This window comes from Tolypothrix sp. VBCCA 56010, from assembly GCF_050875635.1.
In the GTDB taxonomy this organism is placed as follows: Bacteria; Cyanobacteriota; Cyanobacteriia; order Cyanobacteriales; family Nostocaceae; genus Hassallia.
In genome coordinates this window covers 1-95,269 of the sequence record NZ_JBPAOH010000012.1, presented here as the reverse complement: position 1 = coordinate 95,269, position 95,269 = coordinate 1, and the positions used below count along the sequence as shown (strand labels likewise).

General features: G+C 41.5%; 93 protein-coding genes and 4 pseudogenes. 53 read left to right on the top strand and 44 right to left on the bottom strand.

The features are described 5' to 3' along the window. A pseudogene (locus AABK37_RS06490) lies at positions 1–483 on the bottom strand (hypothetical protein); the annotation flags it as partial. Between the two features lie 156 nt (positions 484–639). On the opposite strand from AABK37_RS06490, the gene AABK37_RS06485 reads away from it, so the two are divergent. Then, a complete protein-coding gene (locus tag AABK37_RS06485; protein ID WP_432550774.1) occupies positions 640–1,998 on the top strand; it encodes a lipid-A-disaccharide synthase-related protein in 1,359 nt (452 codons plus the stop codon). A gap of 113 nt (positions 1,999–2,111) precedes the next feature. On the opposite strand, the gene AABK37_RS06480 is transcribed toward AABK37_RS06485, so the two are convergent. Next, positions 2,112–2,834, bottom strand: a complete 723-nt coding sequence (locus AABK37_RS06480; protein ID WP_432550773.1) for a response regulator — start codon at positions 2,832–2,834, stop codon at positions 2,112–2,114. A 321-nt stretch (positions 2,835–3,155) separates the two neighbouring features. Between AABK37_RS06480 and AABK37_RS06475 the strand changes: the two genes are divergently transcribed. The 5 genes from AABK37_RS06475 to AABK37_RS06455 all read left to right on the top strand — a co-directional run bounded on the left by AABK37_RS06475 (position 3,156) and on the right by AABK37_RS06455 (position 8,835). Continuing rightward, positions 3,156–4,706 (top strand): sensor histidine kinase, encoded by a 1,551-nt coding sequence (locus AABK37_RS06475; protein ID WP_432550772.1) that lies wholly within the window; start codon positions 3,156–3,158, stop codon positions 4,704–4,706. 352 nt (positions 4,707–5,058) lie between these two features. Then, positions 5,059–5,490: a response regulator gene (locus AABK37_RS06470; RefSeq protein WP_432550771.1), complete on the top strand. Its 432-nt coding sequence runs from the start codon at positions 5,059–5,061 to the stop codon at positions 5,488–5,490. Positions 5,491–5,659: 169 nt separating this feature from the next. Further along, entirely contained in the window at positions 5,660–6,976 is a 1,317-nt protein-coding gene (locus AABK37_RS06465; protein ID WP_432550770.1) for an ATP-binding protein, read from the top strand. Between the two features lie 26 nt (positions 6,977–7,002). Then, positions 7,003–8,136, top strand: a complete 1,134-nt coding sequence (locus AABK37_RS06460; RefSeq protein ID WP_432550769.1) for a sensor histidine kinase — start codon at positions 7,003–7,005, stop codon at positions 8,134–8,136. 261 nt (positions 8,137–8,397) lie between these two features. Next, on the top strand, positions 8,398–8,835 hold the full coding sequence (locus AABK37_RS06455; RefSeq protein ID WP_432550768.1) for a DUF2294 domain-containing protein: 438 nt from the start codon (positions 8,398–8,400) through the stop codon (positions 8,833–8,835). 1 nt (position 8,836) lies between these two features. Here AABK37_RS06455 and AABK37_RS06450 read toward each other — a convergent pair whose 3' ends face one another. Then, positions 8,837–9,289, bottom strand: a complete 453-nt coding sequence (locus AABK37_RS06450) for a response regulator (protein WP_432550767.1) — start codon at positions 9,287–9,289, stop codon at positions 8,837–8,839. Between the two features lie 760 nt (positions 9,290–10,049). On the opposite strand from AABK37_RS06450, the gene tsf reads away from it, so the two are divergent. The 8 genes from tsf to AABK37_RS06410 all read left to right on the top strand — a co-directional run bounded on the left by tsf (position 10,050) and on the right by AABK37_RS06410 (position 17,906). Next, positions 10,050–10,652 carry a translation elongation factor Ts gene (gene tsf / locus AABK37_RS06445; protein WP_432550766.1) on the top strand — a complete coding sequence of 201 codons (603 nt, stop codon included), beginning with the start codon at positions 10,050–10,052 and terminating at the stop codon, positions 10,650–10,652. A 56-nt stretch (positions 10,653–10,708) separates the two neighbouring features. Next, positions 10,709–11,701 carry an RNA ligase (ATP) gene (locus AABK37_RS06440; protein WP_432550765.1) on the top strand — a complete coding sequence of 331 codons (993 nt, stop codon included), beginning with the start codon at positions 10,709–10,711 and terminating at the stop codon, positions 11,699–11,701. 620 nt (positions 11,702–12,321) lie between these two features. Next, on the top strand, positions 12,322–13,524 hold the full coding sequence (locus AABK37_RS06435; protein ID WP_432550764.1) for an AAA family ATPase: 1,203 nt from the start codon (positions 12,322–12,324) through the stop codon (positions 13,522–13,524). A gap of 258 nt (positions 13,525–13,782) precedes the next feature. Beyond that, complete coding sequence (locus AABK37_RS06430; protein WP_432550763.1) at positions 13,783–15,003, top strand: AAA family ATPase; 1,221 nt, start codon at positions 13,783–13,785, stop codon at positions 15,001–15,003. A gap of 27 nt (positions 15,004–15,030) precedes the next feature. Further along, on the top strand, positions 15,031–15,891 hold the full coding sequence (locus AABK37_RS06425) for a GNAT family N-acetyltransferase (protein WP_432550762.1): 861 nt from the start codon (positions 15,031–15,033) through the stop codon (positions 15,889–15,891). After that, positions 15,891–16,865, top strand: coding sequence for a threo-3-hydroxy-L-aspartate ammonia-lyase (locus AABK37_RS06420; RefSeq protein WP_432550761.1), 975 nt, complete (start codon positions 15,891–15,893; stop codon positions 16,863–16,865). The genes AABK37_RS06425 and AABK37_RS06420 overlap by 1 nt, the downstream gene beginning before the upstream one ends. Positions 16,866–17,029: 164 nt before the next feature. Beyond that, positions 17,030–17,323 (top strand): antibiotic biosynthesis monooxygenase family protein, encoded by a 294-nt coding sequence (locus AABK37_RS06415; protein WP_432550760.1) that lies wholly within the window; start codon positions 17,030–17,032, stop codon positions 17,321–17,323. A 19-nt stretch (positions 17,324–17,342) separates the two neighbouring features. After that, a complete protein-coding gene (locus AABK37_RS06410; protein ID WP_432550759.1) occupies positions 17,343–17,906 on the top strand; it encodes an RNA 2'-phosphotransferase in 564 nt (187 codons plus the stop codon). A gap of 208 nt (positions 17,907–18,114) precedes the next feature. Here AABK37_RS06410 and AABK37_RS06405 read toward each other — a convergent pair whose 3' ends face one another. The 8 genes from AABK37_RS06405 to AABK37_RS06370 form a co-directional block, all read right to left on the bottom strand. Then, a complete protein-coding gene (locus AABK37_RS06405; RefSeq protein ID WP_432550758.1) occupies positions 18,115–18,921 on the bottom strand; it encodes a PEP-CTERM sorting domain-containing protein in 807 nt (268 codons plus the stop codon). Positions 18,922–18,986: 65 nt separating this feature from the next. Beyond that, positions 18,987–19,931: a molybdate ABC transporter substrate-binding protein gene (gene modA / locus AABK37_RS06400; protein ID WP_432550757.1), complete on the bottom strand. Its 945-nt coding sequence runs from the start codon at positions 19,929–19,931 to the stop codon at positions 18,987–18,989. A gap of 253 nt (positions 19,932–20,184) precedes the next feature. Further along, the gene (locus AABK37_RS06395; RefSeq protein WP_432550756.1) at positions 20,185–20,928 is read right to left on the bottom strand and encodes a Crp/Fnr family transcriptional regulator; all 744 of its coding nucleotides are present in this window, start codon (positions 20,926–20,928) and stop codon (positions 20,185–20,187) included. A gap of 143 nt (positions 20,929–21,071) precedes the next feature. Further along, the gene (gene modB, locus AABK37_RS06390) at positions 21,072–22,961 is read right to left on the bottom strand and encodes a molybdate ABC transporter permease subunit (RefSeq protein ID WP_432550755.1); all 1,890 of its coding nucleotides are present in this window, start codon (positions 22,959–22,961) and stop codon (positions 21,072–21,074) included. A gap of 32 nt (positions 22,962–22,993) precedes the next feature. Beyond that, positions 22,994–23,776, bottom strand: a complete 783-nt coding sequence (gene modA / locus AABK37_RS06385; protein ID WP_432550754.1) for a molybdate ABC transporter substrate-binding protein — start codon at positions 23,774–23,776, stop codon at positions 22,994–22,996. Continuing rightward, positions 23,742–23,969 (bottom strand): hypothetical protein, encoded by a 228-nt coding sequence (locus tag AABK37_RS06380; protein WP_432550753.1) that lies wholly within the window; start codon positions 23,967–23,969, stop codon positions 23,742–23,744. Before AABK37_RS06380 ends, modA (AABK37_RS06385) begins: the two co-directional genes overlap by 35 nt. Positions 23,970–24,270: 301 nt before the next feature. Further along, positions 24,271–25,065 (bottom strand): molybdate ABC transporter substrate-binding protein, encoded by a 795-nt coding sequence (modA, locus tag AABK37_RS06375; protein WP_432550752.1) that lies wholly within the window; start codon positions 25,063–25,065, stop codon positions 24,271–24,273. Positions 25,066–25,479: 414 nt separating this feature from the next. Next, on the bottom strand, positions 25,480–25,689 hold the full coding sequence (locus tag AABK37_RS06370) for a TOBE domain-containing protein (protein WP_432550781.1): 210 nt from the start codon (positions 25,687–25,689) through the stop codon (positions 25,480–25,482). 470 nt (positions 25,690–26,159) lie between these two features. Here AABK37_RS06370 and AABK37_RS06365 point away from each other — a divergent pair, with 470 nt between their 5' ends. The 10 genes from AABK37_RS06365 (at position 26,160) to AABK37_RS06320 (ending at position 35,163) form a co-directional block, all read left to right on the top strand. Beyond that, a complete protein-coding gene (locus AABK37_RS06365; RefSeq protein WP_432550751.1) occupies positions 26,160–27,290 on the top strand; it encodes a substrate-binding domain-containing protein in 1,131 nt (376 codons plus the stop codon). A 56-nt stretch (positions 27,291–27,346) separates the two neighbouring features. Continuing rightward, positions 27,347–27,529, top strand: coding sequence for a hypothetical protein (locus AABK37_RS06360; RefSeq protein WP_432550750.1), 183 nt, complete (start codon positions 27,347–27,349; stop codon positions 27,527–27,529). A gap of 64 nt (positions 27,530–27,593) precedes the next feature. After that, positions 27,594–28,559 carry a nitrogenase iron protein gene (nifH, locus tag AABK37_RS06355; RefSeq protein WP_432550749.1) on the top strand — a complete coding sequence of 322 codons (966 nt, stop codon included), beginning with the start codon at positions 27,594–27,596 and terminating at the stop codon, positions 28,557–28,559. 354 nt (positions 28,560–28,913) lie between these two features. Next, the gene (nifE, locus tag AABK37_RS06350; RefSeq protein WP_432550748.1) at positions 28,914–30,263 is read left to right on the top strand and encodes a nitrogenase iron-molybdenum cofactor biosynthesis protein NifE; all 1,350 of its coding nucleotides are present in this window, start codon (positions 28,914–28,916) and stop codon (positions 30,261–30,263) included. Positions 30,264–30,265: 2 nt separating this feature from the next. Next, entirely contained in the window at positions 30,266–31,582 is a 1,317-nt protein-coding gene (nifN, locus tag AABK37_RS06345) for a nitrogenase iron-molybdenum cofactor biosynthesis protein NifN (protein ID WP_432550747.1), read from the top strand. Positions 31,583–32,177: 595 nt separating this feature from the next. Continuing rightward, the gene (locus AABK37_RS06340) at positions 32,178–33,083 is read left to right on the top strand and encodes a type I restriction endonuclease (protein WP_432550746.1); all 906 of its coding nucleotides are present in this window, start codon (positions 32,178–32,180) and stop codon (positions 33,081–33,083) included. 90 nt (positions 33,084–33,173) lie between these two features. Further along, positions 33,174–33,533, top strand: a complete 360-nt coding sequence (locus AABK37_RS06335; protein WP_432550745.1) for a hypothetical protein — start codon at positions 33,174–33,176, stop codon at positions 33,531–33,533. Further along, positions 33,530–34,537, top strand: coding sequence for an LLM class flavin-dependent oxidoreductase (locus AABK37_RS06330; RefSeq protein ID WP_432550744.1), 1,008 nt, complete (start codon positions 33,530–33,532; stop codon positions 34,535–34,537). The genes AABK37_RS06335 and AABK37_RS06330 overlap by 4 nt, the downstream gene beginning before the upstream one ends. Positions 34,538–34,596: 59 nt before the next feature. Further along, complete coding sequence (locus tag AABK37_RS06325) at positions 34,597–34,755, top strand: hypothetical protein (protein WP_432550743.1); 159 nt, start codon at positions 34,597–34,599, stop codon at positions 34,753–34,755. 54 nt (positions 34,756–34,809) lie between these two features. Next, a complete protein-coding gene (locus tag AABK37_RS06320; RefSeq protein ID WP_432550742.1) occupies positions 34,810–35,163 on the top strand; it encodes a hypothetical protein in 354 nt (117 codons plus the stop codon). A gap of 257 nt (positions 35,164–35,420) precedes the next feature. Here the strand turns inward: AABK37_RS06320 and AABK37_RS06315 are convergent, their stop codons facing one another. Next, positions 35,421–36,089, bottom strand: coding sequence for a tetratricopeptide repeat protein (locus AABK37_RS06315; protein WP_432550741.1), 669 nt, complete (start codon positions 36,087–36,089; stop codon positions 35,421–35,423). A gap of 311 nt (positions 36,090–36,400) precedes the next feature. On the opposite strand from AABK37_RS06315, the gene AABK37_RS06310 reads away from it, so the two are divergent. The 3 genes from AABK37_RS06310 (at position 36,401) to AABK37_RS06300 (ending at position 37,927) form a co-directional block, all read left to right on the top strand. After that, positions 36,401–36,937 (top strand): helicase-related protein, encoded by a 537-nt coding sequence (locus AABK37_RS06310; RefSeq protein ID WP_432550780.1) that lies wholly within the window; start codon positions 36,401–36,403, stop codon positions 36,935–36,937. A gap of 36 nt (positions 36,938–36,973) precedes the next feature. Beyond that, a complete protein-coding gene (locus AABK37_RS06305) occupies positions 36,974–37,375 on the top strand; it encodes a hypothetical protein (RefSeq protein ID WP_432550740.1) in 402 nt (133 codons plus the stop codon). Positions 37,376–37,639: 264 nt separating this feature from the next. Continuing rightward, complete coding sequence (locus tag AABK37_RS06300) at positions 37,640–37,927, top strand: hypothetical protein (RefSeq protein ID WP_432550739.1); 288 nt, start codon at positions 37,640–37,642, stop codon at positions 37,925–37,927. 292 nt (positions 37,928–38,219) lie between these two features. On the opposite strand, the gene AABK37_RS06295 is transcribed toward AABK37_RS06300, so the two are convergent. Together AABK37_RS06295 and AABK37_RS06290 are read right to left on the bottom strand one after the other, a co-directional pair. After that, positions 38,220–38,666: a hypothetical protein gene (locus AABK37_RS06295; RefSeq protein WP_432550738.1), complete on the bottom strand. Its 447-nt coding sequence runs from the start codon at positions 38,664–38,666 to the stop codon at positions 38,220–38,222. 404 nt (positions 38,667–39,070) lie between these two features. Then, a complete protein-coding gene (locus AABK37_RS06290; RefSeq protein ID WP_432550737.1) occupies positions 39,071–39,448 on the bottom strand; it encodes a hypothetical protein in 378 nt (125 codons plus the stop codon). 409 nt (positions 39,449–39,857) lie between these two features. On the opposite strand from AABK37_RS06290, the gene AABK37_RS06285 reads away from it, so the two are divergent. Beyond that, positions 39,858–40,607 carry a hypothetical protein gene (locus AABK37_RS06285; protein ID WP_432550736.1) on the top strand — a complete coding sequence of 250 codons (750 nt, stop codon included), beginning with the start codon at positions 39,858–39,860 and terminating at the stop codon, positions 40,605–40,607. 477 nt (positions 40,608–41,084) lie between these two features. Here AABK37_RS06285 and AABK37_RS06280 read toward each other — a convergent pair whose 3' ends face one another. Continuing rightward, positions 41,085–41,438 (bottom strand): Rieske (2Fe-2S) protein, encoded by a 354-nt coding sequence (locus AABK37_RS06280; RefSeq protein WP_432550735.1) that lies wholly within the window; start codon positions 41,436–41,438, stop codon positions 41,085–41,087. Positions 41,439–41,453: 15 nt separating this feature from the next. On the opposite strand from AABK37_RS06280, the gene AABK37_RS06275 reads away from it, so the two are divergent. Together AABK37_RS06275 and AABK37_RS06270 are read left to right on the top strand one after the other, a co-directional pair. Next, positions 41,454–41,750 (top strand): hypothetical protein, encoded by a 297-nt coding sequence (locus AABK37_RS06275; protein ID WP_432550734.1) that lies wholly within the window; start codon positions 41,454–41,456, stop codon positions 41,748–41,750. Positions 41,751–41,920: 170 nt separating this feature from the next. Beyond that, complete coding sequence (locus tag AABK37_RS06270) at positions 41,921–44,506, top strand: GAF domain-containing protein (RefSeq protein ID WP_432550733.1); 2,586 nt, start codon at positions 41,921–41,923, stop codon at positions 44,504–44,506. A 56-nt stretch (positions 44,507–44,562) separates the two neighbouring features. Here the strand turns inward: AABK37_RS06270 and AABK37_RS06265 are convergent, their stop codons facing one another. Beyond that, positions 44,563–45,138 (bottom strand): DUF2808 domain-containing protein, encoded by a 576-nt coding sequence (locus AABK37_RS06265; RefSeq protein WP_432550779.1) that lies wholly within the window; start codon positions 45,136–45,138, stop codon positions 44,563–44,565. A gap of 286 nt (positions 45,139–45,424) precedes the next feature. Here AABK37_RS06265 and AABK37_RS06260 point away from each other — a divergent pair, with 286 nt between their 5' ends. Further along, entirely contained in the window at positions 45,425–45,910 is a 486-nt protein-coding gene (locus tag AABK37_RS06260) for a hypothetical protein (RefSeq protein ID WP_432550732.1), read from the top strand. Between the two features lie 78 nt (positions 45,911–45,988). Here the strand turns inward: AABK37_RS06260 and AABK37_RS06255 are convergent, their stop codons facing one another. The 4 genes from AABK37_RS06255 to AABK37_RS06240 form a co-directional block, all read right to left on the bottom strand. Beyond that, positions 45,989–46,282 carry a TMEM165/GDT1 family protein gene (locus AABK37_RS06255; protein WP_432550731.1) on the bottom strand — a complete coding sequence of 98 codons (294 nt, stop codon included), beginning with the start codon at positions 46,280–46,282 and terminating at the stop codon, positions 45,989–45,991. Between the two features lie 158 nt (positions 46,283–46,440). Beyond that, positions 46,441–46,866 (bottom strand): TMEM165/GDT1 family protein, encoded by a 426-nt coding sequence (locus AABK37_RS06250; RefSeq protein WP_432550730.1) that lies wholly within the window; start codon positions 46,864–46,866, stop codon positions 46,441–46,443. A gap of 46 nt (positions 46,867–46,912) precedes the next feature. Then, on the bottom strand, positions 46,913–47,155 hold the full coding sequence (locus AABK37_RS06245; protein WP_432550729.1) for a hypothetical protein: 243 nt from the start codon (positions 47,153–47,155) through the stop codon (positions 46,913–46,915). A gap of 81 nt (positions 47,156–47,236) precedes the next feature. Further along, complete coding sequence (locus AABK37_RS06240) at positions 47,237–47,587, bottom strand: YkgJ family cysteine cluster protein (protein WP_432550778.1); 351 nt, start codon at positions 47,585–47,587, stop codon at positions 47,237–47,239. A gap of 162 nt (positions 47,588–47,749) precedes the next feature. Here AABK37_RS06240 and AABK37_RS06235 point away from each other — a divergent pair, with 162 nt between their 5' ends. Then, a complete protein-coding gene (locus AABK37_RS06235) occupies positions 47,750–47,911 on the top strand; it encodes a histidine kinase (RefSeq protein ID WP_432550728.1) in 162 nt (53 codons plus the stop codon). A 69-nt stretch (positions 47,912–47,980) separates the two neighbouring features. After that, a complete protein-coding gene (gene psb30 / locus AABK37_RS06230) occupies positions 47,981–48,103 on the top strand; it encodes a photosystem II reaction center protein Ycf12/Psb30 (protein WP_089130693.1) in 123 nt (40 codons plus the stop codon). A gap of 87 nt (positions 48,104–48,190) precedes the next feature. Here the strand turns inward: psb30 and AABK37_RS06225 are convergent, their stop codons facing one another. Continuing rightward, positions 48,191–50,464: a single-stranded-DNA-specific exonuclease RecJ gene (locus AABK37_RS06225; RefSeq protein ID WP_432550727.1), complete on the bottom strand. Its 2,274-nt coding sequence runs from the start codon at positions 50,462–50,464 to the stop codon at positions 48,191–48,193. A gap of 394 nt (positions 50,465–50,858) precedes the next feature. Between AABK37_RS06225 and AABK37_RS06220 the strand changes: the two genes are divergently transcribed. Then, positions 50,859–54,281, top strand: coding sequence for an EAL domain-containing protein (locus tag AABK37_RS06220; protein ID WP_432550726.1), 3,423 nt, complete (start codon positions 50,859–50,861; stop codon positions 54,279–54,281). A gap of 180 nt (positions 54,282–54,461) precedes the next feature. Here the strand turns inward: AABK37_RS06220 and AABK37_RS06215 are convergent, their stop codons facing one another. The 4 genes from AABK37_RS06215 to sbcD form a co-directional block, all read right to left on the bottom strand. Next, positions 54,462–54,884 carry a hypothetical protein gene (locus tag AABK37_RS06215; RefSeq protein WP_432550725.1) on the bottom strand — a complete coding sequence of 141 codons (423 nt, stop codon included), beginning with the start codon at positions 54,882–54,884 and terminating at the stop codon, positions 54,462–54,464. A 92-nt stretch (positions 54,885–54,976) separates the two neighbouring features. After that, on the bottom strand, positions 54,977–55,786 hold the full coding sequence (locus tag AABK37_RS06210) for an SDR family NAD(P)-dependent oxidoreductase (RefSeq protein WP_432550724.1): 810 nt from the start codon (positions 55,784–55,786) through the stop codon (positions 54,977–54,979). A 425-nt stretch (positions 55,787–56,211) separates the two neighbouring features. Continuing rightward, entirely contained in the window at positions 56,212–58,047 is a 1,836-nt protein-coding gene (locus tag AABK37_RS06205; protein WP_432550723.1) for an APC family permease, read from the bottom strand. A gap of 298 nt (positions 58,048–58,345) precedes the next feature. Continuing rightward, on the bottom strand, positions 58,346–59,596 hold the full coding sequence (sbcD, locus tag AABK37_RS06200) for an exonuclease subunit SbcD (protein WP_432550722.1): 1,251 nt from the start codon (positions 59,594–59,596) through the stop codon (positions 58,346–58,348). A gap of 49 nt (positions 59,597–59,645) precedes the next feature. Here sbcD and AABK37_RS06195 point away from each other — a divergent pair, with 49 nt between their 5' ends. Both AABK37_RS06195 and AABK37_RS06190 read left to right on the top strand, forming a co-directional pair. Further along, entirely contained in the window at positions 59,646–59,771 is a 126-nt protein-coding gene (locus tag AABK37_RS06195) for a hypothetical protein (protein ID WP_432550721.1), read from the top strand. Positions 59,772–59,801: 30 nt separating this feature from the next. Further along, positions 59,802–60,455 carry a helix-turn-helix domain-containing protein gene (locus AABK37_RS06190; RefSeq protein WP_432550720.1) on the top strand — a complete coding sequence of 218 codons (654 nt, stop codon included), beginning with the start codon at positions 59,802–59,804 and terminating at the stop codon, positions 60,453–60,455. A 341-nt stretch (positions 60,456–60,796) separates the two neighbouring features. Here AABK37_RS06190 and cysH read toward each other — a convergent pair whose 3' ends face one another. After that, positions 60,797–61,525, bottom strand: coding sequence for a phosphoadenosine phosphosulfate reductase (gene cysH / locus AABK37_RS06185; RefSeq protein ID WP_432550719.1), 729 nt, complete (start codon positions 61,523–61,525; stop codon positions 60,797–60,799). A 123-nt stretch (positions 61,526–61,648) separates the two neighbouring features. On the opposite strand from cysH, the gene AABK37_RS06180 reads away from it, so the two are divergent. The 5 genes and pseudogenes from AABK37_RS06180 (at position 61,649) to AABK37_RS06160 (ending at position 63,574) form a co-directional block, all read left to right on the top strand. Beyond that, entirely contained in the window at positions 61,649–61,960 is a 312-nt protein-coding gene (locus AABK37_RS06180) for a hypothetical protein (protein ID WP_432550718.1), read from the top strand. A gap of 189 nt (positions 61,961–62,149) precedes the next feature. Beyond that, positions 62,150–62,245, top strand: a complete 96-nt coding sequence (locus AABK37_RS06175; protein ID WP_432550717.1) for a tetratricopeptide repeat protein — start codon at positions 62,150–62,152, stop codon at positions 62,243–62,245. 72 nt (positions 62,246–62,317) lie between these two features. Next, the gene (locus AABK37_RS06170) at positions 62,318–62,473 is read left to right on the top strand and encodes a tetratricopeptide repeat protein (RefSeq protein WP_432550716.1); all 156 of its coding nucleotides are present in this window, start codon (positions 62,318–62,320) and stop codon (positions 62,471–62,473) included. Positions 62,474–62,626: 153 nt separating this feature from the next. Further along, a pseudogene (locus AABK37_RS06165) lies at positions 62,627–63,394 on the top strand (Rpn family recombination-promoting nuclease/putative transposase). A gap of 45 nt (positions 63,395–63,439) precedes the next feature. Then, positions 63,440–63,574 (top strand): hypothetical protein, encoded by a 135-nt coding sequence (locus tag AABK37_RS06160; protein ID WP_432550715.1) that lies wholly within the window; start codon positions 63,440–63,442, stop codon positions 63,572–63,574. Positions 63,575–63,751: 177 nt separating this feature from the next. Here the strand turns inward: AABK37_RS06160 and AABK37_RS06155 are convergent, their stop codons facing one another. Next, complete coding sequence (locus tag AABK37_RS06155; protein ID WP_432550714.1) at positions 63,752–64,207, bottom strand: VOC family protein; 456 nt, start codon at positions 64,205–64,207, stop codon at positions 63,752–63,754. Between the two features lie 287 nt (positions 64,208–64,494). Here AABK37_RS06155 and AABK37_RS06150 point away from each other — a divergent pair, with 287 nt between their 5' ends. The 4 genes from AABK37_RS06150 to sppA all read left to right on the top strand — a co-directional run bounded on the left by AABK37_RS06150 (position 64,495) and on the right by sppA (position 69,534). Next, positions 64,495–64,809 (top strand): glutaredoxin family protein, encoded by a 315-nt coding sequence (locus AABK37_RS06150; protein ID WP_432550777.1) that lies wholly within the window; start codon positions 64,495–64,497, stop codon positions 64,807–64,809. Between the two features lie 66 nt (positions 64,810–64,875). Continuing rightward, complete coding sequence (locus tag AABK37_RS06145; protein WP_432550713.1) at positions 64,876–66,366, top strand: UDP-N-acetylmuramoyl-L-alanyl-D-glutamate--2,6-diaminopimelate ligase; 1,491 nt, start codon at positions 64,876–64,878, stop codon at positions 66,364–66,366. Between the two features lie 99 nt (positions 66,367–66,465). Next, positions 66,466–67,512, top strand: coding sequence for a type 2 isopentenyl-diphosphate Delta-isomerase (gene fni, locus AABK37_RS06140; protein WP_432550776.1), 1,047 nt, complete (start codon positions 66,466–66,468; stop codon positions 67,510–67,512). 186 nt (positions 67,513–67,698) lie between these two features. Then, positions 67,699–69,534, top strand: coding sequence for a signal peptide peptidase SppA (gene sppA / locus AABK37_RS06135; RefSeq protein ID WP_432550712.1), 1,836 nt, complete (start codon positions 67,699–67,701; stop codon positions 69,532–69,534). Positions 69,535–69,588: 54 nt separating this feature from the next. Here sppA and AABK37_RS06130 read toward each other — a convergent pair whose 3' ends face one another. The 3 genes from AABK37_RS06130 to AABK37_RS06120 all read right to left on the bottom strand — a co-directional run bounded on the left by AABK37_RS06130 (position 69,589) and on the right by AABK37_RS06120 (position 72,607). Further along, the gene (locus AABK37_RS06130) at positions 69,589–70,743 is read right to left on the bottom strand and encodes a helix-turn-helix domain-containing protein (RefSeq protein ID WP_432550711.1); all 1,155 of its coding nucleotides are present in this window, start codon (positions 70,741–70,743) and stop codon (positions 69,589–69,591) included. Positions 70,744–71,221: 478 nt separating this feature from the next. Beyond that, entirely contained in the window at positions 71,222–71,626 is a 405-nt protein-coding gene (locus AABK37_RS06125) for an NUDIX hydrolase (RefSeq protein ID WP_432550710.1), read from the bottom strand. A 252-nt stretch (positions 71,627–71,878) separates the two neighbouring features. Beyond that, positions 71,879–72,607: a Crp/Fnr family transcriptional regulator gene (locus tag AABK37_RS06120; RefSeq protein ID WP_432550709.1), complete on the bottom strand. Its 729-nt coding sequence runs from the start codon at positions 72,605–72,607 to the stop codon at positions 71,879–71,881. A gap of 393 nt (positions 72,608–73,000) precedes the next feature. On the opposite strand from AABK37_RS06120, the gene AABK37_RS06115 reads away from it, so the two are divergent. Both AABK37_RS06115 and AABK37_RS06110 read left to right on the top strand, forming a co-directional pair. Continuing rightward, on the top strand, positions 73,001–73,123 hold the full coding sequence (locus AABK37_RS06115) for a hypothetical protein (RefSeq protein WP_432550708.1): 123 nt from the start codon (positions 73,001–73,003) through the stop codon (positions 73,121–73,123). A gap of 47 nt (positions 73,124–73,170) precedes the next feature. Beyond that, entirely contained in the window at positions 73,171–73,410 is a 240-nt protein-coding gene (locus tag AABK37_RS06110) for a hypothetical protein (RefSeq protein ID WP_089130673.1), read from the top strand. On the opposite strand, the gene AABK37_RS06105 is transcribed toward AABK37_RS06110, so the two are convergent. The 3 genes from AABK37_RS06105 to AABK37_RS06095 form a co-directional block, all read right to left on the bottom strand. Continuing rightward, positions 73,407–74,126, bottom strand: coding sequence for a GDYXXLXY domain-containing protein (locus tag AABK37_RS06105; protein WP_432550775.1), 720 nt, complete (start codon positions 74,124–74,126; stop codon positions 73,407–73,409). The two genes, AABK37_RS06110 and AABK37_RS06105, sit on opposite strands and share 4 nt — an antisense overlap. 141 nt (positions 74,127–74,267) lie before the next feature. Beyond that, positions 74,268–75,677, bottom strand: a complete 1,410-nt coding sequence (locus AABK37_RS06100) for a DUF2157 domain-containing protein (RefSeq protein WP_432550707.1) — start codon at positions 75,675–75,677, stop codon at positions 74,268–74,270. A 500-nt stretch (positions 75,678–76,177) separates the two neighbouring features. Beyond that, positions 76,178–76,579, bottom strand: a complete 402-nt coding sequence (locus AABK37_RS06095) for a PPC domain-containing DNA-binding protein (RefSeq protein WP_432550706.1) — start codon at positions 76,577–76,579, stop codon at positions 76,178–76,180. 102 nt (positions 76,580–76,681) lie between these two features. On the opposite strand from AABK37_RS06095, the pseudogene AABK37_RS06090 reads away from it, so the two are divergent. The 4 genes and pseudogenes from AABK37_RS06090 (at position 76,682) to AABK37_RS06075 (ending at position 80,585) form a co-directional block, all read left to right on the top strand. Continuing rightward, positions 76,682–79,168 (top strand): annotated as a pseudogene (locus tag AABK37_RS06090) (dynamin family protein). 407 nt (positions 79,169–79,575) lie between these two features. Continuing rightward, positions 79,576–80,049 (top strand): KGK domain-containing protein, encoded by a 474-nt coding sequence (locus AABK37_RS06085; protein WP_432550705.1) that lies wholly within the window; start codon positions 79,576–79,578, stop codon positions 80,047–80,049. Next, positions 80,046–80,288: an HNH endonuclease gene (locus AABK37_RS06080; RefSeq protein ID WP_432550704.1), complete on the top strand. Its 243-nt coding sequence runs from the start codon at positions 80,046–80,048 to the stop codon at positions 80,286–80,288. Before AABK37_RS06085 ends, AABK37_RS06080 begins: the two co-directional genes overlap by 4 nt. A 30-nt stretch (positions 80,289–80,318) precedes the next feature. Beyond that, positions 80,319–80,585, top strand: coding sequence for a hypothetical protein (locus AABK37_RS06075; RefSeq protein ID WP_052324671.1), 267 nt, complete (start codon positions 80,319–80,321; stop codon positions 80,583–80,585). On the opposite strand, the gene AABK37_RS06070 is transcribed toward AABK37_RS06075, so the two are convergent. The 3 genes from AABK37_RS06070 to AABK37_RS06060 form a co-directional block, all read right to left on the bottom strand. Beyond that, positions 80,586–80,759, bottom strand: a complete 174-nt coding sequence (locus tag AABK37_RS06070) for a hypothetical protein (protein ID WP_432550703.1) — start codon at positions 80,757–80,759, stop codon at positions 80,586–80,588. Further along, positions 80,738–83,389 carry a DUF3536 domain-containing protein gene (locus tag AABK37_RS06065; protein ID WP_432550702.1) on the bottom strand — a complete coding sequence of 884 codons (2,652 nt, stop codon included), beginning with the start codon at positions 83,387–83,389 and terminating at the stop codon, positions 80,738–80,740. Before AABK37_RS06065 ends, AABK37_RS06070 begins: the two co-directional genes overlap by 22 nt. A 425-nt stretch (positions 83,390–83,814) precedes the next feature. Then, positions 83,815–84,051 carry a hypothetical protein gene (locus AABK37_RS06060; RefSeq protein ID WP_432550701.1) on the bottom strand — a complete coding sequence of 79 codons (237 nt, stop codon included), beginning with the start codon at positions 84,049–84,051 and terminating at the stop codon, positions 83,815–83,817. 121 nt (positions 84,052–84,172) lie between these two features. On the opposite strand from AABK37_RS06060, the gene cax reads away from it, so the two are divergent. Together cax and AABK37_RS06050 are read left to right on the top strand one after the other, a co-directional pair. After that, on the top strand, positions 84,173–85,258 hold the full coding sequence (gene cax, locus AABK37_RS06055) for a calcium/proton exchanger (RefSeq protein ID WP_432550700.1): 1,086 nt from the start codon (positions 84,173–84,175) through the stop codon (positions 85,256–85,258). A 1,103-nt stretch (positions 85,259–86,361) separates the two neighbouring features. Next, positions 86,362–88,773, top strand: a complete 2,412-nt coding sequence (locus AABK37_RS06050) for a sucrose synthase (protein ID WP_432550699.1) — start codon at positions 86,362–86,364, stop codon at positions 88,771–88,773. 137 nt (positions 88,774–88,910) lie between these two features. On the opposite strand, the gene AABK37_RS06045 is transcribed toward AABK37_RS06050, so the two are convergent. The 8 genes and pseudogenes from AABK37_RS06045 to AABK37_RS06010 all read right to left on the bottom strand — a co-directional run. Next, complete coding sequence (locus AABK37_RS06045; protein WP_432550698.1) at positions 88,911–89,561, bottom strand: peptidoglycan-binding domain-containing protein; 651 nt, start codon at positions 89,559–89,561, stop codon at positions 88,911–88,913. A 567-nt stretch (positions 89,562–90,128) separates the two neighbouring features. Further along, positions 90,129–90,389 carry a peptidoglycan-binding domain-containing protein gene (locus AABK37_RS06040; RefSeq protein WP_432550697.1) on the bottom strand — a complete coding sequence of 87 codons (261 nt, stop codon included), beginning with the start codon at positions 90,387–90,389 and terminating at the stop codon, positions 90,129–90,131. 263 nt (positions 90,390–90,652) lie between these two features. Then, positions 90,653–91,141 (bottom strand): hypothetical protein, encoded by a 489-nt coding sequence (locus AABK37_RS06035; protein WP_432550696.1) that lies wholly within the window; start codon positions 91,139–91,141, stop codon positions 90,653–90,655. Positions 91,142–91,421: 280 nt separating this feature from the next. Beyond that, positions 91,422–92,144, bottom strand: coding sequence for a carbonic anhydrase (locus AABK37_RS06030; protein ID WP_432550695.1), 723 nt, complete (start codon positions 92,142–92,144; stop codon positions 91,422–91,424). Positions 92,145–92,160: 16 nt separating this feature from the next. After that, positions 92,161–92,472 carry a P-II family nitrogen regulator gene (locus tag AABK37_RS06025; RefSeq protein ID WP_432550694.1) on the bottom strand — a complete coding sequence of 104 codons (312 nt, stop codon included), beginning with the start codon at positions 92,470–92,472 and terminating at the stop codon, positions 92,161–92,163. A 4-nt stretch (positions 92,473–92,476) separates the two neighbouring features. Beyond that, positions 92,477–93,445 (bottom strand): sodium-dependent bicarbonate transport family permease, encoded by a 969-nt coding sequence (locus AABK37_RS06020; RefSeq protein WP_432550693.1) that lies wholly within the window; start codon positions 93,443–93,445, stop codon positions 92,477–92,479. Positions 93,446–93,645: 200 nt separating this feature from the next. After that, positions 93,646–94,836, bottom strand: a pseudogene (locus AABK37_RS06015) (RNA-guided endonuclease InsQ/TnpB family protein); the annotation flags it as partial. A 62-nt stretch (positions 94,837–94,898) separates the two neighbouring features. Then, a partial coding sequence (locus AABK37_RS06010; protein ID WP_432550692.1) for a zinc ribbon domain-containing protein occupies positions 94,899–95,269 on the bottom strand: 371 nt, incomplete at its 5' end.

Genomic DNA, 95,269 nt, shown 5'->3' with positions numbered 1-95,269 from the left:
TCCGCCTCCTCCGCCTTGTCCTCCTCCGCCTCCTCCGCCTTGTCCTCCTCCGCCTCCTCCGCCTTGTCCTCCTCCGCCTCCTCCGCCTTGTCCTCCTCCGCCTCCTCCGCCTTGTCCTCCTCCGCCTTGTCCTCCTTGTCCTCCTTGTCCTCCTTGTCCTCCTTGTCCCCCTCGTCCCCCTCGTCCCCCTCGTCCCCCTCGTCCTCCTCGTCCCCCTGTCCCCTTGTCTCCTATCCCAACCTCTTGTGTTACGACTACAGTTGAATTATTATTAGCCGGAGTTTGGGAAAATTGTTGGACGACTACCGTTTCTGGGGATGCAATTGCCTTTATCGGTGCAGGTGTATTTTCTTGCGTCACCGGCACTACTAAGCCGGCTTTTTCCGGCTGAGTCGGAGTTATAGAAGGTGCAGCTATTGCTTCAGTAGGGTTGCTAGTCGCTAAGGTAGCTAAAGTCAAAATTGCGGCAGAAGAAACTTGCATGTTTTTAGCCTGATTACCTGGGAGTTAGTTTGTACTTTTATACTGAGGTTCGGCAATGGGAATAATACTAACTTCCAGCTTCCACGCCGATGATTGATACTCCCATTCACCCCTCTTGCCCAAACAGACAGTTAATTATGAGTTTTTGTTTCTATTATGAGCGATCTACCTAGGTTATCCCTAGCTTTAAATTCGACAGCTACAACTTCTGCCTTGCGTTTACTTGTTTTAAGTAATGGTCATGGAGAGGATGTAATTGCTGTCCGTATTTTACAAGAACTCCAGCAACTATCCAATCCTGCTGATATCTTCGCTTTGCCTATAGTGGGTGAAGGACATGCTTATCAACAGTTGAATATTCCCCTGATTGGTTCAGTACGTGTTATGCCTTCTGGTGGCTTTATTTACATGGATGGACGGCAATTAGTCCGAGATGTACGCGGTGGTTTAGTGCAACTTACCCGCAGTCAAATTAAAGCGGTACGTACTTGGGTAAATTTGCAAAAGAAATCAGGTAATAAAAGCGCTATTTTAGCTGTGGGGGATATTGTACCGCTGTTGTTTGCTTGGGGAAGCGGTGCTGACTATGCTTTTATCGGCACGGCAAAATCAGAATATTATGTGCGGGATGAAGTCGGGTTACTGCAACGCAAATCAAAAGCTGCACGTTGGGAAAGTTTTTCCGGTTCAGTTTATCATCCTTGGGAACGTTGGTTGATGAGTCGTCCCCACTGCAAAGCGATATTTCCCAGAGATTCGCTAACTACGGAAATCTTAAAAAAGTGGTCTATTCCTGCTTTTGATTTGGGGAATCCGATGATGGATGGACTTGAACCCAGCTTTCCTCAAGGACGATTTTATGGTGGTGATGCTGAACAAGAAGAAATAATTCGTCCGTTGATTGTGACTCTTTTACCTGGTTCTCGTCCACCAGAAGCTTATGCGAATTGGCAACAAATTATGGTTGCAGTTGCTTCAGTGATGGAAATCTCAAAACGCGATTACCTTTCACGCACTGAAACTATGGTGTTTTTAGGTGCGATCGCATCCAGCTTAGACTTGAACATTTTATCTCAATCTCTACTATCTCAAGGCTGGCATCTTTACTCAGAATCTCCGGTGCAAATTTCTGATATTAATGCCTTGACTTTTAAATCAAAAAATGCGTATATTATTTTGACTCAACAAGCTTATAACGACTGCTTGCATTTAGGAGATTTGGCGATCGCAATGGCAGGGACAGCCACAGAACAATTTATCGGCTTGGGAAAACCTGCGATCGCCATTCCGGGAAATGGTCCTCAATATAACTTTGTATTTGCGGAAGCACAAAGCCGTCACTTGGGGTCATCTTTGATTTTAGTAGAGCAAGCGGCGCAAGTTGGTTCAGTTGTGCGATCGCTTTTTAACGATCCAGATAAACTTCAGGCGATCGCTGACAATGGCTTGCGACGCATGGGTAAACCTGGGGCAGCACGACGTATTGCTCAGTGTTTGCAGGAACGGTTGGGGTAAGCAACTTATTTACAGCAATAACACTAAAAATCACGGTTTTTGAGCCTGCGTAGGCAGGCTTTGTTTGTATAGCTTCACCCTTCTAGGGTGTAGGTGCAACATATTAGATACGATTATGCTACTAAACCGGAACGCAAGGCGCGAACTGCCGCTTGAGTACGGTCATCGGCGCAGAGTTTGTTTAAGATGTTGCGAACGTGGGTTTTAACTGTCCCGACTGTGATATAGAGTTTTTCGGCAATCTGCCCGTTGCTACAACCGGCAACAATCAACTCTAGGATTTCTAATTCTCGTTGAGTTAGTGGGTAGGTTTCTAAAACTTGCTCGTATTCAGTCTCTAATGCTTCAATTTTGACGGTCTTTGGCTGACTTGCCTGTGGGTTATCTTCTGGCAGACCTTGGCGCATTTGCCGCAATACGACGTTGGCGATCGCTGGATCGATCCACGAGTTACCTTCGTAAGTCGCTTGGATCGCTTCCATTAATCTATCAATGCTGGTATCCTTCATGTAATATGAGTCTGCACCTGCCGCAAAAGCAGCTAGCACTGCATCCTCTGAATGTTCCATTGTCAAAATGAGGATCTTCGTTCCTTGGTCTGCTGTCTCTTCTTGGAAACTTCTAAACTTTCTCGTCAGTTCAATTCCATCCATGTCCGGCAAACCAATATCCACTACTGCCACATCCGGCTTACTGGTTTGCAAAAGTTTCAGTCCTTGGGTAGCATTTGGCGCTTCGCCAATCACTTCAAGCCCGCTATGAGACTGTAATGCCGCCCGTAGTCCCATTCTTGTTAAATCATGGTCTTCAATGAGAACTATTCTAATTTCGCTCATAGCTATACCCACTTTCTCCTGATTATATATATTAATTTACGACCTTTCGCGATCTATTTATCTTAATTTCAAAACTTAAGATAGATGATATTTTTACCAACATGCATCCACCGATAGAAATAATTGGTTTTTCTTTTTATTCTTGCATAAAAGCAAAAATCTAGCCTGGGATATATAGCTATTTTACGAATAATTGCTCAATATTAAGACGAACTGAAATTTGTACAGCTTCATCATGACTTATAAAGCAGTAATTAATAGTATTCAATAAAATAGCGTTCATCTGCAAAAAAAGATAAAAAAGTATGATTTTTCACCAAAATGAACAAATCAGAGTCGGTGGAAGCAGATATACCAAGTAAAGTCTGCTTTCGTACCATTTTTGACCAGACTTCTCAATTTATCGGATTAATCAAGCCGGATGGCATTGTTGTTGAAGTCAATCAGACGGTGTTAAAGTTTGCCGGACTCACCAGCGCGGAAGCGATCGGGCGTTTTTTTTGGGAAGTGCGTTGGTGGACGATTTCTCCCCAAACTCAAAGACAATTACGAGAAGCGATCGCACTCGCAGCAACAGGAGAATTTGTCCGCTACGAAGTTGATATACTCGGTGCAGACGATAACATCATAACCATCGACTTTTCGATCAAGCCGATAAAAAACGAAACTGGTCAAGTAACTTTGTTAATCTCAGAAGGTAGAGATATTAGCGAAGCCAACGCAGAACTAAAGCGACGTGTGGCTAAAGGAAATCAAGCACTACAAAAAAGCGAGCGTCGTTGGGAAACTTTCGCCAAAATTTCCCCTGTCGGCATCTACCGTACAGATTTATCAGGAAATTATCTTTATGTCAACGAGCGCTGGTGTGAAATTAGCGGAATTACATCAGAAAATGCTTTAGGAAAAGGCTGGCGATGTACAATTCCCCCAGAAGACTTAGAGCGGATAGATTCGGAACTACAACAAACAAGTCAAGATGCTTTGCCCTTTGAGTGTGAATTTCGCTTCATCCATGCAGATGGGAAAACAACTTGGGTGTTGTCGCAAGCAGTAGCGGAAACTAAAGATGATGGCACGGTAGTTGGCTATTTTGGCACGGTAACAGATATTAGCGAACGCAAACAATCAGAATTAGCTCTCAAACAACGAGCTTCAGAATTAACTAGTTTGACAACTATTTTGGCGCAAACAACCGCACTTTTACAAAAGCAAAATCAAGAACTTGACCAATTTGCTTATGTGGCGTCTCATGATTTGAAGGCACCTTTACGAGCGATCGCCAGTCTATCAGAATGGATTGAAGAAGACTTGGCAGATCAACTAAGAGAAGAAAATCGCCATCAAATGCATCTGTTGCGCGGAAGAGTGCAAAGAATGGAAGGACTGATCAACGGTTTATTAGAATATTCTCGCATTGGGCGCGTACAAACAGAATCTTATGAAGTAGATGTTGGTGAATTGATAAAAGAAGTCATTGATTTACTTGCACCACCGCTAACTTTCAACATCGAAGTTGCTGAAGAAATGCCCACTTTCAGGACGAAACGATTACCCTTACAACAAGTATTTTCTAACTTAATAGGCAATGCAATCAAGCATCATCCGCGAATGGATGGTCACGTAAAAATTTCTGTTGCAGAACGCTCATCCTATTACGAATTTGCTGTAGCTGATGATGGTGCTGGTATTGCCCCAGAATATCACGAAAAGATTTTTGCTATCTTCCAAACTCTGCAATCCCGCGATCAAAAAGAAAGTACCGGCATTGGTTTGGCGATCGTCAAAAAAATTGTGGAAACGCAAGGAGGTACGATTACTTTAAAGTCGCAAATAAATGCCGGAAGCACTTTTTATTTTACCTGGCAGAAGTAGAAAGAGTTAAAAGTTAGGAGTTTGGAGTTTGGAGTTTTGACAACTTATTCGTAAATTTTTGAGGAAAACTGCTTAAATTTCGAGCAACAAAACTTTAAATGTAACTCTCACCAATGGCTGAGGACAGGCGATCGCTCGTTCATTTACAATGGGGTGGAGCTTACAGGTTGCCGTATTTTATGATACGCTGTTTTCCATCACTATCCTTAGAGATAATCATTCTCAATGTGAGAATTGCTAATAGTTGTATTGTTTGCAGTAAACAGCGAATAATTAACTATATCCTCCAAGGCGATTTATGGTAAATATACTAAAGTATAATTTCTGACCTTGCTAATTTATATCCAAGGAAATGACAGAAAACGTGATTAATATACTACTAGTGGAGGATGACGAAGTTGATGTAATGAATGTGCAGCGGGCATTCAAAAAAATTAATATCACTAACCCAGTTTACGTGGCGACAAATGGAATAGAAGCGCTCTCGATGCTACGAAGCAGTAAAGGTGAACCACCGCAAGTCCCCGCTGCGCGACGCTTAATTTTATTGGATTTGAATATGCCGAAAATGGGCGGAATTGAATTTTTAGTTGAATTACGCTCTGACCCTCAATTGAAACCTACTCCTGTGGTTGTGATGACAACTTCCAACCAGGATCAAGATAGAGTGGAAGCATACAATTTCAATGTAGCTGGGTATATACTTAAACCTGTAACGTTTACGAATTTTGTCGAATTAATGGCAACACTCAATAAATATTGGACATTATGTGAAATGCCATAAAAAAAATTTACCATCAGGTAGATTTTGGATTTGAGATTGGTTAAAAGTTAACAGTTATCAGTTTCTGCCAATGTAAAAATTTAAAATATAAAAGATAAAATTCCCGTGCTGGATTTGAAAATATAAATGTTATAGATGAACCTTTATTTGAAAGCGATAACTCAAGCCGATGGAAGAAACGCTCTCAATTTTACTAGTAGACGATGACATAGTGGATCGCATGGCAGTGCGTCGCGCTTTGACAAAAGCAGGTGTGCGGATGGAACTGTCGGAAGTAGAAGACTGTGAAAGTGCGATCATTGCCCTAAACGATAATAGCTATGACTGCGTTTTTCTCGACTATCGTCTACCAGACCAAGATGGCTTAACGCTGATCCAAAGAATACGAAGAGCAAAAATCAAAGTTCCCTTAGTAGTTCTTACCGCTCAAGGAGATGAGGAAATCGCTGTGGAACTGATGAAAGCTGGTGCTACAGATTATCTGCCTAAGTGTAGAGTATCCCCAGAAATTTTGGCGCAAGTTCTGCGAAATGCCATCCGGGTTTATCGGGCAGAAATGCAGGTAGCCTTGGCAGACAGACAGATCCGCGAAACTAACGAGGAATTGATTCGGAAAAACTATGAACTAGAAAAACAACGCCAACAAATTCAGTTACAAAACCTGAAGTTATTAGAAGCATCGCGGCTGAAAACTCAGTTTTTAGCCACAATATCTCATGAATTGCGGACACCCCTAAATGCGATCATCGGGTTTTCGCAATTATTGCTGCGTCCCAAAGGTGGGGAAATTACGCTTCAGCAAAAAGATATGGTGCAGCGAATCTTAAATAATGGCAAAAATTTACTGGTGCTGCTGAACGAAGTTCTCGATTTTTCCCATTTAGAAGCAGGAGGGATACAGTTAAAACCAGGAATCTTTGATTTATCAAAGATAGTTAATGCCACAGTTGCAGAAATGCGTTCTCTAGCAGAAGCCAAAAAACTGACGGTGCTGGTTCAAAATCAGTTGCAAAACCCGATGGTGTTTAATGACTCAGTGCGCGTGCGACAGATTATCACGAATTTGCTTTCAAACGCGATTAAATTTACAGAGTCTGGCAATATTTGGATCGATATTAAAGAAATAGGACCAAATCAAGTAGCGATCGCCATTCGCGATACAGGTATTGGTATCGCTGCGGAAGATTTAAATCATATTTTTGAAGCATTCCGGCAAGTCGATCAATCCACCACCCGCAAATATCCTGGCACAGGTCTGGGTTTGGCAATTATAGATTCGCTGGTGCAAATGATGGACGGCAAAATTATTATTGAAAGTAAATTGGGTCATGGTTCAATGTTTCGCATTGAAATACCACGTCAAATATCATTCTTGAACAAAGACGAAAATCCCACAGAACCGAGATTAAATAATCAAAATAACCAAAATTATCAGTATCCTCCGCAAAACGAAACTTCGCTGAGATACCGAAACCAAAAACTCTAAAATTCCTTTAAAAAAGTCGGGAAGTCATGTCTGTTGTTGAAACTTTAAAAATTGACCGTATTCTCGCTGTTGATGATACTCCAGATAATCTCATCCTCGTTCAGACGATTTTAGAAAGTGAAGGATTTGAGATGGATTTAGTCGCAGATGGGGTAACTGCTTTGCAGCAAATTACAGAATCACCACCAGATTTGATTTTGCTCGATGTGATGATGCCGGGAATGGATGGATATGAAGTCACACGGCGCATACGTAGTAACACGGCATTGCCTTATATTCCGATTCTGCTAATTACAGCTTTTACTGAATCTAGCGTTGTTGAAGGTTTGGATGCGGGAGCGGATGATTTTATTAGAAAACCATTTGATACAGATGAGCTACTGGCAAGAGTGCGATCGCTTCTACGTCTAAAACACAGTCTTGACGAACAACAAAAAATGGCACGTCAGCGAGAAGATTTTGTTTCGCGGATGACGCATGATTTGCGAACTCCGTTAGTAGCATCGGATCGAATGTTGAATTTATTTCAGCAAGAGATTTTCTGCAAGATTTCCCCAGAAATGAAACAAGCGATCGCTGTGATGATTCGCAGCAACCATAACTTGACGCAGATGGTGAACAATCTGCTAGAAGTTTATCGAATTGAGGCTGGTAAAAAGACCTTGAATTCCGAAATTTGCAATTTACCAGAAATGCTAACTGAAGTAGTTGAAGAATTAAATCCTATTGCTAACGATAAAGGCTTAACTTTAAAAATAGATACTAGCGGTTTGGAAAAAGCCAGTGAAAATGCTGGTATAGTTACAGGCGATCGCTTAGAATTGCGGCGCGTTTTTAGCAACTTAATCGGTAACGCCATCAAGTTTACAGATTCAGGAGGGATAGAAACTCGTATTTTTGAAGCCGCAGAGAATAACGGGAAAAATTTGGTAACAATTGAGATAGAAGATACTGGTTATGGGATAGCTGCCGAAGACCAAGCAACAATTTTCGAGCGCTTTCGACAAGGTAGAAATAAACGCGCCGGTAGCGGTTTGGGACTGCATTTATCCCGTCTGATTGTCGAAGCACATGGAGGAACGATTGAGCTTTTCTCTGAAGTAGGTAAGGGAAGTGTATTTACTGTGCGCTTACCAAAGCAAAGTCAATTGAGCAATTAGTCATTAGCTATATCTAAAATTACCAATCGAATAAACCAGGAGACGGATAAAAAACGAGTGAGAAATACTACATTTGGACGCTGACTTTTGGCAGTGGCTATTACTATAATAACCACAGTTGCAACTAAAGTACTCAATTTAATTACATCGTAAGAGCGCACTACTGCTGATAACTCAGAAAGTAATCAATAATAAATAAAAGTAGATCGCAATACTTTTTGGCTTAACGGTAGTTGTCTAAATCTTTACCGAAAACAACACATGACGACAACATCAACTCCAACCCGTGGACAAATTCAAAGAACACTCGCGCAGCGTATCCAAGCTTTGTACCGCGAGCAACTAGGACATCAGCCGAGTAAAGTTACCTGTCAGTTATCCGATAGCAGTCTTACCATCATACTGGAAAATTCTATCACTCAACCAGAGCAGTTACTAGCACAAACCGGTCGAATTGAACTTGCAGAACAAGTACGAGCTGATTTAGATGAAGCAATTCAACCTCAACTCAAAACACTAATTGAAGATATATTAAATGTCCAGGTAGTTGAACTACTTAGCGATGCCACACTAGAGACAGGACGCACAGGAATTATAGCTTTACTGACCGATACCCCAAATATTCGCAATTCCCCTTTAACTTCCAAGACTAAAAAAAAGACAACAGATAAAAGCGATAGTGAGACATCTGCTGAATAAACTATTGCTGTAGGTCAAAACAAAATTCCGGATTTAGCTTTTTACCCAAGACTTTGCAAATCAGCGCTTCTAGGTCTTCAATCATGTAAGGCTTGCTGATATAATCATCAAAGCCTGCCATGAGGATGCGTTCTCGTTCCTCCGGGCTTGCTAAAGCTGTAACTGCTATCACCGGAATTTCACAAGTTAGCGGTTCTTTTTTTAGATAACGTACTACATCAATACCACTCAAACCAGGTAACAAAATATCCATCAGTATCAAGTCTGGCTGATACTCTTTCGCTACAAGTAGCGTTGAATAACTGTCTGTTTGACAAATGAGTTTACAACCAAGTGACTCCAGGGTATAGGTAATCAGCATTAAATTATCATCGTTGTCTTCCACCGCCAAAACCAAAGGCTGCGGATACTTGGGCTTCTTTTCTTCACTAATCAAAGAACGTGCCAAATCCATATCTTCTCCAGAAGATGATATTGAACATCGTAGTTATAACAGACAACAGCGGAGGCATCAAGAGAGCGATCCTAGAGCGCTCATTCAAGACTGGCTCTTGTTTCGACCTTCAAAGTTGATAATCTTTGCTCACTCAACACATGCACGAGGAAAGAATATATCTAACTGACAAAGCGATCGGACACTTCTTGATTATATGAGATAAATGTAAAGAATGATAGCACTCAGGTGAGAAAACGTTAATAAATTTAATTATAATTTTACATTATACCACTTTATTACATTTTTATCAAAGAAAATTAACCTACTTTGTAGTCAGCACTTCAGTCCTTATAGCGGTTATTGGTTGAGTCCAATACACTCGTAGGGGCACGGCAATGCCGTGCCCCTACACGCGACGATAGAACAATGCAATTGCATCCAACTAAGAACGGCTATATTTCTTCTTTGCTGCAATACCAGAAGAGTAAAAATTACCATCCACCCCCTTGACATCTTTGTATTACACTTGTAGTATAAAGATAGCGATAAACAAAAGCATCATATATTTCTAAGTTAGACAAAAGCCACATGACTGGTTAGCGATCGCAGATATAAGGAAATTTCCGAAAAACTGGGTAAAGAAAACCTTTATCCTTGTGCTTGGTGGATGTTCCTTTCTAAAAATGCTGTCGTAATAGTGGCAGATATGATATACGCAAATACTATTTTTATAAATTATGACTTATTTTACTTGCGTCTTTAAATAGGAGGCAAAATCATGGAAATATCTGCAAAACTTGTCAAAGAACTGCGGGAAAAAACTGGCGCGGGGATGATGAGTTGTAAAAAAGCGCTCATAGAATGTAATGGTGATATGAATCAAGCGATCGCCTGGTTGCGGCAAAAAAGTATGGTATCTACTATCACAAATCGCATTGCAGCAGAAGGACTGATTGAAAGCTACATTCACACTGGTGGTAAAGTCGGTGTGTTGGTAGAAGTCAATTGCGAAACTGATTTTGTTAGTCGCAGTCCGGAATTTCAAATCTTGGCAAAAAACATCGCCATGCAAATTGCGGCTTGTCCAAATATTGAGTACGTGAACATAACAGATATTCCCGTTGAAGTTGTCGATAAAGAAAAAAAAATCGAAATGGGACGGGATGACTTGGCTAATAAACCAGAAAATATCAAAGCCAAAATTATTCAAGGACGGATTGAAAAACGTCTAAAAGAAATGTCTTTGATGAATCAGCCTTACATTCGTGACCAAAGTATCACGGTAGAAGAACTGGTGAAACAATCTATATCTAAGTTTGGTGAAAATATCCAAGTTTCTCGTTTTGTTCGCTTTCTACTAGGCGAAAAAATCGAAAAGTAGTACCGCATTTAGTAGGGTGGGATTTTCTCACTCTGCTTTCAACCATGAGGTGAACCATGAGCATATTTAAAGTTGAAGTAGTCAAAATAAGCAGCGTTAATCCTCACCCCAATGCTGATAGGCTAGATATTGCTATGGTTGAAGGAATGGCGTATCAGGTTATCACCGCCAAAGGTAACTTCAAGATTGGAGATTTAGCATTTTACTTTCCGATTGATAGCGTAATTCCATCTTCGTTTATCGATGAATTTGGCATTGGCAACTACTACTCTAAAAAACTGCGTGCGGCTAAATTGCGAGGAATTTTTTCTGAAGGTTTGCTGATTCCAGTAGGTGATAATTTTACAGTCAACGTTGGAGATGATTATACCGAGTATTTTGGTGTAACTAAATACGAATACCCAATTCCTCGCGGAATGAGTGGAGAAATGGAAAGCCCGATTGGACACTATAAATTCCCCAGTCCAGAGAATTTAAAGCGTTACAAAGATGTGTTAATTGAAGGTGAAGAAGTAGTAGTCACAGAGAAGCTGCACGGAACTAACTTCACCGTCTTAGTTGATGTTGATGGCATAATAAAAGTTGGCAGTCACAATTACTTTTGGAAAAATAGCGAAGCGAATAAAACTCTAGTTTACATCAGAGCATACAACGAAAATGAAGCTTTGCATAAGGTTCCACCAAATACTCAGGTTTTTGGGGAAATCTACGGCGTACAAGATATTAAATACGGCTTGAACAATGGCAAAATGAAAATTGCTTTATTTGCTGTACGTCGCGATGGAAAATTCCTAAATTACAGTGATTTTGTGGATTTTTGTGAAGAATTTAATTTACCGCGAGTGCCTTTACTTTATATTGGTGCTTACAGTTGGCAGGCGGTGTCTCAGTTCAATAATGCTGATAGTGTCACAAGTCAAAATTGCATGATGGAAGGTGTTGTTGTGCAACCAATAGTTGAGAGAACGCATCCAGAAATCGGTAGAGTAGTGCTGAAATTAATAAGCGATCGCTATCTACTTCGTCAAGATGGAACTGAACTACATTAATAATAAATATAGCAGTCCTATTTGATTTGCGAAAAAGACTTGAATTAACGAACCGCAGAGAACGCAGCGAAAAGTCTGAGCGGAGGAAACCTCCGTTCGCGAAGCGTTGCCGCAGGCATCAGACCTTTTCAAGAGAGAGGACACAGAGGAAAGAAAAGAGAGAAATTTTTACGCTCTTATTTGAGATTCCTATACCAGGTTAATATCGCTTGAAGAATCACTATAATTAGAAAGTGATAAACTATAACTTGGCGATATACCTGTGCTGTTGTAATTACAAATCAAGAAAAATCACTTAAAATTGAACTGCTTGCGTGCCATAATAGTCGCGCATCTTACATAGAGAAGCGAGTCAGCACCCAAAACCTGCAAGGTAAGCTTAGAAGTAGGGTGCCGTACTGTCCTCCTAACGCACCCTACCTGAATTTTATGTTTAATTAGGTTGAACTGCTTATCCTTGTTCATCATTTGTGTACAAACTCCCCAGCGGAGTTTTTTCTTCTGTGATAGACAATCAAAGTGGCAACTTGCACTTATTGTAGTTTATAGTACAAGAAAACTTTTTTCCCGTCTCCTGCATTACAACAGAACTACTCAACCACTGCCGCACAACTGAAAATATGGATTTTGATTATTTTAGACACAATGAAGGCACTCCAACGAATAACAATCGTCAAAGCTTACTTGCTAGCGGTTGGCGTCCGTTTAATCGAGAGTTTGATTGGGGCTTTTTGTGGCATTTGTTGTATACCGACGCAGGGGAATTAACTCAAAAAAGTTTGAATTTAGCAAGTAATATTGCTGATAATTTGGGACGGACTAATTATGCTTGGTGGGCTAATATATTAAATGTTGTTTCTGATAATACGCGCTACGAAATAGAAAAACTTTGGAATTACATCACACCTGAACCTAGCTCACCAGATCATCGTTATAAAGATGTTTTAAGTACAGAAACGCCCATTGTTCAATTTGTCAGCCGCAACAGTATCCCGATTGATTACGTTCTAAATAGACTTCAAGAAATTACTGTATTAAGAGTTTTAGAATTATTAGGTCGTCCGGATATTATTACTCAATATTATTTAGAACGAGATTTTTATTTTCCGGTGGAACGATTTTCTAATTGGGAACGCTTAGATGTGATAAATACAGTTTATGCTTACTGGTCTAAGTATGACGTTTGGCTGCAAATTGACCCTTACGATCGCGGAAGACGACAGTATACTTTAATGGCAAAAAAATTAACGCCATTAATTAATAAAGCAACTTTCGACTTAGCAATGATGCTGAGTGGATATCAAAGTCGTGTGGGTAAGGTTCACAGTCAATTTCCGATCCGCACTTTTCCACAAGATATCCAAAGTTTTACAGATTCAGTACAGCAAGCGGTTCTCAATCAAAAGCAGCTAGCAGTTTTAGTACACGGTGAACCGGGTACAGGTAAAACTGTATGGACGCAAGCTGTAGCTAAAGAAATTCTTGTGCCTTTAGGATATGTGATTTTTATTTTAGATCACGATGCGATCGCTAACTTTGTCCCACCCACATACTTAGAAAGAATTTGTATTATTATCAACGAAGCTGATAATTTAGCACAAGACCGTGCCAGTGAAGTAGCGCAATACAATAATAAAACGGAACATATTCTTAGCTTGCTGGATGGCACTTTATACCAAAGTGTAATTGATGAATCTGGTATTCAGATGCAACAGCGTTTGGTCATCTTGATGACTTGCAACACAACTGAAAGATTAGACCCCGCAATGTTACGTAAAGGAAGGATAGATTTGATGTATAAGTTTGAGCAAAAATTTGTTTAAGCCTAATTTACTGACACTTAAATAATATTAATTCTCAGGAATTCGTCCTAGATGTCTTGTAGATAATCTCCAAGATTAGGGAGCATCCCAATTTTGTCGCCGACACCCTAGAAGGGTGCGGCTATACGTACAAAGCCTGCCTTCACAGGCTGTAAGATTTTAGCCTGCGAAGGCAGGCTTTGTTTGTGTAGCTCCAGGCTTCCAGCCTGCGGGCGACCGGGTACTGATTATCATCCCACAACCAGGGACTAAATAAACGTGAAAATCCAACAATTGATTACAGAAGCACTTAGCCTTCCTAATAATGCGATCGCTTATCATGTCAGTCAACAATTAGCCGCGCTTTATCCCGAAAAAGCACTGGTAGAAGGTAGCGATTCTACATTTAATTTAGAGAAGTACGCAGAAGCAAACTTTTGCTTTCTTCACCAGCAAACATCCATCCACAACCAGATTCTCACAAGCTGGGATGGAATGGAAAAGAAAATTGACAATTATACCGAAAATGCTAACTTCGAGGTGATATGGCAAGGGCATAAAATCGACGTACTTTTAATCAGTTGGCATGAAGGTTATTGTAAAATTCGCTATTACTGGATTTTAGCTGATAGCAAAGAGATTGCCGAAAGCTTTTTTACTGCTGTTTGTGATTGGAACTCAGAAATTCGCGACGAAGTTTTAGTATTTGAAGATGGTTACTGGGCAAAAAATCCGGAACTATTTCAAGCAATTAAAAATGCAACTTTTGAGAATCTGATTTTGCATGGTACTCTCAAACAAGACATTCAAGACGACTTGACAAACTTCTTTGCATGTCGCGAAACTTACGCAGCTTATAATGTTCCTTGGAAGCGAGGAATTTTGTTTATCGGTTCCCCAGGAAATGGCAAGACGCACACAGTAAAAGCATTAATTAATAAAATGCAGCAGCCTTGCTTGTACATTAAAAGCTTTAAGTCAGAGTATGATACTGATAGCGAAAACATCCGTAAAGTCTTCAAACAAGCACGACAATCTGCTCCCTGTATTTTGGTTTTAGAAGATATTGATTCTTTATTAACTGATGAAAATCGCTCTTTCTTTTTGAATGAACTTGACGGTTTCGCGTATAATGAGGGAATTGTCACGCTGGCGACAACCAATCATCCAGAAAAATTAGATTCAGCAATTCGCGATCGCCCCAGTCGTTTTGACCGCAAGTATCATTTTGAACTGCCAGATATCACTGTACGACAAGCTTACATAGAATTTTGGAACAATCGCCTGCAAACTGCAATGCGTCTATCTGAAGATGTTTTAAATCAGATAGTTGCAATGACAGATGGCTTTTCTTTCGCGTACTTGAAAGAACTATTTCTCTCTTCTATGATTCGCTGGATGGGAACTATGGAAGCTGGAGCGATGGAGAAAATTATCATTTCTCAAGTTGCTATTTTGCGAGAACAAATGAGTAGTGGAAATAAAGGAGGGGCGGGGTAACCCCGCCCGTACAAAAGAAAAGGTAAAATGAAAGTCTATCGATATCAGGATGCAAATCAATTTTATGACCGGGTAAAAGATTACTTGCTCAGAGATGAAGCACTTCATAACCGGCTGCTTGTACTTTGCCACAGCTTGATTCACAATCCCGAAGCCTTCGAGGAAAAGCCACTTTTAGCAACCGTGGAAGTTGAGGGAGATATCGTTGCAGTAGCAATCAGAACACGACTTCGGAACTTGCTATTGTCCAAGATACAGGATTTTGGGGCAATAGAGGCAATTGCTCAAAATTTACACCTCACAGAAAATTCATTAGCGGAAGTCAATGCTCCCAATGCTGAGGCAAAAGCCTTTGCAGAAACTTGGCGATCGCTTACCAGTCAATCTTACGAAATAAAAATGGCGCTGCGTGCTTTTCAATTGAAACAAGTTGAGAAGATTTCTCAAGCAACCGGTGAATTACGTCAAGCGACTGAGAGCGATACTCTTACAGAGTCACTCCGTGAACGCGAATTGCTGATCGATTGGTTTGAAGCTTTTGTAGTGGAAGCTTTGGGTATTGCTGCGACAAATACAGAACGCGCTGTGGAGCGTCATTTACAGCGAGGTACTGCTTACCTTTGGGAGGATGAAACCCCCGTCTCAATGGCTTGTCATGTTGGGATAACGCCCAACGGTGCGGCAATTAGTGTAGTGTACACACCGCCGGAACACCGTCGCAAGGGTTACGCTAGTTCTTGTGTCGCAGCTTTAAGCCAGATTTTACTATCTCGCGGACACAAATACTGCTTTTTGTTTACCGACTTGGCAAACCCGACTTCTAACCATATTTATCAGGCGATCGGTTATCAATCGGTAGGAGATTTGTATGATTGTTCTTTTCTATAATGCTAAAGCATAATTCTATCACTATAACTGACGTACAAGCAGCTGCAAAACGTCTTGCGGGAATTGCCCATCGTACCCCAGTTCTAACTTCCAGAACTGTTAATCAACGCATCAACAGCCAAGTATTTTTCAAATGCGAAAATTTTCAACGCACTGGATCTTTTAAATTTCGAGGTGCATATAATGCGCTGTCGCAACTATCGGAAACACAAAAACAAAAAGGTGTTTTGACATTTTCATCTGGAAATCACGCTCAAGGAATCGCCTTAGCTGGAGAATTACTCAACATTCCTACCACAATTGTAATGCCTGATGATGCACCCGCCGTCAAACAAACTGCTACACGCGGTTATGGTGCTGAGGTGATTCTATATAATCGACAGCAAACCAACAGAGAAGAATTAGCCCAAACTCTAGTAAAAGAAAGAGGTTTAACACTCATTCCGCCTTACGACCATCCTGATATAATTGCCGGACAAGGTACAACAGCTTTAGAACTAATTGAAGAAGTTGGTGAATTGAACTTGCTATTAGTTTGTTGTGGGGGTGGTGGATTACTTTCCGGTTGTGCGATCGCCACCAAAGCACTTTTACCAAATTGTCAAGTAATTGGTGTAGAACCACAACTTGCCGACGATGCTACACGCTCATTTCATAGCAAAATTTTACATACTGTAAACAATCCTAATACGATTGCTGACGGTGCGCGTACTCCCAGCTTGGGTAAAATAACTTTCCCGCTAGTGCTGCATTATGTTGATAATATGGTGACAGTATCGGAAGAAGCAATTCTTCGCACCATGTTTTTCTTATGGTCACGTTTGAAAATTGTCGTTGAACCCACCGGAGTGTTAGCAGCAGCAGCTTTATTAGAAGGTATAGTAACAGCACCAGAGGTAAAAATTGGTGTCATCATCAGCGGTGGAAATGTCGATTTAGCGCAAATTGGTAAACTGTTTTCAGGAGGATTTTAATTAGGTGGTGGATATTCCCAGACTATATAAATATAAAGAACAACTCTGCGTCCCTTAGCGCTGACTCTGTGTTCCTACCCTGCGGGAACGCCTAACGGCGAATGCGTTGAAAAAAACTTTGACGCATAGCTATACTTAATATAAAGACTTTTTTACATAAAATCATGATTACTTTTGTGAATGTTTTCACCGTTTTACCAGAAAAGCAAGAAGATGCTTTCCTCAATATCCAAAAAGTCTACATGGATGTTGTGAAACATCAGCCAGGATTCGTTTCTGCCAAGTTACTTGTAAGCGATGATAAGACAAGAGTCACTGCGATCGCTAATTGGCAAAGCGAAGCCGATTTGAAAGCCATGAGAGAAACTCCAGGCTTTAAAGATTTGCACAATCCCCAATTTTATCAAGCCATTGTTTCTAACGATGGTCATGTATACAGTACTGTGGTAGACGTTTAGGCGCAGTTCTCACCTTAATATGGACAATTCTCGTCTGGTAAAAATCAGCAAATATCTCAGCAAACATCTACGACATCAACCAGAAAGAATTGGCATTACCCTTTCTCCTGGTGGTTGGGTTGCTGTCAATAAACTATTAGCAGCTTGCAAAAAATATCAGTTTCCTATCAGCCGCGACGAGTTGGATTTAGTCGTAGAATATAACGACAAACAACGCTTTTCCTTTGACTCTACAGGCACTCTCATTCGAGCTAACCAAGGACACAGTGTAGAAGTCGATTTGCAGCTAGAAGCTGTTGTTCCTCCTGATGTACTTTATCACGGTACGGGACACAAAGCCGTTGAATCAATTCTCCAAACCGGACTTTGTAAAATGTCGCGCCATCATGTCCATCTTTCAGCAGATATTGTTACCGCGACAGCTGTTGGTGCAAGGCACGGTAAACCGATAGTTTTTGCTGTAAATACTAAGGCAATGTATCAGGCAGGTTACGAATTTTACTGTTCTGATAATAATGTTTGGTTAGTAGATAATGTACCACCATTATATCTACAAAACATCAAAAAAATTGAGTTTTGTTAACATTTATTAGTTATGTGTTACGAGAGAAAAATAAGTTCATAACTAATTGATAAAGTAATAGCAAGATTCTTGATGGACTAGAAAATGAACATTATTGCTTGGATTATTCTCGGTCTTATAGCCGGAGCGATCGCCAATCTCGGATCGAGTACATAAAGCAGCGTTTGCCCAACCGAAAAACCTTAACTTGATAAACACATAACCGCAATTAAGAGCGCTTTCTACGCAGTCCCCAAACCATGACACTACATGTCCCAATTAGAAAGAAACCAGATGATGGTTCGGGAACTCTCGTAACTACCAACGAGAGATTATCTGCATAAGCATCATTTACCCGTCCTCTTACATAATTTCCATTTAGCACCACATTGATTGACTTTGTACCCACAGGTACAACCCCTTTATTAGACTGAAAAAACAAGCCTGTCTTATTATTTCTCTGCTCTGGAGTTGGCGAAATAATACTAGCTTTACCTAAAGACTTATTATCCTGACCGAGGAAACTAATATCTAATTGTGCGCTATCTAAATCTGTTGTATATCCACCCAACCAACCACTCAAGTTAAATGCACCTTTACCCTTATCAATAATAGACGCAATATCAGCTACATTGATTAATTGCGAAGCACTAGAAGAACCTCTATCACCTCCACCATAAAAGAGATTTTTGCCGCGATTTACCGGTCCTGGAGAAGTAGCATCAGGAAGTCCACCAACGCTTACGGGTTGACCAGAAGGGGTGGTAAAATCGAAACCTTTAGCTCCATATTGCAGCACGCTGAAACTACCAGTTGGAGTCCAGCCAGGAATAGCAGGTATACTAGCTCCAACTGCATTACCGATTGGATCTCCTTGTCCTTGTTCCGCATCACCATTAACAATTAAATTTTTGTTGAGTGTACCAGCATAAATTGGACTAGAAAGTAGCAGACTAGATGAAATTCCTGCTATTAAGGTTACACCAATCTTGACTATCAAATTCTCAAAGGTATTTTTAAGTTTTAGCTGATTCATAGATAATTAATTCTCCTTAAATAACATATTCAACAGAACACCAAATCTTTCGCGTAAAAACTTACTCAGATGTTAATGTTAACTTTGACTTGCTGCTTTTTAGAAGCTACTAATTTTTTCTGCAAAGCAAAGGCAACACTCACAGCTAAGATAACCCCACCCACTCCTTGAGATTCAGGAACAGAAGTAGATTTTTCTGCACTCGTAAATCCATACTTTAATAAAACCTTTTGTCCATCAGGTGACAGAATATATTTTGCCAACTTATCACCGTCCGGGCTAGCATTTTTGAGGACTGTCAAACCATACTTAGCTCTGACTGCTAAGTTATCTGGCAATTCCACAATTTGCAAATCTGAGGCAATGTCACGGGCAGCAAGACCACTCGTGTAGTAAGCTAAAAAGACATCTGCCTGTTGGGTTTCTTTAAGGAAGTAAACTAAGCTATTTTTTCCATCAGGAACTATGGGAGCGTTAGGATTACCACCTACCAATTGCAAAGCTTTGTTATTGAGAATGTCATAGTTACCTGGTTTAATATTGTCAGCTTTGCGGAATATCTCTTGAGCATAGTCTCCAGAAGGATCTTTTATCGGTGTTGAAGTTCCCAATTTAATCTGAGGGTTGAGCAAATAATCTAGTAAATTACCTGAAGTTACTGATAACCCTGGTTTAACAATTGCAACCAAACGGTTATCAATAAAGTTGACTACAGGTTCACTCAGACCTTTATCATATAATTGCTGAGGATTACCAATATCTGCGCTAGCAAAAACATCAGCTGACGATCCTTCGCTGAGTTCTTTTTCTATACGTTCGCGAATTAAACCAGAAGGACCAGATACTTGTGTAACAGGAATTCCAGTTGTTTTGGTAAAATCGCTGCTAACCTCTTTAAGAGCATTGCCCAAACTGCCTGCATTGTACAAAACAGCAGCAAAAGCTTGATTGGGAAGCATGACACTACAAACGCAAGTAACCAAGGATACAGCAAAAAGATGCTTGTTCATATTTTTTGGGTAGATGTAAGCTCGTTATTAGTCAGTAAATTTTCTACAAGCCTTTTGAATGCATGAACTATCAACACTACTGAACTATGTTTGTGTATGAACCCTGATACATACGTGCTTTTTCGGATACATACAACTCTACCAACAATATTGGAAAAAATCAATTTATCTTACGTGTTTAATTGGCAACTTTACAAAAACTTCATGATTGCAAAAAATCTTCATTTTCTACCGCTTAAGTTGGTAAAATGATTTAAGTGATACAGTTTAGTCTGCCAACTTCTGCTTTGTGTGGCATAGCCAGAATTATTTTTCTTTTATGCCTTTGCAACTTTCCTTCATCCTCAAACTGCTGTAAAACGCGGGTAACTGTCACACGAGTGGTATTGAGTACATCTGCTATTTCTTGATGGGTGATACCTAGTTCAATTAATTTTCCTTGTTCTAACTCACGACCAAATTTGTTGCTTAACCACAGCAAAAATTGCCACACACGGATAGATACCCGCTTGCAATTGATAATACAAATTAGCTCCTCTACTTGCTGAATGTGAGACAACAAAGCGTCTATATTTTGATGCAAGACCTCAAAGGGAACGATACTTGCTTCTACAGCATTCAAGCATTCTAGATGGTAAGGTTGGACTTTAGATAGCGGATAGCCAACTATATCCCCAACTCCCCAATAACCTAAGGTCGTAGATTTTCCATCTTCGTCCCAGGTTGAGGCACAAACTATTCCCCGTTCTATTCTATAGAACACGCTCGGTTCTAGTGGAATAAGTTCACCACGTTCAAAAAAGTACTGTTTTACAAGTGTAGGGGTTTCAGAAAAAGTAGACAAAAATGGCACAAGCGTTCGTTTACTAGATCCACAAGTCCCCACGACCAAATCGGATGTTCGCGCTTGCGTCTTTGGATGAGAAGGCTGTCCATTTTTGTTCGGCATCGGACTTAGGGTAGATTTTGCCTGGATGGGTATTGCAGTTTCGAGCATTCTTCTTACCAAAATTGTAGGTAATAAAAGATTTAAATGATTAATATTATTTATTCTGTAAATTTCGATACTTATTGCTCTTGACGTTTGGGAAAACGAAGTTCCCCTTGCTCCCCTGCTCCCCTGCTCCCCCTCCTCTTCCCCTACCCTTCCCCGGACATCAGAAGAAGTCGCATCGAGTCTAAATGAACATACCAAGGGAAAGGTTGGTCTTTGAGCGTCGCCCATTTCTCTTTGAATACTTCGGCTTGTAAATCATAATCTTGATTATTTGTAGAAGACGAATGCAGCTTCAAAAACAACGTCATCCGGTGCGGTGTTTCGACAGTTCTTACCAACCAGCAAGGAAATGTATTTTCAGCCTTTGAGTCGTTCTTAAAGGTGATATGATGGGCGCGAATACCTACAAAGGATAACTCGTCTGGAATTGGTTCAATTACTCGTAGCCTACAACCCCAGTCAACAGCCTCAATTAGTTCGGGTGTAAGAGCGCGAGCCTCGGAGAAGTTCTTACATCCGGTGAGTTTAGCAACGCTAACTGTGGCAGGATGCTCAAAAATTTCGTATTTTGAGCCATAATGAACTGCTTGTCCTTTGTCCATCACCAACAAATTTGGACAAATTCGGTAAGCTTCTTCCAAATTGTGAGTCACAAATAAAGTGGTTCCCTGGTAATCTGCTAGGGTAGCAATCATTTGCTGTTCTAGTTGACTCCGCAAGTGAGTATCTAATGCTGAAAACGGTTCGTCTAAAAGTAAAGCTTCTGGTCTAGAAGCTAAAGCTCTAGCTAATGCGACTCGTTGCTGTTGTCCGCCAGAGAGTTGCTGCGGATAGCGATCGCCTAATCCTTGCAATTGTACATCGAAGAGTTGAGCCTCTACTTGCTGCTTCACTGCTGTAGAAGATAACCCCTTCGGCAAACCAAAGGCGATGTTTTGCGCTACCGTCATGTGTGGGAAAAGAGCGTAATTTTGCACTAAAAAACCAATACGGCGATCGCGTGCAGGTAAATTAATTTTTCGTTCCGCATCAAATAATACCCTTCCATTTAAAACAATCCGCCCCCAACTCGGTGTTTCTACCCCCGCCAGACAGCGTAAAATCATACTCTTACCAGCCCCAGAACCCCCCAACAATCCCAAAGGTTCCTTGTCAGCACTGAATGATACCTTCAACTCAAAACCAGCAAGCTTTTTCTCGATATCAACAAAAAGTCCAGAATCTGTGGAGTGGGGAGTGGGGGAGTGGAGGAGTGGAGGAGTGGGAGAGTGGGGGAAGCGTGCTGTGGGGGAAGAATTACCCCCTTGTCTTCCTTGTCCCCCTGTCCCCCTGTCTTTGAGTCCCCCCCTCTCCCTCTCCCCCCCTCTCCCCCTCTTCCCCCTTGCTTCCTGCCAAATATTCACCGCAATAATCCCAGATAGGGAAGTAGCCATAATTATCAGTGACCAAAGCCAAGCTTCGTTATTATCTCCCGCTTCCACAGCAAAATAAATTGCTAATGGCATAGTCTGCGTTTGTCCGGGAATATTGCCAGCTAACATCAAAGTAGCTCCGAATTCGCCTAAAGCACGGGCAAAAGCCAGCGTTGTCCCGGCTAAAACTCCCGGAAGTGATAAAGGTAACATGATGCGCCAAAACATCGTCCATTGGGAAGCACCAAGGGTTTTGGCTACTAAAAGGAGGTTTTGGTCGATTTGTTCAAAAGCTCCTAGTGCTGTTCTATACATTAAGGGGAAAGAAACAACTGTGGCAGCGATCGCCGCACCATACCAATTAAAGACGATGCTAAAGTTAAACTTATCCAAAAATTGCCCAGCCGGACCATATTTGCCAAAAAACATCAGCAATAAAAAGCCAACGACTGTCGGAGGCAAAATCAGCGGAGAGACGAAGATTCCCTCAATCAGCGATTTGCCTTTACCTCGGTATCCCAACATCCAATAGGCAGCGGCAATACCGACAAAAAAGGTAATAATTGTGGCAAGTAAAGAGGTTTTCAGGGATATCCACAAAGGCGTTAAATCGAGGGGCATAATTCACTTTATGAGTTTAATTACATTTAGTTTTATGAACCTGTAGCCAACGTAAATCCTTGATTTTCAAATGTAGTTTTGGCTTGATTGTTAGAGAGAAATTGCACAAAATCCTTGGCAGCATCAGCATTTTTGCTGCTTTTCAGAACTGCAACTGGATAAACAACGCTTTTATGGGTATTTTCAGGTGCTGTCTTGACAATTTTTACTTTGGGAGAACTTTTAGCGTCTGAGAGGTAAACGATACCAGCATCAGCGTTACCTGACTCAACATAATTGAGTGCTTGACGAACATCCTTCGCGTATACAGCTTTCGGTTTAACTGCATCTAAAATTTTCAGTGCAGTTAGAATTTGTTGGGCATATTCTCCAGCGGGAACACTTTTAGGTTCACCCAAAGCAATTTTTTTCACACTCGGTTTTGTCAAGTCCTTGAAGTCAGTTACTTGTGTAGATTTTTGCGGAACAACCAACACCACCTGATTTTTCAACAAATCTTTGCGGGTTCCCTCTAACAAAAGACCTTTTTTATCTAAAGCGTCCATTTGTTTGGTTGCAGCAGAAATGAATACATCAACCCCTGCACCCTGTTCAATTTGTTGTTGCAGCGCACCAGAAGAACCAAAATTATATGTCAGCTTTACATTTGGCTTTTCCTTGGTATAGCTTTGCTGAATTTGCTGCATCGCATCTTTTAAGCTAGCGGCTGCTGATATAGTTAAAGTTGCCGACTCAGGAGCTGCACTTGTAGTCGCTCTTGGGTTAAGCGTCGTTGTAGAATTACAACCGACGACCAGTAGCAACGATAGAAACATCCAACTGATAAAAGAAAAAATTCGTATCTTGCTCATTACCAGCTTCTAAAAATCTTGTTATTTTATCAAAACTACCAACTAGTTTACCTACTAATTTGGCAAAAAATTGCAATGAGAGAAAATATCTAGAAATTAGGATGTCTTTTAACTCAAGGTGAATTCGACGAACCTCTCCCCGCTTTTTGCAAAGCAAAAAGCACCCCTCTCCGTGTAGGAGAGGGGGAAATAAAGCGCCTAGTTTGAACGAAAAATAGGGTTTCAAAGCCTCTCCCCGCTTGCCTAACGGCAGGCTGACGCCAACGGGGAGAGGTTTGGAGAGGGGTCATATTTTATTCGTCGAACTCACGTTAACTTAGGACTTACACAAAATGCGGTTGGACACTCTATTCGCTTGTAGCGGTAATTCATGAATTACCGCTACAAGCGATATGTTTTGCGTAAGTTCTATAACTGTTGAGAATGTGTCTTAAGAATGCAACGTGCGTATTATTGCATTAAGGCAAAAGAAAGCCGTATTTGGTGAGTATACCCTTAGCTTGCTCACCAGACAAGAACTGGACAAAATCCTTAGCAGCAGCAACGTTTTTACTGCTTTTCAGCACAGCCATCGGGTAGGTAATTGGCGAGTGATATTTTTCATCAGCAGCAACAACGGTTTTTACCTTGTCGGAGATTTTGGCATCAGTTCTATAAACCAGACCGGCATCAGCATTGCCACTTTCCACTGCAGCTAGAACTTGACGCACGTTGTTAGCATAGACGAATTTGCTTTTTACTTTCTCAAAAATGCCTAATTTCTTCAAGACTTCCTCACCGTATTGTCCTGCGGGTACGCTTCTCGGTTCGCCGATCGCTATTTTTTTGATATTATTTCCAGTCAGGTTATAAAAACTGCTAACACCAGCAACATTCTTTGGCACAACCAAAACTAAACGGTTCTTTGCCAAGATAGCACGAGTTCCCGGAACCAACTGTCCTGCTTGTTCTAATGCATCCACCTGCTTTTTCCCGGCAGAAATAAAGATATCAGCCGGCGCACCTTGCTGAATTTGTTGTAATAAAGCACCAGAAGCGCCAAAATTATAGTTGATGTTGGTTCCTGGTTTACTTTGTTGGTAAGCAGTCTTAATTTCTTCCATCGCATCTTTTAAGCTAGCGGCAGCAGAAACAAGTAAGTTACCGTTAGACTGTGCTACCACTGTAGACTCACTTAGCAGCGGCAAGCCAATTGTTAGCAGCAGGCTGACAACTGCTACACCAATCAAGGTAAAAAATCGTCTTCTGTTCATCGTCAATCTGCTCATGAGATTTTTTCATAAAATTACTGCTTGGTAGTAATAATACCAACATCAGCAGATTTTACCGAATAAATTGGTAAAATTAGGCGAAGAAAAGAACAAGGAACGGTGACATTGGGAAATATTTAACGAAGACTCTGCAATGGTGCGTTTAAAAACGCGCTCGTATTAATGCTTTCTTTACAAGAGTTTTCAAGGACGAATAGGATACATTTCTAACCTGCTTTCCAGGTGGCAAGCTTTCGCCATTTCGTAGTAGTTCCGGGCTATTTTCTCACTTGTATCAATAAGCCTGACTCGTTACTGGAGAAGGTTTCTTATTGATTGTTATATCCAATTTTTGAACACAAATAAGCGACTTGCTCCCGATAAGCAAGCCGCTTATTTTTCTAGACACTTAATCTTTTAATCTACAGCAAGTAACACATCAGATGATTTAATTACCGCGTATGCCATCTTTCCCTCAGAAATTTTCAGTTCTTCCGCTGAGATTTTTGTGATTATTGCAGTCACTTGTACTCCAGGCGCAATTTCTAAGGTTATTTCTGTATTCACTGCTCCAGGCACAACTGTTTTAACTGTACCTTTGATAGCATTACGAGCGCTAACTTTCATACCCTGATTTTCTTTTATTGATTTCAGCATCGTTAAATCTAGCACGGTTAAAATTAATTGTCTTCCGTAATATTACGGAAATTACATTTCCCCTGACAAGAAAATAATAATTTTTTAATTCTTTTGATACCAAATAAACTGTTTTTAGATACTTTGCTCTGTTTTGATATGCCACGCTTTATTCACTATATTTATAGTCCGACTTCGACCTCACTCGCAGTATGACCATTTAAAAAGCCTTTGAGTATTAATTACCAGCAGATAATATAATTTGTCATGGCGCAAAAATTTTAGTCAGGGCGCAAGCAAATTGGCAAGATGTATGATATTCTTTTTATATAGGGAATCGAAAGGGCGAAAGCAGTCGTAATCTTGAGGGAAAGTAAAATATACTATCCTCGAATATTGCTATGTCTTATATTAGGTAAATCCGCGATCGGCTTTTTGTAACGCAAGAGATAGAGAAGCCAATGAAGCAGGATAATGAACTCCGTAACAACTTGAAGTCAATGAGAACTCGCTTAGGTATGAGTCAGCAAGAGTTGGCTAACCTAGCTAAAGTTACCCGTCAGACAATTAGTGGTGTAGAGTCAGGACAGTATGCTCCCTCAGTTGCGATCGCACTTCGTTTAGCCAAAGTGCTTGGCTGTCAAGTCGCGGATCTATTCTGGTTCGAGGAGGATCTACTTGAAATTGAAGCAGTTCTTGCCAAATCTATCTCTTGCAGTCAACAACAGCCAGTTAGTTTAGCGCGGATTGGGGGGCAATGGATAGCATATCCTCTCGTTGGCAAAGATGCTTTTCGCTTGGAGATGATTCCAGCGGACGGTAAGATTAATAGCCTCTCAGGTGCAAAGACAGTTCGGGTCAAGCTTCTTGATGATATAGACAAACTCCACAATACGGTTGTGATTGCCGGCTGTGCGCCTGTACTCTCATTATGGGCGCAAGCTACAGAACGCTGGTATCCTCAACTGCGAGTTCAGCATAACTTTGCCAACAGCATGACTGCATTGCGTAGTTTATGTAGAGGTGAGGCTCACATTGCCGGAATGCATCTATACGATCCCGTAACTGGAGAGCATAATACTCCTTTTGTTCGGGAAGTACTAGCCGAAAGAGCAGCTGTTTTAATTACTCTTGGTGTTTGGGAAGAAGGACTCTTAGTTGAGTCTGGTAATCCGATGGGAATTAAAACAGTAACCGACTTAGTAGACACCAAAGCAATGATTGTCAACCGCGAGCTCGGTGCTGGTACTCGTTTGCTTTTGGAACATAAACTGCAAGAAGAAGAACTGCCATTCCACGCTGTTAAAGGATTTGACCATATCGTTAAAAGCCATCAAGAAGTTGCCGAAGCCGTAGTATCAGGTATTGCCAACGCAGGCATCAGTACGGCATCTATAGCTGCTTCCTTTGGATTGGGATTTGTACCTCTGCATTCCTCAAGATACGACTTAGTAATTCTCAAAGAATATTTAGAAGAAGCACCAGTAAAGCAGTTACTCGGTACTTTAGGAAATCGCTTGATCCACTCTCAATTAGAAGTTCTCGGTGGTTATGACACGAGTAAAACTGGAGATGTTGTAGCGACGATATAAGAGTTAGTGGTTAGTGGTTAGTGGTTAGTGGTTAGTAGTTAGTGGTTAGTGGTTAATTGTCAACCAGCAACTATCAACTCTTAACTACCAACCATCAACTATCAACTCTCAACTATCAACTCTCAACTATCAACTATCAATCAAAAATTTACTTCTTCGCTTTGAATATGTATTGGCTTTCGACAGTTTTTGCTGTAGAGCGATCGCCTCCCTTGAGTGCGATGTTCTACAAGCGATAGCTTTTGACTATCGCACAAATGCAAAAAGACCCACCAAACAAACAAATTGCAGGAATAACTCATCATGTCGGACGAAAAAATTAGACAGATTGCTTTCTACGGTAAAGGTGGTATTGGTAAATCTACCACTTCCCAAAATACTCTTGCAGCTATGGCAGAAGTGGGTCAACGCATTCTAATTGTAGGTTGTGACCCGAAAGCTGACTCTACACGCTTGATTCTCCACTGTAAAGCTCAAACTACCGTGTTACACCTCGCTGCTGAACGTGGTGCAGTGGAAGACCTAGAACTCGAAGAAGTGGTAATCGACGGCTTCCGGGGTATCAGATGCGTAGAATCTGGTGGTCCTGAACCTGGTGTAGGTTGTGCCGGTCGCGGTATCATCACCGCGATCAACTTCTTAGAAGAAAACGGTGCCTACCAAAACGTAGATTTCGTATCCTACGACGTGTTGGGTGACGTTGTTTGCGGTGGTTTCGCCATGCCTATTCGTGAAGGTAAAGCCCAAGAAATCTACATCGTTACCTCTGGTGAAATGATGGCAATGTTTGCGGCTAACAACATTGCTCGTGGCGTTCTTAAGTATGCTCACACAGGTGGCGTGCGCTTAGGTGGTTTGATTTGTAACAGCCGCAAAACTGACCGGGAAGACGAACTGATTACCACCCTGGCAGATAGATTAAGCACTCAAATGATTCACTTCGTCCCCCGTGACAACATCGTGCAACACGCCGAATTACGTCGGATGACAGTGAACGAGTACGCACCTGACAGCAACCAAGCTCATGAATACCGCACATTAGCCGACAAGATTATCAACAATAAATTCCTCGCCGTTCCCACACCTATCGAAATGGACGAGCTAGAAGAGTTGTTGATTGAATTCGGTATTCTTGAAAGCGAAGAAAATGCAGCGAAAATGATTGCCGCAGATAATGCAGCGAAAGAAGCCGAGAAAAAACAAGAAGATGCTGAAGGTGAAGCACTAGAAGCAATCAAGAAAGGCAATGTAGAAATAGTTGCACAGTAGCTAAAACAACTAAAGCTTTTGCTTCTATTTAAGAAGTAATAGAAGTTGCTTCAGACGGTAAGCAACCAGGTGGGCTAAAAAAAAGCCCACCTTTCCCGAATCGTAGAAACGACCTGGAGGTGTAAGAATGAAGTATGCATAGATATTCCCGCGCGATTCATTAATCTGTCAATGTTTTCGCGGCAAAACTAATAGTTTAGTTTTTTGTGTTCTCCTTTTGGTTGATTGTTTGGGAATGGGAGGTAGAATTTCTCATTCCCTTTTATTACATACGTTGCATTAGATAGATAACCCACACATAAAAATCTCTCTTTTCAACCGTCCCTAATCCCTAGTCCCTAATCCCCAGTTCCTATGAAACCCACCTCAGGACAAATCAACGACTCCCTCGCACCCGGATGCAAAGATAATTCGCCAAAGAAAAAATCTACACTACCCCAACCTGGAACCGCTCAAGGTGGTTGTGCGTTTGATAGTGCTATGATTACTCTCCTACCAATAGCTGATGCTGCTCATGTAGTCCACGGACCGAGTGGCTGCGCTGCAAGTATGTGGGGAAGTTATGGCAGTCTTACAAGTGGTTCAACATTGTACAAGATCCGCTTTACGAGTGAAATAGAAGAAAGCGATATCATCTTTGGCGGAGCCAAAAAGCTCTACAAAGGCATTATAGAATTGCAAAGACGCTACAAACCAGCTGCGGTATTTGTCTACTCTACCTGCATCACTGCCATGATTGGTGATGACATCGAAGGTGTCTGCAAAGATGCTACCGAGCAAACAGGAATACCCGCTATCCCCGTACATTGCCCAGGATTTATTGGTAGCGAAAGTATGGGCAACCGCGTTGCTGGTGAAGCTTTACTAGAACACGTTATCGGCACGGCTGAACCTGATTTTACCACGCCTTATGACATCAATTTGATTGGTGAATATAACATCGCGGGTGCAATGTGGAACGTTTTGCCGCTTTTGGAGAAATTAGGTATCCGAGTTTTGGCAAAAATTACCGACGATGCTCGCTACAAAGAAATTTGTTACGCTCATCGTGCCAAGCTCAACGTGGTACTTTCTGCCAAATCATTAACCAGTATGGCAAAAAGGATGCACAAACGCTATGGTATTCCCTACATTGAAGAGTCTATCTATGGTGTAGAGCAAATCAATCAATGTTTGCGGAATATTGCCGCCAAATTGGGTAATGCAGATTTACAAGAACGTACAGAAAAGCTAATTGCTGAAGAAACTGCCGCATTAGATGAGAAACTTGCTGTTTATCGTAGCCAATTACAAGGTAAGCGGGTTGTCCTTTATACGGGAAGTTTTAAGAGTTGGTTGATTATCTTTGCGGCTCAAAAGTTGGGGATGAAAGTTATTGCTACTAGTACTCTCAACAGTACTGAGGAAGAAACAGCTAGAATCAAAAGTTTGCTAGGTGAGGACAGCATCATCCAACAAGATAGTCCCGCAAAAATGCTACAAATAATTAATGAAAATCAAGCTGATATGTTGATTGCTGGCTCGCGCTTTCAAGACACTGCACTAACAGCTAAGATTCCTTTCCTCAACATTAACATCGAACGCAACCATCCCTATGCAGGCTATCTGGGCATATTAGAGGTAGCGAAAGAACTGTATGCAGCTTTTTACAATCCTGTGTGGTCAGAAGTACGTCAGCCCGCTCCTTGGAATGCAGAGGTATAAAAATGGCAATTCTTAGCATTACCAGCACGTCAGTTGCAGTTAATCCCCTCAAGCAAAGCCAAACTTTGGGCGCAGCTCTAGCTTTTTTAGGATTGAAGGGAATAATGCCTTTATTACACGGTTCAATAGGCTGTACTGCCTTAGCTAAAGTTGTATTAGCGCGTCATTTCCGTTGCAGCATTCCCCTTTCTACGACAGCGATGACAGAAGTTGCGACGGTTCTAGGTGGGGAGGAAAATGTTGAAAAAGCAATTCTTACTTTGGTGCAGAAGTGCAAGCCAGAAATTATCGGTTTATGCACGACTGGATTGATGGAAACCAGAGGAGATGATATGGGGCGTTTTGTCAAGGAAATTCGCTACCGTCACCCAGAATTAGATTATCTGCCGATTGTGGTTGTCTCTACACCGGATTTTAAAGGTGCATTGCAGGATGGCTTTGCTGCTGCTGTCGAAAGTATAGTCAAAGAAATTCCCCAAAAAAGTGATGATTTAGATGCTTGTCCCAGACAAATCACGATTTTGGCGAGTTCTGCTTTCAATCCTGGGGATATACAAGAAATCAAAGAGATTGTCACTGACTTTGGACTCGTTCCTATTGTTGTACCTGACCTTTCTGGCTCATTAAATGGTCACATTGAAGATTCCGAACGTGCAATTACGGCAAATGGTACTACTTTAAAACAATTGCGCTCAATTGGCAGTTCTGCGTTTACTTTGGCGCTAGGTGAAAGTATGCGGAATGCAGCGCAAATTTTGGAAAAGAAATTCAGCATACCTTATGAGGTGTTTGGTGAACTGACAGGACTTTCAGCAACAGACAAATTTATCCAAGCATTAACAGATATTAGTGGTAACAGCGTACCAGAAAAATATCGCCACCAACGCTCTTTGTTGCAAAATGCGATGCTGGATAATCACTTTCTGTTTGGCTGCAAGCGAGTTTCTCTAGCGTTGGAACCAGATTTACTTTGGTCAACAGTTCATTTTTTGCAATCGATGGGAGTTCAGATTCACGCAGCGGTGACGACAACACGCTCTCCACTGCTGGAAAAGCTTCCGATTACCAGCGTTACTATCGGCGATTTGGAAGATTTTGAGCTACTAGCACCTGGATCTGACTTGTTAATTGCTAACTCTCATGCAGGAGCGATCGCCCAACGCTTAAATATTCCTCTCTATCGTTTAGGGATTCCCATCTTTGACCGCTTAGATCATAGTCATTTTACCCTAGTTGGCTACCGAGGCACTATGCAGCTTTTATTTGATATTGGCAACCTGTTTTTAGAGCAGTCAGCCTTAAGGAAAGTTAGGAGTTAGGTACAGACGTGAAAGTGTGGAACGTCTGTACGGGAGTTAGGAGTTTTTTCTGATGCTATTTTTACTACTTATAACTTATAATTCAGACCAAATTTATAACAGGAATTGTCATGTTTGTATTCTCATTGATTGCTTTGGTAAGCGCGATAATTTCCATTCATATCAGTACAAGTGTCGTGGAGCAAATAGAGCAGCCAATAGCAGTATTCATTGCTTTGTTCTTCCTAAGTTTAAGTTTGATTTTTGCACCTGTACTAATCAAACTACTGATTGCAATAGGTTTGCTGCTCATACAAAGAAGTTACGTTCAACTTGGTTATTTGTCGCAGAGAAACAGAAATCAAAAGCCAGGAAAAGGAAATGCTGTTTCCTGACTTTTTCATTCTTCAATCTTCCGCAACACTCCCAACCCTCAATCATTTGAGTTTTTACCAACAAATTTGGTAAAAATGCATCAACGGATACAATTTTGTGGAGTAATTTCAGCTTTGATAGTTATGGCAAGCCGTATACGCTTTGGAAATATACCAACCAATGTTAGCAAGCACTCGCGCTTTGCTTGTGCATTGACTGAAAATTACGTCTTTTACTAGATATGAATCCAGCACAGCCAAAAAGAGCAACTGTGACGAGTAGTATATCAAGAAAGCTTCGCCGTCGCTTTGACTTGGGACAATCAGTTGCAGCACCATCTTTGCTCACCTGGTTCGAGGTCATTGGCTACACAGTTCTGTTAGAGTCAGACATTGCCTCTCTTAAGTATCGTATAGGGCGCAGTAGTTATAGTGAAGTGATTTTGCGCGATCGCCTTTATAGTGCTTTGCTCTTGATTAACCCGACTTTACCAAAGAGTGCGATCGCCACCGCTATCAATCAAATTACTTCCACAGATTCCAACCTACTGGAAAACAATCGACGTTTTCATCAATTCTTAACTAATGGTATTGAAGTTGAATATCTCTTGAATGAACAAATAGTTCATGACAAAGTGTGGCTAATTGATTCGGATAATCTACTGAATAATGATTGGCTAGTTATTCATCCTTTTACTGTTGTTGAGGGTAGTCATGCTCATTGTCCTGATGTGGTTGTTTTCATCAATGGCTTACCTTTAGCAGTGATTGTATCGATTCAACCAAGTGATGAACAAGTCACGCTTCAAGCAGGTTATGAACGAATTCAAACCTATATTCAACAGATACCAAAGCTATTTTATTACAATACATTCCTAGTCATTACTTGCGGAAATCGAGCGCGAATCGGTACATTAACATCAAATTGGCAAGAGTTTTTACCTTGGCGCACAATTGATGGTGAGGACTTTCCAGCCAAGGGCGCAACTGAGCTAGAAGTGTTAATTCAAGGTGTTTTTGACAAACGGCGTATAAGAGAGTTAATACAGCATTTCATAGTCTTTGAATCTACAGAAACCGATATGAATAAAAAGTTTCTTTGCCGACCTTTTTGTACAATTACCACAAAGTCCTATAGACGGTATTAGATATTTAGTTTTTCAGATTCCCAACTTATTTAATAAGTTGGGAATCTGACCAAATTTGCAGTATCCAGTCACACATAAATAGAGGTTGAAATGATTACAGAATCAGACCTAGTGCAACAATTCACGATAGTTGTTAATCACTCTTTTCCACAATTGGGTGAATGCTTACGTCATTGTTATATAAAAGTTATTCAATCTTCTTGGAAAAAACATTGCGATCGCTCTCTACCATACATCGGAATTTACTGTCCTGATAGCATGATTGCTATTCTCAAAGAGCAAAAAGATGTACTCAAAGATGTAGCACAACATCTGGGACTAGCTGAAGTTGTTTGCATTAATGCTAGTCGCTTGTTGCGAGATCCCCAATCAAAGTTAAAGGATGCTCATCCCCGCTTGTGGTTAGAACTGCACTGGATGTTGACACAAGAACAGGAACACCTACTATGAAAACTGGAATTTTTTGCAATTACGAAAATCATCATTTCGATGCTCGTCGTGCAATTTTTGAGCAAGTAGCATTAGTCAGACGTGCAGAAAGCTTAGGATTTGAGTCAGCTTGGGTAACAGAGCATCATTTTAACGATTTTAGTGTGAGTCCATCTATTTTGGTATTGATGGCACATTTAGCGGGTGTGACTTCCACAATTCGATTAGGTTCAGCAGCAGTATTGCTAGCATTTCACAACCCGATCGCTATTGCAGAAAGCATTGCCACATTAGATAATCTGTGCAACGGACGACTTTTGTTTGGAATTGCCAAGGGTGGACCATTTCCTGACCAAAATAAGCACTTTAACACTCCTACAAGTGAATCACGTCCGAAAACATTAGAAGCGATGACGTTGATTCATAAATTGCTGTATGACACTAATGTGTCGTTTAGCGGGAAATATTATGAATGCGCGAGCGTAACAGTTTATCCAAAGCCTTTGCAGAAACACATCCCAGTATATTTAGCAACCAGTGATGATGAGGCGATCGCCTTTGCTGCTCTCAATTCTTTTGGCTTGATGGGGGGAGCGCCATTTAGTATGGATACGCTCAAGAACAATGTTGCGAAATATCGTGCGATTAATTCTAATGGCTTTGACAGACTGATGCTAGCACGCTTCTTTTTTGTCGCTCGTACTTACGATGAAGCAGTAAATGAGGCATTACCTTTTTTGCGTAACTTTAGCCAGAGAATGAAAGCATTCAGAACGAGAGTGCAAAGTTGTAACAACAACAGTCAACATCTTCAGCCAATTAATGGTCACAAAACCTGTTTTGATGAAGACTATTTGCTTGAAAACTCAATTATTGGTGATGTTACTACTTGTCGTGACAAAATCAAACGATTTCAAGATGAACTTCATTTAGGTACTCTTGCACTCAACCCATGCTCGTTAAATCTGCAAAAAAACCTAGACAGTTTGACACGTTATAACCAAGAGGTGCAAAATTATGTATGAAAAGATTGAGATTAGTTATTGGTTAGTGGATAGTGGATAGTGGATAGTGGGCATAGGGCATGGGGCATGGGGCATGGTGCATAGGGCATGGGGATTTAAAGAGGGGGAAAGGGAAAAGGGAAAAGGGAAAAAAAAGAATTATTACTAATGCCCATTGCCCATTGCCCATTGCCCAACACCTAACAACTATCAACTATCAACTATCAACTATCAACTAACAACTAACACGCAACAACTATCAACTAACACCTAACAACTAACAATTACTCGTTATGAATATATCTAACCTTCATCCAGATGATTTGCCTACAACTAAGGCTAGCCTACTTACTGAGTTAATGTACAGGCAGCTTGAAGAAGCTACTTGCAGACGCTTTTACGAAGCCTGTACTCCGATTATGCGAATTTTACTATCAAGTTGTCACTGGTATTTTCAGATAAATACTAGCCCTTTGATGTTAATTATGATCTGCTATGACGTTGAAAGTTACTGTCATCTCACAAACGCTATCCCCGAATTTGTCAAAAAGTTGAAGTTGTTTTCTAATAACTCCAAAATTCATCTTTTTTCACCAGATAAGGGGATACCGTGGTCAATGGAAATCCAAGAAATATCAGATGATTAAGGCTAGTTAAATAAGTGAATGCATCTAGAAATTAGATGACTAAAGAGAGTTAAATGTCAAAATTTACCAGCCAGAAGATATACCCCTTGGCTGGTAAATTTTGAGTTTCATTTCTAGGATGATGATTTCTGTAGATTGCAGGACTTAGGCAATAACTCTCTGAAACTCTTATTCCTTGTTTTGTGGGAGACCAAGGCGAACGGAATGTCCCTGGTATAAGATTAGGATGTAATTTTTTCTTTGTTGCCTCTTTTACTTTACGAAACCGTCGGATCGTCACCAGTTTTCATTTGCCGTAAAATCTGCTCAATTTGTCCTGCTTTCTCAGGTCTATTTTGTGCTTTAAAAATATTTAATGCTTTTTCTGCATGTGCGATCGCTTCTTTGTGATTGCCTTGTTCCCAAAGAGCTATAGCCATATTCCTCAACGCATCACCATAATTAGGATTGATAGTTAGTGCTTTCTGATACTCTGCAATTGCTGATGACCATTGCTGTTGACTTGCATAAACTTGACCCATTGCATTGTATGCAAGGGCATATTTAGAATTTTTCTGAGTCGCTTTCTGATATTGTTTGATTGCATCTTCTTTTTTACCCTGACGAAATAGAACATTCCCTAACTGGTAATATCCGAAACTATCTTCAGGAAACTTTTTAATTAACTTACGTAAATTTTCTTCCGCACCAGTCAAATTACCTTGGTTCAATAAAGTGTTTGCTGTTTGCCGAAGTTGCGATCGCTCTTGGTCTTGGTTGCCTGAGAACTGCGCCACTAGTTGTGGTTGTGCATGTTGTTTGGTAATATTTAAATCGCGTACTTCTGCTTTGGCGAATTGTAATGTATTCGTTACAGTCCAGATACTGAGTATCAAGTAACTAGTAGTTTGAAAAAAAGCTGATTTTGAAAGATTTTTGGAATTCATGGGTAATATATTTTCTCTACTGCATGAGATTTTCATCAATCTTTCTCATATTCTAGTATTATTGAACAAATGCCAGTCATAAAGATAGCCGCGTCCTTTCAGCAATAGAACTATAAGTAATGGTAATATTTGCCTATATTTTATAGAACTATTAGCCCTTTAATGCCAAAAGGCAGCTATGCTGGCATTACAGATGAACTTGACTATGAGCAATATTTTTCAGACGATAGGTAGAGGTTTGATGATTGTCAATTCTGTTGCCAAAGCGGGTTTGATAACTCGGAAACTTCAGGAATTACTCCTGTGAAGTTATTGTCAGAGAAATTAGCGGACGCATTGACCGTCACGAAAGGTTAGAAATCCAAGCTAAACTTAAAGATGCCAAGCAACCAGTTTTGATTGTGGGAACATCTGCGGTGGATGTTGGGGTTGACTTTAAAATTCACCTGTTGATTTTTGAGAGTAGTGACTCGGCAACTATGGTGCAACGTTTGGGTCGTTTGGGAAGACATCCTGATTTTTCTGCATACACAGCTTTTATTTTGGTTTCAGGTCATACACCTTGGGTAATGGCAAAACTGCAAGAAAAACTCAGTCTCGGTCAAAGTGTCGAACGAAGCGAGTTGACAGATGTCATCGCTTATGGATTTGACCCACCCAAAGAATTCGATGAATATCGCAAACGTTGGGGTGCATTGCAAGCACAGGGAATGCTGACGCGGATGAGTCAGGAAAACGCTAAGGTAAGTGAAATTGTGCGCGATCGCATGACTGAAGATTTGCAGCGCAATGGTACATGTGTTAAATGCTTTGCTGATATCTTGGAATTTAATTCCTTATTTAAGTAAAGATTTATCTTTATTGGACTTTATAAAGGCGATCGCGTGTTACTTCAAGAAAATCGCAATCGCATCAAAGCTGTCGAACTTGCAGCAGCCGATGTTGGAGATATACCACCAACTTTATCGCGATCGCTGCACGCTTTAGTTTTACAATGGCTGGCGTTGGGAAATCCTGAAGCTGCGTCCATAGTTCATTCCAACCAAAATTCACCCTTAAAATGCCAATTTTGCTTTTTTTTCGGGAGTTGGACGCAAAACCTCAATGGGTATGGGACAAACGCAATGCGATCGCCTAAACAATGCCACCACCTATCGACCATCCTAAAAAATGTCGAGATTGCAGCTTGCAGAAAATTTGCTTGCCAAAAGAAATCAAAAAATTACGCCTTATTGAAACGGAGATACTCGCAGCCATTTAATCAACAATCTTCTCCTTTCAAATAAATGATTCCCGCTTGCGGGATTGAAACTATGGCTCGTGGGCGAAAATGCGGCGTGCGCTATCTTTCAAATAAATGAAACCCGCTTGCGGGATTGAAACACGTAACGGATAGCGTCAGTAGGCAACATGACCTTAACCTTTCAAATAAATGAAACCGGGCAACGAAATTGAAACTTCCCGATAAAGAAATAGAATTCATCAACGATCGCAACTTTCACGCATTGCCAAAGCGATATACTAGACAAGTAAATTAACAAAATTTAACAATGGTAGAACGCCCAATCAAAAAATCGGAACGTCAGCCCGATTCAGGTAATGACAGCAAGTCAGAAAATTCGGATTCTATGCCGACTCCTCAATCCAATCCCAAAAGCTCAAAACAAAGTGATGACCGCTCAAAGGGTAGAGGCAAAAAAGCATCCTTTAAAGATGAATCCAGGCAATCGGTTAATCCAGCCCTAGCGCGGGGTCCAAAACCTGTTAAACCTCAGCCGAAAGTCATCATAGAACCGGAAAGCGAATCACAAACAATGAACGAAGAATCTCAAGATTAAAAAGTAGAATTATCAGGATAATTCAAATAATCACAATTGAACCATTTGAGATTCTTTGACGTTATCCAGATTTGATAGCGAAATCCTTGAGAGTCCGAATACTGCGAAAAGCAGTCGTAATAATTTCACTAAACTCGATGATTCTTGGTTATACGCGCTTGTATATGAAGCGATAATCCCGGTTTTTTCACGGTTTATACGTCCAGTTTTTCCAAATCTGAACGTATAACCTATTTTTAACCTAGGTGCGTTGTCTTGTAACTGCTTACTATCAACAGCGCCTATCTATTCTCTAGTTGCTAAAAGCATCCTTGATTTTATCAACAACGCCTTGAACAGCATTCTTTGAGTTGTCTACTGCTTTCTCAGTCCGAGCTGCATCTTCGTTTGCTCTTTTCTCAATTGTAGCCTTATCACTTTTTGCTTTGCGCTCAACAAAACTACCATTGTCAGTTGCTTCGTCAACTTTAGAAGCATTTTTCCTTGCAGTTTGCTTAACTTTATCTTGTGTATCTCGGATGAAATTTTTGGCTGCTCCAGCACCTTCCTCAACTTTATCTTTAACTTGATCGCCTGCGTCTGCCGAAGCGATTAAGTTTACAGCCGGATTAGCCATTGCTGCGGTGTTTGAGAAAAACGCACCCTGCCAGACGAAGGCGACAGCAAGCACACAAAACAGAGTTGTAGCCAAAAAGCGTCCCACAGTCGAAAGCCCTTTCGTTAAATAATTCCGTTTCATAGAATACAATCTCGATTTTTATTTAGCATTCTATTATTACTTCATTTGGCTCCCAACCCAAATCATTCCCTAGACAGAGGTTCTCCCCTCATAAGTTGTTAAACAAATTCGCTCTTTCAATAGATTAAATAAATGAACATTATGCAATCTACTCATTCAAGCAGCGCAGTTCTTTTATGATTATTTCTTTTACTCAATAATATTCCCCTCATCATCTTGATCCACTTCAACCACACCCACGTTAAATCCTTCCCACTCTAAAGACAGTAAACCCAACTCAATAAAAGAGCGATCGCACTACCGTTACTGCGTAGTATTTACTTGTTGAAGTAGCCTAAAATACTTAACGCACGTAGTTTAACTTTCACAGGATATGTGACAGTTGATAATTCCGAATGTGAGTTCTAAAGGTTCCCGTTTTGAATTGGGTTAATTCTATTTCCATTGTTCAGTCCCCCATTTATGCCTTGTATGATAAAAGTCCCACTAGGGCTAACTGTATTTTTTTCAGTGGTGATGCGCGTTCCATTTGAGTAATAGTAAGTACTAGATCCGTCACCATGATTTATCGTCACGGATGGATAAATTATCTTTCTATTGTTTAGGTTAAGCGAACCATTATTATAAATGCGCGTTCCGCTAGGGTAATTGAGCAAGTTGCCAGTGCCTTGGCTAGCATTAGACCTAGCTGGGTTTTGCGTTATAGTATGAGCGCTTGTCAGCGACTGAGTTGTTGCTACTAAAGACAAAATAGACAAACAGCTTACAATAAAACGTTTCATCACATAACCTCGCTCGTTCGTCCGCTTCAATTTTTTATTTTTAGTTTAAAGCAGACGCAATTAATACAAGTTTTATTATTTAGCTTAAACAGGCATATGTTGATCGGGGTAGCGCTAGATAAAACAGCCTCCAGAACTGAACCGAATAAAACGATTTTAGCAACATTTTAAAATAGCTCCACCAATATCAATCTCCTACTTTAGGTAAAACAATCCCTCCTTGGGAGGAAGTTTATATCACCTCTTTGGACAGAACTGTTTTCACCAATGCCGAAGTTATTCTGACAATACATTGAAACACGGTTTCAAATAACACCAAGAATGTTTTTTTCCGGTTTACCACTGAAAAAGCTTCAAGGCTGTTTGGCTATAGCTTTATCAAACTTTTACATTCAGAAAAACAACACGTATGACTAACCCCAACGAAAACAAAAGTTACCGCGAAAAAGTGCAAGAAAGTTACACCGACAATAGCGGAAATATTCACACCAACGTGACGCGAACTTCAGAAACAGTTAGTAACAAAGTAGATCCGAAATCCTACGAGAATGGTTATCTTAACGGTCAAACATCTGAACGTATCTACCAAGAAGAAACTCTCACACAACGCGATAATGAAAACGCCAATCGTGGATTGTTAATCGGTATTTTGCTTACTGCCTTAGCAGGCTTGATCGGCGGTTCTGTGTGGTATTTTAATCAACCCGATCAAGCTGTAGATAACACTGTTGCACCAGTAGCGGTTCCTGTACCGGTTAGCAGCCCATCTCCTACCCCAACTCCCACAGTAACTGTAACGCCTCAACCCCAAACTACAATTATTGAAAGAACTAAGGAAGTTCCTGTTGAAAAAACCAAGGAAGTTCCAGTTTTTATACCCGTACCTCAACAGAAAGCTGCACCCGCACCAACGGTTAAACCTAACATTAACATCACTGTTCCACCTCAACAGCCTGCGGCTAAACAAACGGCTGCACCAATTACCCCCACCCCCTCATCAAGCTCAAATAGTAGTAGCAGCACTACTACTTCTCCCACAACTTTACAAAGCGGTAATAGTACAGCTACTCCCGAAGAGAAACAAAATAAAACAGATGTAACACCCAGTAGCAGTTCTTCGTCTAGTGAGAACGATAATCCAGATAGTTCTTCTCGGTAATAACATGAATAGCCCTCAGGCTATAAGCTTGGACGCCAGGTGCGCGTCTTTTGGTAAACCCTTGCGGCAGTCGCTCATGGGGGGAACCACGGCAGGTGCGTGACTGTCGGCGGAGCCGACGACAGTCGCCTCAAGTCGCAAAGTCTGCCGGACAGAAGATTCTGTCCGGCGAGCTTTGCGGGAAACCCGCCCACGGCGCTGTCTCCCCAACGCACTGCCTCCCCTTGGCGCTAGCCTCTCCCTTTGGGAGAAGACCGCGCTGCCTTACCAAAGCACTGGTGAGGCTTGACAAACAGAGCTTACCTGCGTAGGCTAAAATCAAATGCAGGCTGTCTTTACAGCCTTTAGACATCTGGTAAAAATTAATTATGCGTTGTCTATAACCCTTGTAGAGATGCGATTGATCGCGTCTCTACATTCTTTTTCACTCCTATGTCTTTTGTACGCACAACGCTGCACCCTTATAGAGTGTTGGGGCTATTGCAACCCTACCCAGATACTACCTTCATCTACACGGGTAGGAAAAACAGCTAGTGCTTTTTCTTTGGACATCATCCCCATCACCTTGCCAATACCGGGGGGAAAAGGACTCCATTCCTTAATATTACCGGTACGTAAGTCGAAGGCGCTGCGGTGAAAAGGACAAATAATCGCTCCATCTTCTGTTAGTTTGCCCTTTCGCATCGGTAGCCCCAAGTGCGGACAGGAATTTTCTACAGCGTATATTTGGTTGTCATGGTGAAGCAGTAGAATAGCGCGTTGTTCAACTTTGACAACTTTCCGCTCTTGTGGTGGTAGTTCATCTTGAGTTAGTACTTTAATCCAATTCATACACGCCTCGCAGCTATGGCAGATTTGGGAATTTTATGCGTTTTTGGCTTCATGATGGGCGATCGCGTACATAATTTCACACTTCTTTTAGGGAATGGGGAATGGGTAATGGTGAGTCCAGCGCTGCGGGAGGGTTTCCCTCCGCAGGCGACTGGCTCTCCCGTTGGGGGCATGGGGCATGGGGAATGGGTAATGGGGCATGGGGGCAGGGGGGCAGGGGGAGAAATATTTCTTCTTTTTTACCGATGCCCAATGCCCAATGACGGCAGATGCTTCAAGTCGGCGTTCGCCCTTGGCGTTGCCGAAGGCTAGCCGCCCAACGCACTGCCTCCCCAATGCCCAATGCCGAACTTGATGACGCTAGCTCGACAACCGATTAAACTGTGGATAATATGTAGCGATTGTTGCTATCAGCAACACTTACATACATCTCATGACATTCATAAACATTCCTAAATCTAATCTTATATCTAAAACCACTTATGTCAGTGTATCAACGTAGTTGCGGGTCAGCCGCTGATTTGATTATTGGGGTTTGCAATCAAGAAAACGGCGATTTGAAGCCAAATTCTGCTTCTGTGGGTGTCCTCGCCAAAAGAAAAGGCACTATATCTAATTTTCTGGCTGCCCTCACCCAGGATACTTTTCAACAGGTTGTTACCGAAGTAGAACAAAAACTGCTGATTGTGAATCAAACCCTTTCCATGCTGGATTCCCACGGGTTTGAAAACATTCTGCAAGAAATGTTACATACGATAACACTGAAGACCGGGGAATTACTAGGAGCAGACCGAACGACAATATTTTTATTAGATGAAGAAAAACAAGAACTTTGGTCAATTTTGGCAGAAGCAGAAGGCGATCGCTCTCTAGAAATTCGCATTCCAGCGAATAAAGGAATTGCCGGTGAAGTCGCCATGCATAAAAGAGCGATTAATATCCCCTATGATTTTTATGAAGATCCGCGATCGGTATTTGCCCAAGAACAAGAAAAAAGAACCGGCTACCGCACTTACACGATGTTAGCTCTGCCGTTATTAAATCAACAAGGGCGATTAGTCGCAGTAGTACAATTACTGAATAAATTATTATCTCCTGACAATGCAAAGGTGCCTATTTCCGACAGAATTGATATTAGGGGCTTTACCAGCGCTGACGAACAATTATTTCAGGAATTCGCCCCTTCAATTCGCCTAATTTTAGAATCATCGCGCTCTTTTTATGTCGCAACCCAAAAACAAAGAGCAGCAGCAGCGTTGATGAAAGCGATAAAGTCTCTTTCTCAAAGCAATCTCGACTTAGAAGACACCTTGAAGCGGGTGATGGACGAGGCGAAGCAACTAATGAACGCCGATCGCAGTACTCTATGGTTAATAGACCGCGAGGCAGGTGAATTGTGGACGAAAATTACTCAAGATGATAATTCTACCAAAGAGTTGCGAATCCCAATCGGTAAAGGCTTTGCTGGTAAAGTAGCAGAATCTGGGAAAACGCTAAATATTCCCTTTGATTTATATGACCATCCTGACTCTGATACAGCCAGACACATGGACAAGCAAAATGGCTATCGCACATGTAGCTTACTTTGTATGCCAGTGTTTAACGCCGATCAAGAATTGATTGGTGTTACCCAGCTAGTAAATAAAAAGAAATCCGGCGATTTTCCCAATTATAACCCGAATTCATGGCCCAAAGCGCCTGAATGCTTCCAAGCTAGTTTTGACAGCAACGATGAAGAGTTTATGGAAGCTTTTAATATTCAAGCGGGAGTTGCATTGCAAAATGCTCAGTTGTTTGCCACAGTTAAACAACAAGAACAAATGCAACGCGACATTTTACGCAGTCTTTCTAATGGTGTGGTTTCTACTGATAAAGCTGGATTAATTATTGCCGCGAATGAAAGTGCTAAACGTTTGTTAGGGCTTGAGGCAGAAGACCGTTTAGAAGGTAAATTAATTACTGATGTCATCCGTATCAAAGAAGGTGACTTTAGCAAGTGGTGTCAGAATGCTTTAAATGCAGCTAACCTCAAATACAGTCAGCAATATTATCCCGATCGCACACTCATTGCCGATCAAATAGAACAGCACAGTATTAATTTATCAATTAACACAATCGCCGATGCAAGCGATAATCGGCAAGTTCGCGGTGCCTTGGTTGTCATGGAAGATATTAGCGATGAAAAGCGCCTCAAGAGTACAATGTACCGCTACATGACTCAGGAATTAGCAGAAGAATTGCTGAAGTTGGATGATGCTAAATTAGGAGGCGATCGCAAAGAAGTTTCGATTTTATTTTCTGATATTCGCGGCTACACCACTTTAACCGAAAACCTAGAAGCCGAAGAAGTGGTAAGTATGCTCAACGAATATTTTGAATCAATGGTAGAGGCGATTTTCAAACATAAAGGCACTCTTGATAAATATATCGGCGATGCGATTATGGCGGTGTTTGGTTCCCCTTTACCCCTAGAAGAACACGCTTGGATGGCAGTGCAAACATCTTTAGAAATGCGCGATCGCTTAAAAGAATTTAATGCCCGTCGTTACGCAGCTAGTAAGCCGAGAATCAACATTGGTATTGGCATTAATTCTGACACTGTAATTAGTGGTAATATTGGTTCTAGCAAGCGAATGGAATTTACGGCGATCGGTGACGGTGTTAACCTTGGTTCCCGCTTAGAAAGTGTTAGCAAACACTATGGTTGCGATATTATTCTTAGTGATAATACTTATAAACCATGCCAAGATAAAGTCTGGGCTAGGGAACTAGATTACATTCGTGTTAAAGGTAGAAATGAGCCAGTGGCAATTTATGAATTAATCGGTTTGCGTTCTGATTCTATAAAAAGTGAAAAACTACAAGTTATTGAGTATTATCATAAAGGACGAGAATATTATCTCAATCGCGACTTTAAAAAGGCTAAAGCTGAGTTTGATCGCGTTTTAGAAGTTGACGAACATGACCAAGCTGCTAGGTTACATGTGCGGCGTTGTCAGCACTGGATACACCAACCTCCAACGGACGCAGATTGGGATGAAGGTGTCTGGACTTTTAAAGATAAGTAACTCGTAGTAAGCGCTGTACTCGCTCAAGTCTAAGCGAAGACAGCGCTCACTACGAGTTAAAACCAAGGACGATGGAAAAATCCAGAGTCAAAACCGTGGCTGTAAAATTGCAGCCTTCCATAACCGAGAAATTGCCCGTGTGATTTCTCACCTGCCGGAAAAGCCGTGACTCCAAATAGATAAACACCGCTAACTGTAGGATTTTGCACTGGTTTCAAACCAATTGTAATGGTTTTACCTGGAGACACTGGCGGGTTAAATGTTAGCGATATTGTCTTTTTATCTCTACTGACATCTGTTAGTTGTAACTTCTGCTTTTTGTTTGAACGTGTACCTTCAAAGGCGTAACTTTTTTTCAGTTCAAACTTGATGTCATCTACTCCCTCATGCTGGTTAATAGTTATTTTTTGTAAAGGTTCGCCAGCATTATCTGGCAAGCTGACTGTAAAATAATATGTCGCGCCCCACACGTAAACGTCGTTATAGGTAGTCGCTGTATACGTCAGGCGCGGCGGTTGGGCAAAATATACTGTGCCATCTCGCAACTGAATTGCTTGACTTACGCGATCGCTATATCCGCCAATTCCGATTGTCCAAGCAATTGCGCTGCTAAATAAAACTACTATATGTATTGCTTTATTCACACAAAACACGCTTCAAAATAATTTATTAAGCTAATCGGGATTTAAGTTGCACCTAACTCGTTGCGGGTAACTTTCTTTTAAAGAAGTTAGTTTATATTCCTATATTACCATCAAATAGCAACAATTATTTTTCTTTGTTAAGTTTTGTCAAGAAAAGTAAATTTTATCAGTCACGAATAAAAGCAACAACTGTATTGTTAAAGATAATTGAGATTGCTTGTCAAAGTAACTATTTACGCGACAAACTAGAAATTAAATACAGGCAATTATTTTTATGAATGCTATTTCCAACGTTGAATTCAAGCGCCCGATTTGGCAAACCGCTGTTATCTTGACTTTAGGCTTCTGGCTCAGTGCTAGTATAGTTTTAGATTGGGTAATTATGCCTAGTCTTTATCTTTCCGGCATGATGACTCAAGCAGGTTTTGCCACAGCAGGCTATGCAATCTTCTGGAATTTTAATCGCATTGAATTATTGTCTGCTGGCATAATATTGACTGGTGTTTTGGCTATGAGCAAAACTCATAGCTGGCGTGCTGGTACTGTGGTTTTAGCAGTATTGCTACTAGCTGTATCTTTGGTTGATACTTATTTCTTAACTCCACAAATGTCTGCAATTGGAGTTCAATTGAATTTGTTTGAAACAGCTACTACAATTCCAGCGGGAATGAGTTTGTTACACGGTGGTTACTGGGTGCTGGAAGCTGTGAAGTTATTAGCTGCGGGGACTTTATTCAGTCGCTGCTGGCGAGAAGTTTAATACTATGCCGCTATAATTAAAAATTGCCTACCAGACTGATAATGACTGGTAGGCAATTGTTTTATTGTAGTTAAAGGCTTATTCTGAATCTGCGGATGCTTCATTATGAGGTAACAGCAGACGTAGAGCGAGTATGGCAAATCCCACAGCAGCGATCGCTTTTAACAAACGTGTCGGTAATAATTCTGCCACAGTTCCCCCTGCTAGCGCTCCTAACAAGCTAGTCAGCAGCAACGCACCCGCTGTTCCGAAGAACACTGCACGCTTCGATTGACAACGACCTGAAAGTGCGATCGCTGCTAACTGACTTTTATCACCTAGTTCTGATAAAAAAACTGTAATAAAACTTAACCCTAAAAGATGCCAGTCCATTAATTTTATCCTTTGATGGTTGGAGCGTTGGAGCGTTGGAGCGTTGGAGCGTTGATGGTTGGAGCGTTGACGGTTATTGACGCTCCCACTATCCACTATCGACTAACCAATAACAACTAACCACTATCCACTATCGACTAACCAATAACAACTATCCACTAACCAATAACCACATCCCAAAACAGCATTACCGAAATCAGCAACAACATTACACCAGCGGCTTTTTCCACGGTTTTCGGAGAAAGTCGGCTGGCTATCCAACTTCCCAAAAGTACACCTAATAAACTCGTGGTAATCAACGCAGCCGCAGATCCCATGAATACCACCCACGGCGAATGCGATTGAGCACTCATCAATAAAGTTGATAGCTGCGTTTTATCGCCAATTTCCGCGAGAAATATTGTGATAAACGTAGTGCCGAAGGTTACTAGGGCGGACTGTGGTTTTTCAGCACAATCAGCCTCCACAGGCTCAACTGACTCAGTAATGATATTTATTGAGTCGCTTTCGATACCGTTTATTAGTTCTGTCTCGCTTTCAATTGGAGATATGGCAGAAAGGCTCAAAGGCGCATCAAGTTTCACAAGCAGTAGTCCTATGGCGAGGGTTTTTCATATTGTTCTCATTTTCTCAGATTATCGTCATAAATTGCAACAGTGTAAGTAATTGGTAATTGGGCAATGGGCAATGGGCATTGGGCATTGGGCATGGGGCATCGGGCATGGGGCATCGGGCATGGGGCATCGGGCATCGGGCATGGGGATTTAAAGAGGGGGAAAGGGAAAAGGGAAAAAAAAGAATTATTACCAATGCCCATTGCCCAATTCCCAATGCCCATTCCCCATTACCCATTCCCCATTCCCCATTCCCCATTACCCATTCCCCCAACGGGAGAGCCAGTCGCCTGCGGAGGGAAACCCTCCCGCAGCGCTGGACTCACCATTCCCCATTCCCTCATAAACCAACAGAAGAATCAAAGCGCAGTATTTCCAGACTGCTTACGCCATAAACTCCCTCTATCTGTTGACGACAGCAGTCAATGGCAAAATCATTCAGTTCCTCTGGCTCAATACCATACATATCCTGAAACACCTCTGTTTCTACACGGCAGAAACGAGGACGATTTGCGTAAATGCGGCATTCTCGCGTGGTATGGTCAAAATTAACGCACCATCCCCCTTCACCTACCATACTTAGATACAGTTCCAGTTCCTCTGGTAATAAATACTCTTCTAAGTCTGGACGCTCCGCTGGGTCAAGATGACAGCACGCTCCACATTGCTTTATACATTCCCAAGTTGCCATTATTTTCACCTTGATTAGAAAGTAGGGAGTGGGGGAGTGGGGGAGTGGGGGAGTGGGGAGTGGGGAGTGGGGAGTGGGGGAGTGGGGGAGTGGGGGAGTGGGGAGTAGGGAGTGGGGAGTGGGGGAGTGGGGGAGTGGGGAGTAGGGAGTGGGGAGTGGGGAGTGGGGAGTGGGGGACAAGTAGGGGTGGGGTTCCCCCACCCAATGCCCAATGCCCAATGCCCAATGCCCCATGCCCATTCCCCATTCCCCATTCCCCAGTTTATGTTTTTTCTTATAATTTTGTTAAGTAAATTAAATTTAGTGCGCGATCGCCGGATATGATCATTTTCGGGTTTTGCATTTGATTTATTTAATTTTTTAGATCAATATTGAATTCAACCGGAGGCAATAATGTTTGACGCTTTAGCGAATATCCATTGGGAAGTTATATTTCAGCTAGTTTCAGTTGGGCTAATTATGATAGCTGGACCAGTAGTTATATTTTTGCTAGCATTTCGCAACGGCAACCTTTAAGAGGCGCAAAGTTAGGAGTTAGGAGTAGGAGTTAGGAGTTGTAGAGACGCGATCGCTCGCGTATCTACATTCAGCAGCTTCTAAGTCCTAGCTCCTCACTGATTTTAAAGCCTGAAGTGCAGCTTGGATAATGCTGTCATACTGCGGTTGAGAAATATCAACTATTTTAGCGTCTTGGCGATTGGTTCCCACTAGACCATTAGATTGTCCTGGTTGAACAGCGAGAACTTTACCTTCAGAATTTTTAATTCTTAGTTCTGGTAACTCACCATTTTGATAGATGCCACAGGTGTAGTGGCGTTGGTTATACTCAAAGGTGCTTTTTGACGGCGTAGATGCTGAGGTGAAAGATAGGTGAGAATGTTTAGCAAGTCTGACACCTAGTAATTCTAACTCAATTGTGGTACTGCCATTAAAGTTATTTTCGCGCAACTTGTAAGCGATATCCACTTTTGAGGGTAAGCGGAAGTAGTCACCCCAACGCCAAGCGATCGCTTTAATTTTAAATTGTTGATTGTCGATAGTTTGTGCCACTGTCAGTTTAATGTGACCTTTGCCAACGATTTGTTGCTCAATTACTTGAACATTAGGTGTCCAGAATACCGGATCGGGATTGTCGATACCGCAGGGGTGAAGGGCATTAAGCTGTTGATAAAGCTGAGAATTGATTTCATTCAGGTTTGCTTTGGCATCAATTTTAATTAAGGGTTTGATATGCTCAAGTTCTAGAGACTTGTTAGCAAACTCACACAATCGCTTTCGGAATGCTGGCAAATTTTCTGCTGGTAAAGAAAATCCTCCAGCGGCTTTGTGTCCGCCATATTTGCCTAACAAGTCATGACAATATTCCAAAGCTGCAAACACGTTAAACTCTGGAATTCCGCGTGCGGAACCACGAATGTGTGTTTCATCTTCATAAGTGGCGATGAACACAGGCACACCGTAGCGTTCTACCAAGCGAGAGGCGACAATACCAATTACACCATGATGCCAATTTGATTTTACAACAACTAAGACACGATCTTGTTGTAGAGATGAGATAAATTCAGTTTCGACAATGGCGATCGCTTCAGATTCAATTTCTGAACACATTTGCTGGCGTTGCTTATTAATCGCTTCGCACTGCATCGCTTTTTCCAGGGCTATCCCCATATCATCAGTAGTCAGCAAATCTATGACAATTTGCGGATCGCCAATTCGACCAATCGCATTAATTCGCGGACCCAAGCGAAAGCCGATATCCTCAGGCTTGAGGGATTTGGGAGTGGGGAGAGAAGAGTGGGGAGTGGGGGGGAGGGGGGGAGGGGGGGAAGGGGGGAATAAGGGAGACAAGGGAGAGGGGGGAGACAAGGGAGAAATTCCTCCTTGTCCTCCTTGTCCTCCTTGTCCTCCTTGTCCTCCTTGTCTTCCTTGTCCTCCTTGTCCTCCTTGTCCCCCTTGTCCTCCTTGTCCCCTTGTCCCCTTGTCCCCTTGTCCCCCCACTCCCCCCTCTCCCCCTCCTCCAACACCTGCTACCTGAATCAACGCTTGCACTCCGGCTAACTTGGATTTGGGTAACTGTTGTAAACCGCGTTTCACCCAGCGTCGGTTGACTCCTACCAATGGCGCTAAGTCTGCAATGGTTCCCAATGTAAAAAGTGCTAGCATCGGCTGAATTAAGCCTCTAGCTTGTCCTAGTTGTTGTGCTAGAGAAACCGCCAAAATATAGGCAACGCCAACACCAGCGACACTGCGATAAGGTGAGGATTCCGCTATGAGTTTCGGGTTGAGGATGGCGTTTGCCGGGGGTAATTGCTGGGGGATGTCGTGGTGATCGGTGATAATTACTTTAAGATTGAGTTCTCTGGCAAGAGCGATCGCTTCATACGCAGAGATACCATTATCTACTGTGAGAATTAGTTTAACACCTTCACGCGAAAATTCTTCAACAATGCGTTTATTAATGCCGTAGCCTTCGTGCATTCGGCTGGGGATGGCGTAGTCAACATCTGCGCCTAAAGTTCGCAGACTACGCAACAATAAAGCTGTGCTAGTCATGCCATCTGCATCGTAGTCACCGCAGATAGCGATTTTTTCTTTTGATGCGATCGCCGACTCTAACAACTCTAAACTTATCGCCAAATCTGGAAATTCTGACAGTGGGGAAGGCAAACTTAAAGATTCTGGATCTAAAAAAGCTTGCACTTGTTCTTTTGTTTTGATACCGCGATTTATCAGCAATTGGCTGATTATCGGCGATATATTTGTAACTATTGCCAGTTTTTGGGCAATTTCTGGTTTGTCAGGGCAAATTTGCCAGCGTTGAATCGGCAAACAAGTTAGTCGGCGATCGGGCAATTCAGATGTAAGTTGGTCTGCCATGCAAGCTATCAGCACTTCAGGTGTCAGCTTTTAGCGTAAAGTCTCAAGCTGAATGTGTAAAGTGGCATCTACGTAAGTAAAACAGTTCCTTATTCCGTAATTATACTGTAGCGCCTTTTTTTTGAAAGTATATAATTTTTCTATACATGAGCTTAATTTATCATGAAGGTTGTTTTAATTAATAGGGGTTATTTACTAACTTATCTGGGGTCATCTGTCAAATATCATGTCAGCAAAACTTAAAAAAATCTGCTTAAGTCGCGATTTATTTCAACATAAAAATCGCCTAAATTACCACTTTATTTACCATTTAAGTGAGAAAAATTTTTCAAGTAGTGGTTGAAAATTTGATTGCGGAATTGTTAAATAGCACCAAAAAAGATGAACAGATAAAATGAGTCTGCTTAAAAGGAATAATAAAGCATCACCAGACATGAAATATTTGGAACTGGAGCAGATTTGTAACAAGTTTTCAGATAATCGGCAGATGGAATACTTACAAATCAATAGAGATTTTCACATCCTAGATGTCTCTGAACAAGTGCAACGGTTTGCTGATTGTCCATCAGAGGTGATGCTTTTAAGAGATGTCCGCCTTGGCTTTCCAGAACTAATAGGAGTGGAAGACATCTTAATAGACATTTTGGAAGGACGAAAGCAATATTTTGAGTTAAAAGGAATAGCGCGTGTTTCGGAAAATTATACTCCATTATACATTGATTTGTATGCGATAAATCTGGATAACAAGTTGCTAATCTTCTTTGAAAATGCCACATCAAGAATGGTTTTGCAGCAAAACTTAGTCCAGAAAAATCGCGAGGCAAATATTTTATTGAGTAAATTAACAGCTTCGCAAAATTATCTTGATAATATTATTAGATCCATCGCCGATGTATTGTTGGTAACAAATACCTTTGGAAAGATAAAAAGAGTAAATCAAGCCGCAATTGATTTATTTGGCTATAGCGAAACGGAATTATTAGAGAAGCATATTTCCCAGATTATTAATGGAGAAGAGTTATTATCAAAAGGAAACCAAGGAGATTCCAGCATAAATGCGAAATTTTTGCATAATTGCGAAGTTGTTTGTCAAACAAAAACCGGGGATGAGGTTTTTGTCGCTTTTTCGGCAGCAGTAATTCAGACTGGTATTAATGAGAATTCACCAGATTTAGTTTATATCGGTCGGGACATTACAGAACGTAAGCGATCGCTTGCGCGTCTTTCTGCGGAACATGCCACAACCCGGATATTGTCAGAATCAGCCAAGCTGGAAGAAGCGACTCCAAAAATTTTGGAAGTTATCTGCAAATACCTGGGATGGGAAGTAGGGGAACTTTGGATGTTAGACGAGGAAGCCAACGTGCTACGCTATGTGGAAACTTGGCATTTGCCGTCGGTTGATATCCCAGAGTTTTTGTTGGTTTCCCAGCAGATCGCCTTTTCACCAGGTATTGGGCTACCAGGTCGCGTCTGGGCTAGCGGTGAACCTGTCTGGATTGAAGATATCAACTCAGAAGCGAATTTTCTGCGAACAAAGAGTGCGATCCAAGAAGGACTGCACGGTGCTTTTGGTTTTCCCATCAAAAATCAAAGCGAAATTCTCGGCGTTATCACCTTTTTCAGCCGAAAAATTCAGTCACCACAGTCGGATTTGCAGTTCATGATGACGGCGATCGGCAGTCAAATTGGTCAATTTATCAAGCGCAAACAAGCAGAAACGGCGTTGCTTGAAAGCGAAGAACTCTTTCAAGCTTTCATGAATAACAGTCCAACGGTGGCTTTTATGAAAGACGAGGGAGGGCGCTACGTTTACGTTAACAAGCAATTAGAGCAAGTTTTCAACATAAAATCGGCTTGTTTGCGAGGTAAGACCGATTTTGATTGGTTGTCGCACGACATAGCAAAACAGATACATGAAAATGATATATTTGTCATGTCTACAGGTAAAACTGTAGAGCTAATTGAGGCTGTTCCTACCCCAGATGGATGTATGCATCACTGGTTAGTCTTCAAATTTCCCTTTGAAAACGCTGGGGGTCAAAAGTTTGTTGGTGGTGTGGCGGTTGATATTAGCGATCGCCATCGTCTAGAACAACAGATTCGCCATCGCCTAGAACAAGAGCTTTTTGAAGAAAAAGAACTCGCACAAGTAACGTTACGATCTATCGGGGATGCAGTTATCACCACCGATGCTGAAAGTAAAATTAGATTTCTCAACCCAGTCGCTGAAGAACTCACCGGTTGGAGTCAGCAATCAGCGCAAGGAAAGCCGTTGACAGAGGTATTTCACATTATCCACGAAGTTACCCGCGAACCAGTAGAAAACCCAGTAGAAAAAGCTTTACGCGAAGGTAATATTGTCTCTCTTGCTAAGGATACTGTTTTAATTAGCCGCAATGGTAATGAGTTTGCTGTTGAAGATTCTGCCGCACCAATTCGCACTCTTGATGATGAAATAATCGGTGCTGTCATGGTGTTTCATGATGTTACCACAGCCCGCTCTCTGGCACGTCAACTAAGTTGGCAAGCGAGTCACGATGCTTTAACAGGATTAGTTAACCGCCGGGAGTTTGAAAATTGCCTGACTCAAACTTTAGCCTTTGCCAGAACACAAAATCAACAACATGCATTGTGTTATCTAGATTTAGATCAATTCAAAATTGTTAATGATACTTGCGGTCATATCGTTGGCGATGAACTTTTGCGCCAAGTAACCGCATTATTTCAGGCTCAGGTGCGTTCCAGCGATACTTTAGCACGTTTGGGCGGAGATGAATTTGGTATTTTGCTCAACCATTGCTCTCTAGAGGCTGCACTACCGATCGCCAAGATGCTGCGTGAAAGTATCGAAGCATTTCGTTTTGTTTGGCAAGATAAAACTTTTAAACTTGGTGTCAGTATCGGGTTGGTTGAGATTAATGAGAACAGTGAAAGCGTAACTACTGTTTTAAGTGCTGCTGATGCAGCTTGCTATGCTGCCAAAAATAACGGACGCAATCGAGTGCATATTTATCAAGCTGATGATACTCAACTAACGCAGCAGCAAGGTGAAATGCAATGGGTAGCGCGGATTACTCAAGCTTTAGAAGAAAATCGTTTTTGCCTTTATTACCAGCCGATTGTCCCGATTACCGAATCTGAAAATAACGAACATTATGAAGTGCTATTGCGTCTTGTGGATGAAGTCGGGAACTTGGTATCACCGATCGCCTTTATGTCATCGGCTGAACGTTACAATTTAATGCAAACTCTTGACCGTTGGGTAATCTGCACCCTCTTTGCTAGTCAGGGACAGCATTATCGAGAAACCTGGAAAGGTTGTCAATTAGATAAAATTGGTTGCGGCTGTTTGTATGCTATCAACCTTTCTGGTGCGAGTATTAACGATGAGCAGTTTATCGAATTTCTGCACGAGCAGTTTGCATTATACCAAATTCCGCCAGCATTAATCTGCTTTGAAATTACCGAAACCGTAGCGATCGCTAATTTAGGAAAAGCGGCTCAATTCATTCGTTCACTGCGAGAAATCGGCTGTCACTTCGCTTTGGATGACTTTGGTAGTGGAATGTCTTCGTTTGCTTATCTAAAAAATCTGCCAGTAGACTTTCTGAAAATTGATGGCAGCTTCATTAAGGATATTGTCGATGACCCGATTGATTTAGCAATGGTAGAAGCAATCAATCAAATTGGTCATTTGATGGGTATTAAAACTATCGCCGAGTTTGTCGAAAATCAAGAAATCTTAACAAAAATTACCGCTTTGGGCGTCGATTATGCACAAGGCTATGGTATCGCCAAACCGCGTCCGTTTTGAGTTGGGAATGGGGCATGGGGCATAGGGCATCGGGCATCGGGCATTGGGCAATGAGCATTGGGCATTGGGCATTGGGAATTAAAGAAGCGGCTTTATGCGGGTGCGGGTTCTAATACAATTCTTTCCATGCCCCATGCCCCATGCCCCATGCCCATTGCCCCATGCCCAATGCCCCATGCCCTAAAACACGTTTACTCTGCCATCATCGAGGATATCAACAGAGCGATCGCCTGGAAAACGCCATGTAGGACGAAGTTCAACTCGTAATGTGGCAAAGTTTGGTTTAGAGACTATTGCTTGTAGCGACAATCCTGTATCATCCCAAAATACTAGAGAGACATTCGGTTCTGTACCATCTCCCTGGTCTAATTGTAATTTCTGTCCGGGTTGCAAAGTAATTGCATTCGTTCCGCGTATTTTCTCTAATTTTATTAACCTTGGCGTGCTATTTATAACTTCCAACCGAATGTGTTTGCCGGGTGTAAATTGAAGAGGGGGAGAACCACATTTAGAGGCACAGGTTCCCGCATAAGTAGGGCTTGGGTGTTGAGTGGATGTTAGCACTACGGCGGTTATTAAAGTTGCAAATAATAACTTAGACATGGTATTAGGATTTACACAGCTAAATATGTAGATTTGAATACCCAAGCCTAACACCATACATCCCGGTTTGAGTAGCTCAAAAGTTAAAAATGTTACTTATGTTTCGCTTCATGCATATCTCTGACTATCTTTGTCACAAGCTTTCTGGGAGAATATCTAATCGATTGAGCAAGTATTTTATTTCTGATTCCCGGAATGACAACAGTTTTCTTTGCCATTAAAGCGCGATAGCCAATTTCGGCTACAGTTCGTGTATCCATCATTCGTCCAGAACTAGCGATTTTAGCTTTTTCCATCGCTGCTGCTTGTTGAAATCCGGTTGCTGTCGGTCCTGGACAAAGAACAGTTACACTGACACCTGTACCTTCTAATTCATTAGCGATCGCTTCCGAAAATGATAATACATAAGCTTTCGTCGCAAAATAAACCGCCATCATCGGTCCTGGTTGAAAAGCAGCAGTTGAGGCAACATTTAATATTCTTCCATAACCCTGCTTTACCATGTCCTTGACAAATAACTTTGTTAAATGAGTGATACACGCTGCATTTACTTGTATCATGTCCAATTCAGCGTTAATATCGGTTTGGTGAAATAATCCATAAGTCCCAAATCCCGCATTATTCACCAAAACATCAACCTTAATATAGCATTGTTGTAACTCTGTAAAAATTTCTTCTCTAGATGTTGGTTTGGATAAATCCTTGGCAAGAATTTTCACAGAAATGCCAAATTTGGGCGGAAATTCCTCAGCGATTTGCGTAAGTTTTTCTTTTTGCTTGTCAACTAATACAAGATTGTACCCATCTTCCGCAAAAATGCAGGCTAATTCGTAACCGATTCCACTGGATGCACCAGTAATAAGAGCAGTTTGTTTCTGCTGATTTTGGTATGTGGTGTTCATATATGACATCCAACTGAAATCCTATTAACTCTCGATATTTTCTATCTTAGGAGATTAATTTTGTTGACTGTAGTGCCTTTAGTCATAATTGCATTCCAAAAGCTTGAGGATTTAGTCCCCGGTTCTCTAATTAGTAAGCTTTTCAAAGATTTATACTACTTTTTTAAATTTGATTGAACTAACTAAAATAATACATTTTAAACAAAATCCATTTACCACAAAGTTAGGAAAGTTACATTTTATATTTAGTTAATATAATTTGTTATTTGACTGCAAACATTGAAAATATCAAAAAATATAATCTTTGACAATTAAATTAAACTAAAATAGTTTGCTGATAACATTGCCATGCTTGATACAAATTATCGATATCTATTGTCGTAGAGACGTTCCGGCGGAACGTCTCTACAAGACGTGAAAAGATATTACAAGTAATATCTAACAGTGGTAATAACGCGACTTTGTTTAGCTCTTAAAGCTGTTTTTAAGAACAAAGTTGTTTGGTTGTGTAAAAGACCATCCCACCAATTGCGAGTGACAAAAGCCGGAATAATTATGGTTGTAAAAACATCTTGATGGCGGTCTTCAAACTGTGCGACAAAATTAACAATTGGCTCGATGACAGAGCGATAGGGTGAATCGATGATTTCTAAAGGAATATCTGATTCTAATTGTCGCCATTTTTGTTGAAGTTTTTCTCGGTCGGTAGAATTAAGATCGACGTGAACGGCTACAATTTCATCGGCAATGGTGCGTGCGTAGTCTAAAGCTTCTACTGTTCCTCGATTAAGTTGTCCGACTACAACCACTGCGGGGTGAGTCACGACTGCTGGTTTCGGTCTGGGAACATAGCTACGCGGTGGTAATCCTTGAATGCTGAGACGTTCGGCTACATATTGATAGTGACGGTGAATCGCTAAAAATAAACAGACTACCAAAGGAATCGCTACAACTACCAACCAAGCACCTAAGAGAAATTTGGTTGAGACGATGACACCGAGAACAACTAGTGTGGCGATCGCTCCCAAACCATTCATTAAAGCGCTGGCTTGCCAACCGCGTTCGCGATTTGTAAACCATCGACGTACCATCCCCGCTTGCGAAAGGGTAAAGGAAGTAAACACACCAACAGCGTACAAGGGAATAACGGCGTTAACTTGCCCTTTGAAGATAATCACCAAAACCGCAGCACAGAGGCTGAGAAGGATAATACCGTTCGAGTAGACTAAGCGATCGCCTAATAATGCTAATTGTCGTGGCAAAAATCCATCCCTTGCTAAAAAGTAACAAAGTCTGGGAAAGTCAGCGTAACTGGTATTTGCTGCTAACAGCAAAATCAGTAAAGTGACAATTTGCACAAAATAGTAAAATGCTCCCGTCCCGAAAATCTGCCTACCCAAAAGAGAAACCGCCGTTTGTCCCTCTTCAGGAACGATGTGGTAAATGTGTGATAGGTAGGTAATTCCCACAAACATTATCCCCAAAATAAAGCCCAACCAGAGCAATGTGAGACGGGCATTTTTCCACTCTGGTTCTTTAAAAGCCAAGACACCATCAGATATTGCTTCCACTCCTGTCAGTGCTGTACATCCAGCCGCAAAAGCTCTCAAAATGAAAAACAAACTGAGTCCTTCTTTCACCGGCAGGTTCGGGTATTCTGTGACGACTTGTCCAGTAGCTTGTTTAAACAAACCAAGGACAATCAAAATGAAAATACTGGCAATAAACGCATAAGTAGGAACCATAAATATGTTGCCTGATTCCTTAACACCTCTGAGATTTGCCAGCGTCAACAAAAAAATAAAAATCAAGCAGAGGCTGACTGTATACGGTTGCAGTGCTGGAACTGCGGAAGTCAGGGCGGCTGTCCCCGCAGATATACTGACAGTGACTGTCAGAATATAATCAATCATCAGCGAACCACCTGCCACCAACCCCGGATAAAGACCCAGGTTTTCTTTGGCTACAACGTAGGAACCGCCTCCTTTTGGATAAGCGCGAATCGTTTGTCGATAGGAAAGTATGACTATTGCTAACAGGGCAATAATTGCTACAGCAATAGGCAAAGACAGACCGAGAGCGCTACTTCCGGCAACTACTAAAACTAACAGAATCTCTTCTGTAGCGTAAGCAACCGAGGAAAGAGCATCGGAGGAAAGAACCGCTAAAGCCGCAGCATTGCTTAATCTTTCTTCAGCATGAGCGCTGGTTGGTAATGATTTACCGAGTAAAAATTGCTTTAATTGAGGGTAGAAGGACATACAACGTCCACCTGAAAAAGGTTTTGGTCATTGTTCTGTGAAAGTCAAAAACTATGCACTGAGCAATGAATATTGCAATTTTGGCAGATTTGTGACCAATAGTTGAAATATTTTAAATTGGACTGATTAAGTAGCAATACTATCTACAGATAGTTTTTTTCAGAATAGGGCATTGGGCAATGGGCAATGGGCAATGGGCTATGGGAATTAAAGAAGCGGCTTTTCGATTTGGCGGGTTCTAATACAATTCTTTCCATGCCCGATGCCCGATGCCCATTGCCCGATGCCCATTCCCTCACTAATTAGTCGCTTTTTCCAGCCAGACTTCTACATCGTCTGCAAGCAACTTGTCTGCTGCTTCTAACATAGATGCTGCGATGTCTTTCAAGTCTTCGCGATTATCCAAGTAGGTTTTTAAGGCTGACATTGGATCGATGCTACTACTCGCGCTTAATTCGGGGACGCGCGGACGAGCCAATTGACTGACTAATTCTGGTTGAATGGTGTAGGTGTGGGCTGTAGTTAAAGCGTTATGCAGTGAAGCGTTATCAACTAAATCCAACTGTTCGGAGCGAAGTTTGTAAATGAGTCTAACTACAGCGTCTTGAATATCATGTTTGGCGATCGCCTTCATTATAGCTGCTTGCGGTTCTTCTGCCTTGGATACATCTACTTCAATCGTCCGGAAAGTCCGCACATCCAAACGGCAAAATTCCCATTCAGCGTTACCCCGCTCCAATTCTATCATCACATAACCTTTATCTTCTTTTTCTTCACTAAAATCCACCCGCTCAATACTTCCCGGATAAATTACCGGCGGATCGTTAGATTTATTCAGATTTTGATGTTTGTGGACGTGTCCCAATGCCACATAATCAAAACAAGGTCGCGTTAACAAAGATAATGGCAGAGTAAATCCTTTACCTACAGCCAAAAAACGCTCGGCTCCTAAAGTTGCATTATCAGCCATTAAGTGAGCTAAAAGCACAGTTGGCACATCCGGATCTAAACGGCGAATTTCTCCTTCTAAAACTACTCGCAAGCGTTCTGTTAATAGCTGGTTGACTTCCGCAAGTGATAAATTATCAGTATCTTGGCGCGTCATCAGCGTTGAACGTGTCAGCCAAGGTAAAGTCATAACTTGCACGCTTCCATTGCGGGTTTGGATGTGGTGAGTAGTTAATGTATCACCGACAACAAAACCGCGCACTCCCAAAGTGCGGTAAATACATAAACTCGCGCCTCCCTGTCCTTGGGAGTGTTGGTCATGGTTGCCTACCAACAGCACTGTGGGTATATTAGCATCCACGAGGCGGCGAAACTGACTGGCAAAGGCTTCCTGTACATATGGTGGTGGTGTCGCATCCGGAAAAGCATCGCCACCGAATATCACCATATCCACCGGGTCTGTTAATGCGCGATCGATACATCGAGATAAAGTCTTGACAAAATCCTCCAACCGTGTATTTGAACCTGTTTCCGGATTAATGCGTCCGTGGGAGAAACCGCTTCCCATATGGATATCGGAGAGGTGAAGGATTTTAATCATAAGTCATTAGTAATGCGTAATTGGTCATTTGTTTAAATACTAATGACAAATGATTAAATGTCTCAAGCTTACCAGTTTCCCGCCAGGGTCGGTGCGCGATACTCCAGGGGAGTTGCTGCGCGATCGCTCTTCTTTTGTCAAGTGTAGCTTGACAAAAGAAGAAACAATTATGTAAAGTAATACTTGACAAAAAGCAGATCGAACCATGAAAAACCGACTGAAAGAACTTCGACAACTGCACTCCTTGTCACAAGCTGACCTAGCCAGGGAACTAGGAGTAAGTCGTCAAGCGGTCAATGGTTTTGAATCCGGCAAGTTTGACCCCAGTCTAGACATGGCTTTCAAAATTGCTAGCTTGTTCAACGTTGCAATTGAAGACGTTTTCATCAATGAGGCAAAAAATTCTATGCAAACATTTGTTGAACGATTCAAAAAATACTTTGGTTTCGAGAGGTTCAGTTCTAAGGCAATCAACGCGATCAAGTTTGCACGAAATGAGGCAACACGCTTGCAGAAGTCACAAGTCGAACCAGAACATCTGCTTGCTGGCTTATTAGCCGATCCAACTACAACAAGTGCTCGTTTACTTCAAGCAAATGGCATGACATTAAACATCGAAATTAATGACCATTCTTTTGAATCCCTTGGGAATCCAAGATTTAGCCCAGAGAGTAATTTAGTTCTAGAGCTTGCCTTGGAAGTAGTCCAGCTAAAGGGTAAAAAGTCTATCGGGACTGAACATCTCTTGTGGGGTTTAGTCCGACTGGCTCAAACAGATAATACTGCTCTGAGTGATTTGTTTCAACGATACTACATTGATCTCGAAGCCCTAAACAATCAACTAGCAGAAACAGTTTAAACACTGCTTACTGGATATTTGGGGTTTTGGTAGGTAACTTTTTGTGTTCCCCTTTTTACTAAAGTTGCAACTAATGCCTTAACAGATAATTGGTAGCGATCGCTCTATTCAATTATGCAGCGACCCCTGCCACAAATTGATACAGCAACAGAAGCTGAATTAACAGCTTTAGAACAGCTTTTTGCTGCAAAATGAACACTCTTCGTAGCTTTTAAAGCAGTGTTTATTTAACCGCAGAGGGCGCACTCGTACACAGAGTAAAAAAGAGAACGAGGGGGAGTTGAGAGACTTTTTTCTTTTTCCCTACTCCCTACTCCCTACTCCCTACTCCCTACTTTCTTCTAAATATGTATACCACACTCTGTCTTACCCATACCCCGCCAGCGTCCAGCGCGTTCATCTTCGCCTTCGCCTACTTTGGTGGTAATCGGTTCATCGCCGATGCTCGGATAACCTTGGTCGTGTAGGGGGTTGTAGATAACGCCGTGTTCTGCTACATAAGCCCAGCTGTCTTTGCGCGTCCATGCAGCGAGGGGATTAACTTTCAGGCGTCCTTGGTTATCTAATTCAAATACAGGCATATTAGCACGAGTTACGGCTTGGTCACGACGACGACCTGTAATCCAAGCAACTGTGTTTAGTTCGTCTAAACCACGTTGCAACGGTTCTATTTTTGTTACATGGTGAAATTGCGTAATATCTGTGTCCCAAAGTGCTTCGCCGTATTTAGCTGTAAAGGCTTCGCGGCTATCTACATCGGGAGTTTTGTATGTTTTCAGATCGAGATTGTATAGTTCTTTGGCTTTAGCAACTAGTTCCAGGGTTTCCGGAAAGTGATACAGCGTGTCGAGAAATATTACTGGGACTGGATGCTTGAGTTCACTATAAAGAATGTGGGTAATTACCAAGTCATCCACGTTAAAAGCGCTGGTTTGCACTAGTCCACTGGGGATGTTCTCTTGTGACCATGCCAAAATGTCTTTGGGATGCGCGGTTTCAAATTGCTTGTTTAGTTGCTCTAAGTCAAAGTTGTCAATTTTGCTTGTAAATTCCCTGGAAGCGGTTGTCATAATTTTTTAGTTGAATCGTTTCTACTTTGCTTAAGATTTATTTTACATTATCAAGACACCTTTCCCGGTAGGTAATAAGGTATTTACAAGATTCGGAAATCACTACCGAGGGGGAGTGGGGGAGTGGGGGACAAGGGGCAGGGGGCTTTCTTGCAGGGGGCAGGGGGAGTTTGTCTTTCCATCTCCCCATCTCCCCATCTCCCCCTCTCCCCATCTCCCCATTACCCATTTCTCAGCAAACACTCTTGCATTTATGAAGATAGTTTACAGTCTTTTAAGTTTTACTCTGATTTTATTGATATATATACCTATACTGATATCTTTATAGAATCCTTAAAAATAAAAAAATCTACTGATTATGAACGATTCAAAATCTTCCAGCCCCTTGAAAGAGTCTTTGTTGATGGGCGTTCTAGTTATGCTGACCAGCGCTAGTGTCATCACTATCATGAATATGTTCTAAATTAAAGATTGTAAAATTTGGTAAATAGAAGTTAAGAAAGCTCTGCTGTTTCATAAGTGGAGCTTTTATATTTATTAATAATATTAATTTTTTTGGGTGGACGAGACGCGATAGCAAGGCAAATTTGAATGGCTTCAACTTCCGAAGCGTGGAACTGAAAAATGCTAATAAAAGATTACCAAAGTGCGATCGCTTCTTACAACCAAGCGCTTTCAATTGACCCCAACTACGCCAAAGCATACAACAAAGGAGTTTAAGCAGGTTTGCCACAAAGAGATATGAGGATGCTATTAAAGATTGCGATCGCGTAATTCAACGCAATCCTAATTTTGCCGAAGATCCATGAAAATAAAGGTAACGCTTTGTTAAGTTTAAAAAAGAAAGTCGAAGCAAAGCAAGCTTTTGAGCAAGCTGTAAGAATCTATTCGCAAAGACAGGATAAAACTAGTTTACAACGAGTGCAGCAAATCATCGCCGAAATTTAGCAACCGTCGTAAAGACATTGGGTCTGGAACGTCTCTACAATTATGTATAATTTGCCAAACGCGATCTAAAAATGCATTGCTAGGTTTCGGTTCCTGGGAACGAGTGATATAAAATAAATATTTGCCAATGTCAGCACAGCATCTTAGATAAAAATGAAAACAGATGCAATTTTCTACGAATTATTTAAAGAATTTCCTGACATCTTCTTTGAACTAATTAATAAACCGCAAACCAACGCAAATATTTACGAGTTCACAACTCCAGAAATCAAACAGCGCAGCTTTCGATTAGATGGTGTATTTTCAACCTTAGAAAACTTCTCTAACGAACCGATTTATTTTGTAAAGGTTCAGTTTTACAAAGACGAAGAATTCTATGACAGACTTTTTACGGGAATCTTCCTTTACTTTAGTCAATAGCAACCGGCTAACCCTGATTGGTACGCTATAGTTATATATGATAAACGCAGCAACGAAAGCGTATATCCACCACGTTATCGGGCTTTAAGAGAAATCCATCTGCGATGCGTTTACCTAAATGAACTTGAGGAAGTTGCATCATCTTTGGGTTTAGGAATTTTGAAGTTAATTGTCGAGAGTCAGAATAATGCTATCCAATTTGCGAAACAATTAGTTAACAAAGGTAGGGAAGAATTAACTGATGCCATTGTTCAGGATAAAGTTTTAGAATTTATAGAGACTATTTTTGTTTACAAGTTTCCAAATTTAAGTCGAGAGGAGATAGAAGCGATGCTAAATTTAGATTTTATTAAGCACACCAAAGTTTATCAAGAAGCTAAGGAAGAAGGTAAGCTAGAAGTTGTTCCCAAGCTTTTGCAACGCGGATTAAGTTTGCAGGAAATTGCAGAAATATTAGAGGTAGATGTAGAAACTGTTAGAAAAGCTGCACGACAAACTTAACATTTTTTATCAAAACTCCATTTAAGTCGAAAGGAGATAGAAGCAATGCTAAATTTAGATTTCATTAAGCACACCAAAGTTTATCAAGAAGCGAAGGAAGAAGGTAAACAAGAAGCTAAACAAAAAATTTTGTTAGAAGTTGTTCCCAAGCTTTTGCAACGCGGATTAAGTTTGCAGTAAATTGCAGAAATATTAGAGGTAGATGTAGAAACTGTTAGAAAAGCTGCACGACAAATTTAAGGTTTTTTGTCAAAGGTTAATCTTGCAACAAGCATTTTACCCACCTGGGATTTAAATCCCAGGCTTATAGCATAAGTCCACGTTTCGTGGGTGTTAATGGGTCTATCAGGATTTATCTCAGCTTTTGTTGGGGCTACGATAGGGTCGTGGTTGATGAAAACCCTTCAGTGTGGTATCAACGATTAGGCAAACTTCGATATGCATACCATCAGGATCGAAAAATGATAGATTAAGTACTGGACCAAGGTCGGCGATCGCGCCATCACTCACACCCCGATCTATGAGCTTGCGACGGATAATCTGAAATGCCGATTCTGTTGGGACATTCAAAGCTAAGTGGTCGATGTGTCCTCGTCCAAACATGTCCTTAGACCCAAAGCTATGGACATTATCAGGCATTTCTACTGCGTGAAGCACGCTCTGTGGTCCAGCCCGTAGAAGTGCGTGACGAAAGGCTGGGGTCGTCTCCTGGAAAATTACTGGCATCTCGAATACATCAGTATAGAAGTCGATAAAGCGGTCGATATCCGCTGTAATCACTGCAACGTGGTGGATACCTGATACAAGGTTCATTGGGGTTACTCCTGTTGGACTATGGTTAGTAATAGAGAGCGATTACAATAAGAAGTGAAGGCATATCGCAATTAAGCATTCTAAGCATTACCGAATTGATCGCGATGCCGAGAACGGTTCGCTATAATCACGGCATTTTTGAAAATATCTACATAAAATTAGATGTTGGACAAAGTATGTTATGCACTTACCCCTCTCCAAAACATCAAAGATAATAATACAAGTAATATGCTCTAAACAAATATGGGCAATACTAGGTTCTATTGCTAAATTTTGGTTTTAGTCAAATGCGATTAATTTTATACAGTAAACCTGGTTGCCATTTATGCGAGGGGTTGCAGGAAAAGTTAGAACAAATCGTAGAGACGCGAAATTTCGCGTCTTTACAACTTGAAATTCGCGATATTATGACTCGTGATGAGTGGTTTGCTGCATATCAGTATGAGGTGCCGGTGCTTTATGTAACGAACCGCCTTGGCGAAGCCTCTCGAAGAGAAGACGCGAAGTGCGCGAAGGTGGAAGGAAAAGAGGAGATGATACCGCGTCCTTCGCCGCGTGCTACGGTGTCACAATTGGAGAAAATGCTCCGGAAGTATTTATAGGTGTTTGTATAAACTGAAAAATAGTGCAAAATAAGCGCAATGTTAGCGGGTGACGAGGTTCGCAAGATGAAACTGCGTGAATTATTAGCGGGTGTAGAGGGAATTGGACAATTACCTGAACATTCAGCGATGGATGTAGAGGTGAAGAATTTGAAGACGAATTCTCATGCTTGTGGTGTGGGAGATTTGTTTATCGGTATGCCGGGAACGCGGGTTGATGGTGGGGAGTTTTGGCAAAGTGCGATCGCATCCGGTGCAATTGCTGCTATTATCTCACCTCAGGCGGCTGAAAAAAATCCGACCACAAGTGAGTGTGCGATCGTTGCAAAGGATATGACTAAGGCTTGTGCCCAAATTGCGGCAGCTTTTTACAATTATCCCGGACAAAAACTCAAGCTGGTGGGGATGACGGGTACGAATGGCAAAACTACTACTACCCATCTAATTGAATATTTGCTGCACAAGGCAAATAAAAATACGGCTTTGATGGGAACTCTCTACACTCGTTGGGCAGGTTTTGAGCAAACTGCTGTCCACACTACGCCGTTTGCGGTCGAGTTGCAGCAGCAGCTGGCGGAAGCTTTAAATGCTGGCAATGAGTTCGGGGTGATGGAAGTTAGTTCTCACGCTTTGGCGCAGGGTAGGGTGATGGGTTGTCAATTTGAGGTGGGGGTGTTTAGCAATCTCACTCAAGACCATCTTGACTATCACATGGATATGGAGGATTATTTTGCGGCAAAGGCACTACTTTTCAATTCTGATTATCTCACGGGAAGGGCGATAATTAACAGCGATGATGTTTATGGAAAGCGATTAATTACGTCTTTGAATCCAGATAAGGTTTGGAGTTACAGCGTTAACGATTCTACGGCTGATTTGTGGATGAGTGATTTAAATTACGAACCTAACGGTGTAAGTGGTACAATGCATACACCAAAAGGTGATGTTGCTTTTCAATCGCCTTTAGTCGGTCAATATAATTTAGAAAATCTCCTCGCGGCGGTAGGCGCTGTTTTACACTTAGGTGTAGATTTGCAGTTAATTGCTTCTGTGATAAGAGAGTTTCCGGGAGTTCCCGGACGGATGGAACGAGTGCAAATTACTTCTGAGCAAGAAATTAGCGTGATTGTGGATTATGCTCACACTCCCGATAGTTTGGAGAATTTGCTGAAAGCCGCACGTCCGTTTATTCCTGGTAAGATGATTTGCGTGTTTGGCTGCGGAGGCGATCGCGATCGCACTAAACGTCCGAAAATGGGTAAAATCGCCGCCGAGTTAGCTGATGTAGCGGTTGTGACATCAGATAATCCCCGGACGGAAGACCCAGAACGAATTTTAGCAGATGTTTTGGCAGGAATTCCTGATACAATTAATCCGACAGTCATATGCGATCGCGCTACTGCCATTCGCACCGCAATTTTACAAGCTCAACCCGGAGACGGTGTGTTACTTGCGGGTAAAGGTCACGAAGATTATCAAATTCTCGGCACCGAAAAAATCCACTTTGATGACCGAGAACACGCTCGCGACGCTTTAGAAGAAAGAATGAAGATTTAAAGGTAGGGAGTGGGAAGTGGGAAGTCGGAAAAAACGCATTCTCTATTTCCACTTACCTATTCCCAATGCCCTATGCCCAATTTTCAGTTATATCTACCCGTGAACGTTCCCACCAGCTTTTCTACCCAAACTCGCAAGGCAGACCACATCCGCATCTGTCTAGAGGAAGATGTTCAATGTCAGCAAATTACTAATGGACTCGAACGCTATCGCTTTATTCATTGTTGTTTACCGGAATTAGACCGAAATGACATTGACATTAGCACAACGTTTTTAGGGAAAACTCTCTTAGCACCTTTGTTAATTTCTTCGATGACTGGTGGTACCGAACAAGCGGGAATCATCAACCGTCGTTTGGCAGAAGTCGCACAACACTATAAAATAGCAATGGGTGTCGGTTCTCAGCGTGTGGCAGTAGAAAAACCCTCGGTTGCTGATACGTTTGCGCTGCGAAAGTACGCACCAGACGTTTTGCTACTTGCGAATTTGGGCGCTGTGCAATTTAATTATAAATACGGTTTAGATGAATGTCTGCGCGTAGTCGATATCTTGGAAGCCGATGCTTTAATTTTACACCTAAACCCGTTGCAAGAATGCATCCAAGCGCGAGGCGATACAAATTTTCGCGGCTTGCTTGACAAAATAGCCGAATTATGCAGTAAAATACCCGTGCCTGTAATTGTCAAGGAAGTTGGTAATGGTATTTCTGCAAAAATGGCAGAGAAGCTGATCGCTGCGGGAGTGACGGCGATTGATGTAGCGGGTGCGGGTGGTACGTCTTGGGCGAAGGTGGAAAGCGAAAGAGCAGAAAATGCTTTACAAAGGCGTTTAGGAGAAACCTTTGCCGATTGGGGTTTACCGACAGCAGAGTGTATTACGAGTATTCGGGCTGTTGCACCGAAAGTGCCATTGATAGCTTCTGGGGGATTGCGTCATGGACTGGATGCAGCAAAAGCGATCGCACTCAAAGCAGATATCGCAGGTTTGGCAATGCCATTCTTGCAAGCAGCAGCGGTGGGAGAAGCAGCATTGTGCGAACTGGCTGATGTCTTAATTGCCGAAATCACTACAGTGCTATTCTGCACTGGCAATGCTAATTTATATGAATTGCAAAATTCTGGAAGCTTACAAAAAATACAAACCTAACCTTGGGGAGAGGTTCATCCTCTTGTTGGGAAGGGGGAGAGGCAAGCTCGAACTTCACGTTAATATAAGTTGCAGCAGCTTTAAGCCGTTTAAATGTTAGGTTTGAGATATTCGGTGGAATTATAAGCAAACAAGTCAATCGTCCAAAGTTTTTGACAATTGACTAATGACTAATAACTAAAAAAAATGCGTAATTTTCTCAAACAAACTTTTGCTAGCTTAATTGGCAGCTTACTGGGACTGATTATTTTCTGCGGTGTCGGCACCAGCACACTGTTCTTTCTGTTGCTGATTGCTGCTACTTCCAAAGACACTGGACCTATAGTCAAAGATAAGTCAGTATTGGTTTTTGACTTGGCGACGAAAATCACTGACAGCGAACCAAGTTCTAATGAAGTTTTTCAGCAAGCACTATCAGGTGAAGATATCAATAGAATGTCACTCCGCAGGGTGATCGATACTTTAGAAAAAGCGCGTCGTGATAAACGAATTGTCGCTATCTACTTAGATGCTACTAACACCTCAGCAGGTAGTGGTGTTGGGGGTTTTGCGACTCTTAAAGAAGTCCGTCAGGAGTTGGAGAAGTTCCGCGCTTCTGGGAAAAAGATTATAGCATACGGTATGGAATTGGGGGAACGGGAATATTACTTAAGTTCGGTTGCCGATACAGTTGTCGTCAATCCCCTAGGAGAGATGGAAGTTAACGGTTTGAGTACACAAACGATGTTTTTATCGGGAGCATTGCAAAAGTATGGTATAGGTGTTCAAGTTGTGCGCGTTGGTAAATTTAAAGGCGCAGTGGAACCGTATATACTGCCAAAGTTGAGTCCGGAGAACCGCCAACAAACTCAAAAATTGTTGGATGATGTTTGGTCAGAGTGGCGTACTGCGGTGGGTAAAAGTCGCAAACTTACTCCGCAAAAATTGCAGGCGATCGCCGACAATCAAGCTGTCTTAATGGCTGATGAAGCCAAGTCTAGCGGTTTGGTAGATCGGGTAGATTATTTTGATGAAGTAGTTAGCGATTTGAAAAAGTTAACTGATAGCGATAAGGAAGATAGAACATTCCGTCAAATCGACTTAGCAGAATACGCCGGAGTTTCTGGCAAGTCATTCGGTATAGAACGCGACTCTATAAATAAAATTGCTGTGGTTTATGCGGAAGGCGAAATTGTCGATGGTCAAGGTAGCGATGGTGAAGTTGGAGGCGATCGCTTTGCCAAAACTTTCCGCAAACTACGACAAGATAAAAATGTAAAAGCCGTTGTCCTACGAATCAACAGTCCCGGTGGTAGCGCTACCGCTGCTGAAGTGATGCAGCGAGAAGTACGACTAACTCGCCAAATCAAACCAGTAGTTGTTTCAATGGGTGATGTCGCTGCTTCTGGTGGTTACTGGATAGCCAGCGATTCCAACCGCATTTTTGCCGAACCAAACACCATCACAGGTTCAATCGGCGTCTTTGGCTTGCTGCTAAATGGGCAAAAACTGGCGAATAATAACGGCATTACCTGGGATTCAGTCAAAACCGGACGCTATGCTGATAGTCAAACCGTCTCTCGTCCCAAATCTCCTGAAGAGTTAGCTGTTTATCAGCGCAGTGTCAACCGCATTTATAATCTATTTCTCAACAAAGTTTCTCAAGGTCGCAAACTTCCACAACAAAAGGTAGCAGAAATCGCTCAAGGACGAGTTTGGTCTGGGGTAGCGGCAAAGCAAATCGGTTTAGTTGATGAAATTGGCGGGATGGATGCTGCTATAGATTATGCGGCTAAAACCGCGAATTTAGCAAACGATTGGGAATTACAAGAGCATCCCAGACGCAGCACTTTTGAAGAACGCTTTTTTGGCGGGGTAACTCAACAAGCGCGGACTATTTTGGGAATTGAGACAATAACTAAATCACCCGATTTACTAACCGCTGAATTCCAAAAACTACAAAAGGAATTAGCGATTATGCAAAAAATGAACGATCCCCTCGGCGTTTATGCTCGTTTGCCATTTAACTTTACGATTAGGTAATGGGGCATGGGGCATTGGGCATTGGGCAATGGGCATTGGGCAATGGGCAATGCCCTAAGTTAAATTTTGCAGAATTATATGCTTTTTTGAATCAAAGCTAATTACACCTTGTTTTTGCAACTTGCCCATCAATCGCGTAATTGTAACTCTGGTAGTACAACACGCGCTAGCAAGTTCTTCGTGGGTGAGGCGAAAATTTAAGCGGGTTCCTTCTGGGACAGGTTGACCGATTTCTTGTTTTAAAAATAATAATAAATAATGTAAACGCTCTTGTACTCGTTGCCTTCCGGAAATAGCTAAAAAAGATTCTGTTTGCCGCAATCTTTGATTAATTTTTGGTAAAAGCGCATGACTCAATGCCGGAGATGCTATTTCTGCAACATCAATTGAAACTAACTCAACATTCGTCAGCGCTATTGCTTGGTAAGTTTGTAAAGAAGTCAAACTAGAGCCAAAAACCATTTGTTCACTTACTAACCCTGTCAGCACTTGTTCGCCAGTTTCACAAAATGTATTAAGTTTAACTAAACCCTGACAAACATAAAAAATTTCTGATGGTTTGAGGGTTATAGTTTCTCCTTTAGAATATTTATATATAAAGCGATTTTCTGTCAAGTAAATTTCGTTGTTAGCTTCTCTTTGCTGAGGCTGAGGAATTTCACGCAACACCCAGAGTAAGTTTATCGGTTCACCCTGTTGATTGGGAACAGCTGCTTCTGTTAAAGTTAAATTAAGTATACCACCGCGTTGGTACAAGTTGACTGATAATTCTCTACTGCTGTCTGATTTTAATACTTCTACTAAGTGATTGCGAAACCGCCGACGTTCTTCTAAAGGAATAAACTTAATTAATGCTTTGCCTATTAAAGAATTTTGAGGAACCTTAAAAAACCTGCAAGCAAGATTGTTAGCTTCTTGAATTATGCCTTGAGTATTAGTTAATAAATAGGCGTTTGGTGCAAAATAAAATAAATTCTGGTAGCGTTGGCATTGTTCTTCTAGCAAGTTTCGCGTGCGGATTAATTCCTCATTTTGTACATATAGTTCCTCAGCGGCTAATTGCAACATCCTGGAGTTGCTACTGAGTTCTTTAAAAGCTTGCGGTAACATCTCCGACCTTAAACAAGGCAATGCGATCGCTGTTTGGTTCAAGTCTGCTAAACGCCTGTGAAATGCTTCTGTCCGTTGAATAAACTGTTCTATCTTCACTTTAAATTTACGCTTTATTAGTCATATCACCAACAAAATACAAACAATAAAATTTCTTTTTAAGACTATTGCCTCCTATGAAAAAAGTAAATATGATAGTTTTTTCTGACTTCTACCGTAGGGGTAGCTTTCGGTAGTAAGAGAAATACTTTGGGTTTAGGAGAAACCAAGCATAAATTACGTCTGTAATTTCATGATAATTCTTCTATTGAACTAGCTTTGAGCGCAATCAATAGAGGTACAGCCATAATTTTATAGTATAATTTTACTCATTTTGGGTTATTGTTTGCAAGTAAGCGATCGCTCTATACATATTCAGACTAAAATCAGCATAAGCTGATGTTTATCGAGTGTGATTAAGTCGTGCCTAAGTTTATTTTTCTTAGCAAAACTTACTTAAATCAGCAATATTGACAACAATTATCTGATTTATCAACTATTATAAAATTATAAATTTAGAGAAAGAATGCACTTACTTTCAGCTAAACCCTTTAAGAATTTGCTTGAGTGAGGCTTTCTTAACCCGCTTGATGGCTTTGCTTGGATCTAACCACTCCCGCCTTCTTTGATTCGCTTCGGGCCAATCTGACAATACAGTTTCAACTGCTAACAAAAACGTCTTGACTTGGTAAATTTTGCCTTTTTTGCGATATTTGTATCTGCCAAGTTCATTACCATCCACCTCACCAATTACCCCTGCTTCTTCCCACGCTTCTTTTGCGGCGGAAGCGGGGGGACTCATTCCATTGCAAATACCTCCTTTGGGAATTACCCAGTTTTTACAGTCGCTAGTTGTCACCAGCAAAACTTCAATTTTTCCGTTTGTAACTCTGTAAGGAATTACTCCTGATTGTTTAAATACTTTTTTGGCTTTTCGACTCATAACATTTACATTCCTTGCATTCACTCTTTTTATACAATAAAAATTCTTTTACTGCAAAATTGAGTTAATGTCTTCAGGCAAAAAGTAGTATAGTTAACTAATTTTATAAAGTAGCTAAATATACTCTTTAAAAAAGCTCACGCTCTGTCTTGGTCGAGCGAGCGTGAGAAAGAATGTTAATGTTAATGTTGTCTTTTCTTAAAATAAACATATCGGTATCAATGTTCTGTACGGTTGCGGACATAACAAGAGTCAACTTTGATTCCACGCACGCTTAGTGTCAAGTAACCGCGAAAATTCCGTTTTTATCGCTATATAACTCTCGCCAGCGGTTGCTTCCAAAGCCTCGCGATTGAGGATGGTAATTCTGCCACGGTTGTAGCGAATCATTCCGGCTTGGCTGAGAATGCCAGCAGCCACCGTCACACCAGAGCGACGCACACCGAGCATCTCGGCGATAAATTCCTGAGTGAGTGGAAACTCATCTGATTGCGTCAGGTCAGCAGCCATCAACAGCCAGCGGGCAAGTCGTTCTTCCACCGTATTCAAGCGGTTGCTGACAGCTGTGTGGGAAATCTGGGTGAACAGTGCTTGCGTGTAGCGCAGCAGCAGTTTTTGCAGCGAACCACCAAGGTCAAACTCCGCTTTCAGCCGAACAGCTTTCATCCTCATAGCAGTGCCAGGGACCTGCATAAATGCGGTTGTGGTTGTCATGTTGCCCCCCAAAAATACGGGAATACCTACCATCCCGTCATTGCCCACCATACCCACTTCGACTGTCGAGCCGCCTTCGGTAGTGTAGACTATCGAAGATATTCCCTGATTGAGAAAATAGACGTGTTTGATGGGTTCTTCTGGGTTGTAGAGAACTTGTTTGATTGGAAGTTCAACCAACTCTAGGTCAGGAACAAGGCGTTGGTAATCTTCATCTGGCAAAGCCGCAAGCAGCTTATTTTTTGGTAAATCGGGATTTTTTGTCATTAAAATTAAGAGTCTCCTTGAAGTGCTTTCTGTAATTTTTGATTAATATTGCTTTTTGAAAAATATATAGATAATGTATTTATTAATGTCTGTTGAAGACACATTAATCTTCAATCTAGAGATGTATATTGGCGGTAAATTATTGTCAAGCGATCGCCCAATATTTTTGATGCCTTAATGTAAAATTTACTTGTCTTTTGGCAAACATCTAAATTTAATAAAAGCCATTTTATTTAATAAAAATAATTGCCTAAATATATGTATGCTATTAAGTAATAAGTTTTGTAACTAATTCAGTACAATTTTGGTGTTAAATATGACATATAAATTAGCGTTTGCTCCTAAATCCGCAAGGAAAAACCTAACTTCTCCCAGTCCAAGCGAGAAGCGGTAATGAGCAAAACGTTGACGGGTGTGGGTTTTGGTTGCGGTTGGGTCAGCAAAAGCAGGGAAATGTTAAGAAGCGATCGCTTTTTTGAGACGAAAACAGGTGACATTATTTCCACGTATGTGTAAAGTAGTTGAGAGTCCTATACCATCAGTAAGATTTTCCGCAACCCTCTATGGATAGAAAAACCAAACGCCTTTTACTGCTAATTGTTTCCTGTAGTGTCACCGGTGTAGTTTTAGGAGGTACGGCAAGTTGGGCAGAAAGCACCATTTGCTTGCAAGCCGATACCGTGACGAGTGATTGCTTGACCCAAAACCCCATTAACAAAACTATAGAAGGAATGAGTACTGGTTTGCTAGCTGGGGCTGGGGCAGCTTTTGGTGCCGCATGGCAGTTAAGACGTGAGGATTAAAAGCGGTAGTTGCGATCGCGTACCCACATACTAACGGGTACAGCATTACCCTCTGCATCTACTTTAACTTCCACTAAAATCGGTTGTATTCGTCTTTGTTGGGTTCGCTGTGCTTGAAACAGATTATTATTAATTTGCTGCCTTTGGTCTTCGGGGATGGAATATGATTCCATACCATAGTTAATAGACCCATCCTCATAAACACCTTTTAAAGCTACCTGATTTGCCGCTAAAGTTCTAGGAGGATTAACACTAACCCGCACCGGCTTCCAAGCTGTAGGATTACGAGAATCTGGAAATTCTTGCTCTTGCAAAGTTACATAAAAGTTGGTTCCCTCAGCTAAAGAAACGTATTGTCTGTTTCTATTAGAACGGCGTCTAACTAATTCTTGCCATCCTGGTAATCTTCTCAAAGTGTTGTAACGAGCGATGTTGTAATCAAGATTCACCGAGTTTCCCTGTAGCGCATCATCAGGATTTACTGGTACAGTTTGCAAGATTACTGTTTTACCAGTGACATGAGTAAACATCGCTTGAAATGGTATCGCCATAATCAATGCTGTTTGAATCAACAGCGGAACTATCAGCCGCCAAAAAGGTAAAGGCTTTGTTGATTTTTGTTCATTAGCCTTAATGTAATCGTCAAAAGTCACCTTTTTGGAGAATTCCATTTCCGGTGTCAAAGATTTGTTAGATTCGCGATCGTTGCTTTTCATTTTTGATGTGGTAATTGGTAATTGGGCATTGGGAATTGGGAATAGGTAATAGGGAATTGGGAATTGCGAATTGGGAATAGTGATGTGCGTTTTACCCATTACCCATTACCCATTACCCATTACCCATTACCCATTCCCTATTTATTTGACTGTTATTCGCCGTTCAAACCAAAGTCCGGCGCTAATGATACCGATGCCGCACATAGCAAAGACAAATGACCGGAAAATTAAGTCTGTGTCATATTCCCACATGCGGCTAATAATTTGCAGTGTTAATAACAGCATTCCGCCCCAAAATGTGCGCCTATCGCCGTATTCTATTCCGTGTCGCATAAGTCCAAAAGCAAATATTCCCAGAAGAATATTGAAGATAAAAACTGCTAAACCGGGAATGCGAGTAACAGCTTGATGCCAAAAAGGTACTAAAGCGACGATGACAATAAAGCTGGTAATGAAGACATTGGTGATATCCATTCCTCGACGGGTTAGGCTGTTGCGATAACGCAGCATAAACAACCATTGCAATACTACTAAACCGCTGAGAATTCCTAAATCAATTAGGGGAAATGACCTAATCGGTGAGTTGATTGTTAGCGGATAAAATCCGGAAGATGGATATTGCCAAACCCAATAAAAGGAAAGGACGTAAAATAGAGTTCCGAAAAACCATAGCGAGAGACTTTGGGCGAGGGGTTGAAATAACCTAAAATTTATTGTGGGGAATAGTAGGTCATCGTAACTCCAAAATAGTGCGGCTGGAAGTGCAAAAGCAAAAGATGCAACCCAAGGCGCTGTATTATTATAAGCTAAACGTTGCAGTGGATTGAGGTTGAATTGCAAGGAGATGGTAAAGGCGATCGCTGCGAGTGCAAATATCCAACGCGATCGGCATAAATAAGCTAAGGGTACAAACAGCAACCAAATAAATAATGGCATGTGTTGCACCAACAACCGCGACCAACTAAAGTCAGTTGCAGAGTAAGATAATTCTCCTAATCCTGTCCAATATCCTATTTGTATGAGGATAATTGATAAGATTCCTAAGGAAGTCAAGCTAAGTCCATATGCCATGATTAAAACACCCAACCCCCAGCACAAGAATAGTTGGGAAGTTGAACCGCCAATATTAAACATTTGCGCCATCAACGCAATATTTGCACCTAATATTAAAGCGCCTAAAATTAGCAAACCTTCTCCTAATAGTTGTTTGCTGCGTGGCTGCTTTTTTCCTTGGGCATTAACTGTAGGTTCTCTAAAAGAGTAAAAACCTGTGATGGTAGTTGCAAAAAACAAACTGATCAAAATCACAAATTTGACATCTCGTGACCATGCTTGCCAGTTTGCGGCTACAAAGGTAATTATGCCTAAGCTTAACAAAATGCTGCCGATCGCAATCACCATGAAAACGAAGCGATCGCGTGCAGCTATTTCCAGGTTATCAAATTGATAACGTTTTCCCAGGTCTTGGTAACATGAAGAACTAATAATTCCTTCATCCCGCCATTTTTGTGCTTCTTGGCGTAATTTTCGGCGAAAATTGTCTAATACCATGACAATCTCCAATGCCGTTTAGTCATAGCAATGCTCCATTTTATGTTGTGATTTGACAGGGTGAGCAGAGATGGATGTAACGCAGAAGACAATCCCCACCTACCACCGTTCACTAATCACTATGCGGATTGCTATCAGGCGGTCAGAATATTATTAGTATGATGCCAACAGTTTTATTAAATTGTTCTTATGTGACAGTTTGACTGATGGTTTTGTGAATAATTACCCTCAGAATAGAATTCTGGGGCTATACGAACTAAGCCTGCCTACGCAGGCTCATCTTTATAGAGAAATAGTATTAGTCCGCGTTCGGCTTTGCCGTTGCCGCTAGGCTAGGCGGACTTTGTTTGTATAGCCGAGCCAGTGCGTTGGACGGGTTTCCCGGCTTGAAGCACCTGGCGTGCGACTTTAGTCGTCGGGTATTAATACGAACCGCGAAGTCGCGTTCGCGCAGCGTCTCCGACAGGAGAAGGACACGAAGAAAGAGGAAAAGGAAGAGATTAGGAGTTATTGGGGATAATTTCTAGTTCTTTATAGCCTGTTTGTTCGTCGATAGTTCTATTGAAGATGAATTGTTCTGTTGTACCAATTATTATTTCGGCGGTTGTGTAGATGATGCATTCATTGTCAAGATGTCCGCCGATAGTTTTACCTTGTTTATCGGAAATAGCAATATGCAAATGTACGCCGGAGGTTGCTATTGTTCCGTTGAGGGAAAGAATTTCAAATTTTTCTATTAATAATATGCTATCTGATTGATTTGCAAAGCGGATTTTGGCTTGTTTGAGGCTACCAATAGCACTTAATATAAAACCTGCTTTGATATTTTCTTGATTGGCGAAGTTTTTTAAACTTTGTCTCAAATCTTGGTTGGGTTTGAGTCTGATGGGAAATATTTTCATTTTTCGCGTGGTTGGGAATGAGAAACTAACCTAGTAATTTTACTGAACCATTGAGTAGAGAAATATTCTTAAACTATATTAATATATTTTTAGGTGTCGAATATGTCATATCTACCGCTTCAGTGTAAAAATCTGAAAGAACAAGTTGAGTTTATATTACAACTTTTACAGCAAGAAGCAAGTTTGCGATCGCATGATATTACATCAGTGCAAACTTCTTTGGGGAAAGCGATTTCTCCGAAGTTTGAAATTGTGTTTGCGGGTGCGTTTAGCGCGGGTAAGTCGATGCTAATTAATGCGCTGTTGGAGCGGGAATTGTTGTATAGTGCAGAGGGGCACGCTACCGGCACGGAATGCAAAATTGAGTATGCGGAAGTTAATAAGGAACGAGTTGTTTTAACGTTTTTAAGTGAAGTTGAAATTCGAGAACAAGCAACTTCTTTGTGTCAACTGTTGAAATTTAAGGAAGGAATCAATATTAATAAAGTTGAAGTAATTGATTTGTTGCATCAAGGATGTGAAGCAATTATTCAGCAAGAGGGTGGTGAGAATAAATCGGAACGTGCGAAACAAGCAAAGGCGTTAATTTTATTGCTTGATGGATATGTGGCAAATCGAGAACGCATTCATACAGTTAATAATGCCACATATTCGATGGAGCAATTCAACTTTTCTAATTTAAAGGAAGCTGCTGGATATGCGCGTCGTGGTAGCAATAGTGCTGTTTTGAAACGCATTGAATATTACTGTCATCATCCTTTGTTGCAGGATGGAAATGTGATTATCGACACACCGGGAATTGATGCACCAGTTGAGAAGGATGCACAGTTAACTTACGCGAAAATTCAACATCCTGATACATCTGCGGTGGTGTGTGTGTTGAAACCTGCTTCAGCGGGTGATATGACGAAGGAAGAAACGGAACTTTTGGAAACGATGCGGGGGAATGGGGGAATTCGCGATCGCGTATTTTATATTTTCAACCGCATTGATGAAACTTGGTACAACAACCAGCTAAGGCAAAGATTGGATGATTTGATTAATGGGCAGTTTCGAGATACAACTAGAGTTTATAAAACGAGTGCTTTATTAGGATTTTACGGCAGTCAAATTAAACAGACAAGCGTACAAGATAGATTTGGTTTAGATTCGATTTTGGCTAGTAGGGGTGGGGAAACCCCACCCTTACAGCATGGTAAAGAGGAAACACCGCAATTTGTTAATGAGTTCAATCGCTATTGTGCAAACTCTGGTAAGCTATCACCTAGTCAATTTCGGATTTCTGTGAACAGCTTTGAAACTCCGAATGAGAATTATGTGCGAATTTTAAGTGAACAGGGAACGCCATTAATTAATCAGCTAATTCAAGATAGCGGTATTGAAGGATTTAGAACCGCGATTACTCGCTATCTTACCGAAGAAAAGCGTCCATTACTCTTCCAAAATCTAGTTGACGATTTGGAAGATGTTTGTATCAAACTCAAAAAACATTACCAATCTCTACAGGGTGAATTAGATAGTCAACCGCGAGAAATTGAGGCGATGAAAGCGCAGGAATTACAACGCCTCAATCAGCAATTACAGCAAGTTGGCAATGATTTTCGCCAGCATATCACAGAAGAAGTGAACAATGTAATTAATAACGCTTGTGATGTTTTTGAAGATGATTTTCGTCAATTGCAATTACGCATGACTCACCGTTTAGATGAGTTGTTACATACCTTTTCTGTAAGTAATGCTTATCGACGCGCAACTTTGACTCATCCTCGCAATGCGACTGCACCATTAATTGCTATTTTAGTAGAGGCTTTTTATTATTTGGCGAATCAGTTGGAAGATATTTTAGTAGAGTCTTCCCAGGAAGTAATTGCTAACCTCTTTCAAGGGTTAATGGAAAGAATTCGCAAGTCTGAATATTACCGTCAATTGTATCGGTTATTAGGTAATGATGGCGGAATTGAAGTTGAGTTAAAAGCGTTAGAAAAAGCAGTCTCTGAAGCTATTGTAAATGCAGCGCGGGTTGAATGCGATCGCTTTGTCAGAGAAAGTCCCAGATTTTACGATGAAGGCACTTTTTCAATATATCAATTTCGGCAAACATTGCTGCAAACTTCTCAAGGTTACGACTGCGAAAGCATGGTAGAAGCCGAACCCGCAATTAGGCAATTATTGAAGTTAGATTTTGAACCGAAAGTTTCCGAAACCATCCGCAAAAACTTTCGCCAGACTGTGAACCAAACTATCAAAAGTCAATTATTACCAATGGCTGATAAGCAAGCGGATGAGATTTTGCAACAATACTCTCATGCGCGTGCTTATTTAGAAGAAACGCTTGCACAATAAGCTGAAAATAAAATTCTAAATAATCGGCGGTTATTACTTGCTGTTGAACAAAAGATTGCGGGATATAATTCAGCAGTTTCGGCAATTAATAGTTGTTTGCAAGCGATGCAGTTATACGACTGTTTGTTACCTGTATTTGATGATTCGCTGAAAATTTATGAGGTTTCGGATGTTAGTAAAATAAGTATTTCGAGTAATGGTTTTCTGATATCGGATGGTTTAGGAGATGTTGTAGAGGAGGGTTAGAATCTAAGCGTGAAAATGAGCGCGTTTTTAAACGCAGAGAGAAGTTTGAGCGGAGGTTTCCTCCGATCAAAGCTTCGGTGGGAACACAAAGTAAGCGCAGAGGATCGCAGAGGTTTTCTGATTTTAAATCGTTAGGAATTTGTGCGATTATGTGCTTAGGTAAATACAGGTAATTATCTGTGTTTATCTGTGTTCATCTGCGGTTAAAGATTTTTCTCACGCAAAGGCGCAAAGACGCAAATAGAAGAGTTATTTTAGGTTTTAAGTCCGCCTACGCGGACTTTGTTTGTATAGCCCAGAATTCTATTCTGAGGGCGTAATATTTACCGATGTAGTGACGATTTATATTTGATGCGAATATAATTGTTGAATATAGTTGTCAGACAATTTTAAGGATGGATATTTATATGGAAAATGGATTTAAACCATTGGAATGTAATGATGATGTTTTATCATTTGAAGATAATAATAATTTATTTCAAGTAGGTAAATTTAAACTAAAAATAGAAAATGATATTCGCAAAAAATTTGATTTTTTATATGAAACGCGCAAAAATAATTATCAAGAAGATTATATAATTGATTATTTGAGAGAGGTATTCATTCAGGGATTAAAGATTAATGATGCTTACATGAATTTAGAATGTATCTTTCCTAAAGAAGGAATAAACTGTGAACGTCTGATTCTTGGTTCTAAAAATTGGCAAAATGGAAAACTTAGAATTCGGGCATATATAGAATCTTCTTATGATGAAAATGAAGGCGAAGAAAACTTAAATGTTAAAATTAATCTAGAATTCTCTCCAGATGAACCCGAAATCACTGAACCTGAGTCACCACTTGATGACATTCGCCGCATGATAAAGGAAGTCAGCACATGAGTAAAACTCCTCGCATTCGCATCCCTCCAGAAGTGAGAAAATATGTATTTCAACGCGACCAATATCAGTGTCAAAGTTGTGGTACAAATGACGAAACTAATCTCACTATTGACCATATTATACCCCTCGCCCGTGGTGGTCAAAATGATATCAGTAACTTACAAACTCTTTGCTTTACCTGCAACCTTGAAAAAACAGATAAAATAGTTCACCGCTTTCGGCGACATTTTGATTTATAGGATAATATTGACTGTTAGTTTCTTAGGAATATGTCTAAAAACCCTAACAGTAATTACCAAAAAGTTCCCAAAGTTACAACTCTTTTCTTTTGCTTTTTCGTGGTAATAGCTGTTTTTATCGCAGCTTTTCCCAAACTATACGAAATCAAAACAAAAGCTGGGATTGATTTAGCACCAGGAATACACGCCGGCACCGTTTTTGAAAAATACAGCCACGGACTCTTCAAATGTGAGTGGCTTTATCCCTACCATTGCGATCGCGAAGCCTCTTCAAAAAATACTCACCGTCACATTTAACTAGGGGAGACAAGGAGTGGGGGAGACAAGGAGAGGGGCAGAGGGGGGAGATGGGGAGACAAGGAGAGGGGGGGAGGGGGAGAGGGGGAGAGTATTAAATTTTGAATTCTCCTTGTCTCCTTGTCCCCTTGTCTCCTTGTCCCCTTGTCTTTTTATCCGAACTGACTCAACCAAGGACTAACATCAACAGCTAACTTTTGTCCCAACTTCAACAAATGCCGACACTGATGAGTATCTTTCCCACTAGCCACCGCAGCCGCACAATGCGATAATATCTGATGCAGACAGCTAAAGTATAATTCCTGGGATCGCTCCAAAGAGATGCCGATATTCATGTCATAGCCGATATCTATCAACCTTTCTAAGCGTTGGATATCTGCATCGAATGTGCCGTTGGGATCGTGCAATAATTGCCAAAGCGATCGCAATATCAATTGCTCTAACATCAGCTTGCCGTCGTGGATATTCAACCGACAATGCAGGTGTTTCGCTTCTTTGGCGATCGCCTCTAATTCTACCAGATGATTCGTGCAAAGTTGCGGCTCGGCGATGTCTTGCTCAAGCGATCGCAATGTCATCATACACCGATGCCCTAAGGCAATCTCCGCTGCTACCTGCAACTCTTGCGGTACTTCGAGTTGATCCCGGTGGAATGCCATCATCACTCCATAATTATCCCGGTACGTTTGAGTATAAAGCTCATTTAAACGTGTCAGTGTTTCCTGACTCAACAACCGCATAATTCGATGGCGTTCTTCAGCGAATAAATTCTGCAAGCTGAAAGGTTCTTCGCCAAACAACTGCGTCATCGCCAAGATTGTATGCGCCGCACTCGCTTGTTCCAGCGCTGCAAACAGCTTTTCTTTTAACTGGCTGTAACTACGTCTGCCCTCAAACGGTTGAATGCAGCAATGAAAATCCCAGCCTCCCAAATGCAGCACGGCAAAGACTAAATGCTCGCTTTCCCAAGTAATTTCTGACACCAGCTTTACTTGTCCCATCGCTAAGGTTAGCGATCCCAGGCGTTGCATTTGGTAATCTAGCTCATTTGCCGTGTAGCAATAAACCCGCTTTTGGTAAGGATGCGGAAGTTTGCTGGCAGAATTGCGGGTTTCTGTCGGTTTGCGATCGCCATTACCAAATAATGAAGTAATGGCGTAATGTGCTGCAACTTGCTTAAAACCAACTTGCGCTGTTAACACCAGTTGGCGATAAATTTCCCCACCATGCTTGAAGATATCAACATTACTGGGGGCTAAACCAAGACGTTTAACAAAGCCTTTTTCTAACTGTACACCTGCCACATCTCCCGCCAATTCCATCGCCCGCGCCGCATAGCGCATAATCTGCGTTCCCTCTGGGCGGGAAATTTCTTCAAAAAACCAACCGCAACTGGTGAACATCAGCAAAGCATGACGCTGCATTTCTAAAAGTCGTAATGCGTCTACTTGTTCGGCGGCTGTTAGTTTGTGGGTTTGATGGCGGCTGAGGAATCGGTTAATATTTGCTGGAGAGCGATCGCGCATCACCTTGATATATTCATTTCTCGCTTGCCAGGGATCGCTAAAAAGCTGTCTGCCATATTCTTCATATACATCAACTAAGCGATCGCGCAGCCAATTTAGCGCATCTCGCAACGGACGCCGCCATTTTTGATGCCATACTCCACCTTCACCACCACAACCGCAATTATCTTGCCATCTATCGACACCGTGGGCGCAACTCCATGCTGTGACTGGTTTTAATTCGACTTCCCAAGTCGGCGCTTCTAAGCTGAGGTAATGGGCAAAGTTCGTTACCGTCCAACCTTGGCGGGGAAATTCTTCGATGAATGCGTAAGCTAAAGTTTTCTCAGTTCCTTTCTTGTGATGTCCAAAGGTTTCCCCATCCGTCGCTACAGAAATTAACTGTGCTGGACGATGATCCCCGCGCACTGCTGAACCGATGCGTCCTGTAAAGTGACTGGAATTGTAAACCACATCACTAAAACCCATATCCCGCGATATCGGACCATCGTAGAAAAAGATATCAATGTATGGGCGATCGTCATTTTCCCCACTTTCTTTCAAATAACAGCGATAAGGGCGGGTAGAATCAATTTGAGCGCCGCCGACTTCGTGCCATCCTGGGTGCGGATTCTCGTTATTTGGTAGGGGACGACAACGTTGTGCTTGAGAAGGTGCGAGGACGATAAAACGAATGCCTTCAGCAACCAAAGCTTCTAAGGTTGCGTAATCTACGGCAGCTTCTGCTAACCACATACCTTCGGGATCGCGTCCAAAGCGGGATCGGAAGTCTTCCTTACCCCAGTGGATTTGGGTTTGTTTGTCGCGGTCGTTGGCGAGAGGCATGATGATGTGATTGTATACTTGCGCGATCGCATTGCCATGACCGTTTAAGCGATCGCAACTTTTCCTATCTGCCTCTAAAATCCGTTGATAAACCTCCACATCATGGCGTTCTAGCCACGACATCAACGTAGGTCCTATATTAAAGCTGAAATACTCGTAATTATTCACGATCCCCAGCACTTCACCTCGGTTGTTTAACACCCTGGCGAAGGCATTTGGGCGGTAACATTCCCAGTGAATCCGCTCATTCCAGTCATGGAAAGGTGCGGCACCAGGTTGGCGTTCAATCGCATCTAAATAAGGATTTTCTCGTGGCGGTTGGTAAAAATGACCGTGTACAGCTACGTAAACACCAGTAGCCGTTCTCAATGGGTTGGGTTGCTGGGTGTATGCCTGGGTTTGGTTTGACATTGATGAGCCAGCACTAGCTGGCATTTCAGCAGCTGAAGTCATGTATCTTTATCCTGAATCACTAAAAATTACAATTGCGCTATCGAATATCTATGCAAAAATCGTTACCGCGCCATCTTCGCTTCGCTCGGTATAAACAACTATGAGAAAACTTGCTAATTTTTCACATCCTGCTTTAGTCTTGCGGGTCATCTGCTTTCTCAAACTTCAGCCGAACCGCAGGCATGAATGAATTATCCATTGTCAAAAGCCTTAGTTAACGGGTTATTTGGTTTGCAGCCCGAAAAAACTTAATTGTCTTTTAATATATTAAACCCCATTTTTGGTGTAGTATTCGGGCTGAAATTGATAGATTTGTAACGAAAGATTGCGAAAGCTGCACAAATCGCAATTTAATTTTACATATCTAGCCAAAAAGTGCAAACAGTAGAATCTCTAAGCCGTTCTACCGCAGGGTAGAGAGTATCCTAGAATCTAGTCTTTAGAGGTGCTGAGTGGAAGTGGATAGTGGATAGTGGGGCATGGGGGAGGCAGTGCGTTGGACGGGTTCCCCGGCTTGAAGCACCTGCCGTCATGGGGCATGGGGGAGGCAGTGCGTTGGACGGGTTCCCCGGCTTGAAGCACCTGCCGTCATGGGGCAAGCGTCCAAGTGGGCTGAGATCGAAATTTGGCTTTATTCCCATTGCCCATTGCCCATTGCCCATTGCCCATTGCCCAACAACCATCAACCATCAACTAACAACTAACAACTTTCAATTCCTAATCCTCGATTTCCGGATAACTCAGCACTCCTTTATGATTGATCCCCTAGAATTTAGATAACAAATGTCCGGTAAAAACATTCTCTTTCTGGTTCTGTTATTGTTTATCCCCCTTTCCTTAGCAGCCGAATTTCTCAAGTGGGGAGAGTTGATAGTTTTCATCACCGCTGCACTAGCGATTTTGCCGTTAGCAGCTTGGATGGGTACAGCTACAGAAGAAATTGCTGTGGTAGTTGGTCCAACGCTAGGAGGATTATTAAACGCCACCTTTGGTAACGCCACAGAATTGATCATTGCTTTAATTGCCCTAAAAGCTGGGTTGGTGAATGTAGTCAAAGCCAGTATAACCGGCTCGATTATTGGCAACTTACTACTTGTGATGGGTCTTTCTATGCTGTTGGGAGGACTTCGCTACAAAGAACAGACATTTCAGCCAATTGTAGCGCGGGTAAATGCAGCTTCGATGAATTTGGCAGTGATTGCGATTTTGCTGCCAACAGCGATGAACGTAACTTCTGTTGGAATTAGCCAACAAACTGTAGAAAATTTTTCGCTTGCGGTGGCAATAGTATTAATCGTGGTTTACGCTTTGACGTTGCTATTTTCGATGAAAACCCACGCTTATCTTTATGAAGTCGGTTTAATCGAGTCTGAGGAAACTTCTCATACTAAGCCGAATATTTGGTTGTGGACTGGAGTGCTGCTAGTGTGTACTCTATTAGTGGCGCTTGAGTCAGAAATGCTAGTAGATTCTTTAGAAGTAGCCACATCCCAGCTAGGTTTGACGGCACTGTTTACAGGGGTGATTTTGGTTCCCATCGTCGGTAATGCCGCTGAACATGCTACCGCAGTCACTGTGGCAATGAAAGATAAAATGGATCTTTCCGTTTCCGTGGCTGTGGGATCGAGTATGCAGATTGCTTTATTTGTCGCTCCTGTTTTAGTGATAGCTGGGCGAGTATTCGGTCAGCCGATGGATTTAGATTTTAAACCCTTTGAATTAGTGGCTGTGGCTGTATCGGTGTTAATTGCAAATTCTATTAGTTCTGATGGAAAATCCAATTGGCTAGAAGGCACATTGTTATTAGCCGCTTATACAGTGTTGGGGTTCGCTTTCTACTTTCATCCCGTAATCGATGGCATGGGTTAGTTGTAACGTCAACTTTCTGCGGGGAAATTAAAAATTACTACCCAACAAAAAAATTAGTTAAATATCAATAGCGATGTCTGACGGCATCGCTTTTTGTTACTTTAAATTTTGAATACTACTACCCTCAGCTAGTAGGGTGTGTTATGCCTGAGGGTACGGCACCGTTTTTACGATAAGAGTGCGGTGCGCTCTTGCGTTCTGCCATAACGCAACGGCAATATTAGGGGAGGACGGCAGTTTTGCGGGAAGAAAATCTACACCGCAAACTGCCTCGAAAATCCACACCCTAAGAAAGCCTCCCCTACATATACTACTTTAATTTCTAGTTAAAAAAGACCAAGCAGAAAGATGACGGTCAACCCACAGAAGGCAAGCAAGGACATAATAACTATGTTGCCTAGGCTGTGGTCAGATGTTGCTTTTTGTGTATTTGTAGCCATATGAAACAACCTGATTTCTACGACTTTATGCTGAAATTATAAACACATTGAATCAGGCATTTTCTAGTTAATATCCAAAAGTTGATTTTAATTCATTTAAGTTAAACATTTTGAGTATATTTACTTGCAAACAATTAATTTTTGTTGTTGACAAAAATTAATCATTCTCTCATAAATCCTGTGGCTTTTAAAAATAGCTTTTCTGCACCAAAGTATAAAATTAAGCATTAATACCCAGCAATATCAACAATTAAAATTTAGTTGAGCCTCAAATTAACGATGCTTGTTAATCAGTAACAAATAAGCTTGCAAAATTTTGTCAGCCACGTTATAAATCTAACTTGATAATTGTTACAGGTAATAACAAAAATTTCTGAAGAGCGAGTATCTCCCAAAATAGCCCTTGGGTTACTTGACACTGAGAAAATTTTTCCTGTCAATGAAAAAATCTCAAATTGTACGTCTTTAGTTAGAGGGAAATTTGTTCAGCAATAAGATATGCGTAGAAAGGTGATGAAATTGATGGGGAAACAGAAAAGGTCAAAGTAAAAAGCAAAAATCTGCTTTTTTTTGCCTTGATGTTGCTTTTTTTGACTTTTTAGGCATTATCCAGTCAAAATCTAAACAAAAGCTAAAATCAAAAAATCGATAAGTGGAGTTCCCATGTCTGAATTGATTCATGCAGTCTTGAACAGTGAAGAAAAAAGCGATTTGCGTTCGTTTATTAGCGAGTTACGCAGCCAAGAAAAGGGGTATTTGCTACGAAACGACATCCTGAATGTGTACAGTGAATTTTGCTCTAAATACCACAAGCAAGATAGTTCTTCGCTTTTAGGCAAGCTAATTTACTATACTCAGGAAATTATTCAGGATGGTACAAATCTCTGTTTCATTTTTCGCCCGAAAATAGCCAGCCAAGAAGTTTATCGGCTGACGGAAGACTTGAGTGTAGAATCGATATCGGTGGACGAACTTTTGGATCTGCGCGATCGCCTAGTAAACCGATTTCATCCCAACGAAGGCGACCTGCTAGAATTGGATTTCGGTCCATTTTACGACTACACCCCGACAATTCGCGACCCGAAAAATATTGGCAAAGGGGTGCAGTACCTCAACCGTTATCTCTCCAGCAAGTTGTTCCAAGATGCGAAGCAATGGCTAGAAGGCTTGTTTAATTTTCTGCGCTTGCACCAATACAACGGTATCCAACTGCTGATTAACGATCGCATTCAAACACAGCAGCAACTTTCCGAACAACTTAAAAAAGCTATCGGATTTGTAAGCGATCGCCCAAATGATGAATCCTATGAAGAATTCCGCTTTCAATTGCAAATGATGGGCTTTGAACCGGGTTGGGGTAACACCGCTTCTCGCGTGCGCGAAACCTTAGAAATTCTCGATGAATTAATCGACTCTCCCGACCCCCAAACCCTAGAAGCCTTTATCTCTCGCATCCCGATGATTTTTAAAATCGTCTTGGTGTCAGCTCACGGTTGGTTTGGACAAGAAGGAGTTCTAGGACGTCCCGATACCGGCGGTCAAGTAGTTTACGTCCTCGACCAAGCAAAAACTCTCGAACAACAGTTACAAGAAGATGCCATCTTAGCTGGCTTAGAAAAACTCAATGTTGAGCCAAAAGTAATTATCCTCACCCGCTTAATACCCAACAGTGATGGCACTCTTTGTAACCAACGTTTAGAAAAAGTCTATGGCACCGAAAATGCCTGGATTTTGCGCGTACCTCTGCGGGAATTTAATCCCAACATGACGCAAAACTGGATTTCTCGATTTGAGTTTTGGCCCTATCTAGAAACTTTCGCGATTGATTCTGAAAAAGAATTGCTGGCAGAATTTCAAGGTAAACCTGACTTAATTGTAGGTAACTATACTGATGGAAATTTAGTGGCATTTCTCTTAGCGCGGCGTTTGAAAGTAACGCAGTGTAACATTGCCCACGCTTTGGAAAAGTCCAAATACTTGTTCAGTAACCTTTACTGGAATGATTTGGAGGATAAATATCATTTTTCCTTGCAGTTTACTGCTGATTTAATTGCGATGAATGCTGCTAACTTCATCATCAGCAGCACCTATCAAGAAATTGTCGGCACGCCCGATAGTGTGGGACAATATGAGTCTTACAAATGCTTCACCATGCCAGATTTGTATCATGTGGTAAATGGAATTGAACTGTTTAGTCCCAAGTTCAATGTCGTACCGCCGGGAGTAAATGAAAATGCTTATTTCCCCTATACACGTAATGAAGACCGCGTAGAAAGCGATCGCCTGAGACTTGAAGAAATGCTCTTTACCTTAGACGACTCTTCCCAAATATTTGGCAGACTCGACGACCCCAACAAGCGACCGCTGTTTTCAATGGCACGTCTCGACCGCATTAAGAACATGACAGGTTTAGCTGAATGCTTTGGTAAAAGCCCAGAATTGCAAGAGCATTTCAACTTAATTTTAATCGCCGGGAAGTTGCGTGTTGAAGAATCAGGCGACAACGAAGAACGCGACGAAATTATCAAACTTTACAACATCATCGAACAATACAATCTTCATGGCAAGATTCGTTGGTTAGGTGTGCGTTTGTCTAAAGGTCAATCAGGTGAAGTTTACCGAGTAATTGCTGACCATCAAGGAGTCTTTGTCCAGCCAGCTTTATTTGAAGCTTTCGGTTTGACTATTTTGGAAGCAATGATTTCTGGATTGCCAACTTTTGCGACTCAGTTTGGTGGTCCTTTGGAAATTATCCAAAATAAAGTTAATGGCTTTTACATTAACCCCACAAATTTAGAAGAGACTGCCGAAAAAATTCTCGAATTTGTGCTGAAGTGCGAACAAAATCCGAACTATTGGAATGAAATTTCTCAGCAAGGTATTAACCGAGTTTATAGCACCTACACTTGGAAAATTCACACTACCAAGCTGCTATCATTAGCACGAATTTATGGCTTCTGGAACTTTAACTCTAAGGAAAATCGGGAGGATTTGTTGCGCTACATTGAGACTTTGTTCTATTTGATTTACAAGCCAAGAGCGCAACAAATTTTAGAACAGCATAAGTATCGGTAAAAAGTTAGGAGTAGAGACGTTCCGCCGGAACGTCTGTACGGAATTCGGAGTGAATAGTGAGGGGTGAGTAATGAAAAAATTGCTCTATCTTCTGTCTCTGTTTTAACTCCGCGCCTCCGCTCCTCCGCGCCTCCTAACTACCTAGTTAACTCGCGCCAAGTTCTAGAACCAACAACTCCATCTACACCTAAATTCCGCCGATTTTGAAAGGCTTTAACAGCACTTTCTGTCAGCGCACCGAAAACTCCATCAACTCGAACAGCATAGCCGTTAGATAATAATAGGCGTTGCAAAACTTTGACAGAAACACCTGAGCTACCAAAACCCAGAGTTGGCAGATTTTGGTTAGTAAATTTGGGTTTTAGGTTTGGTTTTAGTTTTGGCGATCGCCCAATAACTAACTCATCACTACTTTGTTCATCTTCTTTTACAATCAGAGAATTCACAGCAGCGACAACCGAAATTTCCCCCAGCGTCCAGCCTTCTACGGCGGTGTCCTTTCCTACATGGGAAAATTTAGATTGTATTGACTTGATTTTTTCAGTTAAATCACTTAGTATATTTTGCTGCTCTTCATTCAGCGGTGAGTGGGCGACTTGGAGATTATCATCTAGCTGTATAAATTCAGGCGGTGTGATTTCAGTAGCGGCAACGACATCATTTGACCGTTCCTCTGTTGACTGCTGCACCGGCTTGTCTGACTGAAATAATGGCTGTACGGGTAACTTGGGCAAAGACGGTTGTCCTGTTGTTAAGACACCGGTCATCAGCAGACCAATATGACTCATCGTATTTCATTTTACTAACACCCATATTTCCCTTGACAGACAAAATAGTTGTTCCTCAGGAATAATGCGTAGCTATAAGTTAAAAAAATGTAATTATTTTGGCGATAAAATCATTTATTAAGTATTTGCACTTCTAATATCTGGTTTAGAAAAATGTGGGATAGACGGATAAGTCGATTATTCACACACAAGTCTGGTCTAAATCTCTAAACTTGTCACTCTTGTCTAATGAGTCGATTATTAAACTTTGTACAATTTTATCTCTCTTGGTAAAATAATTCTGTCAAACCTATTACCCATCAATAAGCTTGAGAGCATAAAAATCCCGCTTTGCAGCGTGGCACAAATAACTATCCAGTTGAAAAGCTTGTAAAATAAGCTTTCCTCCCTTTTGCCTTCATGCACTATGGGTGGTAGGTGAGTCAGATTTTTATAATAAATAAATTTTAAATATTAATGACAAAATAAATAATTGTGTTTTAAATTTGTTAAAAAACACAACGCATCCTAATTTCCCAACCTCTTATTTGATTGATGGGTTAATTCTTTTTAATTTTTAATTGTTAACTAGCTTGTCAACTCACGCCAAGTCCTGGAACCGACTACTCCATCCGCAGTTAAGTTATGCCGGCTTTGAAAGGCTTTGACGGCTGTTTCTGTTAACGCACCAAAATTTCCATCAACTCGAACAGGGTAGCCATTCTGTGATAAAAGCCGCTGTAAGACTTTTACAGAGTCACCAGAGTCACCAAAATTCAGAGTTGGCAAACTGCGAATAGCAGCAGCTTGTAATTTTAAAGGTTGTGGTTGTTCGGCAGAATTTTCCATGTCCTGAATTTTTTATCAAACTGTTTCTCCTTCATTCCACTTTATCGGGATTAGGGAAAATTTACCTCTGTATCTCAATTTTCAAATAACTACCTGGGTTAAGCTGGCTAATTCTTTAGTTTGCAAAGCTTTTTGGATTCATTCAGCTTTAATTATTGTCGGACACTTCTTACGGTAATCAAAGAAAAAGAGCGCGGTAAGCGAAGCTATGCCGTTAGGCTTATCGCATTACCCCCGATCGGTTAATATTTTGAATAGCTGCATCAAAGCAGTGGTAACAGGTTAAAACAGGAGCGAATCTCTAACAGAGAACGGTCAAGTAGAGGTTCAAAATCAAAAAATGGATAGTACTTGCGTGTTCCGCGAGTTTTGAACCACATTACCACAACTTGTGGCAATAATCGCGGCAATACAACAAATATTGAGCTATATAACCACAGCAGCCCGTGTTGCTTTACCAAATCTTTATACATCACATCAACAGCCGGGTTTTTTCGCTCCCGTAAATAGTCACGAAACTTGAAGTCACTGGTTAAAAAGCACAATGGCAAAAGTCTCAGTTCGTCATACATATCGGTATCGCAGCCCAAGATGACATGCGTAACATCATGAGCAATTAAGATTTTCGCAAAATCCGGCGGCATTTGACTTGGATTGGTCAGATGTGGATTTACTGCGTAAAACTCTTCGATTCCTTGCCGTAGGGTTTGAGTGCTGCTTTTATCAGTATATTGGGGACGAGTACGCCTCATAATTTGCACCAATTATTAACGATACGATACAGTATCGTAATTGTTAGGCGTAAATGTCAAGCTTGCCCATACTTAGTGGTATGTGTGATTAATTTTGATGTTTTCGTAGTGAGCGATTTATCGCTCAATTTCACTTTTCTGAAGCCTTACCTACTCAGTACAACCGAGCTTGACATTACACCCAACGTTACACACAAAATTATTGAACTTTGGAAACGTTACACCTCCTTACAAGTTCAATCAGGCTGAATAGCCAGTGTGTATTGTAACCTCTGCCTAATTAGGTAATCATAGTCACACTGCCTGTATCCAAGTCATAACGACCCCCCACAATTTTTAACTTGCCCGCCTCGATCTGTTCAGTTAATAGCTTCGATCGCTTCAACCGTTCAATTTGATATTGCACATTTGCCACCACAGCGTTATCAACCGCATCGCCTGGTCGATCCTTGACTCTTTTCACGGCTGGCTTGATTGCTTTCACAAAGCTACCAATTTCGCCCAGCAGCGATTCGTTTTGTACAGCTGCGGTGACTGCCCCGCATCGTTCATGACCCAGCACCATCACTAACGGCGTGCCTAACAGTACAACCGCATATTCAATACTGCCGAGTGTTTCCGGCGTGGCAATATTTCCAGCAACCCGTACATCAAAGATGTCTCCAATGCCTTGATCGAAAATAATTTCTGCCGGCACCCGTGAATCAGCACAACTAAGGATAGTTGCAAATGGATGTTGAGCTTGAGCGACTTCCTGCAATCGAGCCGCAGATTGATCGGGATATTCAGGTTTATGTTGCACAAACCGCTGATTTCCTTCGATCAACTTTTGCAGCACAGCATCGGCACTAAGAGATTGAGGGATAGCTAAAGAGCCATTTGGCAATCCGGCGGCTTTAGCCTGTTCGACCTGCCAAAGTAAATCAGCGGCAGTTACCATCATCCCAAATGCTCCCGTAACCCCTAACTTCAAAAAGTCACGACGGTCTATGAAATGCTTCATTAGATTTATGAGCCTCTTACAGTGACGCCACACATTTTGTAGAGCGAATCTCCATTACATCTGAGATGTAACAGCTACCCCCAAATTTGTTGAGCAGTGGTCTGATGTTTTCGATTGCAGGCTTGATTTGCTCTGGCATACAAAACGCGATAACGTAAACATTATCGAGCATTGTCATGTCTAAATCTTCTGCGGTTCCTCGCAATCCTTTACCAGCAACATTGCGAATCACAATGTGACCGTGTACACCTGACTTGTCTAAACGATCTAAAATTTTGCCTAGCTCAAAGGAGTTGGCAATAATTTCTATCTTCTTAACTAGGTGCATATTATTACCTCCAAAACAGGTTGATTCCGTACAGGTATAACGGAATTCCCACGATAATGTTGAACGGGAATGTTACTGCCAGAGCGGTAGAAACGTACAGGCTGGGGTTCGCTTCTGGAACAGTCATCCGCATTGCAGCTGGGACAGCGATATAAGACGCGCTGGCACATAACACAGCAAACAAAAGTGAATCTCCCTGAGGCATACCGATAACTTTGGCAATCACCAACCCAATGCTCGCATTGAGTATTGGAATTAGTATCGCAAATGAAATGAGAAAAAATCCGGTTTTTTGCAAGTCTTTAATTCTTCTGGCTGCGACTAGTCCCATGTCCAGCAAAAAGAAGGTGAGAACACCATAAAACATGCCTTGAGCAAAGGGTTCTAATACGTGCCAACCATGTTCTCCTGTTAAGACACCAATCAGGAGGCTACCGACTAAAAGAAAAACTGAACTATTGAGAAACGCCTCTTGTAAGACTTCCGTCCAAGAAAAGTCCCGCTTTTCATCGGCGGTAAATATATTCACCAAGAGCAGACCAACAATAATCGCTGGAGATTCCATCAGGGCAAGGGCTGCGACCATGTAGCCATCATAATTAATGCCAAGCTCATTAAGAAAGGCACTAGCAGTGATGAAGGTGACAGCACTAATAGAGCCGTAGGTTGCTGCGATCGCCGCCGCATCGTAAGTATCCAGCTTCAGCTTCAGGATAAAAAACGAGTAAATTGGCACAAAACAAGCCATCAACATCGCTGCAATCAGCGTTAGCACTACTTCCTGAGTGATACCGCTTTTGATCAGTTCTACCCCCCCTTTAAAACCAATCGCAAACAGCAGATAAAGCGAAAAGAGTTTGGGTACTGGTGCCGGAATTTCTAGATCGGACTTGACAAAAACAGCAGTCATCCCCAGAAAGAAAAATAAGACTGGCGGATTCAGGATATTGGAAACGATTAAGCTGACATCCATTACCACCCCTCCTTATGCTGATGAAACTTGCAATTAATCAAATTTTTCATCTTCAAAAATTTAACTGTTGAATCATCAGTACCGTGTATTGCTACCCCATGTCAATTGTGTGCTTGTTGAGACTAAGTACTTTATAAGGGTTTTCGGTTGCGTGGAATACACTCTGTTGACATCTCCCCCAGTTGGAAACACGGGGGATTCTAAACTGATGCTGCTGCGCCGGATAGAATCCGGGCTACGCAACGTTTACGATATGATTTATTTAATCGCGTAAACAAGTCATATCGTTGTGGCACTGTCAAAGATGCCCTACCCACCTCGGCTAAGTTTAATCCCAGCTGTGTGGCTACTTTTCTCATGATGTTGGCACTACCATTGCAATCTGCATTAATGATGTGACCATCACGACTTTTGTACATACCGCGCTTTACCGCAATGACGCTGACGGTTTCCATCCTGCGGGTTTTTCACCATGCTTGTAGAGGCTATCGCCATCCAGGTAAGAGGCTCTTGAAGTGTATGCTTCCTCAGTAATTGTGAGTACAATTCCGTATTCTGGACAAAGTTGTTTTAATCTTGCAATTAATCTTCCTGTGGGAATGACCACAAAATTCTGATTACCACGCTTGCCCATATTTGAACCATTCTTCTGACCGTCATTCCAGCCAATGACAAGGTTTCCAATGCGGTCATTTAAGCACTGGTTAATAATAAACCTAGCAGCTTTGTTAACCGCCTCACGCATTTGGTTGTTCCGTTTGCGCTGCACCTTGTCAAGGTTAGAATCCCAGTAAAAATCAGATTTACCCCGCTTATATTTGGCAACCAAGCGACAATAACCTTGATTCAACGCCTTAAGCTTACGACCATCAATAATTAGGCTTTTGCCACGAGTTGAAACACCTGTTAACCAATTAGTGCCACCGTGGTCAAAACTCCAAGCTTGTGTGTAATCAAGGTTTGGGTTAACTTGAATTGGCTGTTTGCCATCATCAATAACCCAATCAATCCACAACTCACCCAAGTAAGGACGTATCGTCACTTCCTTAACGAGCGTCTGAATCGATAAACTCAGGTAGTTGCAAAGATATCTCGGTCAACAGGTGCAGCTTGGTTTGGCGGCTAATTGACGGGTAAAATTGACCACCTTTATAATTGAGTGCTTGGCGTGGGAACGTTACTGCTGCAAGTCCACCGCGCTTTCTGTACTTTGGGAATGATGGTTTATCAACTTCGCCTTTGTAGTAGGCGTTAACTAATCCGTTGTAACTGGTGATTGACTCCCCTACTGTCTTAAGTGTTTGCTGTGCTGACTGTGCAGCCATCGCTTTGTAATGTGGACTATCTTTAAGAACTTTGTCTAGCTCTGGGTAAGTCGTACTACACTTATAGTTGCCTTTCGCATAGTCAAATATATTCAAACATCAACTATCTACTCAGTTTGAGTTCGTATTTATAATGGACAAGCAATCCTACACTTGGCAGGAAGAGGCAGAAATCCTGGTATATTAACTAACCTTGGTTGAACTACGCAACCTGATATCCCCTGGCTAAAAGCATCGGGGAATTCTTTTGTTAAGATATTGTAACTTCCATTAACATCGGCATTTATTAAGCCAGATTTGGAACGATACAAACCACGCTTGATTCTACGACCTGAAGGTTTCCAAGTTTCAGGTTTGTTCCCATAATCAGGAATAGTGTCTAAATCAAGAAAGCTGGCTTTACTCGTGTAAGACTCTTCCCTTGTGTAGACTTTAATTCCTTTTAAAGCACCTTTGTAAATTAGCATGTCAACTAATTTTTTATGGGGTATTTGAACAA

Bases quoted from the DNA above. Each gene is read 5' to 3' on its own strand.
- AABK37_RS06485 (WP_432550774.1), top strand. From the start codon at position 640: ATGAGCGATCTACCTAGGTTATCCCTAGCTTTAAATTCGACAGCTACA.
- AABK37_RS06480 (WP_432550773.1), bottom strand. From the start codon at position 2,834: ATGAGCGAAATTAGAATAGTTCTCATTGAAGACCATGATTTAACAAGA.
- AABK37_RS06475 (WP_432550772.1), top strand. From the start codon at position 3,156: ATGAACAAATCAGAGTCGGTGGAAGCAGATATACCAAGTAAAGTCTGC.
- AABK37_RS06470 (WP_432550771.1), top strand. From the start codon at position 5,059: ATGACAGAAAACGTGATTAATATACTACTAGTGGAGGATGACGAAGTT.
- AABK37_RS06465 (WP_432550770.1), top strand. From the start codon at position 5,660: ATGGAAGAAACGCTCTCAATTTTACTAGTAGACGATGACATAGTGGAT.
- AABK37_RS06460 (WP_432550769.1), top strand. From the start codon at position 7,003: ATGTCTGTTGTTGAAACTTTAAAAATTGACCGTATTCTCGCTGTTGAT.
- AABK37_RS06455 (WP_432550768.1), top strand. From the start codon at position 8,398: ATGACGACAACATCAACTCCAACCCGTGGACAAATTCAAAGAACACTC.
- AABK37_RS06450 (WP_432550767.1), bottom strand. From the start codon at position 9,289: ATGGATTTGGCACGTTCTTTGATTAGTGAAGAAAAGAAGCCCAAGTAT.
- tsf (WP_432550766.1), top strand. From the start codon at position 10,050: ATGGAAATATCTGCAAAACTTGTCAAAGAACTGCGGGAAAAAACTGGC.
- AABK37_RS06440 (WP_432550765.1), top strand. From the start codon at position 10,709: ATGAGCATATTTAAAGTTGAAGTAGTCAAAATAAGCAGCGTTAATCCT.
- AABK37_RS06435 (WP_432550764.1), top strand. From the start codon at position 12,322: ATGGATTTTGATTATTTTAGACACAATGAAGGCACTCCAACGAATAAC.
- AABK37_RS06425 (WP_432550762.1), top strand. From the start codon at position 15,031: ATGAAAGTCTATCGATATCAGGATGCAAATCAATTTTATGACCGGGTA.
- AABK37_RS06420 (WP_432550761.1), top strand. From the start codon at position 15,891: ATGCTAAAGCATAATTCTATCACTATAACTGACGTACAAGCAGCTGCA.
- AABK37_RS06415 (WP_432550760.1), top strand. From the start codon at position 17,030: ATGATTACTTTTGTGAATGTTTTCACCGTTTTACCAGAAAAGCAAGAA.
- AABK37_RS06410 (WP_432550759.1), top strand. From the start codon at position 17,343: ATGGACAATTCTCGTCTGGTAAAAATCAGCAAATATCTCAGCAAACAT.
- AABK37_RS06405 (WP_432550758.1), bottom strand. From the start codon at position 18,921: ATGAATCAGCTAAAACTTAAAAATACCTTTGAGAATTTGATAGTCAAG.
- modA (WP_432550757.1), bottom strand. From the start codon at position 19,931: ATGAACAAGCATCTTTTTGCTGTATCCTTGGTTACTTGCGTTTGTAGT.
- AABK37_RS06395 (WP_432550756.1), bottom strand. From the start codon at position 20,928: ATGCTCGAAACTGCAATACCCATCCAGGCAAAATCTACCCTAAGTCCG.
- modB (WP_432550755.1), bottom strand. From the start codon at position 22,961: ATGCCCCTCGATTTAACGCCTTTGTGGATATCCCTGAAAACCTCTTTA.
- modA (WP_432550754.1), bottom strand. From the start codon at position 23,776: ATGTTTCTATCGTTGCTACTGGTCGTCGGTTGTAATTCTACAACGACG.
- modA (WP_432550752.1), bottom strand. From the start codon at position 25,065: ATGAACAGAAGACGATTTTTTACCTTGATTGGTGTAGCAGTTGTCAGC.
- AABK37_RS06370 (WP_432550781.1), bottom strand. From the start codon at position 25,689: ATGAAAGTTAGCGCTCGTAATGCTATCAAAGGTACAGTTAAAACAGTT.
- AABK37_RS06365 (WP_432550751.1), top strand. From the start codon at position 26,160: ATGAAGCAGGATAATGAACTCCGTAACAACTTGAAGTCAATGAGAACT.
- nifH (WP_432550749.1), top strand. From the start codon at position 27,594: ATGTCGGACGAAAAAATTAGACAGATTGCTTTCTACGGTAAAGGTGGT.
- nifE (WP_432550748.1), top strand. From the start codon at position 28,914: ATGAAACCCACCTCAGGACAAATCAACGACTCCCTCGCACCCGGATGC.
- nifN (WP_432550747.1), top strand. From the start codon at position 30,266: ATGGCAATTCTTAGCATTACCAGCACGTCAGTTGCAGTTAATCCCCTC.
- AABK37_RS06340 (WP_432550746.1), top strand. From the start codon at position 32,178: ATGAATCCAGCACAGCCAAAAAGAGCAACTGTGACGAGTAGTATATCA.
- AABK37_RS06335 (WP_432550745.1), top strand. From the start codon at position 33,174: ATGATTACAGAATCAGACCTAGTGCAACAATTCACGATAGTTGTTAAT.
- AABK37_RS06330 (WP_432550744.1), top strand. From the start codon at position 33,530: ATGAAAACTGGAATTTTTTGCAATTACGAAAATCATCATTTCGATGCT.
- AABK37_RS06325 (WP_432550743.1), top strand. From the start codon at position 34,597: ATGGGGCATGGGGCATGGTGCATAGGGCATGGGGATTTAAAGAGGGGG.
- AABK37_RS06320 (WP_432550742.1), top strand. From the start codon at position 34,810: ATGAATATATCTAACCTTCATCCAGATGATTTGCCTACAACTAAGGCT.
- AABK37_RS06315 (WP_432550741.1), bottom strand. From the start codon at position 36,089: ATGAATTCCAAAAATCTTTCAAAATCAGCTTTTTTTCAAACTACTAGT.
- AABK37_RS06300 (WP_432550739.1), top strand. From the start codon at position 37,640: ATGGTAGAACGCCCAATCAAAAAATCGGAACGTCAGCCCGATTCAGGT.
- AABK37_RS06295 (WP_432550738.1), bottom strand. From the start codon at position 38,666: ATGAAACGGAATTATTTAACGAAAGGGCTTTCGACTGTGGGACGCTTT.
- AABK37_RS06290 (WP_432550737.1), bottom strand. From the start codon at position 39,448: ATGAAACGTTTTATTGTAAGCTGTTTGTCTATTTTGTCTTTAGTAGCA.
- AABK37_RS06285 (WP_432550736.1), top strand. From the start codon at position 39,858: ATGACTAACCCCAACGAAAACAAAAGTTACCGCGAAAAAGTGCAAGAA.
- AABK37_RS06280 (WP_432550735.1), bottom strand. From the start codon at position 41,438: ATGAATTGGATTAAAGTACTAACTCAAGATGAACTACCACCACAAGAG.
- AABK37_RS06275 (WP_432550734.1), top strand. From the start codon at position 41,454: ATGGCAGATTTGGGAATTTTATGCGTTTTTGGCTTCATGATGGGCGAT.
- AABK37_RS06270 (WP_432550733.1), top strand. From the start codon at position 41,921: ATGTCAGTGTATCAACGTAGTTGCGGGTCAGCCGCTGATTTGATTATT.
- AABK37_RS06260 (WP_432550732.1), top strand. From the start codon at position 45,425: ATGAATGCTATTTCCAACGTTGAATTCAAGCGCCCGATTTGGCAAACC.
- AABK37_RS06255 (WP_432550731.1), bottom strand. From the start codon at position 46,282: ATGGACTGGCATCTTTTAGGGTTAAGTTTTATTACAGTTTTTTTATCA.
- AABK37_RS06245 (WP_432550729.1), bottom strand. From the start codon at position 47,155: ATGGGGAATGGGGAATGGGGAATGGGTAATGGGGAATGGGCATTGGGA.
- AABK37_RS06240 (WP_432550778.1), bottom strand. From the start codon at position 47,587: ATGGCAACTTGGGAATGTATAAAGCAATGTGGAGCGTGCTGTCATCTT.
- psb30 (WP_089130693.1), top strand. From the start codon at position 47,981: ATGTTTGACGCTTTAGCGAATATCCATTGGGAAGTTATATTTCAGCTA.
- AABK37_RS06225 (WP_432550727.1), bottom strand. From the start codon at position 50,464: ATGGCAGACCAACTTACATCTGAATTGCCCGATCGCCGACTAACTTGT.
- AABK37_RS06220 (WP_432550726.1), top strand. From the start codon at position 50,859: ATGAGTCTGCTTAAAAGGAATAATAAAGCATCACCAGACATGAAATAT.
- AABK37_RS06215 (WP_432550725.1), bottom strand. From the start codon at position 54,884: ATGTCTAAGTTATTATTTGCAACTTTAATAACCGCCGTAGTGCTAACA.
- AABK37_RS06210 (WP_432550724.1), bottom strand. From the start codon at position 55,786: ATGAACACCACATACCAAAATCAGCAGAAACAAACTGCTCTTATTACT.
- AABK37_RS06205 (WP_432550723.1), bottom strand. From the start codon at position 58,047: ATGTCCTTCTACCCTCAATTAAAGCAATTTTTACTCGGTAAATCATTA.
- sbcD (WP_432550722.1), bottom strand. From the start codon at position 59,596: ATGATTAAAATCCTTCACCTCTCCGATATCCATATGGGAAGCGGTTTC.
- AABK37_RS06195 (WP_432550721.1), top strand. From the start codon at position 59,646: ATGATTAAATGTCTCAAGCTTACCAGTTTCCCGCCAGGGTCGGTGCGC.
- AABK37_RS06190 (WP_432550720.1), top strand. From the start codon at position 59,802: ATGAAAAACCGACTGAAAGAACTTCGACAACTGCACTCCTTGTCACAA.
- cysH (WP_432550719.1), bottom strand. From the start codon at position 61,525: ATGACAACCGCTTCCAGGGAATTTACAAGCAAAATTGACAACTTTGAC.
- AABK37_RS06175 (WP_432550717.1), top strand. From the start codon at position 62,150: ATGCTAATAAAAGATTACCAAAGTGCGATCGCTTCTTACAACCAAGCG.
- AABK37_RS06160 (WP_432550715.1), top strand. From the start codon at position 63,440: ATGCTAAATTTAGATTTCATTAAGCACACCAAAGTTTATCAAGAAGCG.
- AABK37_RS06155 (WP_432550714.1), bottom strand. From the start codon at position 64,207: ATGAACCTTGTATCAGGTATCCACCACGTTGCAGTGATTACAGCGGAT.
- AABK37_RS06150 (WP_432550777.1), top strand. From the start codon at position 64,495: ATGCGATTAATTTTATACAGTAAACCTGGTTGCCATTTATGCGAGGGG.
- AABK37_RS06145 (WP_432550713.1), top strand. From the start codon at position 64,876: ATGAAACTGCGTGAATTATTAGCGGGTGTAGAGGGAATTGGACAATTA.
- sppA (WP_432550712.1), top strand. From the start codon at position 67,699: ATGCGTAATTTTCTCAAACAAACTTTTGCTAGCTTAATTGGCAGCTTA.
- AABK37_RS06125 (WP_432550710.1), bottom strand. From the start codon at position 71,626: ATGAGTCGAAAAGCCAAAAAAGTATTTAAACAATCAGGAGTAATTCCT.
- AABK37_RS06120 (WP_432550709.1), bottom strand. From the start codon at position 72,607: ATGACAAAAAATCCCGATTTACCAAAAAATAAGCTGCTTGCGGCTTTG.
- AABK37_RS06115 (WP_432550708.1), top strand. From the start codon at position 73,001: ATGAGCAAAACGTTGACGGGTGTGGGTTTTGGTTGCGGTTGGGTCAGC.
- AABK37_RS06110 (WP_089130673.1), top strand. From the start codon at position 73,171: ATGGATAGAAAAACCAAACGCCTTTTACTGCTAATTGTTTCCTGTAGT.
- AABK37_RS06105 (WP_432550775.1), bottom strand. From the start codon at position 74,126: ATGAAAAGCAACGATCGCGAATCTAACAAATCTTTGACACCGGAAATG.
- AABK37_RS06100 (WP_432550707.1), bottom strand. From the start codon at position 75,677: ATGGTATTAGACAATTTTCGCCGAAAATTACGCCAAGAAGCACAAAAA.
- AABK37_RS06095 (WP_432550706.1), bottom strand. From the start codon at position 76,579: ATGAAAATATTTCCCATCAGACTCAAACCCAACCAAGATTTGAGACAA.
- AABK37_RS06085 (WP_432550705.1), top strand. From the start codon at position 79,576: ATGGAAAATGGATTTAAACCATTGGAATGTAATGATGATGTTTTATCA.
- AABK37_RS06080 (WP_432550704.1), top strand. From the start codon at position 80,046: ATGAGTAAAACTCCTCGCATTCGCATCCCTCCAGAAGTGAGAAAATAT.
- AABK37_RS06075 (WP_052324671.1), top strand. From the start codon at position 80,319: ATGTCTAAAAACCCTAACAGTAATTACCAAAAAGTTCCCAAAGTTACA.
- AABK37_RS06065 (WP_432550702.1), bottom strand. From the start codon at position 83,389: ATGACTTCAGCTGCTGAAATGCCAGCTAGTGCTGGCTCATCAATGTCA.
- AABK37_RS06060 (WP_432550701.1), bottom strand. From the start codon at position 84,051: ATGGGCAATGGGCAATGGGCAATGGGAATAAAGCCAAATTTCGATCTC.
- cax (WP_432550700.1), top strand. From the start codon at position 84,173: ATGTCCGGTAAAAACATTCTCTTTCTGGTTCTGTTATTGTTTATCCCC.
- AABK37_RS06050 (WP_432550699.1), top strand. From the start codon at position 86,362: ATGTCTGAATTGATTCATGCAGTCTTGAACAGTGAAGAAAAAAGCGAT.
- AABK37_RS06045 (WP_432550698.1), bottom strand. From the start codon at position 89,561: ATGAGTCATATTGGTCTGCTGATGACCGGTGTCTTAACAACAGGACAA.
- AABK37_RS06040 (WP_432550697.1), bottom strand. From the start codon at position 90,389: ATGGAAAATTCTGCCGAACAACCACAACCTTTAAAATTACAAGCTGCT.
- AABK37_RS06035 (WP_432550696.1), bottom strand. From the start codon at position 91,141: ATGAGGCGTACTCGTCCCCAATATACTGATAAAAGCAGCACTCAAACC.
- AABK37_RS06030 (WP_432550695.1), bottom strand. From the start codon at position 92,144: ATGAAGCATTTCATAGACCGTCGTGACTTTTTGAAGTTAGGGGTTACG.
- AABK37_RS06025 (WP_432550694.1), bottom strand. From the start codon at position 92,472: ATGCACCTAGTTAAGAAGATAGAAATTATTGCCAACTCCTTTGAGCTA.
- AABK37_RS06020 (WP_432550693.1), bottom strand. From the start codon at position 93,445: ATGGATGTCAGCTTAATCGTTTCCAATATCCTGAATCCGCCAGTCTTA.